73 protein-coding genes and 1 pseudogene (1 of these 74 cut by a window edge) are annotated in these 100,032 nt (G+C 63.2%); 20 read left to right on the forward strand and 54 right to left on the reverse strand.

Annotated features, from left to right (window positions below; all coding sequences use genetic code 11):
- Positions 1–609 carry the 3' portion of an AI-2E family transporter gene (locus AC1DYS_RS28625; protein WP_477904938.1) on the forward strand. The gene continues 597 nt to the left of window position 1, outside the view, so only the last 609 of its 1,206 coding nucleotides appear in the window; the start codon falls outside the window, past its left edge; it ends in the stop codon at positions 607–609.
- A 210-nt stretch (positions 610–819) separates the two neighbouring features.
- Here AC1DYS_RS28625 and ntrC read toward each other — a convergent pair whose 3' ends face one another.
- The 10 genes from ntrC to AC1DYS_RS28675 form a co-directional block, all read right to left on the reverse strand.
- The gene (ntrC, locus tag AC1DYS_RS28630) at positions 820–2,343 is read right to left on the reverse strand and encodes a nitrogen regulation protein NR(I) (RefSeq protein ID WP_477904939.1); all 1,524 of its coding nucleotides are present in this window, start codon (positions 2,341–2,343) and stop codon (positions 820–822) included.
- A 40-nt stretch (positions 2,344–2,383) separates the two neighbouring features.
- Positions 2,384–3,406 carry a nitrogen regulation protein NR(II) gene (gene glnL / locus AC1DYS_RS28635; RefSeq protein ID WP_477905005.1) on the reverse strand — a complete coding sequence of 341 codons (1,023 nt, stop codon included), beginning with the start codon at positions 3,404–3,406 and terminating at the stop codon, positions 2,384–2,386.
- Positions 3,407–3,480: 74 nt separating this feature from the next.
- Entirely contained in the window at positions 3,481–3,984 is a 504-nt protein-coding gene (locus AC1DYS_RS28640) for a hypothetical protein (RefSeq protein ID WP_052197091.1), read from the reverse strand.
- A 169-nt stretch (positions 3,985–4,153) separates the two neighbouring features.
- Positions 4,154–5,569 (reverse strand): type I glutamate--ammonia ligase, encoded by a 1,416-nt coding sequence (gene glnA / locus AC1DYS_RS28645; protein WP_047483832.1) that lies wholly within the window; start codon positions 5,567–5,569, stop codon positions 4,154–4,156.
- 240 nt (positions 5,570–5,809) lie between these two features.
- Complete coding sequence (locus tag AC1DYS_RS28650; RefSeq protein ID WP_477904940.1) at positions 5,810–6,634, reverse strand: competence/damage-inducible protein A; 825 nt, start codon at positions 6,632–6,634, stop codon at positions 5,810–5,812.
- Positions 6,635–6,643: 9 nt separating this feature from the next.
- On the reverse strand, positions 6,644–7,504 hold the full coding sequence (locus AC1DYS_RS28655) for an EI24 domain-containing protein (RefSeq protein ID WP_477904941.1): 861 nt from the start codon (positions 7,502–7,504) through the stop codon (positions 6,644–6,646).
- Positions 7,505–7,552: 48 nt separating this feature from the next.
- Entirely contained in the window at positions 7,553–8,542 is a 990-nt protein-coding gene (locus AC1DYS_RS28660) for a sterol desaturase family protein (protein WP_477904942.1), read from the reverse strand.
- A gap of 7 nt (positions 8,543–8,549) precedes the next feature.
- Positions 8,550–9,326: a polysaccharide deacetylase family protein gene (locus AC1DYS_RS28665; protein ID WP_477904943.1), complete on the reverse strand. Its 777-nt coding sequence runs from the start codon at positions 9,324–9,326 to the stop codon at positions 8,550–8,552.
- Positions 9,310–10,284 (reverse strand): YncE family protein, encoded by a 975-nt coding sequence (locus tag AC1DYS_RS28670; protein WP_477905006.1) that lies wholly within the window; start codon positions 10,282–10,284, stop codon positions 9,310–9,312. The genes AC1DYS_RS28665 and AC1DYS_RS28670 overlap by 17 nt, the downstream gene beginning before the upstream one ends.
- Positions 10,285–10,381: 97 nt before the next feature.
- On the reverse strand, positions 10,382–11,194 hold the full coding sequence (locus AC1DYS_RS28675) for a TIGR00266 family protein (protein WP_477904944.1): 813 nt from the start codon (positions 11,192–11,194) through the stop codon (positions 10,382–10,384).
- Between the two features lie 102 nt (positions 11,195–11,296).
- Here AC1DYS_RS28675 and AC1DYS_RS28680 point away from each other — a divergent pair, with 102 nt between their 5' ends.
- The 5 genes from AC1DYS_RS28680 (at position 11,297) to AC1DYS_RS28700 (ending at position 18,907) form a co-directional block, all read left to right on the forward strand.
- A complete protein-coding gene (locus tag AC1DYS_RS28680) occupies positions 11,297–12,961 on the forward strand; it encodes a Na/Pi cotransporter family protein (RefSeq protein ID WP_477904945.1) in 1,665 nt (554 codons plus the stop codon).
- 113 nt (positions 12,962–13,074) lie between these two features.
- A complete protein-coding gene (locus AC1DYS_RS28685) occupies positions 13,075–13,740 on the forward strand; it encodes an ECF-type sigma factor (protein WP_477904946.1) in 666 nt (221 codons plus the stop codon).
- Entirely contained in the window at positions 13,737–16,277 is a 2,541-nt protein-coding gene (locus AC1DYS_RS28690; protein ID WP_477904947.1) for a serine/threonine-protein kinase, read from the forward strand. Before AC1DYS_RS28685 ends, AC1DYS_RS28690 begins: the two co-directional genes overlap by 4 nt.
- A gap of 122 nt (positions 16,278–16,399) precedes the next feature.
- On the forward strand, positions 16,400–17,299 hold the full coding sequence (locus tag AC1DYS_RS28695) for a helix-turn-helix transcriptional regulator (protein ID WP_477904948.1): 900 nt from the start codon (positions 16,400–16,402) through the stop codon (positions 17,297–17,299).
- An 87-nt stretch (positions 17,300–17,386) separates the two neighbouring features.
- Complete coding sequence (locus AC1DYS_RS28700) at positions 17,387–18,907, forward strand: hypothetical protein (protein WP_477904949.1); 1,521 nt, start codon at positions 17,387–17,389, stop codon at positions 18,905–18,907.
- Between the two features lie 18 nt (positions 18,908–18,925).
- On the opposite strand, the gene AC1DYS_RS28705 is transcribed toward AC1DYS_RS28700, so the two are convergent.
- The 16 genes from AC1DYS_RS28705 to sctV form a co-directional block, all read right to left on the reverse strand.
- Positions 18,926–19,771, reverse strand: a complete 846-nt coding sequence (locus AC1DYS_RS28705; protein ID WP_477904950.1) for a helix-turn-helix transcriptional regulator — start codon at positions 19,769–19,771, stop codon at positions 18,926–18,928.
- A gap of 164 nt (positions 19,772–19,935) precedes the next feature.
- Positions 19,936–21,060, reverse strand: a complete 1,125-nt coding sequence (locus tag AC1DYS_RS28710) for a LysR family transcriptional regulator (protein ID WP_477904951.1) — start codon at positions 21,058–21,060, stop codon at positions 19,936–19,938.
- Between the two features lie 176 nt (positions 21,061–21,236).
- Entirely contained in the window at positions 21,237–30,266 is a 9,030-nt protein-coding gene (locus AC1DYS_RS28715) for a DUF4781 domain-containing protein (RefSeq protein ID WP_477904952.1), read from the reverse strand.
- A 36-nt stretch (positions 30,267–30,302) separates the two neighbouring features.
- Entirely contained in the window at positions 30,303–31,334 is a 1,032-nt protein-coding gene (locus AC1DYS_RS28720; RefSeq protein ID WP_477904953.1) for an EscU/YscU/HrcU family type III secretion system export apparatus switch protein, read from the reverse strand.
- 12 nt (positions 31,335–31,346) lie between these two features.
- Entirely contained in the window at positions 31,347–32,126 is a 780-nt protein-coding gene (sctT, locus tag AC1DYS_RS28725) for a type III secretion system export apparatus subunit SctT (RefSeq protein ID WP_047483816.1), read from the reverse strand.
- A 12-nt stretch (positions 32,127–32,138) separates the two neighbouring features.
- Entirely contained in the window at positions 32,139–32,621 is a 483-nt protein-coding gene (locus AC1DYS_RS28730) for a hypothetical protein (RefSeq protein WP_477904954.1), read from the reverse strand.
- Between the two features lie 4 nt (positions 32,622–32,625).
- Entirely contained in the window at positions 32,626–33,954 is a 1,329-nt protein-coding gene (locus AC1DYS_RS28735) for a FliI/YscN family ATPase (protein WP_477904955.1), read from the reverse strand.
- A gap of 1 nt (position 33,955) precedes the next feature.
- Positions 33,956–34,585: a type III secretion system stator protein SctL gene (gene sctL / locus AC1DYS_RS28740; RefSeq protein WP_047483812.1), complete on the reverse strand. Its 630-nt coding sequence runs from the start codon at positions 34,583–34,585 to the stop codon at positions 33,956–33,958.
- Entirely contained in the window at positions 34,567–35,235 is a 669-nt protein-coding gene (locus AC1DYS_RS28745) for a SctK family type III secretion system sorting platform protein (protein WP_477904956.1), read from the reverse strand. The genes sctL and AC1DYS_RS28745 overlap by 19 nt, the downstream gene beginning before the upstream one ends.
- A gap of 9 nt (positions 35,236–35,244) precedes the next feature.
- Positions 35,245–36,024: a type III secretion system inner membrane ring lipoprotein SctJ gene (gene sctJ / locus AC1DYS_RS28750; protein WP_477904957.1), complete on the reverse strand. Its 780-nt coding sequence runs from the start codon at positions 36,022–36,024 to the stop codon at positions 35,245–35,247.
- Positions 36,025–36,035: 11 nt separating this feature from the next.
- A complete protein-coding gene (locus AC1DYS_RS28755; RefSeq protein ID WP_477904958.1) occupies positions 36,036–36,470 on the reverse strand; it encodes a hypothetical protein in 435 nt (144 codons plus the stop codon).
- 117 nt (positions 36,471–36,587) lie between these two features.
- Positions 36,588–36,785: a hypothetical protein gene (locus AC1DYS_RS28760; protein ID WP_047483803.1), complete on the reverse strand. Its 198-nt coding sequence runs from the start codon at positions 36,783–36,785 to the stop codon at positions 36,588–36,590.
- 124 nt (positions 36,786–36,909) lie between these two features.
- Positions 36,910–38,061: an FHA domain-containing protein gene (locus AC1DYS_RS28765; RefSeq protein WP_477904959.1), complete on the reverse strand. Its 1,152-nt coding sequence runs from the start codon at positions 38,059–38,061 to the stop codon at positions 36,910–36,912.
- 2 nt (positions 38,062–38,063) lie between these two features.
- Positions 38,064–39,791: a type III secretion system outer membrane ring subunit SctC gene (sctC, locus tag AC1DYS_RS28770; RefSeq protein ID WP_477904960.1), complete on the reverse strand. Its 1,728-nt coding sequence runs from the start codon at positions 39,789–39,791 to the stop codon at positions 38,064–38,066.
- Positions 39,788–40,054, reverse strand: a complete 267-nt coding sequence (sctS, locus tag AC1DYS_RS28775) for a type III secretion system export apparatus subunit SctS (RefSeq protein WP_477904961.1) — start codon at positions 40,052–40,054, stop codon at positions 39,788–39,790. The genes sctC and sctS overlap by 4 nt, the downstream gene beginning before the upstream one ends.
- A 22-nt stretch (positions 40,055–40,076) precedes the next feature.
- Positions 40,077–42,152, reverse strand: a complete 2,076-nt coding sequence (sctV, locus tag AC1DYS_RS28780; protein ID WP_477904962.1) for a type III secretion system export apparatus subunit SctV — start codon at positions 42,150–42,152, stop codon at positions 40,077–40,079.
- A gap of 291 nt (positions 42,153–42,443) precedes the next feature.
- Here sctV and sctQ point away from each other — a divergent pair, with 291 nt between their 5' ends.
- Together sctQ and sctR are read left to right on the forward strand one after the other, a co-directional pair.
- Positions 42,444–43,547, forward strand: coding sequence for a type III secretion system cytoplasmic ring protein SctQ (sctQ, locus tag AC1DYS_RS28785; protein ID WP_477904963.1), 1,104 nt, complete (start codon positions 42,444–42,446; stop codon positions 43,545–43,547).
- 47 nt (positions 43,548–43,594) lie between these two features.
- On the forward strand, positions 43,595–44,254 hold the full coding sequence (gene sctR / locus AC1DYS_RS28790) for a type III secretion system export apparatus subunit SctR (RefSeq protein ID WP_477904964.1): 660 nt from the start codon (positions 43,595–43,597) through the stop codon (positions 44,252–44,254).
- Positions 44,255–44,854: 600 nt separating this feature from the next.
- On the opposite strand, the gene AC1DYS_RS28795 is transcribed toward sctR, so the two are convergent.
- From AC1DYS_RS28795 to AC1DYS_RS28825, 7 genes are all read right to left on the reverse strand, one after another.
- Entirely contained in the window at positions 44,855–46,015 is a 1,161-nt protein-coding gene (locus tag AC1DYS_RS28795; RefSeq protein WP_477904965.1) for a hypothetical protein, read from the reverse strand.
- Positions 46,016–46,026: 11 nt separating this feature from the next.
- A complete protein-coding gene (locus AC1DYS_RS28800) occupies positions 46,027–46,515 on the reverse strand; it encodes a hypothetical protein (RefSeq protein ID WP_477904966.1) in 489 nt (162 codons plus the stop codon).
- Between the two features lie 370 nt (positions 46,516–46,885).
- A complete protein-coding gene (locus AC1DYS_RS28805; protein ID WP_477904967.1) occupies positions 46,886–47,551 on the reverse strand; it encodes a phospholipase D-like domain-containing protein in 666 nt (221 codons plus the stop codon).
- Between the two features lie 197 nt (positions 47,552–47,748).
- Positions 47,749–49,962 (reverse strand): DUF8724 domain-containing protein, encoded by a 2,214-nt coding sequence (locus AC1DYS_RS28810; RefSeq protein WP_477904968.1) that lies wholly within the window; start codon positions 49,960–49,962, stop codon positions 47,749–47,751.
- A gap of 7 nt (positions 49,963–49,969) precedes the next feature.
- Complete coding sequence (locus AC1DYS_RS28815) at positions 49,970–54,217, reverse strand: helicase-related protein (protein WP_477904969.1); 4,248 nt, start codon at positions 54,215–54,217, stop codon at positions 49,970–49,972.
- A 2-nt stretch (positions 54,218–54,219) separates the two neighbouring features.
- The gene (locus AC1DYS_RS28820) at positions 54,220–56,703 is read right to left on the reverse strand and encodes a hypothetical protein (protein ID WP_477904970.1); all 2,484 of its coding nucleotides are present in this window, start codon (positions 56,701–56,703) and stop codon (positions 54,220–54,222) included.
- A gap of 352 nt (positions 56,704–57,055) precedes the next feature.
- Positions 57,056–58,819 (reverse strand): Eco57I restriction-modification methylase domain-containing protein, encoded by a 1,764-nt coding sequence (locus AC1DYS_RS28825; protein ID WP_477904971.1) that lies wholly within the window; start codon positions 58,817–58,819, stop codon positions 57,056–57,058.
- Between the two features lie 462 nt (positions 58,820–59,281).
- On the opposite strand from AC1DYS_RS28825, the gene AC1DYS_RS28830 reads away from it, so the two are divergent.
- The 4 genes from AC1DYS_RS28830 to AC1DYS_RS28845 all read left to right on the forward strand — a co-directional run bounded on the left by AC1DYS_RS28830 (position 59,282) and on the right by AC1DYS_RS28845 (position 61,416).
- Complete coding sequence (locus AC1DYS_RS28830; RefSeq protein WP_477904972.1) at positions 59,282–59,461, forward strand: hypothetical protein; 180 nt, start codon at positions 59,282–59,284, stop codon at positions 59,459–59,461.
- 268 nt (positions 59,462–59,729) lie between these two features.
- Positions 59,730–60,203: a hypothetical protein gene (locus tag AC1DYS_RS28835; RefSeq protein ID WP_477904973.1), complete on the forward strand. Its 474-nt coding sequence runs from the start codon at positions 59,730–59,732 to the stop codon at positions 60,201–60,203.
- Positions 60,200–60,946: a StbB family protein gene (gene stbB, locus AC1DYS_RS28840; protein WP_477904974.1), complete on the forward strand. Its 747-nt coding sequence runs from the start codon at positions 60,200–60,202 to the stop codon at positions 60,944–60,946. Before AC1DYS_RS28835 ends, stbB begins: the two co-directional genes overlap by 4 nt.
- On the forward strand, positions 60,943–61,416 hold the full coding sequence (locus tag AC1DYS_RS28845) for a hypothetical protein (RefSeq protein WP_477904975.1): 474 nt from the start codon (positions 60,943–60,945) through the stop codon (positions 61,414–61,416). The genes stbB and AC1DYS_RS28845 overlap by 4 nt, the downstream gene beginning before the upstream one ends.
- Positions 61,417–61,936: 520 nt before the next feature.
- Here the strand turns inward: AC1DYS_RS28845 and AC1DYS_RS28850 are convergent.
- The 3 genes from AC1DYS_RS28850 to AC1DYS_RS28860 form a co-directional block, all read right to left on the reverse strand.
- Positions 61,937–66,289, reverse strand: a complete 4,353-nt coding sequence (locus tag AC1DYS_RS28850; RefSeq protein ID WP_477904976.1) for a caspase family protein — start codon at positions 66,287–66,289, stop codon at positions 61,937–61,939.
- Complete coding sequence (locus tag AC1DYS_RS28855) at positions 66,286–67,209, reverse strand: PGAP1-like alpha/beta domain-containing protein (protein ID WP_477904977.1); 924 nt, start codon at positions 67,207–67,209, stop codon at positions 66,286–66,288. Before AC1DYS_RS28855 ends, AC1DYS_RS28850 begins: the two co-directional genes overlap by 4 nt.
- Before the next feature lie 349 nt (positions 67,210–67,558).
- Positions 67,559–68,356 (reverse strand): CHAP domain-containing protein, encoded by a 798-nt coding sequence (locus AC1DYS_RS28860; RefSeq protein ID WP_477904978.1) that lies wholly within the window; start codon positions 68,354–68,356, stop codon positions 67,559–67,561.
- Here AC1DYS_RS28860 and AC1DYS_RS28865 point away from each other — a divergent pair.
- Entirely contained in the window at positions 68,355–68,687 is a 333-nt protein-coding gene (locus AC1DYS_RS28865) for a hypothetical protein (RefSeq protein WP_477904979.1), read from the forward strand. The genes AC1DYS_RS28860 and AC1DYS_RS28865 overlap by 2 nt on opposite strands.
- 243 nt (positions 68,688–68,930) lie before the next feature.
- Here the strand turns inward: AC1DYS_RS28865 and AC1DYS_RS28870 are convergent, their stop codons facing one another.
- The 3 genes from AC1DYS_RS28870 to AC1DYS_RS28880 all read right to left on the reverse strand — a co-directional run bounded on the left by AC1DYS_RS28870 (position 68,931) and on the right by AC1DYS_RS28880 (position 74,126).
- Positions 68,931–72,197: a hypothetical protein gene (locus AC1DYS_RS28870; RefSeq protein WP_477904980.1), complete on the reverse strand. Its 3,267-nt coding sequence runs from the start codon at positions 72,195–72,197 to the stop codon at positions 68,931–68,933.
- 580 nt (positions 72,198–72,777) lie between these two features.
- Positions 72,778–73,329: a hypothetical protein gene (locus tag AC1DYS_RS28875; protein WP_477904981.1), complete on the reverse strand. Its 552-nt coding sequence runs from the start codon at positions 73,327–73,329 to the stop codon at positions 72,778–72,780.
- A 110-nt stretch (positions 73,330–73,439) separates the two neighbouring features.
- Entirely contained in the window at positions 73,440–74,126 is a 687-nt protein-coding gene (locus AC1DYS_RS28880; protein ID WP_477904982.1) for a hypothetical protein, read from the reverse strand.
- 149 nt (positions 74,127–74,275) lie between these two features.
- Here AC1DYS_RS28880 and AC1DYS_RS28885 point away from each other — a divergent pair.
- Positions 74,276–74,356 (forward strand): annotated as a pseudogene (locus AC1DYS_RS28885) (ArsI/CadI family heavy metal resistance metalloenzyme); the annotation flags it as partial.
- 485 nt (positions 74,357–74,841) lie between these two features.
- On the opposite strand, the gene AC1DYS_RS28890 reads toward AC1DYS_RS28885, so the two are convergent.
- Together AC1DYS_RS28890 and AC1DYS_RS28895 are read right to left on the reverse strand one after the other, a co-directional pair.
- Positions 74,842–75,810, reverse strand: coding sequence for a ProQ/FINO family protein (locus AC1DYS_RS28890; protein WP_477904983.1), 969 nt, complete (start codon positions 75,808–75,810; stop codon positions 74,842–74,844).
- 359 nt (positions 75,811–76,169) lie between these two features.
- Complete coding sequence (locus AC1DYS_RS28895) at positions 76,170–76,457, reverse strand: helix-turn-helix domain-containing protein (protein WP_477904984.1); 288 nt, start codon at positions 76,455–76,457, stop codon at positions 76,170–76,172.
- A 191-nt stretch (positions 76,458–76,648) separates the two neighbouring features.
- Here AC1DYS_RS28895 and AC1DYS_RS28900 point away from each other — a divergent pair, with 191 nt between their 5' ends.
- Both AC1DYS_RS28900 and AC1DYS_RS28905 read left to right on the forward strand, forming a co-directional pair.
- The gene (locus AC1DYS_RS28900; RefSeq protein WP_477904985.1) at positions 76,649–77,458 is read left to right on the forward strand and encodes a transposase; all 810 of its coding nucleotides are present in this window, start codon (positions 76,649–76,651) and stop codon (positions 77,456–77,458) included.
- A 29-nt stretch (positions 77,459–77,487) separates the two neighbouring features.
- On the forward strand, positions 77,488–77,967 hold the full coding sequence (locus AC1DYS_RS28905) for an RNA polymerase sigma factor (RefSeq protein ID WP_477904986.1): 480 nt from the start codon (positions 77,488–77,490) through the stop codon (positions 77,965–77,967).
- Positions 77,968–78,277: 310 nt separating this feature from the next.
- Here the strand turns inward: AC1DYS_RS28905 and AC1DYS_RS28910 are convergent, their stop codons facing one another.
- The 13 genes from AC1DYS_RS28910 to AC1DYS_RS28970 all read right to left on the reverse strand — a co-directional run bounded on the left by AC1DYS_RS28910 (position 78,278) and on the right by AC1DYS_RS28970 (position 90,234).
- Positions 78,278–78,784: a single-stranded DNA-binding protein gene (locus tag AC1DYS_RS28910; RefSeq protein ID WP_477904987.1), complete on the reverse strand. Its 507-nt coding sequence runs from the start codon at positions 78,782–78,784 to the stop codon at positions 78,278–78,280.
- Positions 78,785–79,211: 427 nt separating this feature from the next.
- Entirely contained in the window at positions 79,212–79,733 is a 522-nt protein-coding gene (gene radC, locus AC1DYS_RS28915) for a RadC family protein (RefSeq protein WP_477904988.1), read from the reverse strand.
- Positions 79,734–80,141: 408 nt separating this feature from the next.
- Positions 80,142–81,485, reverse strand: a complete 1,344-nt coding sequence (locus AC1DYS_RS28920) for an NYN domain-containing protein (protein ID WP_477904989.1) — start codon at positions 81,483–81,485, stop codon at positions 80,142–80,144.
- A 60-nt stretch (positions 81,486–81,545) separates the two neighbouring features.
- Positions 81,546–82,094, reverse strand: a complete 549-nt coding sequence (locus tag AC1DYS_RS28925; protein WP_477904990.1) for a hypothetical protein — start codon at positions 82,092–82,094, stop codon at positions 81,546–81,548.
- A gap of 80 nt (positions 82,095–82,174) precedes the next feature.
- On the reverse strand, positions 82,175–82,927 hold the full coding sequence (locus tag AC1DYS_RS28930; RefSeq protein WP_477904991.1) for a hypothetical protein: 753 nt from the start codon (positions 82,925–82,927) through the stop codon (positions 82,175–82,177).
- 116 nt (positions 82,928–83,043) lie between these two features.
- Complete coding sequence (locus AC1DYS_RS28935; protein WP_477904992.1) at positions 83,044–83,757, reverse strand: hypothetical protein; 714 nt, start codon at positions 83,755–83,757, stop codon at positions 83,044–83,046.
- A 130-nt stretch (positions 83,758–83,887) separates the two neighbouring features.
- Positions 83,888–84,889 carry a relaxase/mobilization nuclease domain-containing protein gene (locus tag AC1DYS_RS28940; RefSeq protein ID WP_477904993.1) on the reverse strand — a complete coding sequence of 334 codons (1,002 nt, stop codon included), beginning with the start codon at positions 84,887–84,889 and terminating at the stop codon, positions 83,888–83,890.
- Positions 84,886–85,392: a hypothetical protein gene (locus AC1DYS_RS28945; RefSeq protein ID WP_477904994.1), complete on the reverse strand. Its 507-nt coding sequence runs from the start codon at positions 85,390–85,392 to the stop codon at positions 84,886–84,888. The genes AC1DYS_RS28940 and AC1DYS_RS28945 overlap by 4 nt, the downstream gene beginning before the upstream one ends.
- Before the next feature lie 488 nt (positions 85,393–85,880).
- On the reverse strand, positions 85,881–86,132 hold the full coding sequence (locus tag AC1DYS_RS28950) for a helix-turn-helix transcriptional regulator (protein WP_477904995.1): 252 nt from the start codon (positions 86,130–86,132) through the stop codon (positions 85,881–85,883).
- Between the two features lie 283 nt (positions 86,133–86,415).
- A complete protein-coding gene (locus AC1DYS_RS28955) occupies positions 86,416–86,769 on the reverse strand; it encodes a helix-turn-helix domain-containing protein (RefSeq protein WP_477904996.1) in 354 nt (117 codons plus the stop codon).
- Positions 86,770–87,081: 312 nt separating this feature from the next.
- The gene (locus tag AC1DYS_RS28960; RefSeq protein WP_477904997.1) at positions 87,082–88,425 is read right to left on the reverse strand and encodes a hypothetical protein; all 1,344 of its coding nucleotides are present in this window, start codon (positions 88,423–88,425) and stop codon (positions 87,082–87,084) included.
- Positions 88,426–88,516: 91 nt separating this feature from the next.
- Positions 88,517–89,251, reverse strand: coding sequence for a hypothetical protein (locus AC1DYS_RS28965; protein WP_477904998.1), 735 nt, complete (start codon positions 89,249–89,251; stop codon positions 88,517–88,519).
- A gap of 239 nt (positions 89,252–89,490) precedes the next feature.
- Positions 89,491–90,234: a hypothetical protein gene (locus AC1DYS_RS28970; RefSeq protein WP_477904999.1), complete on the reverse strand. Its 744-nt coding sequence runs from the start codon at positions 90,232–90,234 to the stop codon at positions 89,491–89,493.
- A 363-nt stretch (positions 90,235–90,597) separates the two neighbouring features.
- Between AC1DYS_RS28970 and AC1DYS_RS28975 the strand changes: the two genes are divergently transcribed.
- The 4 genes from AC1DYS_RS28975 to AC1DYS_RS28990 form a co-directional block, all read left to right on the forward strand.
- Complete coding sequence (locus tag AC1DYS_RS28975; protein WP_477905000.1) at positions 90,598–90,795, forward strand: hypothetical protein; 198 nt, start codon at positions 90,598–90,600, stop codon at positions 90,793–90,795.
- 784 nt (positions 90,796–91,579) lie between these two features.
- Positions 91,580–95,551, forward strand: a complete 3,972-nt coding sequence (locus AC1DYS_RS28980) for a hypothetical protein (RefSeq protein ID WP_477905001.1) — start codon at positions 91,580–91,582, stop codon at positions 95,549–95,551.
- Between the two features lie 11 nt (positions 95,552–95,562).
- Positions 95,563–99,564 carry a hypothetical protein gene (locus tag AC1DYS_RS28985; protein ID WP_477905002.1) on the forward strand — a complete coding sequence of 1,334 codons (4,002 nt, stop codon included), beginning with the start codon at positions 95,563–95,565 and terminating at the stop codon, positions 99,562–99,564.
- 10 nt (positions 99,565–99,574) lie between these two features.
- Positions 99,575–100,032 (forward strand): hypothetical protein (locus AC1DYS_RS28990; RefSeq protein ID WP_477905003.1); only part of this gene is annotated, 458 nt, incomplete at its 3' end.

Raw genomic sequence — 100,032 nt, forward strand, 5'->3', positions numbered from 1 at the left:
CTCATCGCCTTTGCGAGCAACCTCAGCATCATCTTCTTCATCGCATTCTTCGTGCTGCTCGGGGGCCGTCAGCTGAGCGAGCGCTTCCTGGGCTTGTGGGGCCATCACCCCGAAGTTCACGCACGCGCGCAAAGCGCATTGCTCGAAAGCGCTCGGCAGATCCGCATCTACGCCGGCGTGCTGTTGATCACCAACACGCTGATCGGCGCCTCGGTGTGTGTGGTGTTCTCGCTCGCCGGACTGCCCGACGCAGTGGGCTGGGGCGTGACCGCCGCCGTGTTGCACGTGGTGCCCTACCTCGGCATGGCATTGCTCACCGGGCTCGGTGCAGGCGAAACCTTCCTGGCCCACGGCACACTCGGCGCAGCACTGGCCATGGCCGCGTTCCTCGTCACCATGTCCACCGTCATCGGCACCATGGTGGCCGCCTGGCTGCAAGGCCGCGCCGCCAAGATGAACGCCGCGGCTGTCTTCATCGGCCTCGTCTTCTGGGGCGCACTGTGGGGCGTCTGGGGCCTCTTCCTCGGGCCTGCGCTGGTGGTGCTGCTCAAGGTGGTCGCCGAACACACCCGATCCGGCGTTCGCCTCGCAAAACTAATGCAAGGCTAAATAAGCAGAAGAGTTCGGCGCAAGCCCGTACGAGCAAGGCGAAGTACACATCAAGCAACGCCCGCGGAACCGGCTCTGCCGGGCCGCAAGGCGGGCCTTGCAGGCCGCGCTGGGCCGTGGGCCCAGCCCTTCGCCAGGCACATCTTGTCCGCCGGACAAGATGTGTCCGGGCTCAGCCCCCGGGGGCAGGAGCGTCAGCGACTGGGATGCTCAATCATCCAAACCAAGCTCTTGGATTTTCCGCGTGATGGTGTTGCGCCCGATGCCCAGCTTCTGCGCGGCCTCGATGCGACGCCCGCGGGTGATCTCGAGCGCGGTGTGGATCAGCTGCGCTTCGAACTTGCGGGTGAGCGTGTCCCACACCTCCGGAATGCCGGCCTGCAGCATGCTGCGCGACTCGCGCTCGAGGTCGAGCAGCCAGTTGGGATTGGCGGCAACCGCTTCGACGGCGGGCTGCGCCATCACAGGCGCCGCCGGTGCTGCTGCCCACGCCACCGGAGCCGCTGCTGCAGCCACGGGGACAGGCTCCGCAGCGTCCATCGCCACTGCGACCGGCGCAGCCACGCTGCGTGAGGGCGGCGCATCACCGAGCAATTCGGGTGGCAGGTCTTTGGGTTCGATCACCTGCGCCGGCGCCATCACGGTCAACCAGTGGCAGATGTTTTCGAGCTGGCGCACATTGCCTGGGAAGTCGAACTGCATCAGCCGCGCCAAGGCGGCCTCGGTGATGCGCTTGGCTTCGACGCCGAGTTCCTTGGCGCTCTTCTGCAGGAAGAAGCGGGCCAACGACGGCACGTCTTCACGCCGCTCACGCAGCGCCGGCAAGCGAAGCCGAATCACGTTGAGGCGGTGGAACAAGTCTTCGCGGAAAGCGCCGAGCTTGACGCGCTCTTCGAGATTCTGGTGGGTGGCAGCGATGACCCGCACGTTGCTGCGCAGCGGGTTGTGGCCGCCGACGCGGTAGAACTGGCCGTCGCTCAGCACACGCAGCAGGCGCGTCTGCAGATCGAAAGGCATGTCGCCGATTTCGTCGAGGAACAGGGTGCCGCCATCGGCCTGCTCGAAGCGCCCGCGGCGCGTGGTCTGTGCGCCCGTGAAAGCACCACGCTCATGGCCGAAGAGTTCGGACTCGAGCAGGTCTTTCGGAATGGCCGCCGTGTTGATCGCGACGAACGGACCCGCCGCACGCGGGCTGTGCTTGTGCAGCGCGTGCGCCACGAGCTCTTTGCCCGACCCTGACTCGCCGGTGATCAGCACGGTGACGATGCTCTGGCTCAGGCGGCCGATGGCGCGAAACACGTCCTGCATGGCCGGCGCTTGGCCGAGCATTTCGGGCATCTGCGCGATGCGCTCGTCACGCACTTCTTCGCGCATGCTCTCGTCCACCGCGCGACGAATGAGTTCAACGGCCTTGGGCACGTCGAAGGGCTTGGGCAGGTATTCGAAGGCACCGCCTTGGAAGGCGCTGACGGCGCTGTCGAGGTCGGAATAGGCCGTCATGATGATGACGGGGAGCCCGGGCTGGCGCTCCTTGACCTTGGTCAGCAGCTCGATGCCGGAGCCGCCCGGCATGCGGATGTCGGACACGAGCACCTGAGGCACATCGTCTTCGAGTGCAGCGAGTACGTCGCGTGCGTTGGTAAAGCTGCGGACCGCGAGGTCCTCACGCGCCAGGGCCTTCTCCAACACGAATCGGATGGATTGGTCGTCGTCAACGATCCAGATGGGTTTCATGCCCTGCCTGTGGTTGGGCCGCTGGACCCTTGCTTTTGGCTCAGGGCAGCGGTATCACGATCTTGAAAATGGTCTGGCCCGGTTCACTCACGCATTCGATCACGCCCTGGTGTTGCTGCACGAACGTCTGCGCCAATGTGAGCCCCAAGCCCGACCCGCCATYGCGCCCGGATACCAACGGGTAAAAGATGCGATCTCGAATCGACTCCGGGATACCCGGGCCGTTGTCTTCAATATGCAATTCCAGTGCCAGTCGATAGCGCTGCTTGCCCAGGGTCACCTGCCGTGCAATGCGGGTGCGCAAGGTGATGCTGGCGTCGCCTTTCTGGATGCGCTCGGCCAGCGCCTGCGCCGCGTTGTGCGCGATGTTGAGCACGGCCTGGATCAGCTGCTCCCGGTCACCGCGAAAGTCAGGGATCGAGATGTCGTAGTCGCGCTGCACAGTCAGACCGCGCGGGAACTCCGCCAGGATCAACGAGCGGACGCGCTCGCACACCTCGTGGATGTTCACGTCGCTCACCACATGGGGCTTGCGGTGCGGTGCCAGCAGCCGGTCCACCAGAGCCTGCAGGCGATCGGCCTCCTGGATGATGACCTGGGTGTATTCAGTGAGCGCGCGTGACTCGACTTCCATCTCGAGCAGCTGCGCCGCACCGCGAATGCCGCCCAGCGGGTTCTTGATTTCGTGGGCGAGATTGCGAATCAGCTCCTTGTTGGCCTGGGCCTGGCCGAGCGCGCGTTCTTCGCGGTCCTGGCGGGTTTGCTGTTCGATCTCGACCAGCTCGACCACAACCTGGTCGCCGCGATCCATCTGGTTGACGATCACATGCACCGGCAGCGGCTCGCTGTGGACCGAGGCCGGCCGGCGCAAGAGAGCTTCGAAGCGGCTGGTGGCGAAATCGTTGCGTGCCACGGCCGCCACGGTGTCGCGGACGACCGTCACGTCGACAAACCAATCGAACAGCGAGCCGCGCAGCACGCTGCGCCTCGACAGCCCGAGCACATGCTCGAACGCCGCATTGGCAAACAGGCAATGGCCTTCGCGATGCACCACGGCCACCATGGTTGCGAGGTGGTCGAAGGCCTGGAACGTCAGCAGTTGCCCAGCGGGATGCGCTGGCCGGGGGCCGGCTGCCGTCACTGCAGTTTGCCGAGTTCGCGCTTCAGAGCGGCAACGTCGCTTTCCTTGCGGGCGATGCTGGCCTTCATCTCCGCGACCCGGTCCAGGTACTTCTGGTAGTTCTTCTCGTCGCCGTTGCGATCGGGCTGGCCGGCGTTGTATTCCTTTTGCAGGGCGGCCAACGCGTCCTCTTCCTTCTTCAACTCGCTCTCGAGAATGCGGCGAGCGTCGGTATCGCGTGCCTTCTGCTCGCTGGCTTCGACCCGGGAGCCTTCACTGCCACGCGAGCTGGGCACTGGCGTCCCGCCGCGCGGCTTGACGGACTGGATCACCGTGATCGGTGCGCCTTCGAGCGTGCGGCAGCCTTTGTCCTTGGCTTCTTTGGCCGACAGCGTGTCTGTGTAGAGCACCGGGTTGCCCGGGCAGCGGTACACGGGCTTGTCCGCGCCCTGTGCCCAGGCCGGAAGGGCAACGAGCGCCGCCAACAGCAGCAGGCATTTCTTGATTCGCACTGAAGTCATGTTTCACCTCTGCCTCTGTAACGCGGGCACCAGCGCGCCGGGTGACAGGGGCTTTGCCCGGGATTGTGTCCGATTGCCCGAACACCCCCAAGAAGCAGCCTGTACAAGGCCTGCAAACGAAAAAGGGACGGCATCGCCGTCCCTTTGACACTCCAAAACCCTGTCGGGTTCAGAGCGTGTAGTACATGTCGAACTCGACCGGGTGAGTGGCCATGCGGAAGCGGGTGACCTCCTGCATCTTGAGGTCGATGTAGGCGTCGATGTACGCGTCAGTGAACACGCCGCCCTTGGTCAGGAAGGCGCGGTCCTTGTCGAGGCATTCGAGCGCCTGGTCCAGGCTGTGGCAGACGGTCGGGATCTTCGCGTCTTCTTCCGGCGGCAGGTGGTACAGGTCCTTCGTGGCGGCTTCGCCCGGATGGATCTTGTTTTCCACGCCGTCGAGGCCTGCCATCAGCAGGGCCGAGAAGCCGAGGTACGGGTTCATCAGAGGATCGGGGAAACGCGTCTCGACGCGGCGGCCCTTGGGGTTCGCAACGTGCGGGATGCGGATCGAAGCCGAGCGGTTCTTCGACGAATACGCCAGCTTCACTGGTGCTTCAAAGCCCGGCACCAGACGCTTGTACGAGTTCGTACCGGGGTTGGTGATGGCGTTCAGCGCCTTGGCGTGCTTGATCACACCGCCGATGTAGAACAGGGCGAATTCCGACAGGCCTGCATAGCCGTCACCGGCGAACAGGTTCTTGCCGTCTTTCCAGACCGACTGGTGCACGTGCATGCCGGAGCCGTTGTCGCCAACGATCGGCTTGGGCATGAAGGTCGCGGTCTTGCCGTAGGCGTGGGCGACGTTCTGGATCACGTACTTCTGCAGCTGAACCCAGTCGGCGCGCTGCAGCAGCGTGCTGAACTTGGTGCCGATTTCCATCTGGCCGGCGTTGGCTACTTCGTGGTGATGCACTTCGCAGGGAATGCCCAGCGATTCGAGCACCAGGCACATCTCGGAGCGCATGTCTTGCATGCTGTCGACCGGAGGCGTCGGGAAGTAGCCGCCCTTCACGCTTGGGCGGTAGCCGGAGTTGCCGTGCTCGTATTCCTTGCCGGTGTTCCAGGCAGCTTCTTCGGATTCGATCTTCGAGAAGCAACCCGACATGTCGTTGCCCCAACGAACGCTGTCGAACACGAAGAATTCGGGTTCCGGACCGAAGAAGGCGGTGTCGCCCAGGCCCGTGGACTTCATGTAGGCCTCGGCGCGCTTGGCCAGCGAACGCGGATCGCGCTCGTAGGGCTTGCCGTCAGCCGGCTCGACCACGTCGCAGGTCAGGATGAGCGTGGGCTCTTCGAAGAACGGGTCGATGTTGGCGGTATTCGGGTCGGGCATGAGCTGCATGTCCGATGCTTCGATGCCCTTCCAGCCGGCGATCGAGGAGCCGTCGAATGCGTGACCGCCCGTGAACTTGTCTTCATCAAAGTGGGAGACAGGCACGGATACGTGCTGCTCTTTGCCGCGGGTGTCGGTAAAACGGAAGTCGACGAACTTGACTTCGTTTTCCTTCACCATCTTCATCACGTCGGCAACGGTCTTGGCCATCAGGGGACTCCTAGCGAGATGCTTTTTGGGGTGGGATTGGGGTGTAGAGCCGGCCGTTTCGAGCCTCGTCCGGCCTCGAAAATGCGCACAGGAATGTAGCAGAAAGCATGCCCGCAACAGGCTGGGGGAAGCGGCGTCACAGCTGAGCGGGGCTCTTGGTGCGCGACATGGGTGAAGTGCGCCTGAATCGCCCGCCCACGGTGCCGAAGAGGCACCAATTCGGGTCGCACCCTCTGACGTTCAACGCACCATCTCGGGGCCCAATTGGGCGCCCAATGCTCGCAAGCCAGCCAACATCTGCTGGTACGCGGTGGCGATCTGTTCCTGGTCCTGGCCTTTGACGCCCAGCTCGATGTGCCGGCCCCATGTCGGATGGTCAACGCTCGGCAGACTGAAAACCTTGATGCCCGCGAACGCCGTCTCGATGCTTTCCATTAAGGGCGTGAGCGTGGCCTCCATGGCGCCGAAGACGATCACCGACTGCTCACGCTGGCCCTGCGAACGGTGCAGGTGGGCGTACTGTTCATCGAGCACCCATTCGATCATCGGCCAGGCCATCACAGGGAAGCCGGGCACGAAGTACACACCGCCACCGGATTCGAAGCGCATCGAGAAGCCGGCGATCTTGTTGTAGGGGTTGGGAATGATCTCGGCGCCCTGCGGGAACACGCCCATGTTGAGCCGATGCTGGTTGTCGCTCCGCTCGGGCTCGTAAGGCTTGCCTTGTTCGGCGGCCGTGTCGCGCATGCGCTCGTAGATCAGGTCTCGCGCCTGCGGGTGCAGCGCCATCGGCACGCCGAGCGCGCGCGCAGCGCACTGGCGGGTGTGGTCATCTGGCGTGGCGCCGATGCCGCCGCAGGAGAAGACTACATCGCCGTTCTCTCGGGCAGCGGCGAACGCGTCTTTCAAGTCGGCGGTGATGCGGTCGGGGTCGTCGCCGACGTAGCGGGCCCAGCTCAGCGGCAGACCCCGCGCACCGAGAAGGCTGATCACCTTCGGCAGGTGCTTGTCTTCGCGTTTTCCGGAAAGGATCTCGTCGCCAATGATGATCAGGCCGAAGTTCATCCAATCTCCTTACAGGGGCGGCAGGGGCAACACGGGCTCAGCCTCGTTCGCCGCCACAGGCGGCGTCAACACGGCGGCAGCTGCTTGCTCAGCACGCATCAGCGCGAGCGCGGCCAATGCATAGTGCGCAAACCACAGTGCCGAAAACGCGAAGACCAGGGTGTAGATCCAGATGGCGATGGGCACCAGCACCGGCGCAAGCGCAATGAACATCGCACCCGACACCCACAGCAGAGAGGGCGCAGCGCCAAGGTAGCCGGTCAGCACGCCGATGACCAGCAGGCTTGCGCGGTGACGACGGATCAGTTCGCGTCGTTCTTCCTTGCTCGCATGGTCGGCCAGCATGTCGTAGCTCATCACGCGGTAGGTCAGCCAGCCCCAGATCAGCGGCGGCACCACCAGCACCACCGGCGGGATCAACCAGAACGGCACCGAGACCACCAGGGCCAGGAGCGCGATCACCGTGGCGGTGAAGCTGACGAACAGGCTGCCGGCGACAGACCCGCCATGCCGCTCCTCCAGCATGGGAAAGCGTCGCCTTGCGACAAGCTTCAGCATCGCAGGAGCCATTAGCAAGGCCACCGACAGCAGCGACAGGACCACCAGCACCGGCGTCGCCAGGAAGACCACGACCATGGGCGCCAACACCGCCTTGAGCCCACCCATGCCGATGTTGTTCAGCCACGTGAACAGGGCACTGAGCAGGTCCCACGACTCGAATGAGTCGCGCACCGCGTCCATCGCGGGTTCCCAGAAGAAGTAGCTGAGCCCGAAGGCCAGCCCCACCATCAGGATCAAGGGCAACAGCGAGAGAAAAATGACGCGAGGATGGGCACAGTAGGCCGCTGCGCGCCACGCCGAATCGAACATGGGCTTCATCATGGCGGCGAGGATACGTGACGCACTTCGCCCTGCCGCTCAACTTCGCCCGAAGACGCGCCGCAACCCCAGCCACTGCTGAGCCCAGAAGCCACGGCCATAGTCTCGCCCGCCTTCCTCAGGCAACTGGTCGCGAATTCCGGTGGGATCGTAGCGCTGCTCGAAGTTGGCGGTGCGGAACAACACGTCCCAGAGCGGGAACAGCACCGCGAAGTTGTGGCCGCCGAGCGTGCCGCGGCCTAGCGATTCGTGCCCGAGGCCGATGCTGTGATGCAGTCGGTGGTATCGCGGGCTGACGAGCACGCGTTCGAGCACCGGGCCGAACCACATCCGCACGTTGGCATGTGACAGGCTTTCGAGCAGCTGCGTGCAGGCCACCACGGCGATGAACTGCCCCGGAGCGATACCGATGAAGCGAGCGGCGAGCACCATGACGCTGTCTCGGATCAGGTCGTCGAGCAGGTGGTTGCGGTTGTCGCTCCACATCGTCATCTGCCGCTGGCTGTGGTGCAGCGAATGCAAGCCCCACCACCAGCGCAGGCCATGCTGGCCGCGGTGCAGCCAGTAGTCGATGAAGTCGAAGACCAGCAGGTAGGCGAGAAAGCTGAACCAGGCGGTGTCGGTGACGCTCGGCCACCAGGGGGCAAGCCATTCATCGAGCTGCCAGGTCGGCAGGCCATGCAAACGCATCGTGCCGAACAACTCGTCCCACACCGGGTCGATCGAGAAGAAGAGCACGAGCCGGAACAGGCCGAGGCGATGCAGCAAGGTGTAGAGCACATCGACGCGCACCGCGCCGCGGTCGGCGAGCGGCTCCACTGGCCGCCAACGCTCCAGCGTGCGAAAGACGAGGAGCAGCACCAGCAACTCCAGCACGCCGACGAGCAGCCACCCGGTGGCATCGAACGCGTCTTCGACGACGTTGCCAAGGCCCAGCTTGAAAGCCAGCGGCTGCACCACAGCTTCGAACAGCATCTGCTGCACCTGACCGAAGGTGTCGGTGAAGAAATTCAGTGCGCTGTCGAGCATGGCGGCCTCAGGGCTTGGCGCTATCGCGGTAAGCCGGGTGATCGCGCAGCGTGGCGAAGCAAAAGCCGCGCTCCTTGAGGCCGACGATCAGAGGCTCCAGCACAGCGGGTGCCCACGGGTCCTGGCGCGACCAGATGCCGAGGTGCGCCAAAAGAACGTCGCCACTTCGAATGTCGCGCAGGGCTCGCTGCAGCAGTTTTGCGTTCGGGTGGCTGCTGCTCGACAACTCGTCGCCCAGAAAGCCAGCCGCACTCCATGGCACATGCGTCCACCCACAGGCCTTGGCCGCAGCCAGCAGCTTGGGGGAGGTCTTGCCACCCGGCGCGCGGAACAGATGCGACATCGGCTGGCCTGTCATGGCCTGGAATCGATCGGCCGACCGCTGGAGTTCGGCGCAGTACTGCGCAGGGCTCCAGGTCTGCACCTGCCCGTTGGCGGGGCCTGCACTCGGCTTGATGCGAAAACCGCCCGCCACGTCCGCCGTCCAGTACACGTGGTCGTAGGTATGCGAGCCGAACGCATGGCCTTCGGCTGCCCTCGCCTTCCACCATGGAGCCCATTCGTCGTCGAGGCTGCTGCCGTTGCTCAGCGTCTTCTCGTTTGCCAGAAAGAAGGTGGCGAGGACGTGCTGGCGCTTGAGCACATCGGCCACCAGCGGGGCCACGCCCATGTGGCCGGTATCGAGCGTGAGGTAGACCGGCTTCTCGCAACCCGCCCGCGCCTGGCCGCAGATCAGTGACGCAGCCAGCAGTGCAAGGAGCGGCAGCTTACTGGCGGGCTGCATGGTCGAGCGTCCACACGCCATGCGGCGAGCGACCCACGGCCACCTGGCGCACGACCTGCTTCTTGTCGATGTCGATGAACGTGAGCTTGCGTGCCCAGCGAGACGTGAACATCAAGGTCTTGCCGTCGGCCAGCATGTCGATGCAATCGGGGCCACCCGGTGCCGCATAGGTGGCCACCACGGAGAGCGACTGTGTGTCGATCATGCTGATGGTGTTGGCCACACGGTTGCTGACGAACACGTGCCGCCCGTCGCCGCGGCCGCGAAACGCATGGGCACCGGCCCCGGTCTGGATGCGCTTGACGAGCTTGGGCGTTGCCTGGCTCACGTCATACACCTCCACGTACTCGTCGCCGGTGAGCCCGACCAGCAGCAGCCGATCGTCGGCGGTGAGGAACACGTCGGCCGGCAGCTTGCCGATGGAGATCTTCCAGCGCGGCTTCTGCGTGGCGAGGTCGATGGCCATCAGCTCGTCGCTGTCTTGCATGGAGGCGTAGACCGTGGTGCTCTTGCTGTCGATCGACAGGTGGCTGGGCGTGCGCGCCGCACGCACACGGCCAGCGAGCTTCATCGGCATGGCTGCGTCCTCGGGCTCCCAGCGGTAGATGTCGACATGGTCAAGCCGATTGGCCGCCGTGACGAACCACTTCATGTCGGGAGAGAAGCGCAGGTGGTACGGGTCGCTGATCTTGGTGATCGTGCGCTGCACCTCGGCCGTCTTGGGGTCGATGAGCGTGAGCGAGTCGCTCAGCGCATTGGCAACGATCAGCGACTTCTCGTCGGGCGAGAGGTACAAATGGTGCGGCTCCTTGCCCGTGGGGATGCGCCGCAGCTCGGTGAAGCTCACCGGGTCGATCACGCTGATCGACGCATCGAGCGAATTGAGCACGAAGATCGGGTTCGCAGGTTTGTCCGCGGCAAGCACCGACGAACACACAACGGCGGCCAGCAAGGCCAGACAAGCAGAGAACTTCAAGGCGAACACCGACAAATCAAACCGCTAGTGTAGGTGGCCGGCAGCAGCAGGCCACCCCGATAAAGGGCTATTCGACCCGCTATTCGTCGTCGCCCCCGAGGATGCCGCCGAGCAGCCCGCCCGCGCCGAAGCCGCCGAGCACCGAACCCTCTTCCCGGCTGCCGCCGCGCTGGGGGGCCGCAGCGAACACGCGCGATGCCAGGCGCGAGAACGGCAGGCTCTGCAGCCACACCGTGCCGGGGCCGGTGACCTTGGCGAAGAACAGCCCTTCTCCCCCGAACAGCGCCGTCTTGATCTTGCCGACGTACTGCACTTCGAAATTGACGCTGGGCGTGTAGGCCACGAGGCATCCCGTGTCGATGAACAGCACCTGACCGGGCTTGAGTTCACGCCGCAAGACGGTACCGCCCGCGTGCACAAAGGCCAGCCCGTCGCCTTCGAGCTTCTGCATCACGAAGCCTTCGCCGCCGAAGAAGCCGGTCGACATCTTCTGCTGGAAATGAATGCCCAGCGAGACACCCTTGGCTGCGCACAGGAAGGCGTCTTTCTGGCAGATCAGCATGCCGCCCAGCTGGCGCAAGTCCATCGGCAAGATCTTGCCAGGGTATGGTGCCGCAAACGCCACGCGCAGCTTGGTCGCGCTCTGATTGGTATAGACGGTGGTGAAGAGCGACTCGCCGGTGATCAGCCGCTTGCCCGCACCCAGCAGCTTGCCGAAGAGGCCGCCCTGGCTCTGCGACCCGTCACCGAAGACGGTGTCCATGCCAATGCCGGCGTCCATGAACATCATGCTGCCGGCCTCGCCCACCGCAGCCTCGCCCGGGTCGAGCTCGACCTCGACGAACTGCATCTCCGAGCCCTTGATCTCGAAGTCCACCACATCCATTGCCACGATGATTTCTCCTGTGTTGCGGAATCGCGCCCTGCGCGCTCGGGGCAATTCTGACACCGGCCCGCCCCGCAAGAATGCCAAGCGGGCGATAGACTCGGACGCATGCAACACCTGCTGAACCTGCTCGCTGCGATCTCCCTGCTCGTCTGGGGAACGCACATCGTGCGTGCCGGCATGCTCAGGGTCTTCGGCGAAAACCTGCGGCAGGTGCTGTCCCGCAGCTTCAGCAACCGGCTCAGCGCGGTGCTGGCGGGGTTGGGGGTGACGGGGCTCGTGCAATCGAGCACCGCCACCAGCCTGCTGGTCACCTCGTTCGTCGGCAAGGGCCTGGTTACGACCGGCCCGGCGCTCGCCGTGCTGCTGGGGGCAGACGTCGGCACCGCTCTGATGGCGGTGGTGTTCTCCTTCGACCTGTCGTGGTTGTCACCGCTGTTGATCTTCGTCGGCGTGGTGATGTTCCTGTCGCGCCAGAACAGCGTGTCGGGCCGTGTCGGCCGCGTGCTGATCGGCTTGGGCCTCATCACGCTGGCGCTGCAGCTCATCGTGAGCGCCACGCGGCCGCTGACCGAATCGCCGGCCGTGCGCAACCTGCTGGTGTCCTTGCCGAACGAGGTGATGCTGAACATCGTGGTCGGCGCCGTGCTCACGGTCCTGTCGTATTCCAGCCTGGCCATCGTGCTGCTGACAGCCACCCTCGTCGCTTCGGGTTTGGTCACGGTGCCGGTGGCGCTGGGCCTGGTGCTGGGCGCCAACATCGGCAGCGGCGTGCTGGCTCTCGTCGCCAACGGCAGCATGACGCCGCAGCAGCGTCGCGCACCGCTGGGCAACCTGTTGCTGAAGATCGCCGGCGCCTTGCTGGCCGTGCCGTGGATGGGGCAGATCCACATCGCGTTGCAGCAGCTCGCACCCACGGTGCACCAGCAGGTCGTTCTCTTCCACCTGCTGTTCAACGTGGCACGTGCCGTGTTGTTCATCGGCTTCATCGAGCTGGTCGGCCGCACCATGGACCGCTGGCTGGTGGCCTCGCGCGAGGGCCCAGGCACGCGCCCTCGTCACCTCGACCCATCAGCGCTCGGCACGCCGTCGCTCGCCATCAGCTGCGCCGCGCGCGAAGCGCTGCACCAGGCCGATGTGGTCGAGACCATGCTGCGCGGCGTGCTGCCGGTCATCCGCAACAACGACCTCGACCTCGCCCAGCAACTGCGCGAGCTCGACGACACCGTCGACGAGCTCTATTCCGCGATCAAGTTCTACCTGACGCAAATCTCGCACGAGGCCCTCTCGGAGCGCGAGAGCCGCCGCTGGACCGACATCGTGTCCTTCACCATCAACATGGAGCAGATCGGCGACATCATCGAACGCGTGCTGCAAGACGTCGAAGACAAGAAGGTGCGCAAGAACCGCAGCTTCTCCGACGCCGGCATGGCCGAGATCGTGCACCTGCACGAGCGCCTGCTCGCCAACCTGCGCCTGGGCATGAGCGTCTTCCTCGACGGCCATGTGCGCGACGCACAGAAGCTGCTCGAAGAGAAAGCGCGCTTTCGTGACCTGGAACACGAGTACGCGGCCTCACACATCGCGCGCCTGCAAGGCAACACCGCGCAGAGCATCGAGACCAGCTCGTTGCACATCGACCTGATCAGCGACCTCAAGCGGATCAACTCGCACATCTGCTCGATCGCGTACCCTATTCTCGAATCGGCTGGCGCGCTGTCGAAGACACGAATCCGCGAGTCGCGCCTGGCGGCGTTGCCGGACGAACGCTGAAGCGCACTACCTGCCAAGTTGCTGCCATCGCGCGGTAACAAAAACATGACAGATTCCGCCTGTCCGAAGACGTAAGCTCGCCGCCCCGTCCTGATGGACGGCAGGGGCCTTCGATGAACGAATCAGCCGCGAGCAGCCCAGACGTCGCTGCCGAAACCGACCACAGCGCCACGCCGGACACTGCGCCTGAAGGTGCGATCACACAGCTGCTCAAGCGCTGGGCGGCAGGCGACGCACACGCGCTCGGTGAACTGGCACCGCTGGTCTACGACGAGTTGAAGCGACTCGCCTCGCGCCACCTGCGACACGAACGCGACGGCCACACGCTCGCCCCATCCGGGCTCGTGCATGAAGCCTACATGCGCCTGTCAGCCGAGAGCGCCATGCAGTTCCAGTCGCGTGCGCAGTTCTTCGGCCTGGCCTCGCGTCTCATGCGCCACGTGCTGATCGACCATGCCCGCAGCCGCTCGGCGGCCAAGCGCGGCAGCGGGCATCTGCTCCATTTCGAGGACCTGAGCGACAGCGCCCTCGCCTCGCTGGACCCAGCCCCGCACGCCCACACGCTCGACGTGCTGGCACTCGACCAGGCCTTGCAGCGGCTGGAGCGGCTCGACCCGCAGCAGTGCCAAGTGGTCGAACTGCGCTTCTTCGGCGGCCTGAGCGTGGACGAGACCGCCGCCGCACTTGAAATCTCCGCCGCCAGCGTCAAGCGCGAATGGGTCAGTGCACGCGCCTGGTTGCTGCGCCAGCTGGCCGATCACCCCTCCAAACCCGCATGAGCACACAGAACCCGAACGACACGCTTGATCTGCCACGCTGGCAACGCCTGAAGCAACTCGTCGCCGACGCGATGGAGCTGCCAGAGACCGCACGCGCCGCCTTCGTAGACACCGCCTGTGCTGGCGACGCCGCGCTCAAGGCGGAACTCGAGTCGCTGCTCGCTGCAGCCGCTGCATCCGACACACCGCTCGACGCCTCGCCCGCTGGCGCGCTGATGCAGGCATTGGCCGGTCGTTCCACGCACGACCTGGCCGGCCACCGCCTCGGCGCATACCGGCTGCAGTCGCTCATCGCACACGGCGGCATGGGCGACGTCTACCGAGCAGAGCGTGCGGACGGCCAGTATGAACAGCAGGTCGCAGTGAAGGTGGTGCGCGAAGGTGGCGACGCGGCCTTCCTGCTCGACCGCTTTCATGCCGAGCGGCGCATCCTCGCCACGCTCGACCACCCCAACCTGGCCAAACTGCTCGATGCTGGCATCTCCAATGAGGGCACGCATTACGTCGTGATGGACCTCGTCGACGGCGGCCTGCCGATCGACGCGTACTGCGAGACCCACTCGCTCCCGCTCGAAGCCCGCCTGCGCTTGTTTCGCACGGTGTGCCTGGTCGTCGACTATGCGCACCGACAAGGCGTGGTGCACCGCGACCTGAAGCCGAGCAACATTCTGGTAGCGCGTGATGGCCAGCCGAAGCTGCTCGACTTCGGCATCGCCAAGCGGCTGGATGCCCCGGCCTCCGACCGAACCGCCACCGCACAACGTGCGTTGACCCCCGAATACGCGAGCCCCGAGCAAGTGCGCGGCGACCCCGTCACTGCCGCCAGCGACATCTATGCATTGGGCGTGGTGCTGTACCGCCTGCTCACGCAAACCAGCCCCTACGGCCGCGCCACCGAAGACAACTACGCACTCACGCGCGCCATCTGCGAGACCGAGCCGCCACGCCCGAGCCAGACGCTCGAGACTGCACCGCGCCTGCAGCGCAAGCGCCTCGAAGGCGACCTCGACGCCATCGTGCTGATGGCCTTGCGCAAGGACCCGCGGCACCGCTACGCATCGGCCGAAGCCATGGCCGACGATCTGTTCCGCCACCTGGAAGGCCTGCCCGTGCAGGCGCGCCGCGGTGCCTGGAGCTACCGCGCGGGCCGCTTCGTGCTGCGCCACCGCACGGCCTTCGGCGCCGTGCTGCTGGCCAACCTGGCGCTGCTCGGCGGCGTGGTGGTGGCGAGCTACCAGGCCTACGAAGCACACCAACAGCGCGAGCGCGCTGAGCGCCACTTCGCCAGCGTGCGCAAGCTGGCGAACGTGATGATGGTCGACATGCACACTGCGATCCGCACGCTGCCCGGCTCCACGCCCGCGCGCAAGCTGCTGGTCGAGAACGGCCTGGCCTACCTCGAAGGGCTGAGTGCCGAAGCGCGCAACGAGCGCAGCCTTCAGGTGGAACTCGCCACCGGCTACCGCAACATCGGCGACATCCAAGGGCGCCCGGGCCTCGCCAATCTCGGCGACCCGCAAGGCGCGCTGAAGAACTATCGACGTGCGGCCGAACTGCTCACACCGGTGCTGGCCGACACGCGCCAGCGTGATGCCACCTCCCGAGACGCTCAGCAAGAGCAGGCCATCGTCAGCCAGCGCGAAGGCGCGGTGCTCGGCTTCATCGGCAAGTTCAAGGAAGCGCAGGACGCGCTTCGCCCTGGCATAGCGGTGGCCGATGAGCTCGCCGCGGCCGACCCGAAGAACCGGGTGCGCCAGCTGCTGCGCGCCACGCTGTACGGGCAACTGAGCCAGGTGCAGATGTTCGCGGGCGAGATCGACGACTTTCTCAAGACGTCGGCCATCGCCGCGGCACAGTTGGAGCCCCTGGTCGCGCAAGACCCCGACGACCGCGACGCCGGGCTCAGCCTCGCGACCAACTACGCCACGCTGGGCGAACAGCTGATCCAGCGCGACACCACCGAAGAAAGCGCACGCCTCGCGCTCGCCGCTTTCCGCAAAAGCTTGGTGGTGCTGGAGCGGCTCTACGCGAAGAACCCGCAGAACACTTCGCTGGCGCGGCACATCGCCGTGGAACTGGAGAACGCCAGCTGGTGCTTGCGCCGCATCGGCCAGCCGAAACAAGCCGTGGCCGAGGTCCAACGCGCACTGCAGATGATGCAGGCACTGAGTCGGCAAGACCCGAGCAACACCCAGTTCCTCGCCGATCTCGCGAGCATGCAGACCACCTTGGGCGAAGCGCTGCTGGCGCACGGCGATGCGCGAGCGAGCGTTGCAGCTGCTACGGTCGGCGTGAGCAGCTTCGAGGCCCTGCCGCCCGGCGCGCGCGAAGACAACTACGTGCGATACCACCACGGCCTGGCGTACCACGTGCTCGGCCGGGCACTGCAAGCGCAGGGTGGCACTGAGCCAGCACGTGCTGCGTGCGAGCGGCATCGCCAGTCGCTCCCCATCATGGAAGAAATGGACAAGCAAGGCATCCCGCCCGGACACATCGGGCCGGCGGCTGTGCGCGAAGCCTTGCAGCGCTGCGCATGAAGTGAGGCGGCACGCCGATTGCCCTGCATGCGGCGGCGCGGAGGGCTTGTATCGATACGCAACAGTTGAGCTCCATCGCCCCGGCGATCCGCTTTAGCGGCATCTGACGAACAGGAGCCGCGATGAACAAGATTCTTCCGTTTACTGCCTCGCATCATTCACAGGCCGCGCAGGTTGCAGCAGCGGCACGCGATGGGCTCGACCTGCTCGACCCGTTGCCCCTGCTGCACGAAGAGCCCGATGTGCCCACACCCATCGACGCCGATGCGGCGGCGTGGAGCCCCGCCTTGCTCAAGCAGCTGCTCACGGCCGAAGCGCCAGCCCTGCGTCGGCAAACGGTGCGCGCGCTGACACGCTCGCTCGGCTTCGACTCACTGGTGTATGGACGCTTCGTCCGCCACGGTGAGCGATGGCTGCCGCAGGCCTTCTGCACTACCTATGCCGACCTGTGCTGGCTGCAACGCTACGTGTGCGCCAGCTACCACCGCGTGGACCCGCGGCTCACCTGCGCGCTGCAGTCCAGCCTGCCCTGCATCTGGTCGATCGACACCTTGCGGCAGGAACCGGATGCGGCAGATTTTTCTCTCACACAGGCATTTCTGGACGACCTGGCCAGCACCGGCGCACGCAGCGGCGCCTTGCTCGGCCTGCATGGTTCGCACACCGGCACCGAGCGCCACGTGGTGAGCCTGAGTTCACGCAACGAGGGAAGCGCGTGGCTGAACGACGCGCTGCTCGGCCAGGTGCTCACGCTGGGGTTCTGTCTGAATGAGCTGTACACGAACTACCTGCCAGTCCCTGCCGAATTGCAGCCCACCGAAGGCGTTCATGGGGGGCTGACGCCGTTGCAACGTGCCATCCTCGACTGCGTGGCACGTGGCCTCGGCGACAAGCAGATTGCCGCGTTGCTGAGCCTGTCGTCGCACAACGTGGACTACCACCTGCGCCAGCTGCGCAGGCGCTTCAGCGTGCGCAACCGCGTGCAGCTCACGCAGGCGGCGCTGCGCAGGGGATTGCGCTGAGCGGTCCATCCGCTACGAGGTTTCGTACTTGCGAAGGGCAGTGAGCGAGTCCTATCCTGCAGTGATCCATCCGAGGAGAGCCTTTCCATGACCACTCTCTCGCCCGTGACGCAAGCCGACCCGCGCGTCAACGACCTCGCCCGCCAGGTGATCGACACCTACAACCAGCAAGGCGGAGCCGCGGCGGCCCGCAAGCTGCGAGAAGTCACCGGCCAGCAGAACCTCACCGCCGAGCAGAAGAAGGCGGTGTACGAAGGCGCCGAGCCGGCCGTCGACGCGATGGCGATCGACCTGAGCAAGAACGCGCAAACCGACTTCAACAAAACACCGGGCACCGCCGGCGGCGAGATCGACTCCAGCGCCGAGTACGACCAGACCATGGAAGACCTGGGCGTGGTGTTCGAGAACACAGGCGACACCGCCGAGGCCCGCGAGTTCGGCAAGGATGTGCTGGACGGCATCGCTGCACCGCATCCCGGCAACCCCGACCCGCTGGCTGCGCTGGGCCATTTCGGCGAAGGTCTGCAGATCGGCTTGAAGAAGAACAACACCCAGTTCCTCGCCGGCTCGGTGGCCTTCAGCCTGATGGACGCCGGCAGCACCAGCACCGGCATCTACACGCTCGACTCCGGCCAGCGCCAGGCCACCGTCGACAAGCTGCTGAAGACCGTCGACGACACCCCGGTGGCCGACGGCACCTACATCGTCGAGAACGGCGACACGATGTGGGACGTCGCCTCGCGCAAGGACGTGCAGCGCTACGTGCTGACGCCCGAGGAAATGAAGCGCGCCGAGACCGAGCACTGGAGCAAGGACCGCACGACCCGCTTCACGCTCGACAAGCTGGAAGCCGACAACGGCTACCACCGAAAGCTCGACGATGGCCACGTCACCTCGGAGGCTGGCGATCCTGATCTGATCAACACCGGGGACACACTGAAGATCGTGAACCGCAGCGGCGAGACGCTCACGGTGCAGACCGAGGCGACAGGCGGGCAAAAGGCACCCAACCAGAGCTTCAACTTCCCCTTCAACACGCCCGCGACACAGGCACAGAACATTGCCACGCTGTACGCTCGCGACCCCGCAGCCGCGGTGGCGCAGTACAAGCGGGCCACGGCCAGCATGCCTGCGGACAAGAAGGCCAGCTTCGATGCCGAATTGCTGAAGAAGTCGGATGGGCGGCTCGGTGCAGACATGCTGAACACCATGGGCGTGGATGCCTCTGCGACCGGCCTGCTGACCCAGACCGGCTACAGCGCGGGCATCGGCAAAGACAACCAACGCACCAACGTGCAGGCGCTCTACCAGGTCTACGCCGCAGCGGGCGGCGACCCGGCGAAGTTCGTCTCCTACGTCAACCAAGTGGCGAGCAGCGGGCCCGGGGCGCTCGACAAGGCGTGCCGTGGCGCGCAAAACGTGATGAACCACGCGAAGAACGGCCAACCGCAGGTGGACAAGAAGAACGATGGCGTTGAAGGCCATAACTGGAGCGGCAAGTCGGCGCTGATCGACCCCGCGCCGACCACGCCGCCCGAGAGCATTTCCGGCCTGCGCGAGTGGATGGACTTCCACCACATTCCCGGCTTCCCGCCGAAGAAGGCCTGAGGGTTCAGCCGGTTCGCGTCAGGACGCCTGCATCGCTGCGTTGACGAGCTGCACGCGGTTGCGCGCACTGAAGCGGCGGCGCAACTGGCGCATGTGGTAATCGACTGCGTGCGACGACAGCTCCAGCCGGTAGGCGATTTCCTTGTCGCTCTGGCCTTGCTGCAGGCAGCCGAGGATGCGCCGTTGCATCGCCGACAGGTCGTGGTGCGGCGTAGCTTCCTGGCGCAGCGGTTGCACGTGGCGCGACAGGAATTCATGCCAGCACAACAGGAAGGTCAGCGCCTGGCCGAGCCGCTCGTCGTCGATCCAGCCGCGGCCTTCGCGCGAAGACATCAGGCTGACCACCGCCAGCTCGTCGGCCGCATGCGCGCCATTCACCGACAACCGCAACGACACGCCGCTGTGCACGCCACCATCGGCCAGCTCCTGTACGAGGCGCGGCGAACTGTCGCTCAGCGTGGCCAGGTCCCAGGTGAGTGGCAGACACGAGCGCAGCAACTGCTGCAAGCACGAGTCGACCTCTTGGGGATGGCTGCTTCGGTATTGCTGCACCCAGGCGGGCGGCGCGTAAGTCGTCATCACCGAATGCGGCCGCCACTCGCCGCGGTGCTGGCGCAAGTTGGCACAGCCCATCCACTCGAACCCCAGCGCGCGCAGTGCGTGCCACACCCGTTGCTCGCGCTCAAGCGGCGTCGAGGCCTCCAGCAGCGTCTTCATCAGCGCCGGCACGCCTTCGGCCACCGTGGTCTGGGTGCGCTGCAAGTCGGCTTCGCCATAGAACCAGGTCGACTCGGCCGCGGGCGGGTGCACGAGGCATGGGCCCGGCGCCGTCAGCGAACGCGCGGCTGGGAGAGTGATCGTCATCTGAGTGATCCTTTCCAGAGTTCGGGCCGGTGGAGCATTCGGACAATCCAGGCCGATGGCTTGAGGTTGGGGGAAGCCCCCCACCCGCACAAGCGACGATTGGGCAAACCAGCGTTGCCAAGCGGCGAAGGCTTGATGCGATGAGATCTCCGCTCAAGCCGCGCTTAAGCCGCGATCAAGCCTTCGATCGACCCTTCGATCGGTACCGCTGCGAGGCGCTCGGCCAGCGTGTCGCGCGGCCTCGGGTTGAGCCGGGGCATGCTCACGGGTGCGGTTTCCGCGTTGCCGGGCCAGGCGTTGACCGACGCCCCCGGCTTCAGGTGCGCAAGCAGCCGGCGCACCGCCTCGGGCGGCTCAGGCTGCTGGCGCCAACAGACATCAAGCGGGATCTCGGCCCAGGGCTCGCTCAGCGGCAGAAGCTTCAAGCCACAGCTCGCTGCGTGCACCTGCGCCGTGCCCAGCGGAACGATGGCCACGCCGAGGCCGCCGCCCGCCATGCGACACATGCTGTCAAAGCTGCTGACACGCGCGCGCACCCGCAGCGTGAGGCCACGTTCCTGCGCCACCTGCTGCTGCAGGCGGTCCCACCCGCCTTCGCGTTCCAGGCCGACCAGGTCAAACGCGGCGGCGTCGTCGAAACGCACCGAGCTGCGGCCGGCGAGCGCATGGTTCTCCGGCACCGCCAACACGTGGCGGATCACGCCATAGCGAAACGCCATCAGCGGCGCTGGGTAGGCCTGGATGGGTGTGACGATGCCCACGTCGGCCTGGCCCCGCACCAGCGCCTGCAGCGTGGCATCAGTGGCCTGCTCGGTCAGGCTCAGCGGCGTGTCAGGGTGGGCGTCGGCAAATGCCTTCAGCGCCGCCGGCAGATCGTGTGACAGCGACACAAGGTTCGAGAACACTCGCAGCGGCTGTRCCGCCACCTGGCCGTGCAGCGTGACCGCGGCGGTCAGCTGCTGCAGCCGCGCGAGGGTATCGACCGCCCCCTTGTACAAAGTGTTTCCGGCCTCCGTCGCGCTCACGCCACGCGCGCCGCGCTGCAGCAGCTGCACACCGAGCATGCGCTCCATGTCGGCAATGCGCTTGCTGGCCGCTGACACGGTCACGAAGTTCAGCACGGCGCCCTTGCCGATGCTGCGCCGCTCCACCACGTCGACGAACAGCTGCAGCGTGAACAGGTCGAAGCGCGACGCCCCCGGCCCCCCACGCGCCCCCACTTCAGCCGCCCCCTTCACGCCTGCCGGCGCTGTTTTTCCGAGCAAAGAATCACCGCTGCCTACCGTCATGGTCTGGTCTCCGGGAGCGCGCCGGATACGGCGCATGACCGGAGTTTCCGCAGCTGGCAGGCCGCGCGCAAACACAAATTTTTCGTTTCAGATCATCGAAATTGTCGATGAGCCAGATGGCTGGATTCGTAGGTGGAGCGGACCTCCTTGAGTGTTCTCAGATTGTTCAAACGCAGTCAGGTCTCCAGCCGCAATGCCTTGCGCGGGTCGAGCTGCACCATCTGCGACCCGCCTTGCAGCAGGCGCGATAGATCGGACTCCGCATCCGGGCGTTGCACCTGCCAGTCCGGCAGGCCGCTGGCTTGGGGCGGGGTCCATGCCGCTGACGTGACCTGGGTGGTCTTGTCCCCGTCCGGCCAGTTCATGAACAACACGCGCGCGATCGTGGCGCCCGCCAACCAGTAGCCGCTGTTCGACTGGTAGGCCGGATCGGTGTTGGGCAGGCCGGCCGTCTTGCGCCACTCACCCACCGCCTGACGACCCGAGGCGTAGGTGAAGAGGGCACTGAACGCGGTTTGAAAGCCACCGCAGACCGACGGATCGGCGTAGAAGGACGAGGCATCGCCCAGCGTCCAGAGCGCCCCACCTGCACCCAGGCCCGACATGCCGAGCGCTTGCGACCAGCGGAATGGCAGCCTCGCTTCCCAGTTGGCTTTCGTGAACCCGCTGCCCAGGCCGGCGAAGGTGTTCGCCATCAGCAAGGTGTTGCCAGCGCCGAAAGCAGCAGTCGTCATCGCTCTCAGGCCCGAGACATCGCCGCTGGCCAGCAGCGCCGCCGAGTAGGCCACGTTGATGCCGTAGGTGAGGCCGGTGCCCACCCGGAACAGCTGGCCGGTCCAGGTGCGTGGATCCATTGCGTTGATGGAGGCCGCCTGCATGCCCAGCGCACGGTCTACGCCGATCTGGTAGTGGCCGACAGTGGCCATGATGGCGTTGAAGCGCTGCACTTCGTCGTAGCCGTTGGCTTTGTCCAACGGCTTGTTCGCGAGGTACGCGTAGTCGACGCGGAACTGCTCCGTCAGCTTCGCCGCCAACTCGATGCGATCCTTCGGCAGACCCAGCGCCCTGCCGTTGAACCGGATGCGGTTCATGAAGCGATCGAGGTCCTTGTTCGTCACGCGGCCTTCTTCGAAGATGCGTTCCCAGCTCAGGCGCACCGCATCGGAGTAGGCCCCGCGCACAAGACCCATCGCCGCACGGGCCTCGAAGCCGGTGGCATGCACCATCTGTTGCTGGTGATCGCCCTCAACGACGTTGAACGTGCCATCACCCGCGGCGTACGCCCCAGTCATCGTCACCGAGGCCAAGGTGCCGGCGACGATGCGGCGCGGCGTGGTGTCGAACCGGCCGCGCGGCGTGCCCGCGCCATTGGGGTCGCCCACCCAATGCTGATGTTCCGCCGCGCCCAGGTTGGCCTGGGCTTCGGCGGACACCGACCGGTCAGCCACCGGTGCCCCCACCACGCCTGGAGGCAATAAACCGCGTTGGCTGGCCTCGCTGGCGTAGGCGCTCTGGTAGAGCTGGTTGATCCAGGTGTCGAAGTGCTGCTTCGCTTCGCCTTCGATGCGAGTGCGCTCTGTCTTCAGATCTTCCTGCACTTCGTCCATGCGCTTCAACTGCTGCTGCACCTCCACCGGCGCGTTCTCAGCTTTGCCGCCGTGCGGCTTGAGCAGTTCAGCCTGCGTCCACGCGTGCACCCGGTCACCCGCGTTGCCCATCAGCGTTTCGTAGTTCCCCCGCAGCAGGTTCCACAAGGCCGGTGGGTTGCGCACGCCGATGTCGGCCAGCAGGGGCAGGTAGGTCGTGAGGGACTGGTTGTACGCAGCCTGGTTCACCGGCTTCACGGTGTCGCTGCCGAACAGCACCTTGTCGGGGTTGGCGATGATGAAGTCGACCAGCCCCTGGCGCATCGCCGGGTCGCTGAGGTAGGCCTCGGCCACGTCGTTCCACGAGATGTCGAAGCGCACGTTGCCGGCACGGTCGGCGGCTTCCATCACCTTGATCAGATGCACAGGCAGGCGCACGGTGCCACCTTCGATCGTGCGACCGTCCGAGGTCGTGGTGGGCTTGATCACATAGTCGCCCATGTTCGTGTCGGGCCGCACCAGCCGGCCGAGGCCGGTGTGGGCCAGCACGATGTTGGCGTTCTTGTACTTCGCCACCTTGTCGATCAAGGCCTCGAAGTATTCGTAGGCGCTGCTGGTGGCGACCGGGCGATGGTCGCCGGGATGCAAGGCATGGCGTCCCCAGTCGCAGTGGATCAGCACGCCCAGCCCGGACTCATTGGCCAGATCCAGCACCTTGGCCAACGAGGGCGAGCCGATCTCGCCGGCATCGCCGGCCAGCAGCACATCGACCATCTCCTTCTTGATGGTCAGCTCACCGACGAACTTGAACACGCCCGGGTGGTCCAGCAGCATCTGGCGCGCATGCGCGGCCGCATCGACCTTGGACGGGTCCACCCCCGTCATCGACATGTCGGCACGCGCGGCGCTCAGCAGGAACTTGTCAGCCTGGGCCTTAGCCGCGGCAGCAGCCTCGTCATTGCCCTTCAAGGTTTCATCGAGCTGCTTCTGCTTCTGCACGCGATAGTTGTCGACGATGGTGCGGTACTCCTTGGCCACCTCCACGTCCATGCGCTTGCCGTTCGACATGGTCAGCTCGCCTGCATCGATGCCCGAGTAGTGCGGCGCGCCACAGGTGCTCATCTGCGGAATCGACCCATGCAGGATGCGCGAGGTGTTCGACGAGTTGTTCTGCAGCGCCGTCAACGGCTTGACCGCCATGAAGTAGCGCTCGATCGGCCGCCAGCCAGCGTTGATATCTTCCTGCAGGGTCTGCGCCGTGATGCGCTCGCCGCGGTTGGCGGCCCGGTGGTCGTAGCCGCGGTCGTGCGCGTGAACATCGGCCACCACGCGTTCCAGGCCGCCCGGGATGGTGGCCCGCTCCACCACCAGCGGGTCGACGCGGAAGTCACCTTCCCGCAGCGGCTTGCCGCTCAGGATCTCGTAGGCGTTGCCGCGCGTTTTCAGCTTGTCATAGGCACGCATGATGGAGCGGTCGATGAACTTGCGCGCACCGCCCTGGATGTACTTGGGGCCGACTGCCACGACCTCGTACTCGTCGGTCGTGCCTTCCTTCAGCTTGAGGTCGTGGCGCGGCCAGAAGTCCTTGGACAACTTGGGATAGGCCGGGCCGCTGCCGTCGCTGTATTCCAGCCCCGGCGCCGTGAGCTTGGTGGACACCGGAACGAACTCCGGGCCTTTGTCCAGCACCTCGGTCAGCTTGGCTGCCTTCTTGTCCATGGCCTGCAAGGCGCGCGCCGCCCGAGAGGTGACGGGGTTGTGCTCGTTGCCCTCGCCCACACGGCCCTGGGTGGCCTCCACCTGTTTGGCAGCGTGGCTCGCCGCCTGCTTGTACTGCACCGCGGCGCGGTGCACCGCCTGGGCGTGATTCAGTTCCGCCTCCGCCACAGCGTAGCGGCGCTCCGCCACGCGGGCTTCGCCCGCCAGGCGCAACAGCCGCTGCCGCGCGGCGTCCGACAGGTTCTCCGTCAGCTTCGGATCGCGCTTGGCGTCCTTCGCATGTGAAGCCCATGCGGCCTCCGCTTCCTCGGAGCGCGTCTTGTGCTGCGCCTGCGCCTGCTTGAACTCGGCCTTGGCGAGCCGCAACGCCTCGCTGGCCTTGTGCAGCAATTGCCCCGCATTGGTCTTGTCGGCCTCGGCCGCCTTAACGTTCAGCACACGCCGGCCCGTCGGCAGCGCGCCCGATTGGTCAGCGGCGTCGAGGTAGGCCTGGAAGTCCTTCACCGCTTGCGTGGTGTCGGTCTCCAGCGCTTTCACCTGCGCTTCGGCCAGCACATGCGCGAGCTTCAAGGTATCGGCCGCTTCGCCGAAGGTGTGAACGCGCGTACCGATGCTCTCGGCCATGACTTCGACCGACTTCGCGCGGCGTTCGGCCGCCGCGGCCCGCGTGCGCAGTGCAAAGGCCGAGGGCCCATCCGCATCATCCGCGGCGCTGCGCAACCGGGCCGCGTTGGCATTCGCCGTCTTCACATCACCATTCGCCCGTTGCGTGGCCAACTCGGCCAGGGCCAACTGATCGTCGACCAAGGTCTTGCGCGCCTTGGTCGTGTCTTGGGTGGCCTTGGCATGCGCCACCTCGGCCTCGGCGAGCGCGTCGACCTGCTTCTTCAACTCGGCCCGACCCGCCACTACGGCTTTCTCCGCGCTCTCGGCCTTGATACGCAGATTCTTGGCGTCCCGCCACAGCTTCTTCGCGCCAGTTCCGGCGGCCTCGGCCTTCGCCTCAGCCTCCAGCGCCAACCGCCGCGAGGTGCTGGCCTGGATCTCGAGCTTGGACTGGCTCTCGCTGCCGTGCGTCAACTTGTTCTTGAGGTCGTTGGTCGCACGCGTCTGCTTTTGCAGGGCTTGCTCGGCCGTGTTCAGTTCCTTCTGCGAGGTCTGCGTCTTGCGATAGGCCGCTTCGACCTGACTCGGCAGGTGACGCTCGCTGGCTTGGGCACCGCGGGTGCGGCTGTGCGACCCATTCGAAGCCGATGCGTTGGCCGTGTCATCGCTGGTCGTGTCGCGCCCGGCCCGGTTCGTCGTGCCCGTGCTGCCCGTACTGCTGGACGACTGGCTGCTTTGCGCGGCCGTGTCACCCAGGTCCAGGGCCAGCGTGTTGACTTCGGTTTGATGCGAAGGCTGCGCCACCTTCGGCGCGGTCACCTTCGGGGGATGCCCCCCGGTTCCCGTCACCGGCTGCCCCGTGGTGTTCTGCCCCGGCCCGGTGGTCTTCAGGTTGACCGGCACGATCGGATCACCGCCCTGCGTGGTGGTGCTTCCATCGCCCGCCAGCGTCGTCGTCTTGCCAGTGTCGGTTCCCGTCTGGTCGCCGGTCTTGTGCACCGGATTGCGCACGGTGGCAAGCGGCGGATCGATGACTTGCGTGCCGCTTGTGTCCGCCGGGTCGGTGGTTTGCACCGTGGGGTTGGCGGCGTCGTCGGTGCGCCCCGACATTGCCAACGGATCGTCGCTGCGCGGTCCCGTCGCCGGGCCGCCGGCGGTCTGGTCGACACCGGGCATTGCGCGGCGCGCCTTGATCTTGGCTGTGATGGCAGGCGTCATCATGTCGATGCCGCTCATCGACAGGTTCAGGAACGCTTCACCCCGCTCCAGGCCCGACATGTGGTCCCAGTTCACGGCCAGGTAGCGGGCCTGGTCCGCGCCTCCGGCCATGCCGGTCACGAAGGCCGAGCGGCCCAGCACAGTGGAGGTGGTGCCCCAAAGCGACGCGGTAGACGCCGCGCCGCGCGTGGCCGCCGCAGCGGTGCGCACCGCCGAGCCCATGGCGCCCGCACCGAGCGCTGTGCCCAGCAGCGAGATCTCGCTCATGCGGGCTCGCTCGTTGGTGATCGGGTTCAGCGACTGGCCGTGGGCGTTGAGGTTGGCCAGGTCCGCGGTGGCCGTGGCGGCGCCATAGGCCATGGCCGCACCCAGCACCAGCGGGGCGAGCGTGCCCCCCGAGCCCACGGTGACCACCACGCCGGCAATCACGCCGGCCACGCCGATCACGGTGTCGAGGTGGGTCACGCGGCGGAAGGTCTCGAAACCGGTCTCGGTTCGTGCATCGCCGGCGAACAGCTTGATGTTGCCGTCGGCCTGCACGGTGAACTCGCCGTTCTCCGGCATCGCGAGGTTCACGCCTTTGGGCGCAAAGCTGTTGTTGGCGCGATAGTCGTCAACGCTCGTGTAGCTCCAGCCCTGTTCGTCGACGAACTTGAAGCCCGGGCCGTCCTTGCACTCGACCTTGAACAGCGCCGTCTTGACGATGCCCGTCTCCTTCGTCGAATAGACCACCGGAATCACCGTGACGCGGGCGTTCTCGCCGCCCACGTCGATGATCTCGTCGACCACCCCGTCGCGCAGCTTCTTCTGGTCACCCTTCACGTTGAACAGGTCCTGCGTCAGCATGGCCTGTTGGTTCTGGTCTGGCTGCGACGGGTCCAGCGTCACCGAGGTCTGCCAGCCGAGCGCCGCGGCCACGGTGTTGCCGATGTGCGTGCGCCCCTGCATCTCGCTGGGGGAGCCACCGAACTGCACGTAGTGCTCGTTGATCAGCGCCTGCGCCATCGCGGCCGGGTTGTCGTAGAAGAGCTGGTGCAGCTTCTCCGGGTCCTGCTGGTCCTCGGGCTTCAGGTTCTCGGCGATCAACTGCTCCTGCTCGGCCCAAGCCCCCGGCGCGGCGGTTTTCACGAGGTTGCGCTGAGCGCCGTCAAACCCGGTCTTCGCCTCCTGCAGGGCCGTCCAGGTCGGCGAGCTGCGCTCTGCGTCTGTGCCCGTCAGGTAGCGGTGGTCACGCAGCCATTGATCGTGAGCCGTCTGGGCCGTATCGACTTTCTGCTTCTGCACCGAAGTGGCTTGCTGGTGGTACAGCTCCAGCCAGTCGGAGCGCGCGTCGACCGCCGCGGTGCGGGCTTTGTCCGCGGCATTGCGCAGATCATCGAGGTTGCCGGTCGGTGTGCGGCCCGCGCGCAGGTCAGCCTCGGCCAACAACAGCGATCGGTTGGCGTCCTGCCAAGCCTGGACCTTCACCAGCGCCGTCTGCTCCAGCCGAGGCAGCTTCAGCTCCTCCGGTGTCGCGCCCGTGTGGTGAGCGACGTACAGCGCCTGATTGACGTTCTGCAGGCGCTTGGACACATCGTCGTCGAGGTTCAGCACGGGCGATCCCGACTGACCCGCGGTGCCCACTGGCACCTGCGCCGTCTGCGCCGGCGGATGATCCGCCGCGTCGGTCGCCAACCGTGTTTCGACTTCGCTGCGCTGCGTGCGGGTGTCCAGCGCCTTGGCGTTGGCCTGCCACAGCCGCTCGGTCACCGGGTGCATGTCCACACCCTTGTCTGACAGGCGCTGCGCTCCACGGCCGACCGGCGCCATGAAGTACACCTTGTACTGGCCGTTCTCCTCGCGGATCTCGGTGCCGTCTTTCAGCTTGAAGGTGGTGACGCCCTTGTCCTGCTTGACCTTGGTGCCGTCGCTCAGGGCCACGAACCCGTCGTCGTCCTTGGACAGCCCGGTCAGGTTGGCGGTTTCGCCGTAGCTGCCGGGCGGCTTGAGCGACGCCGTCTTGTCGTAGCCCGGCGGGTAGGTGGTGGTCGTGTACTGGCCGCCCCGCCCACCCTTGTGCGTCTCGACCTTCGGCTGCACGAAACCATAGGTGTCGTATTCATGCTGCGCCACGAGCAGGCTGCGCTCGCTGCCCAGCACATCCAGCCGGGTCTGGTAGTCGTCAACCGTGAGCTTGAACTTTTCGTAGTCCGCCAGCGCCTTGTCGAGGTCTTTCTGCTTGGCGTCCTTGTCGCCGGGCGCGGCGTTCTGCCATGCGGTGCGCGCGGTCTCGACGTCTTTGCCTTGATCGGCCAGCGCCTTCTGCGCCCCTTTCAGTCCATTGGTGGCTTCGGTCTCCTGCGTTTTCACATCGGCGGCGGCAGCACTCAGCTGGTTGGCGGAGGACACCTTGTTGCGCGCATCGCCTTCGAGCTGCGTGACCTTCTTCTGCGCCTCGATCACGGAGTCCGATGGTGTGGTGCGGCCCGCCTCGCTGTCGGCCCGCTGGGCGGCCGCCAGTTCGACGCGCGCGCCGCGCAAGTCTTTCAACGAGCTCAGGGCATCGGCCTGGGCCTGGGCGGTGCGCTGCACCGCTAGCTTGGCACCGTAGTCGGTCTCCAGCTTCTGCACTTCGGAGGCCGGCTTGCCCTCCTTCACTGCAGCATCCCACGCTGTCTTGGCGTTGGTGACGTCGGTGTTGGCCTGGGTCAGGTCCTTGCCGGTCTTCGTGCTGTTCTGGATCCAGGCGTAGTCGTCCAGACGCGGTGGCTCGCCGTTGGGACCACCGCCCAGGCGATCACGCATGAAGGTGTCGAGCGCCTCCCTGGTCGAAGTCACCTTGTCGTTGGCTGCATCGGCCTGCTTCTCTGCGTCCCACAGCGCCGCGGTCTCGGGCGGCAAGGTCTTCCAGCGGTCGGGGGCCCAGTCCACCACCTCGTGGTACTGCCAACGCCCGTCCTTGAACTCCACCTTCTTGCCCAGGTCGCTGCCGGGCGTTGCCCAGAACGCCTTGTTCTCGAAGTTCTCCTGCGAGCTGATGTTGCCGAGGTTGTTGGTGTAAAGGTCTTCGTCAGACAGCGGCTTGGTGTGCTGGCCCGAAGCCTCATCCCAGGTGGTCTTGGCATCGGCCAACACCCCATCGGCCTTGAACTTGGTCTGGTCGGCCACTGCCCGGTCATGCAGCAGGCGCTGGCCGTCACGCACGTCGATCGCATCGAGCAGCTTCTGCTGCGCCGCATCGATGGCCGGCTGGTTGCCGCTGTGCTGCACCGCGCTGTAGTAGTCCTGTGCGTTGCGCACATCGACTTCGCCGATCTGCAGGTTGTAGTTCGTCTGCCGTTCCTTGGCATCCAAGGCGAAGCCCTGCATGTCGGCCTTGGCGGCGTCGAGTTTGGCCTGGGCCGCGCGTGCGTCGGACTCGGCCTGCGACTTCAAGCGGAAGAAGTCGGGGTCGTGCCGGTCGGCGGCGGTGGGGTTCTGGTAGCTGTCGGCAGTCGTGCGGGCCTTGTCGGCAGCGGCTTGCAGGTCATCGATGGTCTTCTGCTTGCCTTCCGTCGTCTTGAGGTCCGCCTCCGCGGTGTCGAACTGCTGCACCTTCACCTGGCGGACTTGCGGGTCTTCGCCGCGCACTTCGTCGCGCAGGCCATTGACCTGCTTGCTCAGGCCGTCCATCTTGAAGGCGCCGGTCTTTTCGGCGCGGTCGATGATGGCCTTGGTCTGCGCATCCAGCGCGGCGTTGACGTCGCTGCCATTCAGGCGCGCGTTGTTCGCGGCCACGCGCATTTCCTGCTGCGCGGCGGTGAGGTATTCGCCGTAGGTCTTGTCGAGCGCGTTCTCCTGCTCTTGCGTCGGCTTGTCGCCGTTGAGCGCGGCCTTGTTCTGCTTGTCGATGGACTGGTCGAGCGAGGTCTCCAACTTGGTGGTGCGGGCGGACGCATCCTGCATGGCCCGGTACCGGGCCGACAGCACCATCGGGTCGCGCACCACCACCGGCGGCGGAGGCGGCGGGGGTGGCGGCGGTGGGGGGGGAGGAGGAGGCGGCGGCGGTGGGGGCGGCGGGGGGCTGAAGATGCGCCGGATCGAATCCATGAACGACATGTCAGGCTCCTTCTTTTGATGTGGGGTGCGGCGTGGCTACTCGCGCCCTTCGGCCCAGCGCAACAGCGTGGCCACGGGTTCGAACAGCGAACGCGGAATGGGTTGCCCTTCGGGCACTTCGTCGTACAGGCGGCCAGCGAGAGCCGCGTCGAATTCCATCGGGATCAGCGCTTCACCGGCAAAGCGACGCATCTGCGCGGCCAATTCACCTTCACCCCGCGCGATCACGCGCGGCAGATCTTTCTCGCCCAGGTACTGCAGCGCCACCGCGGTGTTGGCTGAGCAGATCAGCGCGGAGGCAGCGCGCACGCGGTCGCCCAGGCTCAGGTAAATGGCCTCGAAGTGAGCTTGGCGGCGACGGCTGGCGTTCAACGGGTCGCCTTCGGACTCCTTGTGCTCCTGCATCAGCTCTTCGATCGACATGCGCTGCTGCTTCATGAACTCGTAGTGCACATGCGCGTAATCGGCGCCCGCCATCACGACGTAGATCACCGCCGCCCAGCCGAAGATGGTCAGCAGCGCGGCCCCACCCACCTGCAGCACCGCCGGCGGCTGCGCATAGCCGAGCTTCATCGCGGTCTCGAGGAAGCCCCTGATCACGACGAACATCAGCAGGGCCAGCAGCACCGTCTTCACGAGCATCTTCAGCAGGTTGATGAGGTTGCGCGTGGAGAAGATTCGTTTCAAGCCCTCACCCGGGTTGAGCCGGTTGGCGTCGGGCTTGAGCTTCTCCCACGCTGCCAGGCCACCCACCTGCGCGAAGCAGCCCACTGCGGCGGCCACAGCCACCAGGGTGGTCAGCGGGAGCGTGCCCCACAGCAGCACTTCGGTGGTGTGCGTCAGCAACTCGGCAAAGCGGTCGTCGGGCCGGGTCAGCACCTCGGGGCTGGTGGCATGGCGCCACAGCTCGCGCAGCAGGCCGATGGCCGTGCCGCCCACCAGCCACAGCGCCGCGACGACGACCACGAACGAGAACGTGCCCGAGACGTCGTTGCTGAAGACGACTTCGCCGCGCTTGCGCGCATCGCGCAAGCGCTTTTGGGTGGGGTCTTGGTCTTTCTCGGCCATGCTCGCTGTCGCCTACAACGCGAGGCGAAGGAACTCCAGCACACCGTTGGACGGGCGCAGGAACTGCTGCAAAGACTCGTACACGAAGTACAGGAAGAGGATCATCATCAGCGTGGCCAGCAGGCTCTTGAGCGGCTGCGAGAACACGAAGACGTTGAGCTGCGGCGCCACCCGGCCGATCAGGCCCATGCCGAGCTCCACCAGCACCAGCACCAGCAGCACCGGCGAAGCAAGCTTCACGATCCACAGGAACAGGGTGTCGCCCTGGCGGATGGCGAACTCCTCCAGCACCTTGCCCACATTCGGGAAGAACGAGGCCACCGGCCACAGGCGGTACGAATCCACGATCACGCCGACGAGCGCGAGCAGCCCGCCGGCCGCCACGAACAGCGTGATGACCAGCCAGCCCAGGAACTCGGAGGTGGGCCCGTTCTCATGGCCCGCCACCGGGTCGAAGAACGCAGCGTTGCTGGAGCCGGTCTGGAAGTCGATCAGGTCGCCCACGCTCTCGATGGCCCAGATGAAGATGCCGAAGCCCAGGCCGAGCAGCAAGCCGATCAGCGCTTCCTTGCTCGCGATCAGCAGCCACATGCCGATGGACAGCGGCGGTATCTCCCCGGCGATCGGCGACATGAACAACGCAAGCATCGCCAGCAGCCCGGCACGCACGAAGCCGGTGAGCATGCGGCCCGACAGGAACGGCACCACCGCAAAGATAGCCGTCAGCCGCGGCAGCGTGAGCGCGGCCGCGGAGACGGTGCTTTCGAGGGCGGCCAGTTCGGGGGCGAGCATGGTGCGGCCTCTTCAGTGCGGCTCGCGGCCGAGCGCCCAGGCCTGCGAGGCCGACTCCTCGACCGCCTCATCCATGCGCGTGGCTTGCACGCGCAAACCCTCCGTGCGCACGCGGTCGCGCATCTGCTCGGCCTTGTGCACGCCGCCCGCGGCACCGCGTAGGGCGCGGCGGCTCTCGTCGAGCTGCTGCTGTTGTTGCTGTGCCGCCAGATGTGCCTGCTGTGCCACCGCGGCGGCCTGGAGAATGCGGCCGTCGAGCGTGCGGCTCCACGCGCTGGCCTGGCGCAGGCTGGCCATGTCCAGGCTGCCGGGCGCGGTTTCCAGGTCAGACCATAGGCTGCTTCTCGCATCGACCTCGTGCTGCCAGGCATCGCGTGCCTCGTTCACCCGCGTCTGCGCCACTTGTGCGGCCTCGCGCTCGCGCACGACGCGCTGCTGTGCACGCGTGCGCTGCTGTTCGCGCACTCGGACGAGGAGCTTCCAGTCGATGTCCATCGCCCTACTGCACGAGACGCCGCAGCGCGGCTTCGGTCTTGTCGAACGGCACCGACGTTTCCGGCGGCTGCGCCAGGAACGCCTGCATGGCCGGGCGCGACTCGATGGCGCGGTCGGCCAGCGCGTCGCTGCCGGCCTGGTATTCGCCGATCTGGATCAGCATCTCGAGCTCCTGGTGGCGCGCCATCAGCGCGCGGAACTGCGCGGCCGCGGCGCGGTGCTCGCGCGGCACGATCTGCGTCATCACCCGGCTCACGCTGCCCAGCACGTCGATCGCCGGAAAGTGGTTGGCCGCGGCCAGCTTGCGCGACAGCACGATGTGCCCGTCGAGGATGGAACGCACCTCTTCGGCAATCGGGTCGTTCTCTTCGTCGCCTTCGGTCAGCACCGAGTACACCGCGGTGATCGAACCGCGCAGGCCCGGGCCGGCACGTTCCAGCAGTTGCGGCAGCATCGAGAAGATCGATGGCGGATAGCTGCGCCGCGTGGGCGGCTCGCCACTGGCCAGGCCGATCTCGCGCTGCGCTCGGGCAAAGCGCGTCAGCGAATCCACCACCAGCAGCACGCGCCGACCCTGGTCGCGGAAATGCTCGGCAATCGTCGTGGCCACATAGGCCGACTTGATGCGCTCCATCGGCGGGCGGTCGGAGGTCGACACCACCATCACGGTGCGCGCCAGGCCGGCTGCGCCGAGGTTGTGTTCCAAAAATTCCTTGACCTCGCGGCCGCGCTCGCCGATCAGCGCGATCACGTTCACGTCGGCCGTGGAGCCGCGCGCCAGCATGCCCAGCAGCGTGCTCTTGCCGATGCCAGGCGGTGCAAACACGCCCACCCGCTGGCCCTCGCCCAGCGTGAGCAAACCGTCGACCGCGCGGATGCCGGTCGGCAGCGGGCGCTCGATCATCTTGCGTTGCAGGGGGTTCAGCGGCTCGCGGTGCACCGGCACATGGGCCAGCGCGTCCAGTGGGCCAGCGCTGTCGATCGGTTCCCCCAGTGCATTCAACACCCGGCCGAGCAACCCATCGCCCACCGGGCACACATGGCCGCGGCCGGACGGGATCACCTCCGTCAAGGCCGAGAGGCCGGTCGTGGGCCCGAGTGGCGTGAGGATGGCCGTGCCGCCGGTGAAGCCCACCACCTCCGCCAGCAGCGGTGGTTCGCCGGGCGTGACCAGTTCGCACAGCTCGCCCACGTGGGCTTGCACGCCAGACGCATGGATCAGCATGCCCACGGCCTTGCTGACGCGCCCGCGGATGCCCACCGCGGGGCTGCGGGTGATCGCCTGCTCGAGGTCGGCCACGATGTCGCCCAGCCGGGCCTGCATGCGGTCCATCTCAGCGGCCTCCGGGGGAAGCGCCCTGGCGCTCGACGGCCTTGCGCAAGGCGTCGAGCTGCGCGTCGACCCCGATTTCGAGCGTGCCCGATGCCGACTGCACCACGCAGGCACCGGGCAGCAGCAGCGGATCGGCCTGCAAGGTCACGTTGCCGGGCAGCCGGTTGTCGGCTTGCAAGCGTTCGACCACGCTGCGCACCAGCGGCTCCTGCGCCGGCGCGACCCGCATGCTCAGGAAGGGCTCATGGCGGATCAATGCATCCACCTTCTCCAGCGCGCGCTCGATCAGCGTGCCGGGGTCGAGCTCGGCGACGAATTGCCCCACGCCCTTGACCACGATCTGCGCCATGGCCGCACGCAGGGCGCGCAGCTGCCGCTCGGTGGCCACCGCGTCGGACACCACGCGCTGGGCGTGTTCGGCACGCGCGGCCTCGAAGCCTTCGCGGTAGCCGCGCTGGCGGCTGTCTTCGGCCTGGCGGGTGGACTGGCGCACGATGCGCTCGCCCTCCTTGCGCGCGGCGTCGACCAGCGCCGCCGCATCGAGCAGCGCCGCGTATTCCGACTCCTTCAGCACCTTGCGCTCGCTGAGCAGCTGCAGGTTCTCGGTGGTGATCAGAAAAGCCAGTCCCATGCGGCCAACCTTTCGGGAATGAGGCACTGCAGCAGCACTTCTTGCAGCTGCGCGGCTTGTCGAGGGGCGAGTGCGGGCACGCTGAGCGCGGCCACGCGTCGGGGCAACTTGCGTTGCACGCGCTGCACGACGGCGGCGTCCTCGCCGGCCAGCGCCGCCAACAGCAGGCGGTAGCCGCGGTCGAACACCACGCGGCCGGCGCCGTGCGGGCGCTGCTGCAACGCCGACAGGTTCATGCGCAGCTCGCTCAGGTGCGGCATGCGCTCGATGACGAAATCGGCCGCGTCGGCATCGAAGCGCCGCGCCTGGCGACGCAGCTGCGTGCCCACGCCGCGCTGGCGCAGCAGCGGCTGATGTGCGCACAGGCCGGTGTAGGCGGCGAGCCGGCGCAGCGAAGTGCCGTCGATCAGCGCCAGGCGGCTCATGCGCGAATCGAAGCTGTAGCGCGCCGCGCCAGCTGCAGCGCCAGCACCGGCGCCATCGCGCCGCAGCAGATCCGACAGAACGCCCTGCCCCGCCACGCCCAGGCGTGCCACCTGGCGATGGCGCGCGGGCCAGTCGGCGGGCAACCAGCTCGGGTGGAGGTCGAGCTCGGGGTGCAGGTTGTAGCGCATCACCAGACGCAACAGATCGTGAGCGGGCTCGGCCATGGCACGCTGTCAGCGCCGAATGACCTGGCGGCGTACCCAGGTGCGCCAGTCGAGGCCGTTGCGGCGCAACAAGCCGGGCAACACCATCAGGCACGCGGCGGCGACCATCAGCAGCACGAGCAGCACCATCGCCGTCTGGGTCGGTATCACCCCGAACACCATGCCGCTGCGCGCAGCCACGGCGGCCTTGCTGGGCGGCGCACGGCGCGCTTCGAACAGAGACAGAGAAACCTGCTCGTGCGACAGCCCCTCGATGCTGTGGGCCACCAGTTCTTTGACGGCCGGTGCCAGCAGGCGCAGGTCGACATCGGCCCGGTGCTTGATGAACACCGCCGCCGACGATGGGCGGATCTTGTCGCTGAGCGGGTCGTTGGCCGGGATCACCACATGCACGCGCGCCGACACCACGCCGTCGACCTTGCGCAGCGTCTGCGACAACTCCTGCGACATCGCGTAGATGTAGCGCATGCGCTCTTCAGAGGGCGTGGACACCAGGCCCTGCTTCTGGAACACGTCGCCCATGCTGGCGTAGCGGTCGTTGGGCAGCCCCTGCGCACGCAACAGGTCGAGCGACGCAGGCAGGTCACCCTTGTCGACCAGCACCTGCCACTGGTTGTTTTCGAGCCGCTCCTTATCGGCATCGATGCCGTCGCTGGTGAGCGCGGCCACCATCTCGTTGGCCTCCTGTTCGTTGAGGCCTGAATAGAGGCCGACCTTGCAGCCACCCAGCGCCGCGAGCAGCGCCAGCGCGGCCAGCCAGCGCAGCACGGCGATGGGAGCGCGGGTCATGGGGTGGTGCCTCATTGCTGGTTCTTCAGCAAGGTGCCGAAGAGGCTCGTGGCCGCACTGGCGAGGCCCGTGGAGATGTGCAGCTTGGCGAACATGGTGTGCGCCTGCATCGAGTGGTCGGTCATCACGAACATGGTCTTGATCGGGTCCGACATGTCGACGGACTCGAGCATGCTGCGGCGCATGTCTTCATACGACTTCACGTTGCCGTTGAACTGGGCCGCGTAAGCCATGGCGGAATCGCGCAGGCTGCTGGGCGGCGCCATCGTCACCTGCGGCGTGCCTTGCATCATGTTGGCGAACATGCGGGTCTCGCCCGGGTCGAGCTGCTGCGGCGCACGCGAAGGGGCGTTCTGCAATGCGCTCTGTGAGGCGTTCTGCGCCGCCACAGCGGCGGGAGATTCGGCCGCGGGCGCCACGGCGCTCAGGGCAACTGGGTCGGTCATGCTGCGTCTCCCAGAAAAGAAGGGGACGGCACCACCACGGCGGTGCCGGAGCCCGGCAATCGAACGAGCTTGGCTGGAGCACCGGCCGATGCCGCCAGCCAACTGCCTGTCACGCGCTCAAGACGATTTCGCGGACTGGCGAATGTCGTTCGCGGTGGCCTTGGCCACTTCACCGGCGGCGGCGTTGCCCCCGGTGATCGTGTGCGCCGCCGAGGCGGCACCCTGGATGGCCGTCGACACCTGGGTGCTGGTGGCCATCAAGATGGCGTTGTCGGCTGCGGCTTTTTGCATCGAGGCGATGGGATCTGCTGCCATGTCTTACTCCTGGTTGATAGTGAACAAAGTGCCATCAGAAACCCGGCGTCTGGAGTGCCGGGCATTCCGCGCAGCTGCGCGAAATTCGGTGTGCGGCGTGCAGGGCACGCCTGCAAAGTCGCTGTCATTTGCGGTCCTTGGTCGGCGGCTGGCCGCCGCTCAGCACGAGCCCGTCGGCATCGATGCGCGTCAACTCGGCGCCCGATTTCAGCAGCGCGCCTTCGTAGTAGCGCGTGCCGTTGGCGAGCTGGATGTGCTTCAAGCCATTGGCGTCTTCGGTGATGCCCACCATGCGCGCGGGCAGCATGTTCTGCCAGGCCGCCCATTGCGCGCGCGCATCGGCGCCCTCGTCGTTGCTGCGCGCCGTTTTGGGCCGGTACGTCACCTTGTCGGACACCAGCACCATGGGATGCAGGTCTTCGCTCAGGCGGCGGATCTGCTGGCGCACGGCGTCGTCTTCCACCGTGCCCGACACCACCAGCCGCCCACTGCCTGCGTACGCGATCGTCACGCCGGGGTCGCTCACGAAACGGCGGGCCTGCTCGACCATCTCTTCGGCACTGACCACGCTGATGCCGACCGCCGCGCCAAACGGCGCCAGCGCCTGCTGCAAAGCCTGGCGGCGAGCGCGGGACTCGACATAGCCGCGCACGTTGACACCGCCACCCGGCGTGGCCACTGCCTCCACCTCGGGGAAGGTCTTCAGCGCCTGCTCCACCCCGAGCAGATCGGCCACTGGTTCACCGCGGCGCCCGTCGCTCCCGCTCCATGCCGACAAGCCGCCGATGCCTGCCAACGACAAGACGACCACGGCTGCGCCCAGCCAGCGCAGCGGCCGCCGCTCGGGCGCGGATGGGCTCTGCGATTCGTTGGCCGCCGGCGGCAACATGCTTTCGGGACCCGCGAACATGCGGTCTTCGGGCTCCAGCGCCGCGTACACACGATCGAGCTGGAACTCGAAGTCGCCGACCCGCAACACGTCGCCGGCCACCAGGCTGCGCCGCGGCTGTTGCATCGGCTCGCCGTTGAGCTCGGCCGTGGCGGGCCCGAGCTTCTGCACCGACACCACCAGCTCGCCCACGTTGAACACCAGGTGCTGCGGCAGCACGTCGCCCCCAGGCAGCATCACATCGCATTCACCCGTCGAGCCGACGAAGTTGGCGCCGGGCTTGAGCGCCAGCGTGCGCCCACGCAAGGCGCCGTTGAGAAAGCGCAGGCACCACGAGGCCGGGGCCGCGGTTGTTTGCGAAGGCGGGGATGACGGCTGCGTGTTCATGCTCATCCCCCGGGCGCCACCTGCGCCACGGCCGGCATCACCAGCCGCGGCGTGAGCAGATAGAAGCGCTCCATGTTGGTCTGCGTCTTCTCGGTGTGCTTGAAGAGGTTGCCGATCAAGGGCACGCTGGACAGCAAGGGCACACCGGTCACGGCATTGACTGTCTCTTCCGATGAGAAGCCGGCAATCAGCAGGCTCCGGCCCTCGTCGACCATGGCCTGCGTGTTGACCGTGCGGCGGCGGATGACGGGAATGCTGTCGACGCTGGCCGGGCTGAGGTCGCCGTCGGCGATGTCGATGGACATCATCATGCTGCGCTGGGCCGCTTCGTCGACGATGAGCGGCGTCACGCGCAGCGAGGTGCCGGCAGTGAGGGTGAACAGCGCTGCATCCTGGAACCCGTCGACGCGCACATGCACTTCGCTCAGGTTCTCGAGCACCGCCTCGGTGTTGTTGAGCGTCAGCACCTTCGGCCGCGCGACGAAGTTGGCCGTGCCCGTCTTGGTGAGTGCACTCACGCGGGCGAGCAAGAAGTTGCGCAGCTCATTGCCGATGGAGGCCGTGAAGACGCCACCGAGCGGCGTGGTCGCCCGGGTCTGGCCAGCTTCGGTGGTGGCGTTGCCCCAGGTGAGCGGCGGGTTGGCACCGTTGCCGATCTGCGCGTCGCCGTGGCGACCGTGCAGCCGCCAGTCGACGCCCAGCGCGTCGAGCGTGTCGCTGCTGATGTCCATGATCGTGACCTCGATCTCGATCAGGCGCGGGCGGCTGTCCATGGACTCGATGAGCCGCTCGTACTGCGCCATGCGGTCGGGCAGGTCGCGCACCAGCACCGCGTTCATGCGCGTGTCGGCATGAAACTGCGGCAGCTCGTTGCTGGGCACGAAGCTGCTGAGGGTGCTGTCTTCGGTGGAGCTGGCCGATGCGGCCGTGCCCATCTCGATCTTCGGTGCGCTGAGCGTCTCGCCCGAGCCCATGCGGATCTGCCGCGTGGGACCGACGCGAAAGGGAGCGCTGTTCCCACTACGCGCATCGGTGCCCGAGCCCTGCTGCTGCTTGCGGCCATACAGACTGCGCAGCACGTTGGTGACGCCGGGCACGGTGGTTTCCTTGCCGGATCGGTTCACGCGCACATCGCCGGCCCACGCGTACTTGAGCGGAAACAGCCGCACCTCTGCGTAGTCGGCGAGGGCCGCCTTCTGGTCGGCCAGCTTCACGGCCTGGCGAACCATGTCGACGTAGCGGCGCGGGCCGGAGACGACCAACCCGCCTTCACGCTCGCTGGCGACGACGGGGTAGCGGCTGTCAGCAATGCGCAGCCGCGCCAGCATCTGCGTGACGCTGGCCGCGCTGCCGCTGGACAGCGGCAGCACCTCAGTGCGCGCCTCGCTGGCCGGGTCGATGTAGAGAAACGCGCCGTCGTAGAACCAGGTCAGTCCGTAGGTGGAGCACAGGCTGTCGAGAATGTTCTGCGCCTGCATCGTGAACTTGCCGCTGATCACGCCGTTGATCTTCGGGTCGATGACGGCGGTGAGCCCCTGCGAAGCCGCCACCTCGCGAAGAAAGTCGGCCAGCGGCTTGTCGTTGGCGACGATGTTCAGCGTGCGGCCCTTCCAGCGCACTTCGGCCGCGTGGACCACGGCGTGTGCCTGCAGCAGCCACAGACCGAGCATCAGCAAGGCCATGCCCCATGCACGGCGATGAGCAAGCAGGTGGTGCGGCAAGGGCGTCATGGCAGCTGGCTCAGGGTGTGAAAGGCACGCTCGGCGAAACGCAACACGTCGCGGCCCAGCCAGCCCGCGGTGATGACGATGGTGAACATCACGGCGATCAGGCGGATCGACTGGCCGATGCTCTGGTCCTGGATCTGCGTGACCGCTTGCAGCACAGCCACGATCACCGACGACAGGGTCGACACCGCCACCACGGGCAGCGCCACCCAGAGCACGACGAGCAGTCCGTCGCGTGTGAAGTCGAGCAGTTCGATTGGCGTCATGCAGCTGGTCTCATGCGGCAGTTCATGCAGCTTTCGGGTTGGCGATCCAGCCGACCGGCTGCAGCGCGACGTCGTCGTCGACTTCCTGGTACGACAGCACCACCAGCTGCGGCGCCACCGGTTCCAGCAAGGTCTTCACGTAGCGCCGCACGTCGGATGAGGTGACGGCGACCACCCGGCCAGCCGCGTTGTCGACGATGCGGCGCACCTGCTCGCGGATGTCCTGCGTGACGGCGGGGCTGAGCAGCAGCAGGTTGCCGCGCGGGCCGCGCTCGACGGCGTCCTGCACGCGGTCGAGCAGGCTGGCTTCGAACAGGATGGCCTCGAGCCGCCGATCGAGCCCGACGTAGCGGCTCGTGATGTACCGGCCCATGCCGATGCGCACGAGCTCGGTCAGCGCGATCACATCGGATTCCTTGGGCGCCCAGATCACCAGGCTTTCGAGAATGGCATTGAGGTTGCGGATCGGTATGCCCTCTTGCAGCAGCCGGCGCAACACCTCGACGATGCGCTGCAGCGGCACCACGCGCGCCGCCTCGGCTGCCAGATCGGGCGCGTCGCGCTGCACCGTGTGCAACAGCCGCTGCACCTCCTGCAGGCCGATGAGCTGCGGCGCGTGGCGGCGCACCACATGCTCCACGTGCGCCGCGATCACGTCGTGACCTTGCAGGCCGGACGCTGCAGACGACTCCAGCACCCACACCACCCGCGCGAACGGGCCGAAGGGCTCGGCCACCTCGGCACCGGCTGGTGGCGTGGCGGCCTCGGCTTCATCGAGCATGCGCCAGCCGGGGCGCAGCGTTCCGCGTGCGACGGGCACGTCCTGCACCAGCACCTGGTAGCCACAGGGCTCCGCCACAGCGGCCGAATGAACGATGCGCAAGCGCGGGAACACCGGGCCCAGCTCGGCTTCGAGAGCAGACTTCACCGCGCTCAGGCGCTGGTCCAGCAGGTAGCGGTCGACGCCGCCGCGCAGGCCTTGCGCCAGATGCACAGCGAGCGGCGATGCCAGGGCGTCGTCATTGGATGCGGTGTCGGCTTCATCGCCTTCGGGATGCGAGATCCAGTCGGAGACATGGCGGCGACGGCGCAGCGCCCGCGATGCAAAGCCCGTCCCCAGGACCACCAGCGCCAGCGAGCCGAACACCCATTTCGGAAAGCCGGGCACGAGCAGAAAGCTGGCCAGCGCCAGGCCGGCCACGATGAGCGCCCGCGGATAGGCGAGCACCTGCCGGCCGATCTGCCGTGCGAGTTGCGTATCGGCCCCGGTGCCGGCATCACCACCCACACGCGTGATGACGATGCCCGCGGCGATGGAGACGAGCAACGACGGAATCTGCGACACCATGCCGTCGCCCACCGTCAGGATGGCGAAGCGCTGCACCGCGGCGCCCACGCTCATGTCGAGCATCAGCGTGCCGATCGCGATGCCCGCGAGGATGTTGACGATGGCGATCAGGATGCCTGCAATGGCGTCGCCCTTGACGAACTTCATCGCGCCGTCCATGGCCCCGTGGAGCTGGCATTCCTGTTCCAGCAGGCGCCGGCGTGCCTGCGCCTGCGCCGACGAGAGCACCCCGGCGCGCACGTCGGCGTCGATGCTCATCTGCTTGCCGGGCATCGCGTCCAGCGCGAAGCGGGCTGCCACCTCGGCCACGCGCTCAGAGCCCTTGGCGATCACGATGAACTGCACGATGGCGATGATGAGAAACACCACCGCACCGACGACGACGTTGTTGCCGACGATCAGCTTGCCGAAGGTGTCGATGATGTGGCCAGCATCGGCATGCAGCAGGATCAGCTTGGTCGACGCGATGTTCAGCGCCAGCCGGAACAGCGTGGTGAAGAGCAGCAGCGACGGGAAGGTCGACAGCGACAGCGCCGACGGCACATACATCGCCACGATCAGCAGCACCAGGCTCACGGCGAGGTTCGTGGCGATCAAGAGGTCGAGCAGCGGCGTGGGCAGCGGCAGTACGAACAGCGCAACGATGGCCACCAACAACCCGGCCAGTGCCAGGTCGTTTTGCCGGCTGGCCAACCCGAGCCAGCCGCGCAGGCGGTTGCCGGATGGAAGCGAATCGGTGGGTGTGGCCATGGTTGCGTGAGCCTCGATGCACCAACGCGAATCCGTGACGTTTGACACGAATTCCATCGGTGCCGGCGGACTCTATGGCCTGCCTGCGTTCGGCAGCAACACCGAATTTCCGTAGTCGCCGATTGGCTGCAAACGCGGCACTACGGTTTTGCGTAGTTCCTGATTCGCCTTCGTTTGGGTACGCTGACCTCACCGCACATCGTGAAAAGTTTCACAGCTTTCGCGAAGCGATGTGCTGTGCCGCGCACCTCGGGTGCGATGGAGACGCTCGCTCGAACCACACCGCAAGACATGCTGACCATCACCCGAGAAGACGTGCTCGAACTGGGTGCAGCGCCCACGCTGCCGCGCGCCGAGACCGCCCTGGTCCGCGCGATCAACGGCCTGTATGGGCGCGCCGCAGCCTTGCCGCTCATGCTGCGCGGTCAGCCATGGCAATTGCGATGGAGCTACCCGAGCAGAGACGTGTGGTCCATCGGTCTCGACTCGCGCATGCCGTATCGCTTTCGCATCGGCTCGCACACCGGCTGGCTGGCGCTCGATGTGCCGCTGCTCGCAGCGCTGCTGGGTGAACGGCGGATCGACCTGCTGCCACGCGACTTGTGCTACGTGCTGCTCGCCGATGCGCTGCACCCCGTGGCCGATGCACTGGAGAAAACGTTCCACCTGCGCTTCGAGTGGGCACCACCCGAGTCGTCAGCGGCCACCGCGCCGGTGGCCGCTGAGCTCATCGAGCGCGCTGCATGCTTCACGTTGGCAGGCGCCGATGGCACACACGCCGGGCACCTGCTGTTCGACGACGACAAAGCGTTCGCGACGTTGCTGGCTGCGGCACCTCGTCACGCCGCGACGGGCCGTGCATCGACCTCACTCGACTGGCTGCGCATCCCGCTGCCCTTCGTGGTGGGCCGCAGCCACATCAGCCTCCGCGAGATTGGCAGCGTGCGACCCGGCGACATCATCAGCATCGAGCACTGGGGGTCYGTGGTCACGGCCCTGACCGTCACCGCCGAACTGGGCGGGCCCGCCGGGCGCTGCCTGGTCGGATTGGCTGAGGGCTCGCGTATCACCTTGCAGCAATCGAAAGAGACCGCCATGAACCGAGACACTCCCGAGGCCGGGCTCACCGGCCAAGATGACGCCGCTGCGAGTCTGCCGCTGGACCGGCTGGACGCGTTGGAAGTCACGTTGCGCTTCGAGGTCGGCGAGCTTTCGGTGTCGCTCGGTGAACTCAAGGGACTGAACCCCGGCCATGTGTTCGAACTCGGGCATGCACTGAACCGCAGCCCGGTGCGCATCGTTGCGCACGGCAATGTGCTCGGCAAAGGCTATCTCGTCGCGGTGGGCGACCAACTCGGCGTGCGCGTGTCCGAGTTCGCGCCGAGCGAACTGTGAGCAGGCCGCCGGTTGTCGTTGACGCGAACGGCGGGGGGCACTGAGCCATGGGTGCCGGTCTTCCCGAACCCCTGACGCTGGTTGCGCTGATCGTCGCGTTCGGTGTCGCGCCCTTCGTGGCGCTGATGATCACGAGCTACACCAAGTTGGTCATCGTCTTCGGCCTGCTACGCACGGCGCTCGGCCTGCAGCAGACACCACCGAACATGGTGCTGAACGGCATCGCCATCATCCTCACGATCTACATCATGGCGCCGGTGGGCATGGAGGTGTCAGACGCGCTGCGCGGGCGCAACCTGGGTGCCAAGGGCGAGGGGCTGAACGACATCATGGCGGTGATGGACGCCGCGAAGGCTCCAGTGAAAGAGTTCTTGCAGAAGCACACCCAGGAGCGCGACCGCAAGTTCTTTCTGAAGTCGGCCGAGAGCATCTGGCCACCGCAGCGCGCAGCCACGCTGACGGCAGACGACTTCATGGTGCTGGTGCCCAGCTTCACCCTCAGCGAGCTGACGCGTGCCTTCCAGATCGGCTTCATCATCTACCTGGTGTTCGTGGTGGTAGACCTGATCGTCGCCACCGTCCTCCTGGCACTGGGCATGTCGATGATCGCGCCGACGACGATCTCACTGCCGTTCAAGCTGCTGCTGTTCGTGATGCTCGACGGCTGGACGCGGCTGATTCACGGATTGGTCTTGTCGTACCGCTGAGGGGCACTGCTCAACAAGAGCCGTGGCTTCCATGCGGACAACGTCCGGCCTAGTGAACCTGGACGTGAAAAAGGCCCTGAGTCGTTGATTGACGCAGAGCCTTGATCACAAATGGTTCCTCGCGGAACCCAAGAGCCGGCGTCAATTGAACATCTCGCGCAAAGCCGCACCAGAGCTTGATCTCGCGAGTTCGGTCTCTATGGGTTACCCCAAAAGTTATCCTGCGTGATCTCGCCTTCGAAATTGGGTCTCGCGGGAACACTGGCTGAGCGTGCTTCAACGGCGCGCCGATCGATCGAGGAGTCGATGGGCGCATACAAGGCATCCGGCTGCAAAGCGCCTGAGGCGGCTTCGCTAATGCGCTCGACATGACCGATGCAACCGCCCTATCGTCAGCTAGGTCAGTGGCGTGGAACGCCGCCAGCTTGAGGAGTCGTTCGATCTCGCAAGGGCGGAGCCGAACCACCGACACGCGGATTTTCAAGCGGGCGAAGTCCGGGAAGTGGCGCCACACCAGGCCGTGCTCTAGCGAGTCAACAAGCGGCCGGCAAACTCGGCAACCAGAAAGCGCCGTGAAGAGCTACGTCGCGGCTACGCGAGCTAGGTCGCTTGGTGAGGTTCTTCTACTGAAGAATCGTCTTCGAGCCAGTCGTCGGTTGCTGCGTAGGCGGCAGCGTTTGCCCCTCGCCCCGTCATGTTCAACATGCCCGCGGTTTCATATTCGGCGAGGCGCGTCACCTGCGTCAGCAGGGCAAGAACAGCTTTTGCAGCTACCACGCTGTTTGGGGAGCTATCTCGCAAAGTTGAGATTTGATCAGTCGAATTTATGAGCGATCCAAGGCGGATTACATTATCCTTGAACAGCTCAATAAGCTCTTCGCTCAAGTTTAACGAATCGTCCGCCGTGGCAGACAAATCTGACTTTCTCACCTTCGCAGACGACAGAGCGACATTTACTTTCTTGACGCAAGAGTCAATCTCAACTCGATTAGTCATAAACGCGTCAAGGCAACTTTGGATGTCGACGCCAACAGAAGCAAGCGCTTCGATCTTGACGGTACCTGGCGAAGCGTAATCAATTTCCTTTATCTTCATGTCGTGCAACGATGGAATCGATTTCGCCAAGCCATCAAACAGATTGATTCTGCTGAAGCCGCCGCCCCAAGGTGCACGCAATGCTCTGTTCAATCGCTCGCGGACGCTCGTAACAAATCGAGGTTTCGTGCAATAGAAGAAGCCGTAGAGGCTGGAATATGCTCGTGAGAATCTATCGAGATCCGATATGAACCAATCACCACCTATCGGCACTTCATATCGAGCCGGAAGCAGCTGTTGAGCCAGGGAAATATCGGGAGCAAATTCAGGACGAAAGAGTGAATTAACACTGGGCAAATATTGCTGAATACTCTGAACTGAGACTCGGCGCAGCGTTCGAGAGCTGTGGCTCTCATCCTCTGGAACCTCATCCGGATCCTTGTCTCTTGAATATGCTTCGAGACAAAGAATATTCGCTGACTTTATGAGCACGTCCCGTAGCGTTCTTTTCTTCGCCAAATAGGCGGCAAAGTCTCCGCGGCTTACATCGAATATCAACCATCGCTCTCGATCCAGTCCGTTGGTATCACACCAAAGATAGAACCAGCTGCGCTTACTATCACGATAGAGCGACAGCAATGGGCCTTCAATCTCCAATAGGTCGCAAATGAACAGGTGTTTATCTATGGTCGACACCTTTACTCTGGTGTCAGACAGTTTAATCATGGGAGCCACTTTCATAGCTCCAAAGCTTTATGCTCTACCACGGAAGCTTGGCGGTCAAACGACGTGTACTCATGCAGATCAAAATGGCCGTTGTCCCTTGGCACGGTCTGCCGCCCACACTCGGAAGTGAGTTTTACCCGAGCGTAATAATCGCCGAGCCTTTTCAGAAAGTTTGGGGATGAATCAACCCCAGCACGTGCGGCTGCCACTAAGCCATCTAAAGTTGAGTACATAGACAGCGCCAACGCTGAACAACATACCTTTGCAGGTTTGTTTTTCCAAGCCGCCGGGTTCTTGATAGAGCTGGGTAGCCAGTTGCTCTCTTCCTCAATATCGGCTTTCACAAACCGATACCCAACGCCCAGAGGCTCGGCTGCAGGGGCAGGAGGACATCCAGCGTATGCGCTGACTTTCGCGTGATAGCGAAATTCTTTGGCACTTGTCTTTGCCGCTTCGGTTGGCAGTGCCGAAGGAGGGACAGGTACGGCGTGATTTTCCATGCTGGCGGAATGTAAACCCAAACTGGCAAAGGCCTACGTGAACTTCCTCATCAATGGAGATCATTGCTAACCGCAGAGCCGAAGTGAGTCGACAACCTGCGCAGGCCACCTACGCCACGCCCGGAGGGTGACCGGGGTTCCTCCGCTGATATCCTGATGCAATGGCAAGGCATCGACGAAAGAAGTACCGCGCAGCGCGCAGCCTCGCAGCCTTCGGCAACTCTGGTCGGTGATCCGGAACCAGCAAGCCGTATGCTGCCCGACCTTACAGAAACTGGTTCGATCGTTTCCTAGCGGAAATCCACCACGTGCTTCGAGATGCGTGGTGGCGGATACCGTGGTGAGGGACGCTCACAGCAGATTGTGGTCATCAAATCACTCTGACAGCCACTTCAAGAACTGCTCTCACGACAGTCGCAACATCTCCAGCAGCCTTCCCCTGGAGCAGCGCGCCCATCTCCATCGAGTAGTCGAGCGACGCTGCGTTCAGATTCGATGACCCCACGTAAGCGTGTTGCTCGTCGGCCAATACGAGCTTGGCATGAAAGCTTTCCCAAGACCGCCCGTCCGGCCTCCGCAATCCGTAGTCGAAGACTTTGATGTGTTCTTTACCAAGCCACGGTACCAGCGCTGGATAGCCGTTCGGATAGCTGCTGTGTCCCGGCTCGCTCAAGTACCTGAGAACAAGGATCCTCTCAACTCCTGGCTTCGTGGCTTCGAACAGCCGCTGAAGCCAGCGTGCACCGGATGGATCAAAGAAGGGACTGCAAACCACCAACCTATCAGATGCGACCGTAGCGAGCCGAATGAACGCCTCATCAGTCGGCTCGACTTGTGTAGCCCTCCATCCAAGGTCAGCGAGACTGCCCTCAAGCTGGTTGGGGCGGCGAGGCTTTGTCAGTACCACTTGCACCAAAGTCTCGTCTTGATGAACCTCCGACACGTAAAAGGCAATCGCCTCAAGAGCTTGGCCGATGCGAAGCAGGGTCTCCTGAGATGCGGCCGTCCTCCATCCAGGCCCATATGGCTCGAACAAGCTGATCGCTTGCCCCCGACGAAACATTTCCAGGGCACGCGCCTCCTCTGTCGGACCAAGGTGCGCGAGAGCTGTCAGCGCGGAAGCTGTGTGGACCGCCCCAGGTGGGCAACGCCCCAAGGCACAAAGCAGTGCACCTGCGACACTCGCGACCTCTGCAAGCCTCGATACGGCAAGGCGGTCGAACTCAGTCAGCATCAGGCAACGCTACCCTGTACGAGGTCAAGGAACCCTGGGGTAATGAATCCCTCCCGACGGTCCAACCTCGGTCTGTCACCCGTGCCACGCAGAACTGAGCGCGAGAGCAGCTTGTTGGAAGCGACGCAAGAGGTCTCAGGGATCATGAGGCAGTCCGGGCATGCTCCGCCTCGCGAAGAACAAAGCGATCCAGTTCCGCACAGCGTCGACTTAGGTGACAGCATTGCTTGGAGCATCGCTATCCCAGCGTTTCGCCACATCGCAGAGAAGTTGCCGAGGTCCATCGTGGTGCCGTTGCGGTAGACGACGAACGCCAGATCGGCGGGAAAGATGTACTCGCCCAACGAGCCAATATCCAGACCCGAGTATTCCGACATTTGTTTTATCAGCATGTGCGAGAAGCTGTGAAGCAAGGTGTAGGCATACAGGTAGGGTGGCGGCCTATCGTTCATCGGGAGGCCATCGAGAAACGCCGACATCGGATGCGCCATCTGCAGCAGACTCGCTCCGAGCTTCTGACCGGGAGCGGGCTCCACCATGTCCGTGCAGTTCAGTGCCCGAAGCCAGGCCACTACCTGCGTTTCATCCAGCTTCACGTAGACGGCTTCATTGGCCTGCTGCACAACATAGATGGGATGCTTCCAGCCGCTGTCGAAACGCAGCGGCTGGAACAGGTTCAGCCGAACCGGCATATCCATGTGGCGCTTGTCGCGCAGCACCGGCCCGGATTCCATTCGCGAATAGCCAAAGCTGAACTTGCACAGCTCAAAATCGCGTATCAAGCCCATCCTCTCGATGCCAAGAAGCTTGAGCATGCGAGCAGCGTCGGCCTCCTGCTTCTCCTTCTCGAACGTCGTGACCGGCGACAAGTCCTCGTCCAACTGCGTGAACGGCACGAAAGGTCGCTTTCCGAGCGTCTGACGCTTCACTGCTAACCGAGAGTCGTCCAAAGTCTGATGTTCGATCGACAGCCTGAACGGGTCATACTTTGAAGCGAAGTGCGACCGTCGATTGCGCAGCTTAATGACAAGCTCCGAGGGCAGGTCCACTTTCGGAACCAGGATCTGCTTGGCTCGAAGTTCATTGATGACTGCCTGGCGTCCAAGCCTCGCTCCGGCAACCGAACTCTCCAGAATTGTCCGAAGCGAGCCCGAGGCCGTCGACAACATCGGACCGACCGCTTTCAGAATCTCGCACTGCGCTTTGAAGTTGACCAGTTGCGTCTGCAAGCTAGGCTCACCTTCGCACGCCTCTTCCACCTCGGCATCGGTCGGCTCGACGGCCGGAAATCCGTACTGGCGCGCGATGAAGTCTTGGAGCTCCGGGGCACGCTCAGGCCGCAGGAGGCTGAGTCTGTCCGCCGCGCCGTCCTTGAAATCGATGAACAGGTCGGATTGAACGTAGTAGGCATTCGACGCCCGATAGGGCGTGACTTGCATCCGGGCCTCTGTAAGTCGCTGCGCAGTCATGCCCTCGCGAATGATGTCGAGCGTCGCCCTGTCGTTCTGCAACCAGCGCTGCGAGAGCGGTCGCTTGCAAGCCGCACACTCGAAGAACCAGCTGCCGATGGCTGCTGATCGATTGTTCAGGGTGAAATCAAATGACCCGCAGCCGCAGCGGTCGCGACGCTTGACCGACTTCTTCTCCTCCGAACTCCACTGCCACTGGCCAGGGAACGGCTGCTCCCAATTGCCCGACCAATGAACGAACAGGACGTCGAGCTGCTTCCAACTGCAGGGGCCGGGCTTAGGCGCGTTGCGGCACGGTGTCGTCCCCATCGCGCCCAGCTGTGCGTCGAGATGCTCAAGAGAATCGAAGTCCCTGAACAGTCCGCAGTTCTGACATCTAAAAGCGAGCGGTGCCGGCGAATACTCCATCTGGGAAGGCCGGCAGAAATGGACCCTGTCCTCACCGATCACCTGGAAATTGCTGTATGTCGAATCGAGCAAGGAGACGTCAACGCACTGCCGCGGCAGCACAGGAGGTTCCCCGGCGGCGCGACAGTTTGAAGCCATGTCGTACCAGGACCTACCGATTTCCTCGAGGCGCTCGTAGAGCTGGTCCAGAGTGGGCTGCGACAGTTCCACTTGCTGTACGCGCGAGACTTGGGCGATGCACGCTCCAACACCACCTTCGAAGGCGAAAAAGCTGCCAGGCGCGTAGGAGCTCGCAAGCTGATTGCGAGAGCGATTCATTGTTTTGGGTGCCGTCATAGCGTCCTCAGTCCTTCGCCTCTAGCGCTGGGTTCGTGTCATCCACATCAGCTCCCGTCCCTCGCCGTATGAACTGCATGACGTTGCCGACGGCTTCTTCCGTCGTTCGCCGATTCATCGCATCAAAGGCTCCGGCCACAATCAGCCCCGGCTCATCAACATCGCGTAGGGACGTCATCGGACGCTGGCCAAGCTTCAGCTTCTCCAGAAAGTATCGGAGCTTGCTATTCGCAAGTCGGGCGTTTTCGAGGCCGAGCTCGATGTCTCTAACCTGCTGCTTGATGAGGCTCCGGTAGTGAGGCGCTCCGTCCGGCGCGGGGGATACGTCCAATCCGATTGCACTCCCCAGGAACTTCACCAAGTCGTCTTTGAACAAGGGGTTCTTGAGCTGGGCCTCGACCTCCATCGCGTCTACAAACGAGGGACATGTAGCCTTTTCCGCCGTGGTCGCGGCCGTGACGACATTGGAGATAGCTCGCACTCCGCAGACGTATTCCTGGAAGAAGCTCGGCAGCACCCGCACGAGCGCCTTCTCCGCCCAACGATCGGTCGCCGCCGGGAGAATCATGCGCTCGAGAAAGCGGTGGAAGATGTCGTGAATCTCGACGATGAACCGGTCTCGACTACGCTGCGGAATCGGAACCAGGAGAGAGAACCCCACGTGCGTTCGGCCCACGCGCGACGAGGCCTGGATGTATTCCGCGATGTCCGAGGGCATGCCGGCGAAGAACATCGAGTTGAACTCGTCAACGTCCACGCCATGCGATACGGCAGACGTGGCAACAATGGACCGCAAGAGTGTTCCCAGCTCCGGGTATTCCTTGTTCGGAGTTGGTCTCTCCTGCGCGCGATTGACGATCCGCTGGATGCCTGCTGCGTCGACCGCGCCCGAAATCAGGTCGGACTCAATGCGTGTCTCGGCGGGGAATCCCGCCTCTTCGTGCAGACGGTCAAACTCCAGACGCTCGGTCTCGATGACCTGGTCGCCACCCTTCTTGTTCGTCACGTAAGTCAGCGAGATGCGGTGCAGGAAGACCAGTGCAAGCAGCTTGCTCGCCGAGCAGGCGTTGATTGCCGCGACAAACTGCGGCTTGAGAGGCCCGTCTGGCAACCATCTCAGTAGGCGCTCCTTCGCCACACCTTGACGAATCGAGTCTCCGCTTCGCAGTTCCTCATAGAGTTCCGTGATGGCAAGGTGGAAGTGAGCCAAGACACCTGCCATCGCCACCGTGTGACGGTGCCCATTGGTCAGTTGCGCCTGGTAAACGCGAGCCCAGTGGCTCCGCCCTTCCTCGTCAGAAGGATCGCGAAGCCGCCTGTCAGCGTCAAACTCTGAAGAGTCGGGCGCCATGGGACTTGCGTAGAACGAGCTGTAAAGCGAAGGACCAGGGTGGGGGAATTGAACGGTCCTCGTGCGCTGGTACAGGCTCTTCATCTGCCGCTGTGGCTCGTTGACGGTCGCGGAGGCGGCGATCACCTTGATTCGCCGCCTGGTCGTCGTGCCAGGGGCGAAGGAAAGCTCTTTGCCGAGCATTGGCGCCAACGTGTCGAACGCAGCCTCGAGAGCAGACTCAAACAGCCCGGCGAACGTCCCCAGCGACTCGTCCAGCAGATGCGCCTCGTCCTGAATCAGCAGCGACGGGAACGGGTCAAAGAAGCGCTTCGTCCCAGTCGGATACGTCGGGAACAGACCGGTGAAATTGACTCCGGGCTCCCCAGTCCAGTCTGCGCGCTTCCTCGGGATGAAGAGTCGCTGAGACGAATCGTTTGCAATCAAAGGCGCGAATCCGAACATCCCGAAGAAGCGACGAATCGTTCCTTGCGACTGTCCGATCGCTGCTAACTTGTCCACTGTGCCCAGAAGGACGGAAGGGGCAAAGTCATAGATGTCCTCGTCGACGATGTACACCGGCAGAGGTTGCGGATGCGCGAAGCGCTTGTTCCATGAACACACCGACTTCGGGCTCGTACAAACGTGCCCGAGAGCGTTGCCCAAAACCGGAAAACGCCGCAGCGCCGTTGAGTCCTTCGCGCAGAACGGGCAAGTGGTTATCTTGAGCCAACGCTCGCGAACTGAGACGTAAGCAGGCTGCCTGAGCAGCGCGGGTTCTTCATCAATCCCGGCATCATCGATCTTGGGCACGAGATTGACATCGGGATCTTGATGCCAGTTCGGCGTGTTGCTGCTGCCGACCCAGAATCCGAGCGAGAGGATTTCGCCAGGATGCTTGCGTTCGAATCGAACTGTCTCCGCGGCGGCCAGAGTCCTGAGCGTTCTCTGCGCCTGCTGGAGCGTCAGCAAACGCAACGGATAGCGCATGAGCGCGCTCACCCCGTGGTGCTTTCCACGAAGCCTGTCGAGCAACAGCACGTACACCAGCAGGCCAAGGAATGCCTCCGACTTGCCTCCGCCGGTGGCGAAATAAAGCAGCGTCACCGCATTCGAATGCTCGGCAACCTCCGGCGTGTAGAAGGACTCGAACTGCGGCATGCGCGTCACGAAAGCCGGAATGCTGGAGAGGATGAAAACGAGCTGGAACAGGCGCCAATCGGCGTAACCCTTTCCCTTCGCCACGATAGCCATCGCGTCGTTCATGGCCACCCAGGCCTCGAAGGGCACAGCCCTGGGATCCGATTGCGGACCGGCCGCCTTCCAGTGGTTACGCGACTCCTCCAAGATACTCAATCCGGCTTGGATGGCCCGCAGTTCCAGGGTCCATGCTTCGCCATCCTGTCGAAGTTTCTCTTTCTCAGCTGCGATGGCCTCGGCTGACTGCCCGACCATACCGTCTTCCACCGGGGTGTGACTTGCCTCCTTCAGCCAGTCTGCATAGCAGTTAACCAAAGGCTTGAGCGCGTCAAGGCTGTCTTCCCGAGCCAGGCGCTGGATATTCGCGTCGACACCCCTGCTTTTGAGCTCCGTGGCGACAATTCGAGGCAGCACATACCGCGGCGTCCAAGTCGTCGTCAGCCTTGTGACCGAGGACGCTTCGGCATAAACCACCCCTCCGTTGAACCCGAGAGCCGGATACTTCAGATAGCGGTTGTATCGGTATGACGGCTTAACGCGATCGAGCCGCAACCAGCGATGAGCGCTTGTCGGGAGCTCCACGCTCACGCTCAGGTGAAAGAATGTTTGCTCGAACTCCCTCAGGCGATTTGCTGGCTCCTGACGCGACCAGTTCTCGAGTGCCAGATGCAMAGTGCGTCGGGTTGGATCGAGACTGTCTTCCGTGATCTGCACTTTCCACTGCAGCTCGATGTTCGGCAGAACAGCCTCCAGGCTCGAGGCTCTGACACTCTCGAGGTAAGAGTTCCACTTGCCCGTGTCAGAGGGCCGAATGTTTCGCCCATGTCGGAAGCCCCAAAGTTTCCCACCGGTGGTCGGATCCGAACTCGCTGCCCAGGCCTTCAGTTGGTCATCGATCGAAGTTTTCAGTGCCTTTGTCGCGGCTGCCACGTCAGCATCGGCGGTCGCTAGAGTCAATACGAAAGTCGGCAGCTTGAGGTCAAGGCGCAACCATTTCTGCGGCGGAGGAACCTCGAGGACTCGGTTATCAGGAATGCTGCCCGACCCATCGGCGCTGGTCGAAGCGGGAGGGGGCGCATCGTCGCCGGTTTCCTCTTCGTCCTCTTTGGCGTCAGAGTCGTCAGCGACCTTCTCGGCCTTGGGCACGTCGTCGGGCGCTTCGTCAGGCAGCCGATCGACCGTATCACCGAACGGCAGACCAAGTGCCCCATGGGCTTCCTTGCGTACCAGTTGACTACGCTCGAACCAGTCTTTGTGCTTGCGCGCATCACGCCCGCCGAGCTCTGCGGCAAGGGCTTTCAATCCTTCGCGAATGCGACCCCGAAGATCGCGATGAGTTTCTGGCGTCAACGGAAACGAGGGGTTCAATGGCCCGCCTGGCTTCACTTCGTCGGATGTGGGCAAGACTCTGACGTATACGGCCCCGGTTACGGAGACAGAAAAGGGAGTCGTCAATGCGTTCGCATCTACCTGCAAGTCGAGGCCGTGAGCACTGATCCTGATAGGGTCGGCTTCCGCATCCTCGGTTCGGTCTGGTTCGGGCATCGGCACGATGAACTCACTGAGRAGCGCCCTGCTCGGCTTCGCGCCAATGACCCAGCGGTAGTACTCACCACGACCTGCCAAGCGTGCTGACAGGTTTCCCAGCAAGCTGTCAACTACGGCTTCTTTCGCGGTCTGATGGATGTTGTGCGGAGATTCCGCGAGAACTGGAGTATTGGTCATCGCTACCTCTTGGACGAAACAGTCGGTCGCCGGATCGAGATGACCCGGAAGACGCAGCCCTCAGCCATCGCTCGAAGACGCCCAATGTCCGCCGCGGGAATCTGCCGATAAACCTGGGCAGCCTGCGGCTGGAAGAGAATTTCTGCGTATTGCGCCGCCAATGCTCTACCCAGTGACTGGTTGAACGTGCGCGAACGTTTGACATAGGCCCAGTAATTCGTGGCTTGCGCTTCAGGAATGCCCAGCGCCTCGCAGAAGACCTTGAAGAATCCGAACTCCGATGCGCCATGCGGCTTGCCGTCGTCTCTTCCAACGTCGAGCCAATACATCACGCGCTCGACAGAGCATTCCTTTACGCGAGGGTCGACCGTAAGCATCTTCTTGTGCACAGCCTCCGCCCTCTGGCGCAGTGGTGAACTGGCCGAGGCCACCACAGCAGCACTCGCTTTGATGTGCATGTGATACAGGCTTAGCAGCATCCGCTCGTCGCTCACGGACTTCGCGACGGTGGCGTTGTTCTTTCGAAGAACACCTTCGACCTCTTCCTTGAGGTCGTCGGACATCTCGAACAATAGGTCATCGACCTGAATGCGTTCAGCCTGCGTTCGAACAAATGGAATGTCTTCGTCTTCGTCGTACCGATAGACAAGCCCTGTCGCATAYGCTGTGCCCCGCCCCTCGAGAGTGAAGCGCCAGAGGTTCGCCTCCGCCGCCTCTCCGACAACCTCGGAAGGAGGTGGGCCACTGTCGAAGGTGAACGTCGTTCGGATGTCACCCAGGCGCTCCAGGTTGAGCTTTGAGGCCAGTGATGACAGCCGCTTGTCAAACTCCTCTACCAAGAGCTTGAGACGTCCTCGGAAAGGCTTCAGCGGCTCGAGGTTGCTCAGCGTGCTGAACATGGAGAGAGACGTCTCGGCACTGCGATAGCTCGCCAACACAGTTGCACCGTGCGGTGTCCCGATATCGGATGCCAGATATCTGGCAACTTCCGGCGTGAGTCCCAGAAAGAGGATGTGGTCTCGATCCGTTGTTCGCGGCATCTCTCCCGCCTGGCGTTGTGCCGTCCACGTGAGCTGGCTCCGCACTGTCTCGTAGTCTTCCCCCAGCGCCCTTGACAGGAAGATCTCGCCAAGTGCTGCATAACGATCACTCGGCACGATGACCCGCAGGGACCGCAACTTCTTTTCAGCCAGTAGCTTGACCTCATCACGCAGGCACAAAGCCATTGGCGTGTGCTCGTGCCACAAGTCGAGCAGCTTTTCCGCTCTATCGAGGGCTGTCTGCACGTCATGCGCCACCGGTCCGTAGCCACCGGTCTGAAGACTTGTTCTTATCTGCGCGTCAAAGTGCGACCATCGAAGCCGCTCCCGGGCGTACTCGCTGAGCTCCACATCCGAACAGTAAGTAACGATGTCACGCAAACCAGCGGGGGTGTTCGACAGGCGAATGAGGTAGTTGCCGGCCTCTGTGAGTGCTTTGGCCGCCAATGAATCGCGGTTGATTTCGTGGGCGATGCGGTAGAACGCGCTGGCCACACCCGAAGCATCCCGATCGACAACCTTTAGCGTGACGCGCGCATTGCTTCTGACCTGAGGCCTCCAATCGGCTGGTAGAGCCTGCGCCGACAGGAACGGAACGGTCGGCTCGGCGGGAACGATGAGGCGAGACTTCACGTTGATATGAAGCTCCTTCAGCCTAGCGAGAAGGCTGAAGTACGCAAGCGGCTCGTCTGTGACGATGACTGCATCCCTGTTAGTCAGACCCTTCGCTCTTGCTAACGACAAGAACTCTGGAATGCGTCTTACAGCTTGGAAGTTCGTGCGCGCTGCGGCAGAGCTGGCGTCGAGAAGAAGAACGTCCGGTCGTTTCGACGCGGTCAAGTGAGTGAAGAGGCTGCGCCAGTCCGCTCTCTTTGTGTCGTGATGGGCGGCCAGCAGGGCGTCGGTGGCAGTCTGTGCAACCGAAAGACCGCCCTCGATGGATTCCCGTAGCGCCTGCTTCAACGAAAGTGGCTTGACCTTTTTCAGGGACCGCTCTAGCAAGCGGTCTTTGTAGGACGTCCAGCTACTAGCTCCAGCCTGCCAAAGGAACGTCGGAACGATCTCCCCGATCATCGGATGCGGAACAAGGTGCTCAGTCGCCGCGTGAGACTCGATGTCGTTGATGGCCTGCAGCAGAGAGAGCTTCGCCTTCGAGAAGGTCTTGGCTTCTGGGACAAAGACATTGCGTTCCGGGCACAGCTTGAAAACTGATCTCGACAATCGAGCAAGCTGCGGGCGATCTACGAGCCAGCCAGAAAAATCGCGATGTGAGTCGAATCGTGCCGGGAAGAACAGAGTCCGCAACCCCTCCAACTGGGTATCTAGTGTTAGTTCGAGCGTGCTCAGCGCATGGAGTGACGCCACGCTTTCCAACCGACCCGGCCACACAAGCGCAACGTGGACCTCCCCCTTTTGTCCTCGCGCGGCGCGCAGTAGCAGATCCACCAGTTTCGAAGTCCAAGGCTGGAACGAAGCGGCGGCACCTTCGGGATGGATCTTTGCTCTGTATGCAGCCTTGCCAGCGAAATTCGTGGATGGCTCTGCGGGTGCTGGCGCAGCAACCTCAATGGCTGAAGATGGGTTCGCAGGCAGGGTGGAGTTCCCGTTCAAGGCGCTCGGGGCAACTGCCTCTCGCGCCCGCCGAGCCTTGTCGCGACTGCTAACGTATTGAGCGGTGAGTTCGGCCTGCTTCTTCTTGCTATCGTCTCGTGACTTCTCGTTCGATCGCCAGCGGGATGGGGTAGGCATATCGATCCGGTGATTGAGTCAGTTCAACTAGATGCAGCCATCGGACTCGTCACGCAGCCCTGGCAGACGGCGCAAGAAGCCCGTAGCCCTTCAGCACAGCGGACTCGAGGTCGCCTCCCAGCTTTAACTCCCTAAGCACCGCCTCTGCGTCGGGCATTGGAACCTGGTTCAGCTCGAACACCGAGACGTTCGCAACGCCGGAGATGGAACGGAACAAGCGGTCGACGGTCGCCGAGCTGAGAACCAGAGCGAGCGTCTGCGTGTCGAAAGCCGGGACTCTCCCCGCGACCTGCTCAATGACGATCACGTGGTTTTCAGCTACGAATCCCTTGTGACTCGCAGCCCACTCAGCAGGCACGGCCGCACACACCAGGCGCCGAGGCTGGTCTGTTGACGTCACGCGCTGCATGACCAACGAAGGGCGGCGAATCACACAGCTTTGCTCACCTGCGACTGTCGCCACGTAGAGCTCGTGCTTGTCGCCCCGTCGGCGCCGGCCATGCGTGAAGACGCCCTTCGGCGTGATGTCAGTGGCCCATACCAAGGGGAAGACAGTGTGACCGTGCTTAGTCTTCGGCGGCTTTGAATAGCGCTTGCGTTCATCGCGGTAGTCCACGAGATGCCCAACCTTCGCTTGATAGCCGTAGCTTGAAAGACGAACTACCGAGGACTCAGCCGCCTTGAGGAGCGCAACATCGTCGACGCGCTTCGGAATTGGCCATGGTCTACCGCACGTAGGCAACACGCACTGACCGACATCTTCGAATACGTCTTCCTTGGTGCGAACAGAGACGTTCACGCACCAGCGGTCGACTTCCATCGGCACCCGTGTCCGAAGAACTGTGATGGCAGTCTCTTGTTCCACGTCAATGAAGGTTGACGTTCGGCCGCTGAGCATGTCGATCCGAATAGGCCCGGCGCGGTTGAGCAGTTCTACTCTCAGTTTCGAAAAATACTGCCCCGAGAGGTAGCTTGTCGGGGTCAGCAGTCCAACCAAGCCACCGAGCTTGGCCATCTGAATTGACCTGTGAATGAACAATCCATAGATGTTCGGTTGACCCTCGATCACCGATCCATAGTCCTTCACATAGCCTTCGACGTCCTTGGCCTTCAGCTTTCGGTACGGCGGATTGCAGATGACGACGTGCGGACGTCGGCTAGAGGTGGTGGCGGCCAGGCCATCACCATGAACAAGCTCGAAGTCCGGCAAGTACTTTGACGACACAACGAGGTCGTATAGGGCCATCCGCAAGAAGTGGCGAGAAAGCTCCAGCAGCGTTTCGTCGAGGTCACTGCCCGAGACGTTCTTCTCGATGTGCTTGATAACCGACCGCGCCGTATCGCCGCGCTGACGCAGAGCCTTCGCGACGCGTTGCGCAACGGGCACCAAAAAGGCAGCTCCACCGCATGCTGGGTCATGCCAGTTCCCATCGGCGAGGCTTGCTCCCTCACCGACAAGGTCGTCGATGACGCGCTCGGAGAGTTTCGGGGGTGTGAAGTACAGCGAGTTGCTCGTCCTCTCAGCCTCACCGACCCAAATTGCGTACGCAGTCGCGAGCCAATAGGCTGCGACGTTGAAGTTCTCGTGCTCGGCAAGCCAACAGGAAAATCCGATCACCGCCGGGTCGGCGAGAAACTGAGAGGTCCCATAAGGTCGACGGGTGAGCTGGGTCAGGAAAGGAAAGCTCGCCTCTTGCCAGAGCCAGAGAACAGCCAGAGCTAAGCGTCGCGGAGCAGAGGCATCGTCGGCGCACAACGCCGTCAGGGCACGTGCTCGTCGAAAGAATTTGAGTCGTGCTTCAGGAATAACCATCGGTACCTTTGAGGTTCTACCGATCGGTGTAGGCCAATGGTTCCATCGCCTCAAGTTCAAAGCTCCTGCCGCACGTCATGACGTGGCCCTCCACAGTTGAGTAAGTGTATCGGCAGCCTACGCCAGAAACGTGCCGGCCGATACCCTCGAATGATGAGAATCACATCACGCATACATCGACCGCTCGACCGCCTTCACCACTCCGATTTGGTCGAGTGAACGATGAAAACATGCAGGGCGAATCGTTGATAGCCTGTGGATGACGCTCGTCGAAGGAAAGGTCGTTGTCCGCTCAACCAACGAGTATCACAGTCATGCGCCCTCGGTGAGTCGTCCTGAAACCAGGCGAACGCCTGTGAATCAACCGGACCGTGGAGGTCTCTTCTGGTGCAAGTCGTCGTCGGCTGGGAGCGCGGTGAGGCCGAGTTCGACGACACGTCGCTGGCCGACTCGATCGCTTAAATGAACCGCTACGGCCGAACTCACATCGTCATCGCCGGTGCCGCCGCGATCGGCGACGACCGCGTTAGTCGGCGGGTTCCGACCGGGGACAGCGTCGGGTCTGCTCGAGCCCTGGCCGCGCTCCACCACTTGCGTGTGCGAGAGCGTCAGGACCGCGTCGAATTGACGAGCCATCCGTGAGCGAACCAAGCGAGGCTCATTGAGCGCGCTCAGGCGAAACGCTGGCAGCCATTTGCTGGCGCTCCGCCTATCCTGCACTCACTTCTCTTTTCATATTCATCGACAAAGAGACCTGTCGTTGTCGATGATTTTCAGCAGAAAGTCATCGCTCGAACCGCCGAAATCCCGCTCGATGATGCCCTGACGGAAACAGAGGCAGCCCAGGCGGCGCCAAGCACTCCACGCGGACCGCACAGGCAGCGCTCTCTTCCGAATAAGGAGCGCATCCATGCCAGAAGGCACCGCACACCCACCGCCAACGAATGAAGAGGCTCCGCCGACGGAGCGCACACGGACCACACCACCTCCCCCCGCAACGCTGGTCCCGCTGCAGCCGCCGGGTCGGCTCACGCGCAAGGCGCGCCACTACGCAGACCAGATCGTGCAGCTTCGCGCCCAGGGGCACACCCTGGAGGCGATCCGGCAAGCGCTGCTGGCCGTGGGCGTGCACGTCAACATCAGCACGGTCAGACGGGAAGCGTTGCGGCCTGGGTTGTCCGCCCCCGTCGCGCCGCCTCCTTCGGCCCCATCGGCACCCTCGCCTGTCCCTATGGCGGGCACCGGCCCGCCCGGCCCAGTCGTCGCGGCCCACCTGGGCCCACCCAGCATTCCGAGCCCGGCCCGTGCGAAGGACCGTGCTGAAGCGTTCGTGCGCAGCAAGAGCGACAACCCCCTCGTCCGTGCAAAGGAGCAACCATCATGAAGATCGCCGTCATCAATTTCTCCGGCAATGTCGGCAAGTCCACCCTGGCGCAGCACCTGCTGCTGCCCCGCATCCCCGGCGCCGAACTCATCGCCATCGAAGCCCTCAACGCCAGCGAAGGCGAATCGCCCGTGCTGCGTGGCAAGCAGTTCAGCATGCTGCAGGAGTACCTTCAGACCGTTGACAGCGCGGTGGTCGACATCGGCGCCAGCAGCATCGGGGACTTCCTGGAGTTGATGCAGGACTACCGCGGCAGCCACCAGGATTTCGACTGCTTCGTCATTCCGACGGTGCCGCCCCTCAAGCAGCAGCAGGACACCATCGCCACGCTGATCGCCCTGTCCGGCCTGGGTGTTCCTGCGGCCCGTCTGAAGGTCGTGTTCAACATGGCAGAACCCGGCGTTCCCGTCGAGCAGGCCTTCTACCTGGTGCGGGAATTTCTGCAGGAAGAACCCGTCGCCACCGTCAACATGGCGTGCCTGCTGCGGACCAACGAGATCTATGCCCGCATCCGCGGCAAGCGCGGTGCGGAAGCCGACCTCCGCTTGCTTGCACAGGACGACACCGACTACAAGCGGTTGATCGGCCGGACGAAGGACCCGGCAGAGAAGATGGCCCTGGCCCAGAAGCTGGCCACCTGCCGGCTGGCCAGCAGCGTGGTGGCGCAACTTGACGCGTGCTTCGATGCGTTGGGGCTGGAGCACGAGGCCGGACCTGTTGCCACGGTGGAGAGCGCCGCATGAACCCGCCCGACACCGCTCGTGAAGCGTTCTTCATCGAAGCGCTCGGCGAGATGGCCGAGCTGATCGCTCGGCTCGAAGCGTGCGCGCCTGCGCTGGAGGCGAGCCAACGGCAGCTGATCCAGGGGTGCGAAGACCTCGCCCAACAGGCGACCGACCTGGAGAGACGCACGGCGGCGGTCCTCGAGCGCATTAACGTGGTGGCTCCGAAGTACATCGCCCATCGCGTCCATGAGGCCACCCGTGCCGCGGCCGATGCGCAGGTGCGGGCGATGGAGGCAGCGGCGCAGGCCCTGTTCAGGACGGAGATCGGTCCTGAACTGGACCGCATATCGAGGCCGCTGCTGTTGCTCGCCACTGATCTGCGCCGTCGATACGGAAATCCGTGGTCGTCTGTATTGACCCACGCCGCCGCTGCAGCCGTCGCGGCGAATCTGACGTGGTGGCTGGCAGACTTTGCCTGCCGGCATTGAGCGAGTTGGCTCTCCGGTCCATCACGGCATGCTCGGCGTACCGGCGGCCCCGAGAGTCCACGCGCTTCGGCGGGCGCTGCTCCACGCAACCGGTGCCAGCGAATTCTGCTGAGGAACTTGTCTATCACTCCAGTTACGCGCAGGAGCTGAGCCGCCCTGCACCGGCTCAAGATTATGTGCTGCCGATTGAGGACGCGCATCGAACGACGGCACGAACCGAAAGCGGTCAGACGCAACTTTGCTCGTCCGATGACCGCTGCACCCTCCGAACCGGTCACTCGAACTTCGGAGAGTGCGCGACAACGCTCCGACGGACTCCTCTCGCGATGGACGACCGCCCGGATCCGACCCTCTGTTGCCGTTCGGCATCGCCTCGGCAAGGTCACCGGTGCAGCGGTTGCGGTCTGTCGATCCGAGCAGTCGCGCGCAGCTTGCCGGCAAATACCTGACGGTCGGGCAGTTTGCCCGCCTCGACCGAAGGGCCGTCGCCCCTTTAGGACGTTGCCGTCCCACTGAAATCCTATCGGCCCGAATGAGTCCCTAGTTCGACTACCGCAAGTCCCTTGTGAGTCGCAACGAAGATGGCATCCATGCCAACAAGTCCGAGAGCTACGACTCTTGTCTCCAAGTCAATCTCAAGCCTCTGTCGCAAATCACTGGACCACAAGCGAACACTCCCCGAGCCGCCAGAGACCACGGAGCCCGAACTCAACTGGTCAGCAACAAGCAGTGCGGAAATCGAACCGCTGTGCGCAGACTCAACGCGATGCAGCTGCTCGCTGGTCTCGAGATCCCATGCAACCAAGAGGCCAAGCTCGTTCCCGGCCACTGCGACGCGACGATTCGCGAGCACTCCTGTCGTAAGACTGTTTACATAGGAATTCGGCACACGCTCATCCATTTCAAGATCCGTCGGACGGCCCCGATTTGGGCCAGGCCAACGTAGCTTTCGCACAAAGCTATATGGCCCGGCTATCAAGATTAGGCTCTCTGAATCCTCGTCCCCTAGAACGATTTTTATTACCTCTATCGTCTTTTCGTCGTAGCCACTAATTCCGATGTGGTTTGCAGAGTCTTGTTCGGGCGGCGCCCCAACGCGACTCCGTTCCTTTCCTGTACGCAGATCGAAGATGCGAACACTGTATTTGTTCTCCAGATTCACGGCGACGAAGCACAGCGGAACACCATCGATGAGCGCTGTATCAATCGAACAAATATGCCCATCGAGAGAAATCCTTTGTTTGAGCAACTGTCCGTTGCTGGCGTTTAGCAACCGAATGTCGCCAGACCAACCAGCCACCACCAACACGCTCGCCTTGTCAATCGTTCCCAGAGCCATGTCCTGTACATGTCCGACACTTGACCCTTCGACTGCCCAGCATGGAGCACCGGTCGAAGCGCTCACAGCCGAAATGCGACCCGCTGTCGTGCCAGTAAATACGAACCCGCACGAGACATCGAAGGCAGCGGCGGAAATGGTGTCGGAGTCGAGGGCGAATAGGAACTGCGCTTCCGACACCGATCCCTCGTTCGGTCCCTGGGCGACAAGCATTTCATTAACATCCCAGAGTCGAATCTGACACGCGTCATAGACGCTTGCAACCACGGCACGCCCGTGGACGCGGGTGGGGGCAGTCAGCATCTGTCCCTGCATCTCTATGCTGGTGTGGACCGTGTTCCCGGACAACTGGCCTCGCGCGTCCTGCCGGAGCTGCGCGAAGCAGAACTTCCCGTATTGGTCGCCACAGATAAGGACCCCGTCGACTTGCTCCACGACACCGGCCAACTGAAATCGCGACCCACCATTTAGCAGCAATCCCTGCTTAAGAGAACCCGTATTCAGGACTTCGACGAAGGCCGGCGCCAGGTATCCGATAGCGATGAATTGCTCGTTCATCATCTTGAACGCGGACATCGACGAGGCGGAACCTCGAGAACGAAAGTAGTGATCGGCCATTGAGTCCAACTGGGGAGCACTCCACATTCGGGTCAAGATTCCCTCGTCACAGTACGTTCCCATTGAACACGAATCGAAGGACGCGACCAACACTGGGCCGGAGGGGCACTCGGCCAATGCCATGCAGCGGATATCGGTCAAATGGTTCTTCGGGACAACCCATGTGGGACCAAGTGAAGGTACGGACCAGATCTGCACGTTTTCGTCCATCGCCAACGCAAGCATCGCCTCGCCGTTGACCACCTCTGCGCAGGCAGCGCCTGGACGATACGAGGAACCGCTGCTCGTCTCCGCATGGATCTTCAACGACAGATAATCGAGCACACGAATCTTCGTTGTTTGCCCTTTGTCGCTCATAGAGCCCGGGGTCCAAACCCCTATCACCCATTTCTGATCGTTCGCATCGAGAACAAATATGTGACTCACCACCCCCTCAAATGATTCAGATGCCCCAAGAAACCCCTGGCCGGGCAACGCCCAAAGATGAACCGCTCCATTGACACCCAATGCCACTACCGAACGATCGGTGTCTATCTCTCGTAGCGAGATTGCCGAGACTGGCTGCTCGGACTCGATTGCCACTTCCCCCGGGACCGCTTTTCGCCAAAGCGCCCATCGCGCTCGCCAACGGTAGGCTTGGTTGGCGTTGAAGATCGCTTGTGCAACATCGCCCATCCCAGCCTGAAGGGCGGCCAAATGCAGATAGCTGGCACGCTCGCTCACTGAGGCCGCTCTCATGTGGTGGGAGACCTTGCGATACATGTCCGCATTTCGAAGCGCGGCACGCGAGACTAAGCCGTGAAGGTACGGCAAGATTCCTTCGGGCGGCATGTGAATCAGGAATTCCGGCTCCTCGATGAACTGGTCGAGAACGCCGGCGGCGGCCGCGTGATCAGCGAGATGGCGCCGCGTGTATGGATCGTGCAGCCGCTCCCAAACACTACCGTCGTGCCGATTCGTCGCGACTTCAACCAGCGCATCTACCATGAGCGTCTCGATACGCTGGTCTTTGGTGAGCAGCTTCAAATAGTCGGCGAACTCCTGGTGGAATAGACGGTAGACCACCTCGTCTTGATCGGTGTCTTGGATAACGTAATAGCCGGCGATTGAGAGTGCGTCCCGAATGTCGCCATTGCCGTATTCCTTTCCCGCAATTTTCGAGGCGGCCGTGACCCACAGATTCTTCTGCGGCATTCCCTTTCCTCGCGCATACGCTAACGGAACCAACAGATCGAGAATCCTGGTCCGCGCTTCGCGCGGGAAGCGCTGCAGGTCGAATTCAAACGCTTGGTGGAGGTCCTGGGGAACGGCGATCCGTAATTGCCAGTTGGCTATCGACGTGTCGATGGCAGTGGGGAGGTTGGCCAGCGCGCGGCTCACAAGTCGAGAAAACAGAAAGGACACGCCGGCCCTTTCCCCCACGTGCCGCGCCAATCGGGTGGCGTCCTCGTGGCGAGCCGGATCACGATAGACGGTTGGCGGGTCCCACTCGACGAGTCGGCGCCAAACGTAGGCGATCATGTCGGCGGGGCTGAAGTAACGCTCTCCGTCCAAGTCCAGTTCGGTGGCGGCACCGGCCAACGGAATGGCCTTCCCCCGCCGACGCGAGCCGACGATCAGGCGCACCGCCGAGGCATCCGCCAAGGGACGGAGCAAGTTTGTTTCGGTGTCCAGCGGATCCGCTGACTCGTCGAGCGCGTCGACGATGATGCCCACCGGTCCCGCCGCGAGAGCCAAGTGGTGGAGGAGCCCATCGAGCGTCTCCTTTGCCGATCCGAGTTGATGCGCCAGGCTGATCGCAATGTCGCTAGTGGAAAGACCTCGAGCGTGGGCGTAGGCCTGGAGCTTCCCAACGGCCGGCGCGGTGCCGTCAAGCGGATCCAGCATGTTGCACGCAATCATCTCGGCACGCTTGACGTGGTGTGCCGAGAGGACAAGTCGCGCAAGCACGGCGGACTTGCCTGAGCCAGGTGCACCGGTCACTACGCGGGCACGGCGGTCCGAGGCCGGCGACTCCAGCCAGGCGGTTAGCTCGCGCAAAGCCGTCTGGCGGCCCGTGAAGTACCAGCCAGTTGAAGCCATTCCCTCCACGCCGCGTCCCTTGGGGTCCCAATGCGCTTCATCGACGAGGGGAACGCCGTCACGCTGCGACGTGTAGTGCGGATTACGAATGAATCGGTGCGCCTGCCGGTGGCCAAAGACATCGCCTTCGGCGGCCTGAGGGAAGCCCTCTCGATCGAAATGCGCGTTGACCGCGACAACCAATAGGTCGAGCGGATTTAGGTAGCGCGAGCCACCGTGCGGCACCCACGCCGGGTCTGCCATAACGCCTTCCAGCGCCTTCACAAACGCGCCATCGCCGGCCTCCGTTAAGGGATCGGCCGATGCCACGAACCAAAGTCCGGCGCCCTCTCGAAAAAAACCACTTTCCCGAATGCGTGAAAGCGATGCAATCGATTGCCCACCTCCTTTACCTGAATAGCAGGAGTCGAGCACCAGCAGGAGGTTCTGCGGACGCTCCCCGCTGCCTTCGAAAAGCTGCTCGAGAAACTCGGCAACATTGATCGCCGTCTCCGACAGTTTGTTGTCGTTCGTGTCGCTGGTGAATAAGTAGTACCTTCCGGCCCGGCCAGCGTCCCCCCCGTGCCCCGCAAAGTACATCAGCACAATGTCCGACGAGCGCCGGTCGGGGTCGGTGAACCACTGGTAGATTGCGGCGCGAATGTCAGGAGCGGACGCGCCGACGGATATCTTGCTGGCCAGGACACGTGAGTAGCCTTGAGCAGGGCTGCAGAAAAGTTGCTCGATGCGCTGGATGTCCGGGGCCACGCGCTCGAGCATTGGCATGCCCGGGGTCATGGGCGAGCCGACCGCGATCAGGTAGCGGCGGCCGTCGGGCGACACGATGGAGTTCACGCCGCACCAGTGGCTTCGAGCGCACTCGCCACGGCCAGGCCGGCTTCTCTCGCGCATAGGTAGCGGTTTACGTCATGTGATCGCCATCCGTTGTGCACCAACGTGTCCTGCACCGGGCCAAACAAAGGCGCGAGTTCCTTGACTAGCGCAACCAGGTCACCCTTGTCTGCGATATTGACCCATTGGGCTACATTCGGCCACGCGCGGCGGCCGTCCTGCAGCTCAGTCGCCAACGCGTCGAACACCACGTTCGGAATTCCGAGTGGCGAGCCGAGAGAGAGGAAGGTGTGAACCCGCCAATCGGGGTGGGCGCACAGCGCCTCGTAGGCCACCACGGAGCCCAGCGAATGCCCGATGACGACCCTGGTATCGGGCCCCACTTGCTCAGCCACTCGCCGCAAGATTGCCTCCTTGAAGTTCTTGTCGTGTAAGAACAGACGCAACTGCCGCAGTTCAGACACCAACAACGCCGGAGCAAGTGGCCGAAAAAACCTGGATTTGGCGAGTTGCACCAGCCCCCGCTGGAGAAACTGCGGCGTGCGTGCCCTCCCCTCGAACTCCGGCGGCTGAATGCCGGCATCCTCCCCCAAGGGGTCCGTCCCGCCGTCTCGGCGGTTGTCGGCAGAAAGTGCGGAGGCGGCGCGCCACCAGGCCTCCACGAGGTCGCACTCCCAATCCTCGATCGGTTCAAACTTTGCAGCCCGACTCGCGCCTCCCCGGCTGGGTATGCGCTCCTTCCCATCCGCACCGAGTCGAAACAAAGCCCCGTAAGCCACGACGACCAGGTCGCGCTCCGCGAGCCAGTGGCGTCGCCCCGCCTCTTCCAAGGCCCCCTGTAGCGCCGCACCCCAGTCCGAGGTCAACTGGGCAGCAGTCCTGAACGTATTCGCAATCCCGTGAATGCCGACGATTTTTGCCATGCGTGCTCTCCGGCAGTGGGCCAAAGGGGTACAGACGAACGGTCCTCGCAAACTGCATCCGCGTTGGTCGCGGAAAGCATGGGACAAGGCGACAGATGTGGTGAATGCTACCGGGCGCGCCCCAGTTGCACCACAACTTCAACCTACGCGATGTAAGGTGCTCGCCAAGTGCGATCCTGACGCCAAGATCGCGTTGGGTAGTGGCAGTCCCTGCTTGGGAGGACCGCCATCCGGACAAGGATTCAGCCTCTGGTGTAGTGCGCGCCGCTGACGTGATGCGTCCGCAGGGGCGACGGTCCGAACCATTCGCGGAGACTCTTCTCGCTCACTGGTGTAGACGATCGAGCGCTCAACAAAGTGCGTAGTCAACAAACCCGAGCAACGACTTGTCATTGAGCTTCCGGCGAGTGCCGCGGAACACACCAATGCCGTTTCCACTGCCCGTTGAGTCCGTGTTGCCCTCGATGGTGGACAGCACTCCGCCGGGTAGCAACTTTTCGACGATCCCCGTGTGACCGTGTCCACCACCAAAGTTCAATATGAAGATCAAGCCGGGCTTGACGAGTGATGGATTCGCGTAGGCGTCTGCACCGGAGATCCGAACCGCCTTCGCAATGTTCTTGGCGCGATTCCAGTGGTCAACGCATCCAGCTGTCTTCGGAATCGGATTGGGAACGGCAAGGGTTTGCCCCGCAGTCTTGAAGGTCCAGTAGACAAATGCCATACACCAGTACCGGTCGTCCGGTGTGCCTTTGGTTGGGTCGATACCCACGGATTGGAGGTAGGCATCCACCATCGGACCGCGATTTGATCCAGTGGGGACCTCCATCTGACCTTCCTGGGTGCCCGCGATCGCTAACGCCTGGAGCATCAACGTCGACGGAGCGCTTGCCGGCGCTGGCGCAGGCGTCGGAAAGAGGCTTCCCCAAGTGTAGATACCGATTTCCCCATCAGAGATCAGTGGCCGCCCGATAGAGTCTACGTTTTGAGATTGAAACAGCCTGACAACTGACACCATGCCCGCGTTGAATACGCCGTCAACAAAGGGACCATAACCCCGTGATCTAAGAGTGTTCTGGATTTGTGTCACCAGCGCCGAATCGGACTCGCCTTGTTTAATCACGCGACCCGGGAACATGTTGGACATGAAGTTCTCCAAAAACGCTGTCGCTCATACCAAGACTATGCGCAGATCCGCGCAACGTTCATGGTTTTCCAGCATTGCCTTCGGCTTTTGCAGGCGGCCCTGGGATCTGCAGAAACGGCATACCGAATTTGAAGTTCAAAGTCACACCGGTCTTGTCTTTGCCGTCCGCAAAACCTTTCTCTTGAACCGACGCGGGCTGGATCCAACTATCGTCACCGAGCAAAGGCACTTTGAACTCGGCACCCACGGCAACATGCCGATTCCGAGAAACGATAAGGCACAAGTTGTGACCTCACAAGACCCAGCGTCGGCAATCCGTCCGCCAAATTAGGGATGGACTGTTGCAGCGGGCATCGCGGAAGTCCTCAAAATGGATTGAACTGCCGTTCAGGACATCGACCTGAAGGACTGTTCATGGCCGCATGCAGTCATATCGACTCAATCGCAGCCATCAGCGCATCGCCCTTTAGGCTGCTCTTCAGTCCGCTTGTCGTATCTATCCTTGACACCCGTGTAGGTCAAGAAGCGGCGAGGTGGGAGTTGCTTGGTCGAGATCAGTCTGCCTGAAGGGGGATCACTCTCCCGTTTGATTCCCGTCTGCCGCCTCGCTCGGTACACGCACGAGATCCGCCGCATCGGACACCCACTGATCTGGATCTCCGCGATACGTTTTCAATCGCCGACGCGCTTCAGACGTCCAGCCCCCTTTCGCGGCCAGTTCGCACAGCAGGCCCAACCCGATGCGGCGAAGGGCCCCGGACGGCTCGGCGCCCAGCGTCCTCTCCAGCGTGGCAAGGTTCTGCACGCTTCGGCCAGCCGCGCACTGCGCCATCGAAGCGAGCGCGTCGGCGACGACGCCCGGGTGCAGCAAGCCCTTGGCCTGCAATCGACGAAGCAGATCCAGGGCCGTGTGAGTGGCCAGGACGGCGAGCACCATCTGGACGGCTTGACCAACGTGCCAGCGTCGGTCGATCAGCGCGTCCACAAGCGGGGCTGCGGAGGTGGTCAGTTCCGCCGCGCCTTCGCGCTGGAGATGGCGGTATGCAGAGACGATGGCCGCCAGCGAATGCGGCCGCTTCACCGCGGCGAAATCAGCCGCCAACGCCTGGCCAGCGGTGCGACCGTAGGTTGCGAGCAGGACCTGCGCGGCTAGTTGAATCAGCGCGGGGTCGACGTCGTCAAGCAGCCCGACCAAGGCATCACGCAGGCACGACTCTCCTCTCGCTGGCGGCATCTGAACGAGGCGCTCGAGGGTTTCCATCCGAATGAGCGCGTCGGCATGTTGAAGCAACAGGGCCATGTGCTGGCCCCAGGCGTGCTGGCCTTCGGGCGTCAATCCGACCTGGGGCACGCGGATCGTGGAACGTGCCAGCGCCGGAGGGCCGTCGAGCGCCGCGGTGCGAAGGCGCAGCCAGGTCTCCGGCCGGTCGAGGAAGCTCCAGTAGGCGCGCAGCAGCGCGATCCGCACGTCCGGGTGCAGCGACGCGTCCTCGTTGAATGCTGCCAGGAAGTTGTACGCCGCGTCGCTGCGCAGGTCGCCGACCAACCGCACGATCTCCTTGGCCACCGTGACCTTGTTCCGGGGCACCTGGCCGATCAGCCGAAGTGCCTCCGCAGCCGGCATGGCGACCACCGATTGCCGCAAGGCGTAGATCGCGACGCGGGCGCGCGCATCGTCGAGCGCGGAGACCAACGTGGGCACTCCACGTCCTCCGTCTGCGCGCCCGAGTGCTTCCAGTGCCTTGTCGCGCAGTGCCGCGTCCGGGGAGTCCAGGCGCGCGAGCCGGATAACCGGATCCAAGGCGAGCGACGGCATGGCCGCGTATCGCTGGACAACGCCATAGAGTTCCCACGCGTTCCGCTTGGAGCTGCTCAGGATCGCAAGCAGCGAGTCGCCATAGCGCTGCTGCTGAGCCGCGGTCCAACGCTCGAAGCCGCGCTCAAAGACAGGCAGGAAGGCCGCCTGGGCGGAGGAGAAGCGGCCGCTGAACTGGCGCGCAGTCAGGAACGGCGTCAGGAGATCTTGCCGGTTCCTGTGCAGGTGCTGCGCCACGGTGCCGACCGTGATCCAGCCGGGCTCTCGATCGAGCAAAGGCGGGATCCATTCGTCTACCCGCTTCGGAGGCCCGATGTGCGCCAGTGCCTCGAGCCCTGATCGGGCGTCAATGGCACGGCCGCCGCGGGCAAGCGCGAACAGGAGATCGGTGAAGGACTCGACCGCCCGCGCCCGGCGACCGAACGCAAGGATTAGCCGCACGGCGACGCCGCCCTGGTTGCGCTGGACCCAGGTCTCGAGCATCGGCATCAGCGGCGGTGCGACTCGCCGCATCTCCCGATCACTCATGCGCGATTCCCAGTGGGCCGCGCCGATCCGGCCAATGCCGCCCAGGCGCTCGACCAGGCGGGGCAAGGTGGTCGCGACGAAATCGGGATGCTTGACGATGACCCCCATAAGCCACTGCACCGCAGCCGACATAGTCATGGACGAGCAGTCGCGTGCTCGAAGCGCCGCGTCGATCAGCGCAGTGAAGCGGGGCAGATGCCTGGCCTCCCAGCGCGAGACGGGCAGCGCCGCGAGTGCCGTGAACATCGCGAGCCGCACCGGATCCCGCTCGTTGTCACGAGCCATGCAGAATTCGAGCACGGCATCCAAGCTCGCGGATTCGTAGCGGGCGGCGTGGACCACCGCAGCGACAGCCTGGGCGCGCAGTTCGCCGTCCGGCTGCGACAGGTACGGCCGCGCCAGTTGCGACGCCTCTGCAAACGGCAGGCAGCCAAGGTAAGCGACGCGCATCATCGGCTCTGTCTCGAGGAGGCGTGCCGAGAAAGCACGGCGTGCTTCGGCCTGCCGCGTCTCCTGCGGCAAGGCGCGCACCAGCGAGATGGGCACCGCCCCGCTGGGCGCTCGCCACCCTTCACCGGCGACGCCATAGAGCGCCGCGCGCTGCACTGGGGTCAGCCGAGGGAATACTGCTTGCAGGTTCGGCAGCGCGTCCGCCATGTGCAGCGCGCACACGGTCTCGGGATCCAGCCTTTTCAGCACATTGACCGCCAAGCCGACACGCGCCGTTCCCCCGTGATTCAGCAGGATGCCGGCCACCGCCTGTGGGAAGTGCGCGGCGTAGCGGCCAATGGGAAGCGTCGCGATCGGCATCCGGCCTGCGGCGGCCACGAGCAGCGTCAGTCCCGCGTCGCAGTCCTGGCGTAGCAGGCCATGCAGGGCTGCCACGACCCTCATGCGGAGAACGTAAGAGATCGGCTCCGCTTCCTCGAGTTCGCGAACAAGCGCACCCCGGACGAGCCCCGGCAGCCGCTGGGCCAGCGTCGCCCATCGCGACGGTGCGAGCGACGCGAGTTCGTCCGTGCCGAGTCTTGCAGCAATGAAGGCGTCGCTGGTCCAAGGCAGGAGATGCAAACGATCCGCCTGCGAGAGCCGGGAATGGACCGCATCGTTGACGTGGGCCCGGCCCGCCTTCCAGAGCCGCCAGGCCAGGGCCTGGCGACAGCGCGGCGCCAGATCAGGCATCCGCTTCAGCACCACGTCGTCATGAACTATCCGCGCAGCGAGTCGCGCGGCGCGCAGGGCGAGGGATTGAGACGGATCGCCCAGGAAGTTGGCCACGACGCCTGCGTCCTGCGACCCCGACGCGGCCATCAGGGCCAGCACCCGCTCGTAGTGGACCTCCGAGTCCGCCAACGCCTGCAGCGTTTGCGCCAGTCGGTGATTCTGGGCCGATTGCCGGCCGAGCTCAATCATCCGGCGGAATCGCTGGTCGTGGCTGAGGGCGCCGACCTCGTCGACGATGTCCCTCGCGGTGGGCGCGGTCCAGGGGAACTTCATGGCGATGGAGGGTGCGGCGGGAAAGGGATCGTAGGATACGGCGTCGCCATGGACGGGCCGTCCGGGCGCATGAGGAAGCTGGCAATTGCAGATCTTCACAAGCGGATTGACTCACCGCAGCTGCGATCGTGGAGATCTCGCCAAGGCGCACAGATGGCGCGCGCGCACGCCGAAATGCGCCGACTCGAAAGGCATCCGTTGAGGCAGCGGTGCCGAGCAGCCTACCCGGGCCCGGTCTGTCGCCACCGGCTGCTACTGGCCGCAAAGAGCCGACGGAAGATCGGCCGTAAAGCTGCCGCCCGAGGCTTGCTCTTTCCGATTCTTTCCTGGATTAGGGACGCTAGGAGCCTGCCGCCGATCCACGTCCGCGTAGCTCGTCCTCGATTGCCTCGCGACCTTATCGAAATCGCGCCAAGGCCTGTCGCGATTCCTCGCTCATTGGCGCCATGACGTCGACGAAAATATCCTCCGCCTGTTTGAGCGTCCTCGCGTCATCTTGAAGTACCTTGGTCGAGCGGGCCTTAAGGGGCGGCAGTGGCATGGTGACTCCCTTTCCGTGGCGTAGATCCCCTGGAAGGGGTCAGTCGATGAACTGGCAGTTGTCGCCCATGATGTCGCGGATCATCGCGCCGTCGTGGGCAGGATTGGGTGGGTTGCTGCGCGGCGCGTAGCCGACTCGCAGCCACGGGATGGCCACCGCCTGATAGACGACGGTCAAGTGGTCTTCGTTTTGCAGGCGGTGGAACTGATGGGGCGGCCCGCCGGCAGTGGTCGTATTGAGCGCGACGCGTGCCTCAATGAGGGTGTAGCCTTCGTCGAACTCGAGGTAGACGTTGGACTTGTTCACTCCACGCTTGGTGTCGGGTAAGAACTCGCAGTTGTCAGTTTGCATGGGTGTTTCGCTTTCTGTGTTGTCGTCGGAACGTTCTCGCAAGGAGGAACAATCGACGCTGCGTATGCTTGAATGAACTCCGTCGCCGTCCGAGTGGATATAGCTGTGGTCTGCGACGTAGAGCATGGCATGAGAGAACGAGCCACCGGTCACCCTGCGTATGCTCTTGCTGAGCAGCATCTTGTTCGCCGTCAGGATAATGTCGCCGATGCCAACGCGATCGATATCGAGTATGAACACCTGAACTCCTTCTAGGAGTGGCGACAAGCGCGCCCTTGTCGCCACCATAGCTCAGCTGACGTGGGACCCGACAGCCCAGCGCAGTCACGTAGTCACTGCGAGGCGTTCAGCTATGGGTTCTGGATAGCGACTCCAACAATGTCCTCGGCGTTAGGGGCACCCGGCAGCTGCCCCGTGTATTGAAGGATCAGGCGGCCAATTGCTTGCTTCACAAACACGAATATCTGATGCATCTGGTCGTGGGTGAGCGAGATTGGACGGTCAGGTGCGCAAAGTGCCGCCATGACTTTCAGCTTCGCATGGTCTGCGGCGGCCATCACGCCGCCGTTGTGGACGATGTTGTGGCGCAGGAGAGGTAGATCTCCCAACTCGTCCAGTCTGACCGCGCTTGTCTTGCCCCCTCTTATGCGGGCGATTTCGGGTCGAATTTCTTCGTCCCAAAATGCGAACATGAACACGATGATTGACCAGCACAGCTGCTGCTCGTTAAATCCAGCCTCTCGGTTTGTAGAGACAAATTCATCGGCGCGAACAATCCGGTGATGGATAACGTCGGGTGACGTCGAGTCTTCGACACTGGCATAGACGATGACTGGCCGTCCCTGCTCAATACGCCGGCCGACGGGGCGTTGCACACGCGGAATTTGCCGTTCAATGCGCACGACATTGCTGCCGAACGACGCTAGGCAATCACAGTACACGCCGACCTGGCGGTTCACAAAGTCGATGAACTTGCGAAGCGGTACCAGCTCGGCCTTGGCCTTTTGGAAATCGTCTGGGGAGAGAATTACTGTCATGCGCTGCCTGTTCAGTACGTCACCTTGAACGTCGGACTGTCCTCGGGATTTTGCGGCGGTCGTAGAGGCGTGTGGTGGCGATATTGGCATGGCCGAGCCACTCCTGCACCTTGGCGATGTCGACCTGATGATCGCGTTTCCACGTCCACCTGCATGTCGAAGACATCGGCAAGAGCGTCGCCTTCTACTCAAAACTCTTCGCCGCCGAACCAGCGCGCGCCGACCCAGACTCCTCTACCGCCGCCGCGCCCACCTTCTTCGGCATGAGCGCTGTTGTATCCCGAGCGCCGCCCCGTGCTGCGGGCGCACCGCCAAAGTCACAGCCTCACCGCGTTCATCGCGTTGGCATCTCGCCCACGCCATCGGTAGCGCCTGCCCGGGCGCGCCCTGCAGGGCGCCCGGGCAGGTGCAATCCCTCCCACTCACCGATGGATCAGATCAGAATCAAATCCGCCACCTCACCAGCGAATAGACGCGGTTCCTGACCGGCGTTCACAGCAGGGTCCGCCATCGGCGGTATAGGCGTATGGGCACCAGGGGATGCGACTGGAAGCCCCCACAGCTGCCGGTCGTGAGCGACAGCTGATGGCCGACAGCAGGAACATGCGGCCTCACCTGGAAGCAGCCAGTCAGCCGGGAGTCAGGCCCGTTTGCCTGTTGTTGCCGATGGAGGTTTGGATGGAACGGGCCCGCGATACCTGCGGCCTTGCGGCGATCACCGTGACCCGCGCTCCTGCCGCGCAACGGTCAGAAGCGCGTCCAGGGCTCCCTCGCTCAGCCCCTTCAAGGCCCCAAAGTTCGCCTTCGACAGCGGGCTCTGCTCGAAGCTGAGCAGCAGCAGTGCGCGTTGGTGGCGAGCCTTGGCCTCGGCCGCCTGTTCGGAAGTAAGCGGCAGGGTAGGCGCGTTCACGGGCTCATGCTCATGTGCACCGACACGTTCTTGCTCGGGCCGCGGCTTGCGCGGGCGCGGCGGCGCACCGGTGCCAGTGTCGCCGGGCCGACCGCGCTGTTGTTGTACGCCAGCGCGGGGCGGTCGTTGCGCTTGGGGTGACATCGGAGAGCGGTCTGGGCGATCGGGCGTGCCGGGACGCACCGGGCGCGCGCTATGAGTGGCAGGCCGCACGTCGGTTGCCTCAGAAGCGGACTGCGACACCTCCTCCTGCTGCGAAGGGAGCGGTGGTCTCGACGCCCGCAGCGGGCGGGCGTCATGACGCGAAGCCCGAGCCACCTCGCGCTCCGCATGTGTCCTTGCTTCAGCGATGGCACGACGCCGCTCGAGTTCCACGCCTGCAGCATCGCGGTGTTCAGCGGCAATTTCGCCGACCGGCTGGCCGTCGAGGTCGATGCGTGTGGCGCCCTCGGCCACCAGGGCCCTCAGGTAGGCGGTCCTGGTGGTGTGGCGCTGCAGGAAGACTGAGAGTGCCTTCTTGGTGAAGACTCCGGGCGCACGGCGATTGATGTCGGCCTGGATGCGAAGCTTGATCGGCTTGGCGACGCCCGCGCCGAACAGCGCCGGGAAGTGCTCGGCCAGCAGGCGCGCGGTGTCGGCCAGGCTGGGTTCGGGCCGCGGCGTCGGTGCTCCAGCCGCCGCTGGGGCAGCTGGCAGCGCCTCGGTCGGCGTGCCCAGCGTCGCGTTGGGCGTTGGGCCAGAAGTGGTCTCGGGATTTTTTGGGCTGTCAGGCATCGGGAAGAAGCAGGTCGGTCAACGGGGCTTTGTAGCCGGGCCGCGTATTTTCGGCCTATGGCCGCAAGCCCTGCACGTTGGCGAAGCCGTCTGATCCTGCCGTGCGGTTATGTGCCTCGTAGAGCGCAGCTCCGCGCTTCGGGCAAGGGGGGCGAGCGAGCGACTGCTTGATGGCAGTCGGCGTGAGTCGGACGCCTGACAACGAGGGGCAGCAACCGCTGCAAAGCGGGCGACCACAACTCCAATACCGGCGGGCGGCGGCGGACTCGTGCATCGATGAGGTCTCGCCGCGCGGGTGGCTCGTGCCGACTGATGCAGAGAAATCGAACGCCGCCGGGAAGCGACCTTAGAACTTCGCCTTACCGCGTACCGCTCGGGCGCTTGACGTGGGTCGGCTTGGTATGCCGTATGAGCCTTGCTTCTAGCCGGCCGATGAACGGCAGAAGTTCCAACCCCAATGCACGCAGCCAAGCCCTTAGCTCGATCACGTCCAGGCGTCGGACACCGCCCTCAGCCTTCGTTACGAGCGTGCGATCGACCTTGAGGCGCTCGGCAAGCATGGCCTGCGAAAGTCCAGCCTCTTCGCGCACAGCTCGTAGCTCTGCAATGAAGTGGTTGTATTCGTCGGAGTTTGGAAAGGAAAGCATCGGCGCCCGTTGGCTGGACGCGAGCTTCCTTGAGCCACTCGTATGTGCGAAAATCGCACATACGGGGCGCTTCATTTCACGTGAACAGCGTTAGCTGTTGACGGAATCCGACGGACGTTGCGGGCGGTTCGGGATTCCAAAGAAGTGAGGGGGCGAGATGTGCAAAGTGCGTACTTGCGGAGTCAGGGCACATGCGGATGACCACCAACTTCTCCCGAGCAGTCGATCTGCGCGAATTGCCCCTTTGTTCCACATATCTATCGGTGCACTTCGAAGCCCTGCCCGTGCACGAACGACGGCCAGGATCAACGCACGGGGTGTCGGTGTATTGGGGGCTGGGAGCGCTTGCTGATGGTCAGCTCGACATACTTGGTGTGTGGCTCGCGCCGGGCGAAGGCGACATGCTCTGGCGCACAGTCTTCGGGGACCTCAAGGTCCGCGGTCTCGAAACGATGCGGTTCGTCACCGGAACTGATCCGGAGGTCATCGGAACAAGCTTGTTCGCGTCATACCCGCGCACGATGGCCTTGACTTCGATCGGATGTTTCGTCCGCCAAATTGAAGCCGACCTGACAGAGACGGACCGCGTTGCGGCGGACTGCATGCTCCGCGCACTCCGCGCGGCGGGCACCGTTCAAGATGCACGCGCAGCTCTGGCCGACCTTGCGGCGAGCCCACTCGGCGGGAAGTACCCCGCAGCGGTGACACGCTGGGAGGCCGAACTGGAGCGACTCCGACCGTTGTATGCATTGACCCCACGGCTTCGCCGCATCATTAGTCGCGCCGAGGATGCCGCCCACCGGTTGGATCAGAGATTGTGTCGGGCGCTGGATGGGCGCACCTGCTTCAACGATGGGGAGACCGCCGCTTCTTTCGTCGCCGGAACCCTCATGCGTGCGGAGAGCGACCTCGGCTCACTCGCAGCCAGCTCTGCAAGAAGCATCGGGCGGCGTGGCAGCAAAAGGCTGGCGCGGCCCTCGACATCCGTTGCGGGTCACTGAAACGCCCCGCCCTCTCGTCGAGCGACGTCATGCCCACGAACTGGAAAGCCGCGATGTCCCGCGTCAGGGCGGCGCTGATGCGCCGGGGGCGCACGGTGCACGACGCCGACGACCTGGTGCAGGAAGCGTGGGTGCGACTGGCCTGCTACGAACAGGAACAAGCCGTGGTCCGGCCCGAGGCCTTCCTCATGCGCACCGCGCTGAACCTCTCGATCGACAAGCACCGGGTGCAGTCGAACCATGGTGAGGAGGTGGTTCTCGACGAAGTGGTGTTGGTCGACACCAGTCCGGATGCGGAAGCCGTGCTGCTCGCGCGCGAAAGGATGGCGCGGCTGAGCGTCTGCCTGGGACGCTTGAGTGACCAGACGCGCGAGATCTTTCTCGCCCATCGTATCGACGGCCTGAGCTACCGGGAGATCGCGCAGCGTCACCAGTTGGCCATCAGCACGGTCGAGAAGCACATCGCCAAGGCGACGCTGCAGATCACCACCTGGATGGAAGGCTGGTAATGCAGCTTCCACGGGATCACTTGCTCGATGGGCGGCCTGTCCACCAGTGCCTGCGCAAGCTCTGGTGCTGCACCGAGGGGACCGCGTTCGGCTCAGCGAAGTGACCGTCGAGCGGCCGACGGTCAGTCGCCCCTGATCACGATGTCTGCGCTGAACAGCTCGATGGCGGTCATCGCAACCTTGCGGGTGTCGTAGGCCGCGAATCGCGTGGCGAGGCTGTGGAATGTGTGCGATGAATGCATGGTGACTCCAATCGATTGGGTTTGAGAAACGCGAGCAGGCGCAAGCGCCCTGCCCGCCGGATGTCTGTTCACTGCTGACCAGGCACCGCAGCCCCGCCTGCGCCGCGTCCGTTGCGACCGCGCGGTGCGCTCCGTGCTGGCGGTTTGGCAGGGGTCGGCTTGTCGTCCCGCGCCCCTTCCTGCCGCCCGCGTCGCGCGTCGGCATCCGCACGGCTGTCGAGGTAGTCCAGTTCCTCGCAGGTGAACTGCAAGCCGTAGACGGTGCTGCCGTCCTTGTCGTAGTTGTTGTTCTGCAGGCGCCCGACCACGTTGACGCGCGAGCCCTTGCCCAGGTACTCGGCGGCGTTCTCGGCCTGCTTGCCCCACAGCGTCCACTGGATCGCGGTCGCTTCCTCGACCCGGTCGTCACCCGACCCGCGGCGGCTGTTGCTGATGATGGTGACGACGCCCTTGGCAACCTCGCCGTCGCGACCCTTGACGAACTCGATCCGCACCGCCGTTGCCAGCCGCGCATTGCGTTGTTCCACTCGCACGAAAGCCATGATGTGCTCCTTGAAGAAGAACCAGCCGGCCACCGCGTTGGTGTTCCTTCAAACTGATCCTTCTGCTCGGACTTCCTCGCACCCGCCCTGGGGCGGGCGGGGGGTGGGGTGGCTGTTCCGGTCTTCAGCAGCCGAAACGGTGAACCGGTCACCCGGCCCACCGTATTGAAGATCCCCCCACAAGTCCCCCTCACAGGGGACGGGGGCGCCGTGGGGGAATCCGGTGGGCCGGTCGACGTCAGGCGCTGCCGCTCTTCACACGGCCCGAGCGATGCGCGGACGGCGTGCCAGCCTGCTGGCGCGACGGCTGCCGCGAGGCGCCGCCCACATGACTCGTGCATCGGCGTCCCTGCGACCGGCGTGACACCAAGCGCAGCGGCTGGCGCGTCGGGCGAGCCGCTGCGCGCACTTCGAACGGCAAGAAAAGAAAACCGGTGGCCCGAAGGCCACCGGCGGCAGCTCAGAGCAGCCCTCGCTCCGCGAACGAGACGACTTCGCCGCCGCCCACGACCAGGTGATCGAGCACACGCACATCGACCAGCGCCAGCGAAGCCTTCAGCGTCTGCGTCAGGAACTCGTCCGCGCGACTCGGCTCCGGCGAACCCGACGGATGGTTGTGCGCCAGGATCACCGACGCCGCGTTGAGGACGAGCGCGGCCTTTACGACCTCGCGCGGGTAGACCGTCGTCTGCGTCACTGTTCCGCGGAACATCTCGCGCATGGCGATCATCCGGTTCTGCGAATCGACGAACAGCACGCAGAACACCTCGTGCTCCAGCTCGCCGATCTGCAGGCGGAGGTAGTCCCTGACGATCGCGGGCGACGAGAACACCGCGCCACGGCGCACCCGGGACGACAGCACGCGTCGCGCCTGCTGCAGCACCTCCTCGGGATTCGCCGCACGGTACTGCCCATCAGCCTCGCGCACGAGCAAGGTGGACATGGCATCGGACAGGACGTTCGAGGAAGAAGGGATCGACATGGCGGTCTCCGAATGACGGGCAGGATTGCCCGGCCCCGCGGCCCCGCGGCCCCACGACGCGCGCAAGCGGTCAAGGCTCGAAGACGACCGCAGGTCGCAAGCGCTTCGCAGCGAAGCGCGGAGGCCTTGACGGCGAGCACGTCGTGGCCCCCTCGGGCCTCACAGCAATCCCATCCACCCACCCTCCCCTCGTGATTTCAGCCGGCACGCCGGCCTGGCCGTGTTGCGTGAGGGACGGCCGCCCGACAGGGCGAGACCGGCAGGGGCTCGACGCGCAGCGCAACGGCCCGGCCCCGCGCGAGCGGGGACACGCCCGACAACCCGCGGTGGACGTCGGGCAAATCAGTTCGCAAGCGATTCAATCGCCGTCACGACCACGCTTTTTTCCGACTTGGCCCGCCACCGCGATCACGAGGCTCCGATCCACGCGCGAAGAAGCTCGACCTCGGTTCGTTCCAGAACTCTTTGCTCACGCTCGCACAGGAAAAGAACCTGGTTGAAAAGCCGAGCCGCCAACGTCGGGCCATCGTCGGCGCCCTGGCCGAACGAGTGCCCGTTCATCTGCATGCCGCGGACCAGGAAAGTGACATCGCGGGGACGAACCCGCAGACCGCCGGTCTCGAAGCACTCGCGGCAGACCGCCTGGACCGTGACGGCCAGCTTGAACTCCTGCCGGCCCACCACGCGGACCAGCGCGGCCAGCACCGCCTGCAGGTCACGGGGTGCCAGCATGGGCGCGTTTGTCAGCGTGCAGACCTCCCTGAGCAGCGGGAAGATCTGTTCCGCACCGAACCATGGCGATTCCGCCTCCTGCTCCGGCAGGGCCCCTTCCAGCTCATGCCGGCTCGGATCCAGGACCCGCCCACCGGATCCACTCACCCACAACAGGCGAGACAGGCGCAGGGCCCGGAAGAACGCCTTGAACGCACCCAGGCCGTTCCAGTTCTCCAGCACCTCCGGGTATTCAGCCCGCAGGCGGGATGCCAGTTGAGCCGCATTGACCGGCAAGGGTGACTCATCGACCAGGGCCCACAGGCGCCCCGCGATGTCGACCAGCTCCTCGTGCGTTGCCAGTCTCGCGCTCACCTTGGGGACCGGTTCTGCCTTGGAGTTCACAGGCACCACAGCCGCAGACTTCGGTTCCGCAGGCGCTGGCTTCCCCTCGGACGGGAGCGCGCTTTTCGCACCGTCGCCCACATCGTGCTGTTCGGCCGACCCAGGCGAACTGGCCCGGCCAATCCCCAGCGCCTCGCGGAGAAACACACGCTCGTCGATGAGCAGGTCGGCCGATGCCTGGTACGCCGCCGAAGGGAACCCGATCGCGAGCACCGTGGTGCGCCTGTCGAAGCGACGCAGCTTGCGAAGCACCGGTGTGAAGTCGGCATCCGCCGAGAACACGATGAACTCGTCATAGCGTGTCTCGTGCTGCAGCAGATCGACGACATCGAGCACCATGTGGATGTCCGTGCTGGTCTTTCCCTGGCTTGTCACCGGCGGGCAGTCGACGATCTCGAACCCGGCGCGCAGGAACGCATGCCGGTAGTTCTGGTACCAGTTGGGGTTGAGGTAGCAGCGGCGCACGAGCAGGCGGCGACGACCGTTTTCCTCGTGGGGTTCCGGCAGGGCGAGGGACTCCGTCAACCAGCCGATCCAATCCAACGGGTGGCGTGCAAATCGCTCGGCCGCCTCGGGCTGCACGAGGCGCAACTGCGAATAGACGTTGTCGAAGTCGACAAAGAGTGCGCTCTTCATGTCTCTACCTGCTCCCGATCGGCAAGGATTGCCTTCCGGACGATGGAAGGGTCACGCATCTCACTTCCACGAGCCAACATAGCGCTTGGAAGCCAGGTGCGCCTTTGGCCCGAGACCTTTGGATTGAGAGAAGAAGCGATCTTGTGCGAAGTAGATTTCCCACTCGCCATTGCGAAGGAAACCGAGTTGGCCGACGTTTGCTTTGGGCAAGAGGCTGTGCAAGCATGCGATGTGCTCGCACTCTTCGCCGCGCTTGTAGAAATACCTGACTGGTGGAAAGAGCAAGACAAAGGGTGGACGTACGCCTTGGAAGACGGACTGTGCGTATGTGATGGCCTGCCAGGCGGCTCGTACCGATTTGTTTGACTCATCGCTAAGCTGCTTGATTTCGAGCGGAATCTTCGCGGCAGGGAAACCTCGCTCCACCAAGTGTTCCTTCGCGCAAAGCATGAAGTCGACGGCTACCGTGACGTTTTCAATGATGTGGACGCCTTGAACTTCTTCTTCAATCTCGAAGTCTCGCGCCAAACGAACTCGCAGCGCGGCTTTTACTGCTGGCTCATCTTTGCCAACGAGCTGTGCTATGAAAGATGGTGGGGTGAGCCGCATATTATGCTATGCCTAACGTTTTAGATGAGCGGCATGAACCGGCTTGCCGAGTCATGTAGTCTCGAATGAAGGGTAGGTCGTCACTTCTGTGCCTCACTGTCGGGCCAAGTTGGGGTTGGTAGTGGCCATACCTTTCCCCTGCCTATTGCCTCTGCAGACTTCGTACGAGTTGCATCGTCGTCCTTGTATGAGATCGCGGCGAGCGCTCCTCCGGTCAACCGGCGTGCGATGTGATTCGGCAAAGGGTACTTCATGGGCATGGGGATCGTTGGGCACTCGATCCAGACGTTGAGCAAACTCACTACAGGCATGATGGCGAAGTGACGAGGATCGTTTCTGCTTTCGTACCGCAGACTCAGAGATAGCGCATGCGAATACTCGACTTCAAGCTCGTAGAGATGCCCATCCAGTTTGACTTTGCAGGCGCTCAACAAGAAGACGACGCAAAAGACAAAGTCGCGGAAACTTGCACTTTCTCTACCGAACTTATGCCCTTGAACGTCTGCGAGCTTGAACACCGTCTTTAGCTCGGCCAGAAGTTCCTCAAGTGTTCCAAGGCCTTTGAAAACGGGTCGCTTGAAGTCTCTGTCGGTTCGGTACTTGCGGCAGTCACGGTCAAATGCTTCTGCCGCCTCGCGCACGCTGTCAAGAACAATGCCGCGATCCTTCGCGTCGGGATGCGCCAAGAAGTCACCGAGCTCCCTAAAGATGCTTCCCTTCTGTGTGTAGTCACGCGCCAAGACTATGAAGAGGGCGACATCATCTTGATCGAAGCTTCGACCAAGAAATGAGTGATGGAACTGAACAAGCTTGTGCTTGCTGTACTCATTCATCGAAGTGGTATGGGTTGGCGTGCGCGCGGCTTGTGACGGCTAAACGTTTGAGATGAGAGGCTTGACCCGGCTTGCCGGGGCGAGTCCTCTCGATGGAAGGGTTGGGCGTCACTTTACTAAAGTAGGTTCGCAATTTGTGCGTCGCTGAGGAAGACAGTGTTCTGTGGCTTCTTGACGCGCCAAACTTTCGCTAGTGCAACTCGCTCCTGGTTGATTGAAAACCTACTCGAATACAAGAGCTCGGTGTGAAAGATGTTGCAGATCGGGACTCGGCCCTGAAGTAGTCGCACTGCCGACTTGAGCGCCGCGCTTGAAATCTGGTTTGTCACATTCCAGTTTTGCGAAGTGCTGCGCTTTAACTGCCTCATGGCGGTGTTATCTGATCCACCTGTATCGGTAGTTGCTTCCCAAGATTCCGCCGTGGCCACAAGCGCGACAAACGAGAAGTCAGAGGCGATTGGGTACAAGGCAGCAGCTCTAAGGAAGTCTTTGATGAGATCGCGCCTTCGATTTCCTGCGTTTGCCGCATCGGATCGCCGCCACCATTTCAACTCAGTTCCGCCCATGAGTACGACGTTTGTCCCGTTCCCAACGCGAGAGATCATCAGATCGACGGGGGCATCAGTCCATCCGTTGGGGACTACTTCTCGATCAATGATCCATGCTTGACGAGCTTTCGCTCCTGCCGCTGCTGCAGCAACCACAAGCGAATCTCGCAGGGTAATTTCTCCAAGCCCCTGGATAGACGATGTCGCAAGTCCGTGTGCTGCGTTGGAGATCAGAATGTTTCCGATTCCCGCGGCAAGCGCCTTGATCTCAGCTTCTGTCATTTTCGTAGGTAGTGATCAGTGACGCCCAACGGGAAGTAGACGACCAGATGTCGCCGTATGAAGCGAGATTATTCCCGTCCTGAACAATGAGTTCCCAACCATCTACGAGTTGGCTCGGTTCTTCAATGCTTCAACGTTCGATGTCGCGGGCCGAGTCCTTCTCTATCCCGGGTGAGAGAGACACGGGTTTGACACGAAGCCTGACCGGTTGTGCAACATCGCGGCCGTGGCGTTGTGCGACTCCCCTCAGGTAGGCAGACTCCCGGAAAAATTTGACGATCTCCTTCGCCAATGCCTTGTCCGCGGAGTCCTCCGACAAACTCAGCGCCTGCGCAATGTGCGCCCACGCCTCGGCCGCACTGTCGCGACTCTCCTGAAATCTGGGGCCTGCCTTGCCGGGCGCTTCGCCCTCGCTCAGACGGCCTTCTGTCTTCGCCTTCACACGCCAGATCGGATCGTAGCGCCGCGTCGCCCCGCGCGTGGCCTGCCGCGTCGCTTCTGCCTCGACGCCCCATCCTCGCAACTTCTCGGCGAACGTTTCGCGCCAGCGATGGAGATCCGACTTGCGCGGATTGAGTCGTTGGCCAGTCCTCGACTCGGCCTTCACGCTCAGGTGCACGTGAGGGTTGGCCTGGTGCTGGTGGAGCACCATCACATAGCGATGCGCCGCAAGCTCGGCCTGCGCGAACTCGCGCGCCGCCTTCCGCACGATCTCCGCGTCGGTGCCGGCCGGCATCGACAGCATGATGTTGTAGGCCTCGCGCCGGTGCCCCACTTCCTCGATCCTTGCACCACTGCGCCGCCACTGCTCGGCGATATCGAGGACAGCCTCCTTGCCATCGCGCACCACGCCGCGGTCATCTTCGATACCGAGCTTTCCGTTCTTGCTGATGTACCGGAAGTGCGCGGCGATCGCGCCCATCCCGCGACCGCCGCCCGTCACCTTGACCATCACCTGCGGCACTCGCCTCGACACATGCGCCACGATGCGGCGCCGGATCGTCTCAGCCTGGCGGCTCGACCCTGCGTTAAGCCGGGGCGTCGGCGCCGGCTTCACGATGCGATTGGACGGAAAGAAGAGCCTATCTCCCCACTGAACGAGCACGCCGTCGATGTGCGCACGCGAGTTCATCGGCGGCCTCTGGCGGCTCGTACCTGCGCGATCAGGTCGGACGCCATGTCGAGATGCCGGCGGACATCCTCGACCAGGGACTGGGCGCGATCTCGATAGCCTTGAACCTGTGGGGACGGGCCCAAGCGCAGCAAGCGCATCAGGGCATTGAGGTCGGTTCCGATCGCGGCGAGCTGGTCTGTAGAAGACCGAAGCGCAGCGATGGCGTCCGAATGATCGCGAGGCAACGCAGGCGGAGGCACCCCGTCAATCAAACCCGCAACGTAGGCACCTTGCGGCACGTTGGCGCCACGAGCGCGGCGCTTCAATAGCAAGGCAGAGCCTGTTGGCAGTCGCAACGTCACCTTCACCAAAGGCTCGACGCCACGCGCGACCATGGCCTGGCCTGGCATTGCGTCGGGTCCAGGCTCCAGCAACCCCGTCAACGCCCTTCGCACGACGGCTGAGGTGCTCAGCCCTTGCGATGCTGCGAGCGCCTGCAGTGGCTCGCGCATGCCGCGCATGTCGATGGTCAGTCGATCGCGTGAGCCAGACGCCACGTCGCGCTCCAGGAGAGATTGATATGCCTGAATCTACGGGCCGGACAAGTGCACCGTGCTGCTGGATCTGCGCGGAAATTCAGCGGCGGCCACGAACCGCGGCCTGGACACAGGTGGCAGGAGTTCCTGCGATCTAAGGAATCTCCTTCTCTGCCTTGAGGCGAATCGAAATCCCTGCGCCCGTGGGAAGCAGCCTCACCTTCATGGCTCGAATGTCGATCGACTCGACACGACCCGGCGCCGCCGAGGCACCCTCCGCATCGAGCATCGCAATGACCGTCGTACGAACCACCGCGGGCCCTCGTCTTGCCGCGAGCGGCGGCATGAGCATGCAGCCTGGGACCGATCCCCCGGAGATCGATCGTCACCCGCTCGCGTGGAGGCTGAATCACGATTCCCTTGCGATGTCGTCTTCAGCCACGGCGCACGCAGGATGAAGAGTGCCCGCGTGATCAGTGCGCGGTGACGGGACGCGCTTCACTCCAGGCTTCCACATCCGAACGCCGCCATGCCACAGCACGGGGCCCGAGTCGGACAGGGCGAGGGAACTGCTCGTCCGCAATCAGTCGGTAGAGCGTGGAGCGGCTGAGTCCCGTGACGTGCATGACTACCGGCAGACGCAGGAGCACCGCGACAACGTCACCAGGAGCTGGCGATTGCCGAACCTGACTGATCGCAGCGAGCGCATCGGGTGGTTGAGCCATGTGACCTCCGTGTTGCCAGCTTGATGCTGCACCCGCCGGGAGTCATTTCGCGCGACGATTCAGGGCCAGAAATCATCGAGCAGAACAAACTCGGGAGCGTCGAAGCTGACAGGTGCCCGTCAACTCTAGGACCAGAAGCGGTCGAATCGCGCGATGAATTCCGGCGGAATTTGAGCACCGGGCCTGTGCCTCGCAGCAAAGACGGAGATCTGAAGCCGAGCCCGCCGCCAGCAATGGTCGCGGGCTTTTCTTATTCCGCTTTCGCGCGGCGTGCTAGCAGTCCCTAAGCAGCCTTGCGCAGCGACTCGACGATGTCCGCCGCGGATGTCTTGGTGAGCGTCCTCAGCGCGGCAATGGCCGGCAAGTGCTTGGCCCGCGGCCGAACTTTGCCGTCTTCCCACACGTGGATCGACTGGTCCGATGCGCCGAGCAGGAGACCGCAGTCCGCCGCAGACAGGTTGAGTCGCTTGCGATGTGACGCCAGGCCTTTGGCACTGAAGCGCAGGTTTTGCGCCGAGTCATCCAACGCGACAGCCGGCACGTTCTTGGCAGTCGACTTGTTCAGCTGACGAAGTTTTGCTTCCAGCTCTTTTGCACGCCGCTTGAGTTCGGCGATGTCGGCGCGATGAGCACTCACCGCCTTCTTGAGCGCTGTAGCTTCGTTTCGGATCTCCTTGCGAGCAACGCGAGAGATTTCGGCTTTCAGAACGGATGCGATATTGGGCATGCGGAGATTGTGCCGTCAACGGCCGACCCGATGATTCGCGGTTTCACTCACTGGCTCACGGGCCAGAGCGAGAACGATACCGGCGCCGAACGACGGCTCTCACGGCACGCGAACTGCTCGTATCGACCCAGAGCAGACCGTCGGCTGCCGGGGAAGCGGTCTTAGCGCCGTGCGCGCCGCGGTCCGCAAGCCTATTATTGGGACCGGGCGTCCTCGCTGCCGTCACCAGTGCACGCCAGGTCTACCTCGGCCAGCATCGAAGAGAAGGTGGCCCGCGAGCGGAGAAGTCGTTCGATGGTTGCCGATTTTGTAAGTTGCGGTCGTCTCGCTGAGCGCACAGGATTCGTTGCGGGCGTTTGTATGCTCCGGTGATAGGTAGTTGCCGTAGACCCAGCGCAGTTGCGACCGATCTGCTGTGAAAGTCTTCATCTCGGCGCTGTTCATTGCGTGTCGCAAGTCGTCGACCGAGTTCCCGTCCCGTGCCTCGTAACCCACATGGACGATACCAGGGCAATCGTCGGGCAATTGCTCCTCTGCTTTCGCCACAAGTGATCTGAAGTGACGAGCCTTGCGCTTTGCCGCACTGGTTGACGCGCTGAGCCAACTCACAACGCTCGCCCGACTCATCGCGGTTGCATGAAGCGGGCGCTGAGGTGCAGGGGTCCAATCTGCGGCAACGCTGTGATCGACGTTCGGTACATACGTGCCGACCAGCAACTCCACCATGCGACTGGAGCCGAAGAAGACATCGTCGTGTTCCAAGACCGTTCTCGCGAGTCGCCAGTCGACACGCCGCACTTGGCCTCGGCTCAACGAGTCGCTCCAATTGTTGCGTCGAGGATCCCCGAGGAAGTCTTCCGCGCGCTCCGCAAGGTAGCTATCCCCGACCTCCAAAAGCTCAACCTGGTAAACCGCCTCCACTACCAGAGAACAGTTCTGCGAACGGCATAGATCGTGCACGCGTTTCGCAACTCTCAGGCCATGATCGTACTCGGCGGCCTCATAGCCGGATCGGTTCACCCGTTTGCACTCCACTGCCCAGCGGCGTCGACCGGACGAAACCATGAGGTCGTGGGTCTTGGCCACGCCAGGTCGCTCCGGCACGAACTCTACTGCGTTCCATGAACGGCATTTATAGGCGCCGGCGACAAGCAACTCAAAGAGGCCGTCGTCCGGCTGACTTCTGCCGCCGTTCATCAGTTTGGAGATGCGATCTGCGATGCCAGAAACCGTCTTCAACTCCGGCAAGAGTTGCCCTAGCCGCCGAAAGATCGGGGCGATGCGAAACGCTTCCGGTTCGAACCAGTCCCGCCGAGCGGCAGCGTAGGCATTTGCCTGAAACGCATACCAGGCGATTGCATCATTGGGATCGAAGAGGGGGCGCCGCTCACCCGCCACCCACGCTTGCCTGGCGGCATCAAATGTCTGGAGTGCTTTGTCCATCCGGCGCGCCCAGTCGCCACTGTCTGCAAATGAAGTGAGCCACTCGATGGCTGACAAAATGGTTTCGTCACGCCAATCTTGGCCTTTGCGCTGCGCGATCCAGAATGGATCTGTTCCGGTCACCGTGTCATCTCCAATTCCGGTTTGCCCACTTGCTTCCAGTGGCGTCAGATAAGGTCCGTCCGACTTCGTCGGCGGGACAGGCTGTAGGCTGTCAGCGACCTTCGAATTCCTGCCTCTTGACCCCACGGAGAACCGCAGCCGCTGGTTTGGTCCGTTGCAGGACCCGCTTGGTCCCGTCGTAACCCAACCAACGAGGACCTGCCGTAGTGCGGAGGTGCTCTGACTTCCACTCCAGTTCAGCCACCTCGGCTGACGTCGGTTCCGTGCCGTAGATGATTTCAGCGGCTTGCCTCACGAGGTCGTCAAAGCCGCTTGAGTACCCACCGAGGGAATAGATGTCGTCCTGGCTGACTGCATCGACCTCAAGGACGATCTCGCATTGAGTCCCACGGTACCGTCCGGCGCCCTCGGAGAAACCGCTGATAACGTGCTTGTGATGGTCGAGCGCGTCCAGGAATTCGCGCGTCTTGTATAGCTTCCACAGGTTCACAATCACCCCATTGGGCGGGGCTTTGATCGATAGGACAACCCCTTGCCAACCGTCCGGCGGCACTCCCCCCTTGAATGCTTTGGCAACGTCGGAGTCGAGAGTCCACGAGGATATCCTCTCCGGAAGGAAGTCCTTTGCAATGAGATCCCAGACGCTGGCCTTTTGAAGGGCCAATTGGCGGAAGCAGGCGGAAGGGGCGGAACGGTACTCGTCGGGCAGACCGGCGCACAGTGCCTTGAGCTTTTCCCCCCGCTTCTTGATCTGCTTCGAATCACCACCTCGCTGCCAGTCACTGATGGCTTGAAGGAGATCTGGTGTAAAGGGAGTCGTCGACATAGGCGAAGTAAATTTAGGGTTGCAGGATTTTGGACCAGGGAGCAGGGTTCGCGGGACCGGCTATGCCTGCAAGGTCGATCGGCCGGTTTCGAGCGCGGAGGTGGCGGTCTGCTCTTGGCCGACTCCGGCTGTCCGAACATGAGCGGTGCCGGTGCTTCGAGCCGCCCGATGGCCTCCACCCTCAGAATGAGCTTTTCGGCGTGAGTACGAACCATTTGAGGCTCGCATCCGCGGCGCGACTACCGCCTGCGCAGCGCTGTGCTTAGCCAGACCAGAAATGTAGGCCTTGATATCCGCTTGAGTCCGGCGCGAACCTCGTCCATCGCGCTTTCCAGAGAGGTGACCAAATCAGCACGCGTCCCTTCACTGACCTGCAGCGCTGTTGTCAGAGGACTCAGCACTCCTTCCACGTCAAACCAAGGAAGCATCTCGACGGAAGCTGCTGGCGAGGTCGTCGTCGCAGTGAGTTCATAGTCGACATATGAAGACAGCCTCGACACCAACAGACCGAGAACGCAGGTAACCAGGAGAATTGAGCTGAACATTTCGAAGGCAACTATCCCCCGGGCGTAGTTGCATAGGGGGCCAAAGTCATTCAAGCCAATTGTTCCGAGGCTGATGTACAACGCTCGGCCTGCGCTCATGTCGGCGAACATGCCGGGCCGTAGCAGGTACCACCGCCCAAACGCAAGCACCACCGCTACCATCATCAACAGAGCCAGCAGCAACCCGGCGGACCGGCTCGGAAACAAGCGGCGCACCCACCTCCTGCGTTCGATGAAAGTCTTGTCATCACTGCGCAACGCGGAGAGCGCCAAAACGAAGGCGAGGTAGCAGTCGACGACACCAATCACAACCCATGCAAGCCAGCCCTTCCACGCCGCAGGATCCTCTGACGGCCAAAATGCGGCAAGTGCCAAGGAGACCGCTAGCAGGCCAGCACCCACGAGAGGTACGTCAATGAAAAGTTGCTTTCCCGACATCGCGCAAGCTCCCCAACCGGAGGTCCCAGCGTGCCCATGATGGCGAGATGATGATCGCTGGTCAACAGACGTCGACACCCGATCTGCTTCTCCATGAGCTGCAACGCACCTCATGCTGAACCGATCTGGCATACCCAGCAAGACCAGTGAGCCAAACCTATCCTCAATACTGTGGATGCGAATCGAATTGCGTTTCGATTCTTGGATCATCACTGCTGTCCTCAAGGTCGTATGGCACCGGTGTTGAAAGCAGCACGTTAATCCCCCATAGGGGTGATCACCCCCGTTGGCCGGCCGTCGCAGGAGGGATTTTCGGAAGCCGCCGCCGCAGGAAGAATTGCTTCATCAACGAGGGAGGAAGCAATGCTCGACAACGAATGGATCTGCAGAGCCACAGCGCAAGTGCTGCGGTACGCGACCGACATGCATCGCGACGATGCCTCGGCACTCGCCGAGGACCTGCAGCGGTCCTGGCCCAGGCTACCGCCGGCCGATGCGGTGAGGTTCTTCTTTCAGCCGTTGCAGCCTCAAAGTCCAAGCGGAACCATTGAACTGACCTAGATCGCACGGACAGCCACTCATCTCACCGGCGGGTGCTGGCCGTGCTCATCTGGGTGGCCGCTTGAGACTGCGTTCTGCCGTCGGGGACAAGAGTTGAACGACTGCAAGGACTGAAAGCGGTCACGCGCCACTCCGCCAGCCCGATGACCGCTGCTCCCTCTAGACCGGTGACTCGTACTTTGGGGAGCACGCGGCAGCTCTCGACCGACTCCTTCCGCGGGACGAAGGCCCGATCGCGACCTATTCTGTTGAAAAACTCGCCGATCACTCTTTGAGGTAGCTTTTGGTTGTGCTTCAACCCCTGGCGAAGCCGTGATCGTCGATCCTGGATCGATCTGAGAGGTCAACTGTCGCCGTTCGAACGACGCTCGTGCCTCGAACCGAGTTTTTCAACAGAATAGACCCAATGCGGAAATTGAAGTGTCCCCAGGGGACGACCTCAGCGCAAACATGCAAGGGGTTGGAACTCTGATCGAAAACCGCTCCGTCGGCCAATCGAAGTTGGAGCGAGGATCGTTGGCGCCGGCACGTCGCGCTCCGTCTCGACATGCCTCAGCAGCGCTGTACGCGCATCCCTAACTTGAACGAACCGCGTATGACGGCGCTGTGTTACACATCAGTTGCAGGGTCGAGACGAGGTCGCAATGCATCGGCCGACCCGGAAGACGAATGCCACGGCGTATCGATCGTGCGCCGCGCCGAGGGAATCCGACCAGCCGTCTGAGGACCACTTGCAGTGGGCTTGGCCCGGCTCAATGCAGCTGACTCGAGTGGGGAGGATGGCGTGAATTCAAAAGGTGACGGCCTTCATGGGGCGCTGCCGCTCCAACGTCGTGGCTTGCTTCGCGTCGCGCTCGCCGCTGCAGTTTCCGGTCCAGTTGCCGGGTGCGTCACCTGGCCAGGCGGAGGCATTGCAAGGGATCCCTCGTACCGCCGCTGGCCACGATACGTACTTCGTCGCGAAGTCGACGACCTCTACCTCGAACTCATCGCCATTGGCTACGAGGAGACGCGGTTCTTGTCCCAGCGTTGCATCCGAAAGGTCAAGGGACGTACCGATCACAGACTCGTCTTCAGCTTGCCGCCCCAACACTATGCAGAGCGCGCAATTGCGAACGATGGGAAACCGCTGCTGGTCATTCCGGAAGCTGTTCTTTCCGATATTGACTTGATGCCAAGTGCCGGCAGCGAGATCGTTCTGGTCGATTCCAGAGACCGTGTTCACCTGCAACTGAAGGACCTCCTGGACTGGTCTGCCGCCCGGATGGTGCTGCCAGACCTGTCCGCTTCTGCTCCGCGCTACGAGCTGACTGTTCCTCGGCCTTTCGGGGAGGTGACGCGGATCGAGATTCCATGGGGATTGGAACTCACTCCACTCAAGCGATCCGATGCCAATCTCGCGAGTGCAGATCTTCAATGGGAGACCAATGTCATTCCTCGATCTCACGATGGGTGGACCGAGATCTGGACAGCCTCACTGAGCGACGAAGCGACGGGCAGAACAAGCGCAAGCTTTGAGGTCTTCAGCGCACGCAACTTCAAGCGCGAAGGTCAGACAGGCTCAGTCGCGGACGGCAGTCTGGTCGTCTCATACTCGGACGTACCAGGAACGACCCTGCCCGACGCCAATGGGCGTGTGACGGCGATACGCTCGCTTGATCGCCTGGACATAACTACAAGCCTATCGCGCAGATTTCCGTACACCGGCAAGCCAGGTGTTGCACCTGTTGAGTCCGCCCTCATCCACTACAAGTCACAGGCAACCAGAACAGATACATGCAGCGCAGCTTGCTACGCAGATGGTCGGTCGATTTCTGTGACCCAGTTCCAAGTCAGCGCACGTGGCGGGTGGCTTGAGCTCGATAGCACTTGGAAACCGTTTCCGGGCTGCGCACTGACAGGTTGGACCCACTCAGCAAGCCTGGGCAGGGACCACAAGGTTGAGATCGTTGACGCAGGATTCCTCTTCCCATGGGGCACCCCAGCAGAGTTAGTTACCTTGACTGAGAGAGTATTCCTGCTCGATGAGTCCGGACACTTCGTTGCTCCGGCGTACAAGCAGACGTTTATTCAGATTCCGCAGCCGAATCAAATCCGGATCGATCACCCGGAATCAGTTTTCGAATCGTTCTCGATCACGACGGTTCGCACTCCGCCCTTAGATCTGCCTCCTGCTGAGACGGATCCGGGCGTGTATCGGAACTACGACTACTTCGTTCCCACCGTAGGGAGCCAGCCGTTCGAGTTTGAGCATGTCGGCGCGGATTGGTCCGGTGAGAAGCACACGTCACGCATGCCCGCGATCTTTGTGAGCAACAAGGCGCTGGCAGCCAACGGACTCATTTGGGAGAGAAACTCCGGCTGGACCTATTCTCAAGGCCAGTCCCCATGTTCCCCGGCGGGAGGATCGCCCCGCAAGAACCAGATCCCGAAGACCGGCGACGGCCTGCGGGTCCTCGACAAGCTGTGGAATCTAGAGGCGTTCCGCTTCGCCAAGTACGGCTCCGCTTCGATCGCAGTGGCACGAGGTAACAGCAAGGGAGAGACGGCGCAGAAGGTCGATTGGGTCGAATGGGTACGAGGACCCGTTCCTAAACTTACAGCGGAGGGGATAGCTCCCCTCCCATTCGTGCCTCGGGCGCGTACGCTGAAATTCCAGACGCCCAGCATGTCTCAGCTGGGTGGAGAAGCGAAATGGATCATCGGAACATTCCGGAATACGAGGACAACCTCGTGTCCCTTCCTTGACCCTGAGCCGACGTCTCCAGACGACCTTTACACGGCGAACATCCCGCTCCGCACCGGAGTTGCAACTGCGCCGTACCTCTATTCACTTGAAGCCCGAGACCTGATAACCGTGCCAGGGAGCGCAGTCCCAGAGACGCCGGCTGCAAAAGCGAGTCGCATCAGGCGCCTTTACTTCGGGATGGCGGGATTCAACAAGCTACCGGTCGATCTCTTCCTCAACGTAGACAACGAAGTCCAGTTTGGGACGACAACGTCCTCCGAGGGGACGGGCGGACTCTCCGTCCCTGATACACACATCGGCTCGATCACACGCGGCTTTGGTCCGGTTGGCGATGCGGCGTTCAATGTTGGCCGCTGGGAGGGCTACGACCAGAAAAAGAAGAACTCTCTTCTGTCGGCGGGACGTCGGTTGGACTATGCGGCGTACCGTGCTGCCCATCGCTCTCAGATCGACATTGAACCTTTCGACGACAGTAGCAACGTCCAAGACCTGAGACGCGCGACCGATGCTGCGGACTCACTCATGGGGTTTCCAACCCAAACTAGCGTGGCGATCGCAAGCGTTCGCACCCGTTCGGCAACCTCGTTCGCGAAGCTTGGCGAAATGTTCGGTGCGGATGCGCAGCTTCTCCCCGGGCTAACCTTTGCCAAATTGCTAGAAAACATTCTTGTCGACGATGCCCCTGAGGAGGGGCCGGACACCCCGAGGCTTGCTCAGCGTCGAGCCACCGCGACCCCCATGAAGTGGTCGTATCAAGTCGTCGGCCTCGAATCCCTAATGCGCGCCATCGGTTCTGCGCCACAGCAAATCTCTCCGAAGCAACTTATTGAAGCAGCCAAGGGAGCACAGAACGAGCAAGTGTCTATCCCGCTGAAAGTGGGCCTCGAAGCAAAGCTCGACTGGGTCAACACCGCTTTCGAAGAAGTCGACCTTGGCGCAGTCAAGTTCACACCTGGTCCAAACGCGACATTGACGCTCAACGCTCGCGCCGCCATGGACTTTGGCGCCGACGGCTTGCCACTCGAACTCTCCAACATCAAGCTCGACCCATCCCGAGCAACCCTTTCTTCCATGGCTCGCATGGAAGATTTCAGCGTCCTGGTCTTCAAAGCGATCGAGATCAGCTTTCGCCGCGTTTCATTTGAAATGTCTGCGGATGGAAGAAAGCAGTTCGATACCGACATTGCCGACGTTCAGCTCACTGGCTCACTGGCCTTTATCAACCAGCTGTCCAACATTCTCGGAGGCCTCGGAAACCAATACGGGATCGAGACAAAGATCTCTCCTGCCAACGTCAAGATCTCTCAAACGCTTCACTTCCCACCGGGCGGAGGTCAGCCCCTCTTCATCGGTCCCGCAATGGTGACAAATCTGTCGTTGTCATGGGGTCTGATGATTCCTCTTTCTGGTCGGGACGTCCTGAGTGCAAGTTTTGCGCTGAGCTCGCGAGAACAGCCACTCACAATCTACGTTCCTCCTTGGTACGGCGGGCGAGCCTATTTGTACATGGAGGTCACAACGCGCGGCATGCGCATGCTCGAGTTCTCAATGGAGTATGGCGCGTACGTCCCGATCGAATGGAGTATCGCGAAGGGACACGCTGGGTTGATGGCGGGCATCTACTACTCCGTCCAGTATTCCCCATCGGGTGGCATCGTTGTCCTCCGCGCATTCGTCAAAGCGTTCGCAAACCTATCCGTTGCAGGCCTCATCCACTTCTGCGGATTGATACTGATCACGTTGGAAAAGGAGGAGGGAAGCGGGAACAGCCTTGTCGGAACGACAACGGTCCGGGTCTCGATAAAGATCGCGTTCGTGCGGTACTCCTACTCCTTCTCAGCAACTCAACGCGAGAAGCAATCGGGCGGTGGCCAGTCCATGTTGGCATCTGCTGGCCTGAGCAGAGCTGAGGAAATGGAGCAGGCTCCCTCCCATGCCCCATTCGATGGCTCGTTCTCGGCCGATCGGTTTGACGCCTTCCGTCGGGTTGTGGCTGGCTACGTCTGAGGAGTTTGGCTGTGAAAGCGAACTACACAATTATTTGCCTTCCGCTCGGGCGCGCGACACGGGCCGCGGATTCGCCGCCTCTTAGTTTCCCCATCAAGCTAGTCTCGAAGCTTTCACTACCCCCCAGCGATTCGCCGGGCAATGACTTTCTCAACGCGGTGGTCGATCAGCATCCCTTGCTTTCCGAATCTCGCAGGTCGACATTGCGGGCCGTCGTTTGGACATACGAGGAGTGGAAGAACGGGCAGGCGGGTGAGCGAAGGGCCGTTGCGAATCTCAATCTTGTGAAGGACGACAAGGTGTCCTCGGACAGTCAGCGCCGAGCGCTCAAAAGATTAATGGGTTTGGGGCAAGTCGCATCTACGTCTCAGCCCACGAGGCACTCACCCGATTTTGACAAGCTGAAGAGTGATCACTTTGTCGACGTCAACGAGGCGATGGACAATATCCGCAGCTTGACCCAAGCGCTGGTGAAGATCGGAACGCCACAACCCTTCAGGAAATTCACTACATCAAAGGAAGGCGAAGTTCCTTCTACGCAAACCGTTGAAACGCTTGTAGGCGCTCTCGAACTCGGTTCGTCCAAGTGGCTCAACGGTTGTGTGCAAGCCGTTGTAAATGGACTTTTCCTCGGAGATAGCGAAGAGAACCTAACGGAACTGCAGAGCGCCTCGCTTGAAGTATCACAAGCCATGAAGGCGAGGCCGGCCATCGCAAGGGCATTAACCAAACTGAATCGCAGGCATCGGCCGGATGACCAGCGTCTGATGGCAGATGCCGCCCATCAAGGCCCCACGCCAGGCGATCTGAACGTAGTGCTTCAGTCGTGTCTGAAGAACGAGCTTCTGAGCCGCACCTGCGGATTCGTCACAACATGGCGAGCATTTGCGGACAGRCCCTTGCCGCAGGCCGTCCCACTTGTCGTTGAACTGAACGCCTCAGATCTCTTTGCTGGGCCAACAACCACCATCGAGAAGGTTCAGCCCACCGCATTCTTCGTCGGGCCATTTGTTCACCCGGCGTCGTACTCAGACATCGTTTCCGGCACTCTGAGAACCGGTGTCCTCGCGGCGTTGACAGAAGTGAAAGGCACGCAGAGAACACCGAGATATCGCGCTTCGTCCATCAATTCCGAACAGCAGATCACCAAGCAGCTGTTGGTTCAAGGCGGCAATAGCCTGGGACGCGCGGACGGGCAACCAGGGCGCGGAGCCTTTGACAAGTTTCGTGACGAGGTCGATCGTCGTGGTCCGGACCAACTGAAGCATGATCGACACGGATTCGCCTCGCCCGACACCTCCGGGGTCATCTTCTCCGCACCAGTAGAAGACCTTGTCACCCCAGACGCGCTGAAGGCAGAGAGTCCGGAAGAGAGAAGCAGAAAGCTTCCTTGCGTTTTCCTGGAGGACGTTTGGATCGGTTATCGACTCGATCTACGAAATCACAAGCACCAAGGTTTCACAAGCACCCATCGGATTCGCCAACGCGTAGTGTTGGCCGACGGATCCTCCTATGAGGGAGATATGGAGGATTTCGTCGACAGAGAACAACCGGATGACGATAGTCGTGGCTATTCGAGCACCGACTTGACCGTTTACAACGGGTTCACGAAAGGTCAAACCCAGGACTACCTGATAGCGATGGGAAATGACCCCTCCGAATTGACTCCCGCGCCCAACCACTTCTACACACTATCCGCAGTTGGCTACGGCAAGACCGAAGCACTTCGTTTCGGCGAAGAATACGAATACCAGCTTCGCACCGTCCTCGTCGGCGGATGCAGTACCGCATGCGACGAGCTTGGGACCGGTGAAGAGAGGTACAGACAAAGCTTTCCGTTCTTTCGAAGCGACTCACTCAAGGCCGGCGTTGTCATCGGGAGGTCGGGCACCAATACGAATGCCGCAGGAGAGCAAGAACAGATTGTGGTGAGCAAGGCCAGTCCGAAGGTCGAGTTCACCATCATCCCTGCGCCAATTGACGTGGAGTCAGCGAGGTATCAGGCGCTTCTATTTCATGATCTATCAGAACCCACACAACACAAGCAAAGGCGGATCATTCGAGATGTAGGCAGAGCGCTCCCCAAACCTCCATCAGACGTCGATTACTTTTGCGACCCGGATGTCTACGGAGTGTCCTTCCGTGTCAGCATTCTCAACGGTGCGGAGCCGACGAAAAGTGCGGAGAGCATCGAAGTTGACGGCGCGGTGTGCACTCGGGTGCAACATCTCATGCTGCCTCCGATTGCTGAGTACTACGGCAAGCCTGGCGACTGGGAGCACTTTCGCCCAATCGTCTTCACCGTTGTAGCTCGCAACGAGGGCGCTCCAAAACTATCGAAGAAGGGCCTGTTTCGAGGCTGCCAGCACATCGAACTCGAGCTTCCTCCTGCGTGCCACGCGCGCCTGTCGCTACTGCCCTTGTTCGACGTCGAGCTGCTCCAAAGACACGCTTCGATGATGGCGTCAAGTTCGCAGTACGTGACCAAGGCCTCAGTGGCTCAGATCCTCGTCCCAACTCTGGCCGATCAAGTTATTCAGGCAGTCCATGCCGTTCCAGTTCCGCGTTACGTCCCTTCAGTTCGGCACAGAACAGGCGGTGGCGCCTATACGCCTAGCATGACGCGACCTGGCATCGCATCCAAACGTACGTCGCAACCCGATGTTGCCCTTCTCTCCGGCAGCATTGAGGTGGACGCGCCTTCGACCAAGGAAGTTTGGCTTGAAGCCACCTGGTCAGACATCGTCGATTCCGCATCGGAATACGGATTCACTCTACAAACAGGAGTTGCGTCCACCAAGCGCAGAAACGTCGTCTTCCAGCCTGAGGAGCCGGAACCTCCGAACCCCAGAGCGCTTGCGGACTTAGCGCGAAGGCCTAAGTGGATCGAGGAGATCAATCGGACCTTCACTTCGCAGTGCGTTGAATCGAAGATCCTTCTCGCGCCAGACACGTCTTCGCAGAGCGTTGTGAAACTCGAGGAGCTTGGCCTACCAGATTCGCGCCGGCGAATGGTCTCCGTTGAAGCCGTTGGCACCAGTCGTTTTGGGGATGACGGCGGCTCTAGCTTTGAGCAGAGGCGTCGATCGCCAGCAATTGCATTCGACGTTCCTAGCGCGACGGCTTTGAGTGCGCCGAAGGTGGCATACGCCGTTCCTCTAAAACACGTTCCCCAGCAGGAAGGAGAGCGCTCCCCGGAAGCCGCCACCTTCGCGATGCGCATCTATCTGCACGGTCCCGCATTCGAGTCGGGACCGGGTGAGCGCATCGCAATCGCTTGCGTTGGCGACCGCCCGCAGCCCGCGGGGCCAAGCTTTGAAGTTCCCAAGCACGTCACTCAGTGGGGAGAGGACCCCATCGAACGAGCAAAGCTTGCTGTGACGCGACGCATGCCTGTGGCCAGCGACTTCTCGACTTTGCAATCGGCCTCCACAGTCGCCTCCCGCTTGAACTCAACTCTGTATCCCGCGCAAGTCCTTGGAGGATCCGCACCGGTTCTATACAGGGACAACGCTCTGCTTCCCGAGCGCATCGCGGACACGCGGCGAGTCGGCCTGGCAAGCTTTGCACTTCGATTCGATCGGAAGAGACGGCTTTGGTACTTCGATGTCGCAGTCGACAGCCAGTTCTTCGGCTGGTGTGGACTGGCCCTGTACCGGCATCAACCGCATTCTGTGCCAGGATTCGAACTCTCGAGTACAGCCGCTTGGGTATATGCATCGGTCCTCTATGAGGAGCCGGTCGTCTGGACCGAGCGACTTGGCGCACTGCAGGTGACCGTCGGTCCGGTTTACGACATTCATGCTTCCTTCGAGCTCGAGAGCCTTCAGTACGTAGAAGGCGTCAGTGTCAACCTGGAAGTTGCACCGCGCAGACCCATTCCTATGCGTGTCGTTCGCATTGGGCGAGCCAGGTACTTTGAGGGCGTAGTCGACGGGAAGAACGGCGCAATCAATTTGGTGAAGTTGAGATTCGGCCAGCCAATGCAGTCACGATCGATTCGAGGCAAGTGAGGGCAAGCCAATGAATTCAAGATCTCTTGCCGGCAGGGCCGCGATCGTGATCACTGCGCTGCTTCTCAATGTCGGCGGATTACATGCCGCCTGCGTCAGCCCGCTTTCGAACCCAGCGTCGACCGATCCTGATAATTGGCAGGATCTGCTGGCGCTAGAGCCAGTCACTTCGAATCCCGAAGTGGAATTGGTCCAACGCATTCGAGCGGGGTCAAGCACGAGCATCAATCTCGACTTCTACAGCTACACCTACAAGCGGCATCCGACAAAGGACATCAAGGCAGCGTTCCGAGACATCCGGCAGAGGTTTCGCATCTACGCAAGAGGGTCGTCTGGGGATTCGCCTCAGCACTTTCTGCCGTACAGAAAAGGGCCCTCGATCGAAGAAGAGACCTATCGAAAGAATGACGTGCTCTGGCGATCCTCAGATCCTCAGGGTGCGCTGATGACCTTCGTCCTGGCCAGCCA

Source organism: Rhizobacter sp. P2_G4 (assembly GCF_056403575.1).

What these genes read in the sequence shown, in the direction of transcription:
- ntrC (WP_477904939.1), bottom strand. Translation starts at nt 2,343, where the DNA reads ATGAAACCCATCTGGATCGTTGACGACGACCAATCCATCCGATTCGTG.
- AC1DYS_RS28640 (WP_052197091.1), bottom strand. Translation starts at nt 3,984, where the DNA reads ATGACTTCAGTGCGAATCAAGAAATGCCTGCTGCTGTTGGCGGCGCTC.
- glnA (WP_047483832.1), bottom strand. Translation starts at nt 5,569, where the DNA reads ATGGCCAAGACCGTTGCCGACGTGATGAAGATGGTGAAGGAAAACGAA.
- AC1DYS_RS28650 (WP_477904940.1), bottom strand. Translation starts at nt 6,634, where the DNA reads ATGAACTTCGGCCTGATCATCATTGGCGACGAGATCCTTTCCGGAAAA.
- AC1DYS_RS28655 (WP_477904941.1), bottom strand. Translation starts at nt 7,504, where the DNA reads ATGTTCGATTCGGCGTGGCGCGCAGCGGCCTACTGTGCCCATCCTCGC.
- AC1DYS_RS28660 (WP_477904942.1), bottom strand. Translation starts at nt 8,542, where the DNA reads ATGCTCGACAGCGCACTGAATTTCTTCACCGACACCTTCGGTCAGGTG.
- AC1DYS_RS28665 (WP_477904943.1), bottom strand. Translation starts at nt 9,326, where the DNA reads ATGCAGCCCGCCAGTAAGCTGCCGCTCCTTGCACTGCTGGCTGCGTCA.
- AC1DYS_RS28680 (WP_477904945.1), top strand. Translation starts at nt 11,297, where the DNA reads ATGCAACACCTGCTGAACCTGCTCGCTGCGATCTCCCTGCTCGTCTGG.
- AC1DYS_RS28685 (WP_477904946.1), top strand. Translation starts at nt 13,075, where the DNA reads ATGAACGAATCAGCCGCGAGCAGCCCAGACGTCGCTGCCGAAACCGAC.
- AC1DYS_RS28690 (WP_477904947.1), top strand. Translation starts at nt 13,737, where the DNA reads ATGAGCACACAGAACCCGAACGACACGCTTGATCTGCCACGCTGGCAA.
- AC1DYS_RS28695 (WP_477904948.1), top strand. Translation starts at nt 16,400, where the DNA reads ATGAACAAGATTCTTCCGTTTACTGCCTCGCATCATTCACAGGCCGCG.
- AC1DYS_RS28700 (WP_477904949.1), top strand. Translation starts at nt 17,387, where the DNA reads ATGACCACTCTCTCGCCCGTGACGCAAGCCGACCCGCGCGTCAACGAC.
- AC1DYS_RS28705 (WP_477904950.1), bottom strand. Translation starts at nt 19,771, where the DNA reads ATGACGATCACTCTCCCAGCCGCGCGTTCGCTGACGGCGCCGGGCCCA.
- AC1DYS_RS28715 (WP_477904952.1), bottom strand. Translation starts at nt 30,266, where the DNA reads ATGTCGTTCATGGATTCGATCCGGCGCATCTTCAGCCCCCCGCCGCCC.
- AC1DYS_RS28720 (WP_477904953.1), bottom strand. Translation starts at nt 31,334, where the DNA reads ATGGCCGAGAAAGACCAAGACCCCACCCAAAAGCGCTTGCGCGATGCG.
- sctT (WP_047483816.1), bottom strand. Translation starts at nt 32,126, where the DNA reads ATGCTCGCCCCCGAACTGGCCGCCCTCGAAAGCACCGTCTCCGCGGCC.
- AC1DYS_RS28730 (WP_477904954.1), bottom strand. Translation starts at nt 32,621, where the DNA reads ATGGACATCGACTGGAAGCTCCTCGTCCGAGTGCGCGAACAGCAGCGC.
- AC1DYS_RS28735 (WP_477904955.1), bottom strand. Translation starts at nt 33,954, where the DNA reads ATGGACCGCATGCAGGCCCGGCTGGGCGACATCGTGGCCGACCTCGAG.
- sctL (WP_047483812.1), bottom strand. Translation starts at nt 34,585, where the DNA reads ATGGGACTGGCTTTTCTGATCACCACCGAGAACCTGCAGCTGCTCAGC.
- AC1DYS_RS28745 (WP_477904956.1), bottom strand. Translation starts at nt 35,235, where the DNA reads ATGGCCGAGCCCGCTCACGATCTGTTGCGTCTGGTGATGCGCTACAAC.
- sctJ (WP_477904957.1), bottom strand. Translation starts at nt 36,024, where the DNA reads ATGACCCGCGCTCCCATCGCCGTGCTGCGCTGGCTGGCCGCGCTGGCG.
- AC1DYS_RS28755 (WP_477904958.1), bottom strand. Translation starts at nt 36,470, where the DNA reads ATGACCGACCCAGTTGCCCTGAGCGCCGTGGCGCCCGCGGCCGAATCT.
- AC1DYS_RS28760 (WP_047483803.1), bottom strand. Translation starts at nt 36,785, where the DNA reads ATGGCAGCAGATCCCATCGCCTCGATGCAAAAAGCCGCAGCCGACAAC.
- AC1DYS_RS28765 (WP_477904959.1), bottom strand. Translation starts at nt 38,061, where the DNA reads ATGAACACGCAGCCGTCATCCCCGCCTTCGCAAACAACCGCGGCCCCG.
- sctC (WP_477904960.1), bottom strand. Translation starts at nt 39,791, where the DNA reads ATGACGCCCTTGCCGCACCACCTGCTTGCTCATCGCCGTGCATGGGGC.
- sctS (WP_477904961.1), bottom strand. Translation starts at nt 40,054, where the DNA reads ATGACGCCAATCGAACTGCTCGACTTCACACGCGACGGACTGCTCGTC.
- sctV (WP_477904962.1), bottom strand. Translation starts at nt 42,152, where the DNA reads ATGGCCACACCCACCGATTCGCTTCCATCCGGCAACCGCCTGCGCGGC.
- sctR (WP_477904964.1), top strand. Translation starts at nt 43,595, where the DNA reads ATGGGTGCCGGTCTTCCCGAACCCCTGACGCTGGTTGCGCTGATCGTC.
- AC1DYS_RS28795 (WP_477904965.1), bottom strand. Translation starts at nt 46,015, where the DNA reads ATGATTAAACTGTCTGACACCAGAGTAAAGGTGTCGACCATAGATAAA.
- AC1DYS_RS28800 (WP_477904966.1), bottom strand. Translation starts at nt 46,515, where the DNA reads ATGGAAAATCACGCCGTACCTGTCCCTCCTTCGGCACTGCCAACCGAA.
- AC1DYS_RS28810 (WP_477904968.1), bottom strand. Translation starts at nt 49,962, where the DNA reads ATGACGGCACCCAAAACAATGAATCGCTCTCGCAATCAGCTTGCGAGC.
- AC1DYS_RS28825 (WP_477904971.1), bottom strand. Translation starts at nt 58,819, where the DNA reads ATGGTTATTCCTGAAGCACGACTCAAATTCTTTCGACGAGCACGTGCC.
- AC1DYS_RS28830 (WP_477904972.1), top strand. Translation starts at nt 59,282, where the DNA reads ATGAACCGCTACGGCCGAACTCACATCGTCATCGCCGGTGCCGCCGCG.
- AC1DYS_RS28835 (WP_477904973.1), top strand. Translation starts at nt 59,730, where the DNA reads ATGCCAGAAGGCACCGCACACCCACCGCCAACGAATGAAGAGGCTCCG.
- stbB (WP_477904974.1), top strand. Translation starts at nt 60,200, where the DNA reads ATGAAGATCGCCGTCATCAATTTCTCCGGCAATGTCGGCAAGTCCACC.
- AC1DYS_RS28845 (WP_477904975.1), top strand. Translation starts at nt 60,943, where the DNA reads ATGAACCCGCCCGACACCGCTCGTGAAGCGTTCTTCATCGAAGCGCTC.
- AC1DYS_RS28855 (WP_477904977.1), bottom strand. Translation starts at nt 67,209, where the DNA reads ATGGCAAAAATCGTCGGCATTCACGGGATTGCGAATACGTTCAGGACT.
- AC1DYS_RS28865 (WP_477904979.1), top strand. Translation starts at nt 68,355, where the DNA reads ATGAAGTTCTCCAAAAACGCTGTCGCTCATACCAAGACTATGCGCAGA.
- AC1DYS_RS28860 (WP_477904978.1), bottom strand. Translation starts at nt 68,356, where the DNA reads ATGTCCAACATGTTCCCGGGTCGCGTGATTAAACAAGGCGAGTCCGAT.
- AC1DYS_RS28870 (WP_477904980.1), bottom strand. Translation starts at nt 72,197, where the DNA reads ATGAAGTTCCCCTGGACCGCGCCCACCGCGAGGGACATCGTCGACGAG.
- AC1DYS_RS28880 (WP_477904982.1), bottom strand. Translation starts at nt 74,126, where the DNA reads ATGACAGTAATTCTCTCCCCAGACGATTTCCAAAAGGCCAAGGCCGAG.
- AC1DYS_RS28890 (WP_477904983.1), bottom strand. Translation starts at nt 75,810, where the DNA reads ATGCCTGACAGCCCAAAAAATCCCGAGACCACTTCTGGCCCAACGCCC.
- AC1DYS_RS28895 (WP_477904984.1), bottom strand. Translation starts at nt 76,457, where the DNA reads ATGCTTTCCTTTCCAAACTCCGACGAATACAACCACTTCATTGCAGAG.
- AC1DYS_RS28900 (WP_477904985.1), top strand. Translation starts at nt 76,649, where the DNA reads ATGCGGATGACCACCAACTTCTCCCGAGCAGTCGATCTGCGCGAATTG.
- AC1DYS_RS28905 (WP_477904986.1), top strand. Translation starts at nt 77,488, where the DNA reads ATGCCCACGAACTGGAAAGCCGCGATGTCCCGCGTCAGGGCGGCGCTG.
- radC (WP_477904988.1), bottom strand. Translation starts at nt 79,733, where the DNA reads ATGTCGATCCCTTCTTCCTCGAACGTCCTGTCCGATGCCATGTCCACC.
- AC1DYS_RS28920 (WP_477904989.1), bottom strand. Translation starts at nt 81,485, where the DNA reads ATGAAGAGCGCACTCTTTGTCGACTTCGACAACGTCTATTCGCAGTTG.
- AC1DYS_RS28925 (WP_477904990.1), bottom strand. Translation starts at nt 82,094, where the DNA reads ATGCGGCTCACCCCACCATCTTTCATAGCACAGCTCGTTGGCAAAGAT.
- AC1DYS_RS28930 (WP_477904991.1), bottom strand. Translation starts at nt 82,927, where the DNA reads ATGAATGAGTACAGCAAGCACAAGCTTGTTCAGTTCCATCACTCATTT.
- AC1DYS_RS28935 (WP_477904992.1), bottom strand. Translation starts at nt 83,757, where the DNA reads ATGACAGAAGCTGAGATCAAGGCGCTTGCCGCGGGAATCGGAAACATT.
- AC1DYS_RS28940 (WP_477904993.1), bottom strand. Translation starts at nt 84,889, where the DNA reads ATGAACTCGCGTGCGCACATCGACGGCGTGCTCGTTCAGTGGGGAGAT.
- AC1DYS_RS28945 (WP_477904994.1), bottom strand. Translation starts at nt 85,392, where the DNA reads ATGCGCGGCATGCGCGAGCCACTGCAGGCGCTCGCAGCATCGCAAGGG.
- AC1DYS_RS28950 (WP_477904995.1), bottom strand. Translation starts at nt 86,132, where the DNA reads ATGGCTCAACCACCCGATGCGCTCGCTGCGATCAGTCAGGTTCGGCAA.
- AC1DYS_RS28965 (WP_477904998.1), bottom strand. Translation starts at nt 89,251, where the DNA reads ATGTCGACGACTCCCTTTACACCAGATCTCCTTCAAGCCATCAGTGAC.
- AC1DYS_RS28970 (WP_477904999.1), bottom strand. Translation starts at nt 90,234, where the DNA reads ATGTCGGGAAAGCAACTTTTCATTGACGTACCTCTCGTGGGTGCTGGC.
- AC1DYS_RS28975 (WP_477905000.1), top strand. Translation starts at nt 90,598, where the DNA reads ATGCTCGACAACGAATGGATCTGCAGAGCCACAGCGCAAGTGCTGCGG.